Genomic DNA, 115,343 nt, shown 5'->3' with positions numbered 1-115,343 from the left:
GGTCGGCATCCCCGAGCCCGAGCGGGTCGTCGACCTGCTCGCCGAAGCGATGGACGAGCTGGATTGAGGGATGCCGGGCTCCCGAACTGCCCCGATTCGCGATGCCGCGTCGCGTGACGTAAACTCTTCGGCGGTGACGTGTCCGAGCGGCCGAAGGTGCAACTCTCGAAAAGTTGTGTAGGGTAACCCCCTACCGTGGGTTCAAATCCCACCGTCACCGCCAGTTTTATCCCAGATCAGCCCCACTTCTTGTGGGGCTGATCTGCGTCGTGGGGAAGAATCGGGAAAGACTCCTCTCGACCCGATTGGCCGTTTGACCTGGTGGTAGCTCTGCTGGCCAAAGCTCGGGACAGTCTTCGCCTGGAAGGCGAAAGTCAGTTCGGTCGAGACGGATCGTTCTCCGCCAACGTGCTGATGGCGGACCCCACGAGCGCCCGGCGGTGCGCATTGACGGCCGCGGCATCGTTGCCCTCGGCCCGGAAGGGCGGTGAGTGCCACATCTCGCACATCCCCCAGATGATCAGGTAGAGGTCCCGCGCATCCCACCCGGCTGATATCGCTCCGGCCTCCTGCCAGCGGGCGATCATCGCCTCCGGCTGCGGCAGATCCTGCAGCTGCTGGGTTGCCTCGTCCCACGGATCGGATTCCAGCCGCGCCCAGGCGAGGAGTCTGAGCGTCTCGGGGTGGGAGCCTATGAAGTCGAAGACTCCCTGCGCGAACGCCGCGACGTCCGCCGCATCTTGGCTGACGGCCTGGGCGACCTCGAGGATCGCCGATGCCACCGTGGCGGTGAACAGGCGCTGCTTGTCGCCGAAGTAGGCGTAGATGCGTTCCTTGTTCACTTCGGCCAGAGCCGCGATGCGGTCGACGCGCCCACCGCCAAGTCCAGATGCCGCGAACTCTGTGCGCGCGGCGACGAGGATCCTGCCTTGAGTGTTTGCGGCGCGCACCGAGACGCCCATCGTTGATCGCTCGTCCATTCCCTCATTCTTACGGACGTCGATTTGATTCCCGGTTCCTCCGTGCTACTGTACCCAACCAACGAGTTGGTTTGTTTGGTCAGCTCGCTCGAAGGAGAGAAATGGCAGACACCACGCAACCCGCCGCGAAGCTGACGCGGGTCGACTACCGCGCGGACACGGAATTCGCAGCGACAGCGAGTCCGGCAGTCTCCTGGGCGACCGAGACGGAGATCCCCGGTTGGGTGCAGGCGTGGGCGGAGCTTGAAGCGGATGGCGAGCGCGTTCGCGTCGATGGCTCCATCTCGGTGAACGTGGCATGGCCATTCCGCCCTCTGCGCCCGCGAGAGACCCGACGACTGCGAGTGCGCGTGGCCGGACAGGATGGCTCGGCCTCCACGTGGAGCGACGTCCGCTCGGTGCGCGGCGGCCATCTCGACGTGGGGGAGTGGACCGCGTCGATGATCGGTCTTGCCGCCCCCAGCGACCTGGGCCAGCCGGCGCAGCTGCGGACTCGTTTCGACGCGCTGAAGCAGGTGGCCTCCGCGACGCTCTATTCGACCGCCAACGGCGTCTACGAGGTGGAGATCAATGGCCACCCTGTCGACGCGGACACGCTCAAACCGGGCTGGACCTCGTACCAGTGGCGCCTCATCCACGAGACCACCGATGTGACGACGCTCGTGCAGCAGGGCGGCAACGCGATCGGCATCCAGCTCACTGCCGGATGGTTTGCACAGAGGTACGGCTTCGGCGATGACGCCACGCCCTTCTACGGCGAACAGCCGGCGGCCGCGCTCCAGCTCCACCTCGAGTACGCAGACGGCACGTCCGAAGTGGTCTCCACAGATGCGACGTGGAAGGCGACGGACGCCGGGCGCGTCGTCGCTGCCGGCATCTACGCGGGCCAGCACGACGACCTGCGCCGCGAGCAGCCCGGCTGGACGCTGCCCGACTTCGACGACTCGGCGTGGCTTCCCGCGCGCGTGGACGAATCGTCCGTGGTGCCCACACCTCGCATCGCCCCGCCGGTGCGGGAGGTCGCAGAACTGCACCCGGTCGCGAGGTCGCAGTCGAGCTCGGGCTCCACGATTCTCGACTTCGGCCAGAACCTGGTCGGGCGGCTCCGCGTGCGCGCCGATCTGCCAGAGGGCGCGACGGTCACGCTCAGTCACGCCGAGATCCTGACCGACGGTGACCTGCACACCGGTTCGATGCGCGGCGCAGCGGCGACCGACTCGTTCACCTCGGCTGGGCATGCAGTCGTCTGGGAGCCGGAGTTCACGTTCCGGGGTTTCCGTTACGCGAGCGTCGAGGGATGGCCCGGTGACGTGCCGGCAGACGCGATCACCGCGGTGGTCGTGTCCAGCGACCTCGAGCGCACCGGCTGGCTTGAGACGGGGCATCCGCTCGTCGACCGCTTGCACGAGTCGATCGTGTGGAGCACGCGCGGGAATTTCGTGTCGCTGCCCACCGATTGCCCGCAACGCGACGAGCGGCTCGGCTGGACGGGCGACATCGAAGTGTTCGCGCCCACCGCGGCAACCCTCTTCGACATCGACGGCTTCCTGTCCAACTGGCTCGCCGACCTCGCCGCCGAGCAGCACGCGCTCGACGGGATCGTGCCCTTCGTCGTTCCCAACGTGTCCGGTGTGTTCACGAGTGCCACAGCCGGTTGGGGCGACTCGGCCGTCGGTGTGCCCTGGACACTGCACCAGCACTTCGACGACACGTCCGTCCTCGAGCGCCAGTACCCCAGCATGAAGGCCTGGGTGGATGTCGTGGACCGACTCGCGGGCGAGCGCCATCTGTGGAAAGGCGGGTTCCAGTTCGGCGACTGGCTGGACCCCACCGCACCCAAGGAGTCACCCACCGACGCCAAGGCCGACAAGGAGTTGATCGCCACCGCGTACTTCCATCGCTCGGCCGCGATCCTCGCGGCAACAGCCGAACTGCTGGAGAGGCCCGAAGACGCGACAAGTTACTCCCGGCTCGCAACCGCGATCAAGGATGCCTTCAACCGCGAGTACGTGACGCCGAACGGACGGCTCAGCTCGGATGCGCAGGCAGCGTACGCACTCGCGATCGCCTTCGACCTGGCGGCCGATCGGGATACCGAACTGCGGATGGGAGAGCATCTCGCTGGCCTCGTGCGCCGAAACGGGTACCGGATCGGAACCGGGTTTCTGGGGACGCCGGTCATCATGGATGCCCTGACCCGGACCGGTCAGCTGGAGACGGCCGACCGGCTTCTCACCCAGACCGAGTGCCCCTCCTGGCTGTACCCGGTGACTCAGGGCGCGACCACGACGTGGGAGGCGTGGGACGCCCTGCTTGCCGATGGTTCGCCGAGCCCGGCCGACACCTCCTTCAATCACTACGCGTTCGGAGCGATCGCGAAGTGGCTCTATGAGTCACTCGCCGGCCTCAGTGCCACCGCGCCCGGCTTCCGGGAGATGCGGATCGCCCCGACTCTCTTGCCCAGCTTCGGCCGAGTCAGCGCGACCAGGATCACGCCCTACGGCCATGCCGCGGTGACATGGAGCCGCGAGGAAGGGAGGGTGCGAATTGCTGCGACCCTGCCGGCGAACACGTCGGCCACGGTGCAGCTGCCGGACGGCAGCGAGCCTTTCACCGTAGGCTCCGGCACCCACGAGTGGACCGTCGCAGGGTCGTCCCGCTCGATCAACCGAGTGCAGCAGCTGTCGATGCGCACTGATTTGGCGCAGGTCATCGAGGACCCGGATGCCTATGCCGCCGTTCTCGGCGCGCTCGAGCGGCACGCGCCACACGCCGCGCAGACCCTGCGCACCCGTACCCGGTGGGAACCGGGCGTGCCCCTGGATGTTGAATTCTTCATCCTTCCCAAGGCCGTGCAATCGGCCATCGACGACGACCTCAGCCTGTACCAGCTGTCCCCGAACGCGTGACGGCCCCTGTTCGAAGGAGAACATTGAAATGAGTGAGAACACTGTCAAAGTGCGCGTCCCCGGCCGGGTGTGGCGGACCGCCTGGCTCGGCGGGATGGCCTCCTGGATCGACGCCGGAGTACTGGTCTCATCGGGCGTGGCCTTCACCTTCTACATCGAAGCGCTGGGGCTGACGGCCTGGGACATCGGAGCGCTCTCCGCGCTCATCACGGCCGGGCTCGCGGTCGGCGCGCTGGTAGGCGGTCCACTGGGCGACCGATTCGGCCGCAAGCGGGTCTTCTCGATCGATCTGCTGGTGCTGATCGTCGGGCTCGCGCTGCTCACCTTCGCTCCGAGCGTCGGATTCCTCTACGCGGGCGCCGTGGTGACCGGCCTCGCCATGGGCGCCGACCTTCCGGTGTCACTCGCGCTCGTCGCCGAGGAAACGCCCGAGCAGTTCCGGGGGAGGATGGTCGGCTTCTCGCAGATCCTCTGGGGCTGCGGCACGATCGGCGTCATCGTCCTCTCGAACGTCGTCACCTTCTCCGGGATGAGCCTCGAACTCGGTGCTCGGATCATCTTCGGACACCTGCTCGTCATCGCCGCCATCACCTGGCTGCTGCGACAGACGCTGCCGGAGTCTCGCGAGTGGGTTGCGAGCACGGCATCCATCCCGACGCAGACGACGCCCGGCCACGCAGTCCAGACCGGTCTGCGCGCTCTCAAGGGCTTCTGGCCCGCGGTGATCGCGCTCGCCCTGTTCTACGCGATCGGCAACATCGCGAACAACACCGGCGGGCAGTTCAGCTTCTTCATCATCACGCAGGTGGGGGGTGCGAGCCCGCAGGTCGCGACCCTCGTGCTCACCGGCTTCATCCCGCTCGGGCTCATCACCGGGTTCATCTTCATCCGCTTCGCCGATACCAAGTACCGCATCCCTGTCTTCGTGTTCGGCGGCATCCTGACCGTTGCCGGAATGTGGATCGCGGCCGCCAGCGGGTTGTCGCTCGTCCCCTATATCGCCGGTCTGTTCATCGGCGCGTTCGGATCGGGCCTCGGCGGTGAGGCGCTGTTCAAGGTGTGGACGCAGGAGAAGTTCCCCACCCGCTCCCGCGCGACTGCCCAGGGCCTCGGGATCTTCATCTGCCGCGGCGCTGCCGCCATCGTCGCCGTGTTCACCCCAGCGCTCGCGGCCGCCAATGCGACAGCTCTCTACTGGGGGCTCGGCGTCCTGAACCTCGTCTCGCTGCTCATCGGCTTCTTCTGGGTGCGCCGACTGCGCGACGTGCGGATGCTTCGCGACCAGGCCGACGAGGACGCCTTCGGGGTGACGGAGGCGCACGCGACCGCTCCCACGACCGTCGCGTGAAATCGGCATCACCGGCCAGCAGAAGAGGAAACCCATGCTCACGCTCACATCCAACATCGAGCTGAACTACCCCGGCATCGACGCAGTGCCCGCCCGGATCGAAGCGGCGCATGCCGCCGGATTCAGGGAAGTCGAAATGTGGATGACCTTCGACCGCGACGTCGACGCCATCAAGTCGGCACTCGACGCGACCGGCATGCGACTGGTCTCGCTGGTGGCGGAACCGCGCATGAACACCGCGTGGCCCGACGCGGACGTGGATGTGTTCCTTCGCGGCCTTCATCGTTCCGTCGACAACGCACGGACCCTGGGCGCGCGGTTCGTGATCCTCGACCCCGGTCTCGGGTTCCCTGGCGAGCGCCGCGAGATCCAGCAGCAGCGCCTCGTCGACATCTTCGGCACGGCTGCGGAGTCGATTCGCGACTCCGGTGTGACGCTCGTCATGGAGGCGGTGAACACGCGCGTCGACCATCCTGGCCTGCTCGTCGATCGAAACATCGACGTGGCGGCGATGGTCCGCGCCATCGACGCTCCGAACCTCCGCATGCTCTTCGATATCTATCACTCGGCTGCTGGAGGTGAGGATGTGCAGGCAGAATTCGCCGCCGCGGCTGACCTCGTCGACTACGTCCACGTCGCGGACTCGCCGGGCCGCGGCGAACCAGGGACGGGCGCCATCGACTGGGTGAGAATCGTCGACATGCTGGAGGTCGGAGGCTACTCCGGGTCGATCTCTCTCGAGTTCATCCCGTCCACCGATCTCACCTCTGCGATCGCGTACATCCGGTCGGTCGTGGAAGAGCGCTCGGCCCTCGTCTGACGCACCTCCGCCCCCGGCGCCGGTCGACAGGACGGACGTCCCCGTTCGACCCTTGCGGCGGCTCGGGAACCCGAAGCATGTGACCTTCAGTCATACCTGACGTTGCCGCTACGCGTTCTCTCCCAGGGACTGAGCCGCGCGCACTGCGGTCTGTCGCAACCACCGGTGTCCTGGATCGCGTTCGTGTACCGGATGCCACCACATCGCCTCGACGAGCATGCCCAACTCGAAGGGGGCCTCGACGATGGTCACACCACTCCTATCTGCGGCGAGCCTGGCGACGCGCTCGGGCATCAGACCCACGCGGTCGGTTCCAGCGACGAGGTGGGGGACGGCGAGGAAGTCTTCTGTGCTGATGGCCGCATGCGGCTGGATGCCGGCCTGGCGCATTCGATGCAGCGCTGACAGCACCGGCATCCGCGGGTGATAGGGGGTGACCCACCGTCGCCCATTCATCTCGGCGAGCGTGAGCGGGCCTCGATCAGGATCAGTGGCCGAGACGACGCACACCCAGCGGTCACGGTAGAGGTCTACGCTCGGCGCATCCGCCAGGATGCCTTGCGGCAGAACAAGCGCATCGATGTCCCGCAGCCACTCCAGTCCTGGCTGGATGAGCCGCGCGGTGCTGTGTTCGAAGCGCAATCGGACCTCTGGCGCCTCTCGGGTCACCAACTCGGCGAGCACGCGGCCGAAGATCGGCAGCTGCGCGTCGGACATCACCAGGGTGAACTCGCGTTGTGCGACCTCAGGGATGAACTGCGGCCTCGTGTCGAAGACCCGGTCCGTGTAGGACAGCGCGTGGCTGGTCGACTCGAGCAGTTCTTCGGCGAGCGGTGTGAGGCGATAGGTGTTGCCAGTACGTGCGAGCAGCTCGTCACCGAAGTGCGCGCGCAAGCGAGCGAGCGCGGTGCTCAGGGTCGGCTGACTCAGATGCAGCCGGGCGGCGGCGCGGCTGACGCTGCGCTCCTCGAGAAGAGCGTTGAGCGAGATGAGCAGGTTGAGGTCGATGGTCATGCGCAAGTTCCTCGAGTATTTGATTCTCCAATACTGACCATAGTCATCTTCCGCTTCCCCGATATGTGCCGATCGATCGATGATCGAGTCGGAATCGAGCGCTACGCGCTCCGCCGCGGGACGAAGGAGTCGACGATGACGTCGTTGCATGTGCTGATCGCTGGTGGTGGTATCGGAGGCCTGTGCCTCGCACAAGGTCTGCGCAAGGCCGGTATCAGCTGCGCCGTCTACGAAGCCACCTCGGCAATCGCGCAAACCGGCTATCGCCTGCATATGAACGCCCTCGGCGGCGGCGCCCTACGTGAATGCCTTCCCGACAACCTCTACGAGCTCTACCTGCAGACTTCCCGCCGCACTCCCCGGCGGGAGATGTTCGTCGTGATCGACGCGCAGGGGCGCGATCTGCTGACCCGACCACACATCGGACCGCCGAACGACTCGGACCGGCCGCACACCGCGGTCAACCGCCGCACGCTGCGGCAGATCCTCGCGACAGGTCTCGACGATGTCCTGCACTTCGGCCGCACTGCCGTTGGCTACGAGGTCGACGCTGACGGTGTGCGTCTCATGTTCGAGGACGGTTCGTCGACCACCGGCGACGTGTTGATCGGGGCTGACGGCATCCATTCGCGCGTCCGTTCCCAGCTCCTCCCCGACGTCGGTGTTATCGACACCAAGATGCGCGGCGTGTGGTCGACCGCCCCGCTCACCGCAGATCTGCAGGCGGTGCTGCCGGAGGCGGTGTTCGACGGATTCACCGTCGCCGACCGGGGTGACGGCACGATCTTCGCGGTCGGAGTGTACGACCCTCGCCGCTCCATCGCGGAAGCAGTCGCCGAACTAGCCCCCGGCGCGGCGATCGACGATGTAGCCCCCTATGTCATGGTCACCTTCGGCACCGACTTGGGCGCAGCCGTGCACGCGGCGCTCCCAGATTTCGCGCGTGCTTCGGCGCCGGAAATGCACGAGGCCATGCGACGTGCCATGGCCGGCGCCCACGCTGGACTGGTTGAGCTCGTGGACCGAGTCGACGAGTCCACGATCGCTCCGAACGCCGTCCGCTACCTCGAAGTCGCGGATCCCTGGGAACCGGGGCGCGTCACTCTGCTGGGCGACGCCATTCACGCCATGCCACCGAGTTTCGGAGCGGGCGCCAACTCCGCCCTCCGCGACGCCGCAGCCCTGGTGCGAGCACTGCGAGACGTCGCCGAGGGGAAGTGCGCCCTGACGGACGCGATCGGCGAGTACGAGGAAGAGATGCGCGCGGAGGTCTTCCCGATCATGCGCGCGTCCGCGGACCCCGACGCCGTTCACAGTGATGCCATCCCCGACGTGAGGCGCTGACCCGTGTCCACAGAACCAAGAGGCAATGCCATGCACAGAGAAGAAGATGTCGAGTTCGTCGTCGACGGGGTGACGCTTCGCGGGCGATTGTTCCTGCCGCCTGCCGCCGAGCGGCCGCCCGTGGTCATCCTTCAGGGCGGGCTCGGAGGGCCGGCCGAGTCGAATTGGCCGATGGCGCCCGCGTTCGCGGCGGCGGGCCTTGCGTGCCTCTCATACGACCACCGCTCCACGGGCTACAGCGACGGTGAGCCGCGCCAGGAGTTCGATCCGTGGCAGCAGTGCCGCGACCTGCGTGACGTCATCACGCATCTGACCCTCCGAGACGACGTCGATGCCACGCGACTGGGACTGTGGGGTGTCAGCATCGGCGGCGCGAACTCGATGTTCACCGCGGCGATGGACCGCCGCGTGCGCGCCGTCGTGAGCATCATCCCACCCGTGAGCGGCTGGAGTGCGCGTCAGCTGCAGCCCGAGGCGACTCTCGCCGAGCTCGAAGCCCTCATCCCGATCGACCGGCGAAACAGACTCCGTGGCGAACCCGCCGCCACGATCCGCCTGCATGGCACCCCGGAGCCGGGGCGACCTGTCATGTTCAGCGATCATGAAGGATTGGAATTCGTGGAGAAGATGATCCACGGCCTGCCCAGCTTTCGGAACGAGATCACCGTCTCCACACTCGACAGGCTGTTCGAGATGGAAGTGCACGCGTACGCGCATCGCATCGCCGCGCCGCTGCTCATGGTGCTGGCCTCGGAGGACACCGTCGCGCCTGTCGAGGAGGCGCGTGAGATGTTCACCCGCATCCCCGAGCCCAAAGAGCTGATCGAGTATTCCGGCCAGCACTACGAGATCCTCTCCAGGTACTTCGCGGAGATCGTCGACCGAACGTCCCGCTGGCTGGCCACGACGCTCGATGAGTGAACCCCCTGGCACGCGGGGGGTGGATGCCGCGGCCCGCCGGTTGACGGCGCCGCAGCTGATGACGATCGCGCTGCTGGCTGCCCTGTCCCCCCTCGCGACCGCCATGTACCTGCCGGCACTCCCTGCGATGGCCGTGGATCTGACGGCCGATGCGCGGACACTGCAGCTCACCGTCACCGCGTTCATGGTCGGCCTCGCGGTCGGCCAGCTCATCATCGGTCCGCTGTCCGACCGCACCGGGCGCCGGTCTCTCCTGATCGCCGGTGCCGGCGCGTGTGTCGTCGCGTCAGCGGCGTGCGCCCTCGCGCCCAGCATCCAGATCCTGATCTTCGCCCGGCTGCTTCAAGGCCTCTCGGGCGCCGCTGGCATCGTGCTCGGACGTGCGATCATCGCCGACACCGTCCGGGGCAACGCCGCGGCGCGCGCCTTCTCACTGCTCATGTCTATCGGTGCGATAGCCCCCGTTATCGCACCCTTGATCGGCAGCGCCATCGCCGAGGCGAGCGGTTGGCGAGGCGTCTTCGCCGCGCTCCTCGTCTGCGCGATCGCGATGCTTCTCGGCAGCGTGGTCTTCCTGCCCGAGACGCTCCACGTGTCACGTCGTCGCGCAGCCCGCCTGCGAACCACCGTGCGTGAGGCGGTGAGAGTCATCCTCCATCGCCGCTTCGCGGGCTACGCCGTGGTTCTCGTATTCTCCTACGCCTCCCTGATCGCCTACGTGTCGGCGTCGCCGTTCGTTCTGCAGATCGGCTACGGGCTCGCGCCCGGCGCGTACGCGTTGGCCTTTGCTGCGAACGCGGCCGGGCTCACGCTCGCCTCATTCGCGAACGCGAGACTCGTACGGCGGTTTTCGCCTCGACGCCTGCTCGCGGTCGGTCTGACGGGTGAGCTCGGTGTCGCATCGGGCATCCTGGTCGCGGCGATCACCGCGACCCTCAACCTGGGCATCCTTCTCGTTCTGCTGTGGGCCGCGGTGGCGTGCCTGGGACTCGTAATGGGAAACGCAACGTCGCTCGCCATGGATCAGGTGTCTCGGTCGGCGGGCTCCGGCTCCGCGCTCCTTGGCGCGGCGCAGTTTGCCCTCGCCGCTATCGTGGCGCCGCTCGCGAGTGTCGGTGTGAGCGGGAGCCCTCTCGCCATGGCGGGCATCATGACGGTGTGCGCGGGCATCGCTGCGATCACCTTCGTGATGACAACGTGCGCGACCCGCTGGTCCAAGAGGTCGCCCGCGACTCGTGCGCGTGAGGAAGCCCGTGAGCCGTTGAGCGAGGACTGAGGAGAACCGGTTCGGACTGGCGGTAATCGGACATGCATCGCGCCCGTCGCTCGGCAATGGTCGACGGACTGCGTTTCGCACGCCGGAGCATTTGCAGAGCGGTTCTTCTCAGACGCCGACTGCAGCCCCAGTCGGGCACGACGGTGGTTGGTGACCCGTGATACTCAGGTCGTCAGGAAGTCGGCGACGCTGGTGAGCGCGTTCGGCTCGAGCCGGTAGTAGGCCCAGGTGCCGCGTTTGGTGCGTGAGAGGAATCCGGCTTCGGTGAGCACTTTGAGGTGATGCGACACGGTGGGCTGGGAGAGCCCGACGGGTTCGATGAGGTCGCACACGCACGCCTCCTGCCCCTCGGAGGACGCCACGATGGACAGGAGTCTCAATCGGGCGGGGTCGGCGAGAGCTTTGAGGGTGACCGCGAGCTGCTCCGCGTCCGTCTGCCCGATCGGTTCTTTCACCAACGGTGCGCAGCAGGACACTCCGGGGGTGATGTCGGTGACCTCGAGCATCGTGACCATGCATCGACACTAGTCGATATTGACAGTCATCGATAGAGCGTTCGATACTGAGCATCGACGTTCATCAATATCGTTCGCGAAGGGGCTTCCTCATGACGCTGCTCGACCTCACTCCCCGCGCGGCCACCGGTGATCGGCTGGCGAGACTGCCGGTGCTGATCATCGGTGCCGGACCGATCGGGCTGGCCGCCGCGGCGAACCTGGCCGAGCGGGGCATCGACTTCACCATCCTGGAGGCCGGGGGGCGGATCGCGTCCTCGATCCGGCTCTGGGGACACACCCGGCTGTTCTCACCCTGGCGGCATCTGATCGACCCTGCCTCCCGCCGACTGCTGGACGCCGACGGCTGGACCGCACCCGTCGACGAGGGGCGGGCGCCGACCGGGCAGGAGCTGGTCGACGAGTATCTGGAGCCCCTGGCGGCGCTGCCGGAGATCGGGTCGCGGATCCGGTTCGGCACCCGGGTGCTGGCGGTGACCCGGGAGGGCATGGACCGCACCCGCACCGCCGGCCGGGCGAGCACGCCGTTCCTGGTGCGTCTCCACACCCGCGACGGGCAGGTCGAGGAGATCACCGGACGGGCGGTGATCGATGCGTCCGGCACCTACGCCACCCCGAACCCGCTCGCCTCGAGCGGGCTGGATCCGATCGGCGCCGCCGACATCGCAGGCCGGGTGCTGCACGCCCTACCGGACGTTCTCGGCGTCGACCGCGCCAGCTTCGCAGGCCGGCACACCGTCGTCGTCGGCGCGGGCCACTCGGCCGCGAACACCCTGATCTCCCTCACGGAGCTCGCGAACGATGAGCCGGAGACGAGGGTGACATGGCTGATCCGCAATCCCTCCGCGGCCCGGGTCTCCTCCTCCGCCGACGACGAGCTCGCCGACCGCGCCAGACTCGGCTCCCGCGTGGACCGGCTCGTGCATGCCGGGCGGGTGAACGTGGTCGACTCGTTCGAAGTCTCCCGGGTCGCTGCCTCCGGTGACGGGGTGCGGCTGCTCGGTCGCCGCCGGGGCGATGAGGCGTTCCTGGACGCGGACGTCGTGGTGAACGCGACCGGCTTCCGCCCCGACCTGTCGATGCTCCGTGAGGTGCGCCTCGAGCTGGACGAGATCGTGGAGGCGCCGAAGCGGCTGGCGCCGCTGATCGACCCGAACCTGCACTCCTGCGGCACCGTCGCCCCCCACGGGTTCGCCGAATTGCGCCACCCCGAGACCGGGTTCTTCCTGGTCGGCATGAAGTCCTACGGCCGCGCGCCGACGTTCCTGCTCGCCACCGGCTACGAGCAGGTCCGCTCCATCACCGCCTGGCTGGATGGCGACATGCCCGCCGCCACCCGGGTGCAGCTCACCCTGCCCGCCACCGGAGTCTGCTCCACAGACCTGGGCGACGCGGGGTCGTGCTGCTCGTGACGATCCGGCCCAACACCGTCAGTCTGCGCCCGCACGAGAGCGCCGGGTTCCGCGTCGTCGGACGCCGGGAGCGGATCGCCCCGTCCCGGCTCGGCCCGCACGCCGGCACCTGGCGGGACACGATCCTCATCGAACGCCGGTCCGCCCGCAACGGCAGCTGACCCCGGGCGATCCCGGCCTGCCGTGGGTAGCCGGCGATAGACTCACATCTATGGATGCGGTGGGGGAGGCTCCCGGGCTGGTGGTGCTCGCTGATCCCACCCGCACCCGGATCATGCAGTTGATCCGCGACGCCGATGGGGGCCGCGCGCGAGTCGGTGAACTCGCGGAGCAGCTCGGGCTGCGCCAACCCACCGTCAGTCACCATATGGCCGCGTTGCACGCCGAGGGGCTCGTGGTCCGCGCACCCGAGGGGCGCCGGGTCTGGTACTCGATCGACCCCGACCAGGCTGACCGGGTCACCGCTCTCCTCGGCGCCCCCGCGGTCCGTGGCCACGAACCGGACTGGGAGCGCGTGGTCGACGACCTCGCCGCCCGCTACCGGGGCACCTTCAGCCGGGAGACCGTCGCGCACTACCTCGCCGACTCCCGGAACCTGCTGACTGCGCGCGGCACCGGCCCGCTGCTCGCGTCGCGCACCGCGGCGTTCGCCGCAGCACGTCTGGATGACCGGCACCGCGCCGAGCACCCGTCGGGGACGCCGACAGTGTTGTTCGTGTGCGTGCAGAACGCGGGACGCTCCCAACTCGCCGCCGGCATCCTCCGCCAGCTCGCCGGCGACAAGGTCCGCGTCCGCACCGCCGGGTCGGCTCCCGCCGGGGACGTCCGCGCCGCGATCGTCACCGCGCTGGACGAGATCGGCGTCACCCTCGGCGGCGAGTTCCCCAAACCGCTCACCGACGACGCGGTCAAGGCAGCGGATGTCGTCGTCACGATGGGGTGCGGCGATGCGTGCCCCATCTATCCCGGTCGCCGCTATCTGGACTGGGATCTCGCCGACCCTGTCGGGCAGCCGCTCGCCGTGATCCGGGACATCCGCGACGACATCGACCACCGCGTCCGCGCCCTGCTGCCCGAACTGATCCACGCCCCCGTCACTTAACAGATAGATCGTGGTCTATGCTTTCTGGTGAAGAGGAAGCGAGACTCATCCATGAGTGAGAAGCCCACCGTCCTGTTCGTCTGCGTCCACAACGCCGGACGGTCGCAGATGGCCGCCGGCTACCTGCACGCCCTCGCCGGAGATCGGATCGAGGTGCTCTCGGCCGGGTCCGAGCCCAAGGATCAGATCAACCAGGTCGCGGTCGTCGCGATGGCCGAGGAGGGCATCGACATCGCCGGGAACACGCCGAAGCTGCTGACGGTCGACGCCGTCCGGGAGTCCGACGTGGTGATCACCATGGGCTGCGGCGACGCGTGCCCGATCTTCCCCGGCAAGCGCTACGAGGACTGGCGGCTGGATGACCCGGCCGGGCAGGACGCCGCCACCGTCCGCCGCATCCGGGACCAGATCCGGGGCCGCGTCGAGACGCTGATCGGGGAGCTCATCCCGGCAGGGGACCGGTCGTGACCGGCGGGCGCGACGTGATCCGCCGGCACGTCGAGGAACTGCTCACCGAGCTGACCCCCGCCGCGCCGGCAACCCACCGGTGACCATCGACACCCCCGCAGTCACCCGGGCGCCGCTCTGGCGACGCGCGACCGCGGAGTTCCTCGGCGCCGGGCTCCTGGTCACTGTCGTCGTCGGATCCGGCATCGCCGCGCAAGGCCTCTCCACCGACACCGGGCTGCAGCTGCTCGAGAACTCGATCGCCACCGCCCTCGGCCTCGGCGTGCTCATCCTGCTGCTCGCCCCCGCCTCCGAAGCCCACTTCAACCCCGTCGTCTCCCTCGCCGACTGCCTGCTCGGCCGCCGCAGCCGCACCGGGCTCACCCCCGTCGCACTCGCCGCCCACATCGGTGCGCAGATCCTCGGTGCGATCGGCGGCGCGGTGCTCGCCAACGCGATGTTCGACACTCCGACGGCCATCTCCGCCACCGAACGTGCCACCCCGGCCACGTTCCTCGCCGAGATCGTCGCCACCGCAGGGCTCGTGCTGCTGCTGATCGGACTCACCCGCAATCGGCGTAGCATCCCCGTCATCGCGGCGGCGGTCGGCTCCTACATCGGCGCCGCCTACTGGTTCACCAGCTCCACCTCGTTCGCCAACCCCGCCGTCACGATCGGCCGCATCTTCACCGACACGTTCGCCGGCATCGCTCCCGCATCCGCCATCCCCTTCATCGCAGCACAACTCATCCGCGCGGCTGCCGCCCTCGGACTCTCGGCACTGCTGTTCCCCGCACGCGCGGCACCCGCGCATCGATCGTGATCGGAATACAGAGCTCGCTTAATTCACGATGCCCTGTATCATTCGATCATGTCCCCCCTGTCCGCCACCGTCTCCCACACCGCGGCGCTCGCTCGACTTGGCCACGCGCTGTCCGACTCCACCCGGGTCGGTGTGCTGCTGGCGCTGCGCGAAGCGCCCGCGTACCCGTCCGACCTCGCGGACGCATTGGGCGTCTCCCGGCAGGTGATGTCGAACCAGCTCGCATGTCTGCGAGGCTGCGGGCTGGTCGAAGTGATTCCCGATGGGCGACGCTCTGAATACCGGTTGGCCGACCCGCATCTCGCGCCCGCACTCAGTGAGATGCTTCAGGTGACGCTGCTGGTCGAGCCGGACTGCTGCGACGGAGAAGGCTGCAGCTGCGCATGACCGCCCACACCGTCACCCTGTCTGACGACCGCCGGCACATCCTGCAGCAACGCATCCGCTGGATCGTGACCGCCACCATCGGCTACAACATCATCGAAGCCATCGTTGCGATCACGGCCGGCACCATCGCATCCTCCGGGGCGCTGATCGCGTTCGGGCTGGACTCCACCATCGAGGTGCTCTCTGCCGCCGCGGTCGCCTGGCAGTTCACACGCCGCGACCCGGAACGCTGGGAGAAGCCCACCCTGCGGGCGATCGCCGTCGCGTTCTTCGCTCTCGCCGCCTACGTCACCGCCACATCGCTGATCACCCTGATCGGACGCGTCGAAGCCGCACACAGTCAGCTCGGCATCCTGATCACCGCGCTCAGCGTGATCATCATGCCGTTCCTGTCCCTCGCGGAGCGCCGCGCCGGACGAGAACTCGGATCCGCAACCGCCGTCGCCGACTCCAAGCAAACCCTGATCTGCACCTATCTCTCCGCCGCCGTCCTCATCGGGCTGGTGCTCAACAGCCTGATCGGCTGGTGGTGGGCCGACGCCGTCGCTGGACTCGTCATCGCCGGCTTCGCGATCCGCGAAGGCATCGAAGCGTGGCGCGGCGACGCATGCGCGACCTCTGTCGGCATGCTCCTAGAAGAAGACGTCGACGACGACCACGACCACGACCACGACTAGTCCGACAGCCGGGGAACGGCGGACGGGGTTCACGGCTGGTCGAGCACCTCGCGGAGTTTCGCGGCGAAGGCTTCGGGCTGGCCGGCATAACCGAACTCCCCACCCATGAAGCCGCCGTGGTGGCTCGGGAACACCGTCGCCTGCTGGCCGAGTCGTTCGGCCAACGCGATCGCGGTCCGACCGGTGTAGACCTTCATGGACTCCTCCCCGACCGCGACGACGATCCGCGTCGGCGCTGCCTTGAGCGCCTCGAGATCCGGCTGGTAGTGAGTCACCGCCCAGGATCGGTCTGACAGCAGTGGGTCATCCCGCTTGCCGTCGTCCTCTGTCGGCATCCCGAACGCGCCCGGATCCGGCGCCGGTTGAGCGAGGTACTCATCGGTGACCTCGCCCTCCCACGAGGTCATCGCGATGAACGCGGCCATACCGGCGCCCCAGCCCTTGTCCTGATACACGTGGGTGTACGCCTCCCGGGCTCGCTGGACAGCCTCTGCATCTGGCAGCACCCAGTCGATCGGCGGTTCGTGTGCAACCAGGGTCGACACGTCGTCCGGGTACGCCGTGACCAGGGCGAGCGCGGTCACCGCGCCGCCGCTGCTGGCGAGCATCTCCACCTGCCCGGCCCCGAGCGCCGCGATGATCGCGTGGACGTCCTCGGCCTGAGTCTCCGGGTCGTTCGTGACCCCGCCGTCCTTGCGCGTGCTTCGGCCGAGGCCTCGCGGGTCGTAGGTCACGACAGTGCGGTCCTCGAACAGCTGCACCTGAGCCTGGAATCCGCTCGCGTCCATCGGCTGGCCGATCATGACCAGCGGCGGCCGGCCATCCGCAGTCGGCAGCGGCCCGTGGACGTCGTAGACCAGATCGACCTCCGGAAGTTCGAGCGTTCGTTGCGGCACCGACGGCCTCCTCCGAGAGAAACCAAACTCCCGGGATCGTACGACTGGGTGCCCGCGGTTCGCTAGTCGGTTCTTGAACGATCGGCCGGCGCACATTCCGCCTGAACAACGCGTCGCCGCGCCGCGCCGGCGCTGCCGCACTGGTCTGCGCGGCGGTGGGGCGGTAGGCTCCTGCGGCCATGGAGTCCTCTGATGCAGAGCCGGGGTGGGCCGCCGGTTCGGGCGGCGTCGATCGCGAGATCTTCGACGAATCGCGCTGGCCGCCCGCGATCGCCGTCTTCGTCTTCCTGCTCCTGAACATCGCGGGCCGCATCTGGCTGCCGGGCGGCCGCATCCTCGATCTTCCCTGGCTGCTGCCCGCCGTGGAGATCGTCATCCTCGTGGTGCTCGTCTTCGGCCATCCCGCAGGCCTCGCGAAGCAGCGACGCTGGCTGCGCCCGACCGCGATCGCACTCGTGCTCGCGATGGTCGCCTCCGCTCTCTGGGCCACCGTTCGCCTCATCAACGACCTGATCTGGGGGTCGGCGCTGACGAACGAGCCCGCCCTCCTCCTCGCATCCGGCGGACTGGTGTGGCTGGGCAATGTGCTCTCCTTCGCCCTCCTGTTCTGGCTGATCGACGGCGGCGGCCACGCCCAGCGGGCCGGCCGAGCGATTCCCACCGACTTCGCGTTCACACAGCAGATCAACCCCGAACTGGCGCCCGCAGGCTGGCGGCCCGTGTTCCTCGACTACCTTCACCTGGCCTTCACGAACGCGACGGCGTTCAGCCCGACGGATGTCCTGCCGCTGTCGCACCGGGCGAAATACGCGATGGTCGTGCAGTCGACGGTCGCGCTCGCGCTGTTCGGGCTCATCGTCGCGCGCGCCGTGAACGCCTTCACCTGACCTGCCGGAACACCGCCGCACTCGGCGCTCTTCTTGACAGCCCCCCGGAACGCGAGGACCGTCGTCAGCAACCGGTGCCGGTACCCGCGTGCATCGTGCGGTCTGCCGCGCCCGTCGTGAGATGGGAAGTCCGACCATGTCCACCACTGTCATCGAGGCTCTGCGGAGCCGTGTGGACGGGGCATTTGTCGCTGAAGGAGACGCGGGATACGACCAGGCGCGGGTCGTCTACAACGCGATGATCGATCGACGGCCCGAGGCGATCGTGCGCTGTCGCGGCACAGCGGACGTCGCCGCGGTCGTGCGCGCCGCAGCGGACTCGGGAACGGACCTCGCCGTGCGCGGCGGAGGACACAGCGTGCCCGGATTCGGGACGGCGGATGGCGCTCTCGTGGTCGATCTGGGCGACCTGACCACCGTGGACGTCGACCCCGCGTCGTCCACGGCCGAGGTGGGTGGCGGGGCCACATGGGGGATGTTCAACGAGGCTGCCGGCGCGCACGGCCTGGCCACGACAGGCGGGATCATCTCGACGACGGGCGTCGGCGGGCTGACGCTCGGAGGCGGGATCGGCTACTTGGCGCGGGCCTACGGCTTCTCGTGCGACAACCTGCTCTCTGCCGAGGTCGTGCTGGCTGACGGGCGGGTCGTCACCGCCAGTGCAGATGAGGAGCCCGACCTGTTCTGGGCGCTCCGCGGCGGCGGCGGCAACTTCGGAGTGGTGACGAAGTTCCGCTTCCAGTTGCATCCCGTCGGTGAGATCTACGGCGGCCCGACCTTCTTCGAACTCTCGGATGCCCCGGCAATCCTGGAGCACTTCGCGACGTACGTCCGCACGGCTCCGCGGGAGTTCGGCGGGTTCCCCGCCTTCCAGATCGCACCGCCCCTGCCCTTCGTCCCTGAGGATCGCGCCGGCGAGCCGTTCCTGGCCGTCATCTTCTGCTACAACGGCCCCGCCTCCGAGGGAGAGAAGATCGTCCAGAGCTTCCGCGACGTCGCGAAGCCGGTGGCGGAGGCGGTCGGACCGATGCCCTATCCCGCTTTGAACGGAGCCTTCGACGCCCTCGTGCCTCCCGGACTTCAGCACTATTGGAAGGCCGCCTTCCTCGACGGCATCACACCGGAGTCGATCGCCGCGCACATGCAGCACGGCCCCTTGGTTCCGACAGTGAACTCGACAGTCCACTTCTACCCGATCAACGGCGCTTGCCACGATGTGGCTTCGGATGCGACGGCGTTCGGCCACAGGGATGCCGAATTCGCTCTCGTCATCGCCGGAATGTGGCCGGACCCCTCACAGAACGAGGCGAACACCGCCTGGGTCAAGGACTACTACGCGGCGATCGAGCCGTTCTCGCTGGGCGGCGGCTACATCAACTTCCTCTCACAGGACGACCAGCCGAAGGCATCCACCAATTTCGGCGCGAACTACGACAGGCTGCGGGAGGTCAAGCGGGCTTACGACCCCGGGAACGTCTTCCACGTCAACCAGAACATCGCGCCCTAGTCGCCCCGCAAGGGGCCGTCAGCGGCTCGGGGCGGCGGTCGTACCGCGCACGATGAGCTGCGAGCCGAGGGTCGCGGTCTCGGTGAGCGCGGCGCCGGCCATCACCTGGAGCAGGAGCTCGACCGCAAGGGCGCCGCATCGCTCGATGGGCATCTTCACCGTCGTCAGCCCGGGCTTGACGGCGCTCGCCATGTCGATGTCGTCGATGCCGATGATGCTGATGTCGGCGGGGCAGGACCTGCCCATGTCGGACATCCCCGCCTCGAGGCCGAGGGCCACGAGGTCGTTGTAGGCGATGACGGCCGTCGCGCCGCTCGCGATCGCCGGCGCGGCGGCGGCGCGCCCGCCCTGGATCGAGGCGGCCTGGTGACTCAGGGAAGTGAGACGGATGCCGAACCGCTCACACGCCTTCGTGATCGTCGCGGCGCGCTCACCGTCGGCCCACGATCCGAGCGGGCCCGCCGCGTACGCGATGTGCGTGTGGCCGAGTGCCGCGAGATGCTCGACCGCCTGCTGCGGACCGTGCTGCATGTCCATGAGCACGCACGGCGCGCCTTCGATGTAGCGGTTGACGACGACGAAGGGCGTGCCGCCCACGAGGTCGAGCACCTCGTCGTCCGGAAGGCGGGGCGAGCACAGCAGCATCCCGTCGAGCTTGCGGGCGCGCTCGATCTGCTCGCGCTCGCGCCGCTGGTCCTCGTCGGCGTCGAACAGCACCGTGCGGTGGCGGCCGTGCCACGCCTGCGTATGGATGGCCTTGAGGAGCGTCGCGTAGACGGGGTTGGCGACATCGGGGACGATGACGCCGAACGATCGCGTCGCCGTCGCGCTCTGCGGGCTGTCGTAGCCGAGCTCGCTGGCGGCCTGAAGAACGCGGTCGAGGGTTCCGCTCGCGAGCCGCTCGGGTTCGCCGAAGGCGCGTGACGCCGTCGCGATCGACACGCCGGCGCGCCGCGCCACATCGGTCAACGTCGCACCCATAGCCGCCCTTCCGGTCTCACGGGAACAGCTGTTCCATCATGGCTCATCATGCATCGTGGAAAACCACTTGACAATGTTGTACAAACCATTCACACTGTTTTCCATGCCGATCATCGAAGATCCCGGGGCCCGACGGCGGGTCGCGGAGAAGGGAGTGCGCTCGTGAGCACCACTCCGCAGCACCTGACCCGGTCGCACCGCGGCGTCTCGATCCGCGAGCTGCCGGCGCGCGCGGGCATCCTCCACCTCGGCCTCGGCAACTTCCACCGCGCGCACCAGGCCGTCTACACGTCGGCCGCCATCGCCGCCGACGGCGGCGACTGGGGCATCGTCGGCGTCGCGTCGCGCTCCCGCTCGGTCGTCGATGCGATGCGCGCGCAGGACATGGTGTACTCCGTCGCCACGATCTCGCCCGAGGGCACCTCGCTGACCATCCCGGGCGTGCACACCGACGCGTTCGTCGCGGCCGAGGAGCCGCAGCGCGTCGTCGCGGGCATCTCCGATCCCGGCATCCGGATCGTCACGCTCACCGTCACGGAGAACGGCTACAGCTACTCGCCCTCCACCGGCCACCTCGACACCGCCGACCCCGCGATCGTCGCAGACCTCCGCGGTGGGGGGCCCCGCTCGACCATCGGCCAGCTCGCGCGTGGCGTCCAGCGGCGGGCCGCGGCATCCGGAGCCCCCCTCACGGTGCTCAGCTGCGACAACCTCGCCGCCAACGGCCCGCACACGAAGCGCCTCGTGCGCGAATTCCTCGAGCTGCTGCCCGACGCCGAAGGCGCCGAAGCGCTCGCCTACCTCGAGTCGTCGGTGTCGTTCCCGTCGAGCATGGTCGACCGGATCGTGCCGTCCACGACGCCCGAGCTCCGCGCCGAGGTGTCATCGCTCCTCGGAGTCCGGGACGAGATCCCCGTGCCCGCCGAGCCGTTCACGATGTGGGCGATCGAAGACGACTTCGCCGCCGGCCGGCCCGCGTGGGAGGCGGGGGGAGCCGTGTTCAGCACCGAGGTCGGCCGCTACGAGCAGATGAAGGTGCGGCTCCTCAACGGCACCCATTCCCTCATCGCCTACCTGGGAGCCCTGCAGGGTGCCGAGACGATTCCGGATGCCGTCACCCGGCCCGACATCGAGCGCGCGGCGCGCGCCGTGCTCGCCCGTGAGTACACGCCGTCGATCCAGGTCCCGTCAGGCGTCGACATCGCGGACTACGAGCGGCAGCTGTTCCTCCGATGGGGGAACACGGCGCTCGGCCACAAGACGATGCAGGTCGGCACGGACGGCTCCGTCAAGCTGCGCCAGCGCATCCCCGAGCCCGCGCTCCTCTCGCTCGACCGCGGTGAGATGCCGCACCTGATCGCCCTCACGGTCGCCGGGTACCTGTCCTGCCTGGCGCCTCGCCCGGGATTCGACCCCGGCCCGTTCGCCACCGCGATGAAGGATGCCGCCCGCGAGCGGCTGGCGCCCATCGCGTCGCAGGCGCGCAGCGGATCCGAGATCGCGGAGCGTTCGATCGCCGAGCTCCAGCTCTTCGGCGAGGAGCTCGCCGAGCGGCCGGCGTTCATCGCGCGCGTCGGCGACCTCGTCGACACGATCGTGCGCGACGGCGTCTCGGCGGCGATCAGCGACAGCGTCGACGCTTCGGAGACCGACGTCAAGGCACATGCGTCGGAGGTTCCGGCGTGAGCACGCTGAACCCGAGCACGACGAACACGGGCACGGTGAACCCGAGTCCGGGCGATCACGAAGGAGGAGCGACGATGAAGGCGCTCGCCATCCACGGCAAGGAAGACATCCGCTGGGAGGACCGCGAGGTCCCGCAGCCCGTGCCCGGCGAGGTGCGGCTCCGCGTCCGCTACGTCGGCATCTGCGGCTCCGATCTGCACTACTACTTCCACGGCGCGAACGGGGAGTACGCGATCCGCGAGCCGCTGACGCCCGGGCACGAGCTCTCGGCCGTCGTCGACCTCGACCCCTCGGGGCGCCTCCCGGTGGGAACGCCCGTGACTGTGCATCCCGCCCGCTACGGCGCCGATGTGCCCGGCCTCGAAGACCGGCCCCACCTGCGCCCCGGTGGCGACTACTTCGGCAGCGCTGCCACGACGCCGCACCGCCAGGGCGGTGCCGCCGAGTACCTCATCGTGGAGGAGCACATGATCCGCGTGCTCCCCGAGAGCCTGCCGCTCGAGCGCGCCGCGCTCGCCGAGCCGCTGGCCGTCGCGCTGCACGCCGTCGGTCTCGCCGGCGACATCACGGGCAAGCGTGTGCTCGTCATCGGCGCCGGCCCCATCGGGCTGCTCGTCGTCGCCGCGGCCGCGCACGCGGGCGCCGGGACGATCGGCGCGAGCGACGTGCGCATCGAGCCCCTCGACCGCGCGGCGGCGCTCGGGGCGAGCGAGCTCGTGCTCGTCGGCCGCGACACCATCGCCGACGAGTCCTACGACGTGATCTTCGAGTGCTCCGGCGTGCCCGTGTCGGTCACCCAGTCGGTGCGCGCCGCGCGCCGTGCCGGGACCATCGTGCAGGTCGGGATGCTCGCGAACGCCGAGATCGGCGTCAACCTCGCGCCCATGCTCGCAAAGGAGCTCACGCTCCGCGGCGCCTTCCGCTTCTCGACCGAGATCGACGACGCCGTCGCGATGCTCGCCGAGTCGGACGCGCTCGATGCGGTCGTCTCGCACACGATCGACGCCTCCGACGCCATCGAGGCGTTCGCGATCGCCCGCGACTCGTCGGCCTCGGCCAAGGTCCTTCTCCGTCTCTGACCCTCTACCCCTGCACCTCGCACTCATCTACGAAGGAGTAACAATGAGCACTTCCAACGTCCCCGGTGTGGACGCCCCCGCACCGCCGCCCACCGTCACCCGATCGACCGGCGACCTCGTCCGGGCCGCCGTCTCGGGCTGGCTCGGCACAGCGCTGGAGTTCATGGACTTCCAGCTCTATTCGCTGGCCGCCGCACTCGTCTTCAGCCAGCTCTTCTTCGCCGGCGAGGAGCCCGGCATGGCCGTCGTCCTCGCGATGGCGACCTACGGCGTCGGCTACATCGCCCGACCCCTCGGCGCCTGGTACTTCGGCCGCATGGGCGACAAGGTCGGCCGCCGCAAGGTGCTCTTCTACACGATCCTCCTGATGGGCCTCGCGACGACCCTCATCGGATTCCTCCCAACGTACGAGACCGCCGGCATCCTCGCCCCGATCATGCTCGTCGTGCTGCGTCTCGCGCAGGGCTTCGGCGCCGGCGCCGAGATCTCGGGTGCGGGCGTCATGCTCGCCGAGTACGCTCCGGCTCGTCGCCGCGGCATCATCGCCTCGCTCGTGGCGCTCGGCACGAACTGCGGCACGCTGTTCGCGTCGGCGATCTGGGCGATCCTCCTCGCCGTCATGGTCGAGGAAGACGTCATCGCGTGGGGCTGGCGCATCCCGTTCATCGCAAGCTCCATCGTCATGGTGTTCGCGGTGTGGGTGCGCTTCCGCCTCAAGGAGAGCCCCGTCTTCGAGGAGCGCACCGACGTCGTCGACGGCAAGGCGCTCTCCCGTGAAGAGATGGTCGAGCTGGCGACGCAGACCAACGATGTGCGCACGCTCGAGTCGCTGCAGCGCAAGCCGATCAAGTCGACGCTCGTGTCGTTCTTCCTGCGCTTCGGACAGGCCGGCAACTCCGGCCTCATCCAGACGTACATGATCTCGTTCATCACGATCACCCTCGCGGTGCAGAAGGGCGTCGGCCCCGAGATCGTGATCGTCTCGTCGCTGATCGGCTTCGGCACGATCCCGCTCGTCGGCTGGCTCGGCGACCTCTTCGGCCGCCGGCGGATGTACATCATCATGACCACTCTCGCGCTCGTGCTGATCATCCCGACGATGCTCGCGATCAACACGAAGGAAGTCGCCTGGATCTTCGTCGGCTACGCCGTCATCCACAACGTCTCGGTCCTGGGCCTCGCCTCCATGGAGAACATCTCGCTCCCCGAGATCTTCGGCGCCCGCAACCGGTACACGCTGACGGCCATCGTCCGCGAGATCGCCGCGATCATCGCGACCGGCATCGGCCCGATCATCGCCGCCGCCTGGGTGGCGGCTACGACCGGCAGCATCCTCCCCGTCATGGTCCTGCTCGGGATCTACACGGCGTGCGCGCTGGTCGCCGCGATCGTGGCACCGGAGTGGACCGGGCGCGACCTCACCGACCCGCGCTCCGCGATGTGACGGCACCGGACTCCACCATTTGAACCCGGGGCGCGGCCGCGAGACCGCGACCGCGCCCCGACAACGAAGGACGACTCATGACCATCGAACGCGTCGACGTCAACATCACCAGCCCTGGGCGCAACTTCGTGACCCTCAAGATCACGACGTCGGACGGTGTCGTCGGATGGGGGGATGCCACCCTCAACGGTCGCGAGCTGTCGGTCGCGTCGTACCTGAGCGATCACATCGCGTCGACCCTCATCGGTCGCGACGAAGACCGCATCGAGGACACCTGGCAGTACCTCTACCGCGGCCCGTATTGGCGCCGCGGCCCCGTCACGATGGCCGCCATCGCCGCCGTGGACATGGCGCTGTGGGACATCAAGGCCAAGAAGGCCGGGATGCCGCTCTACCAGCTGCTCGGCGGTGCGAGCCGGTCGGGGATCCGCGTCTACGCCCACGCTTCGGGCACGGACTACGACGCGCTCGCCAACGCCATCACGGGGTACCGCGAGCTCGGCTACACCGCGGTGCGCGTGCAGACCGGAGTGCCGGGTCTCGGCCAGATCTACGGCGTCTCGGCATCGGGCCCCGGCGTGCGATACGACTACGAGCCCGCCAAGCGCGCCGAGAACGGTCGCCCCACCGAGGAGACGTGGGACACCCGCACCTACCTCAACCACATGCCCGGCATCTTCGCCAGGATCCGCGAGGACTTCGGCACCGACCTGCGGATCCTGCACGACGGCCATCACCGCATGACGCCGATCGAGGCCGCCCGCTTCGCGAAGGACATCGAGCCCTACGACCTGTTCTGGCTCGAGGACTGCACCCCCGGTGAGGACCAGACGGCGCTCCGCCTCGTGCGGCAGCACTCGACGACGCCGCTCGCGATCGGCGAGGTCTTCAACACCGTCTTCGACTACCAGACGCTCATCACGGAGCGCCTCATCGACTACGTCCGCTCGGCCGTCACCCACACGGGCGGCATCACCGCGATGAAGAAGCTCCTCGACTTCGCCGCGATCTACGGCATCAAGTCCGGCATCCACGGTCCCACCGACATCTCGCCGGTCGGCATGGCGGCGGCGCTCCACCTCGACCTCGCGATCCACAACTTCGGCATCCAGGAGTACATGCCGCACAACGAGCAGACGCTCGAGGTGTTCCAGACGTCGTTCACGTTCGACCGGGGCTTCCTGCACCCCGGCGAGGCGCCTGGTCTCGGTGTCGAACTCGACGAGGATGCGGCATCCGCCTTCGACTACACCAAGGCGTATCTCCCCGTGAACCGCCTGACCGACGGGACCGTCCATGACTGGTGAACAGGCGCGGCTCCGGCTGCCGCAGAAGACCGCCGAGTCGCGTCTCATCGTCGTCGCGCGGGCGCAGCGCGCGGAAGACTACGACGCGGTGCTCGAGGCGCTCATCGATGCGGGCATCCGCAGCGTCGAGCTGACGCTCACGACGCCCGGCACGATCGAGCGGCTTCCGCACCTTCTCGAGCGCTTCGCAGGCGACGCGGATCTCGGGATCGGCACCGTGACGAGCCTCGATCAGCTGAAGAGCGCGGTGGATGCCGGTGCGCGCTATCTCGTGACGCCGATCACCGTGCCCGAGCTCCTCGCCGAGGCGGTGCGCGTCGGCGTGCCGCTCGTGCCGGGCGGATTCACGCCCACCGAGCTGTTCGCCTCGTGGTCGGCGGGCGCGTCGGCCGTCAAGGTCTTCCCCGCGGGGCGTCTCGGAGCCGGGTACGTCAAAGACCTGCGCGGACCGTTCCCCGACATCGAGGTCGTGCCGTCGGGAGGCGTCGACCTTGAGAGCGCCGCGCAGTGGCTCGCGGCCGGTGCCGCGGCAGTGAGCGTCGGCGGTCCGCTGCTCGGCGACGCGTTCGGCGGCGGCGACCTCGACGCCCTGCGCGAGCGGGCCCGCGGCTTCGTCGCGGTCGCCACGGGCGGCGCGTGATGTCTCACGCCATCGACCGGGGACGTGTCGCGACGCTCGGCGAGACGATGGCACTCGTGCGCAGCCGCGACATCGGCTCGCTGCGCCACGCCTCGGACCTCGCGCTGGGCATCGGCGGCGCCGAGAGCAACGTCGCGATCGCCCTGAGCAGGCTCGGGGTCGCCGCGAGCTGGCTCGGCCGGGTCGGCGACGACTCGCTCGGCGAGCGCGTCCTGCGCGAGATCCGGGCCGAGGGTGTCGAGGTGTGCGGGATCGTCGACGCGGGAGCCCCGACGGGGCTCATGCTCAAGGAGCGCCCGCGCGCGACCTCGACGCGAGTGCTCTACTACCGCGCCGGCTCCGCCGGCTCCCGCCTCTCACCGGCCGACCTCCCCGGCGGCTGGATCGAGGGCGTCGACCTCCTCCACCTCACGGGCATCACGGCGCTCCTCTCGGAATCTGCTCGCGAGTGCCTCTCGAGCGCGATCGACCGCGCCCGCGCGGCCGGCGTCGTCGTGACCTTCGACATCAACTACCGCTCCTCGCTCGCCGACGCCGCGACGGCGCGGCCGTGGCTGCGCGACCTCGCGGAACGCGCCGACATCGTGTTCGGCGGTCCGGAGGAGTTCGAACTCCTCTATCCGGGAACGGATGCCGCGGCCGCCTGCGACCGGCTGCTGCAGCAGGGTCCCAGTGAGGTCGTCCTCAAGCGCGGCGCCGACGGGGCGACGACCTTCCTCCCGACCGGTGCGGCCCCGTCGCCGGGTTTCGCGGTCGACGTCGTCGACACCGTCGGAGCGGGCGATGCTTTCGTGGCCGGATACCTCAGCGGCGTGCTCGACGGCTCGGACGCGGAGAGCCGTCTGCGTCGTGCCAACATCTGCGGCGCGATGCTCTGCATGACCCCGGGCGATTGGGAGTCGAGCCCCACCCTGCGCGAGGTCGACCGCTTCTCCATAGCCGAAGGCGATCCCGTGCTCCGGTGATCGGGGTGCGGCGCTCTGTCGCGAATCCGCCTCGTATCACGAAGCATCCGCCGCCCTCATCCTCATGAGGGGGCTTGCGGGAAGCCCCGGGAACGGAGGTGCGAGATGGCTCGCGCATACACGGGGATCTTCCTCCCCGGCAATGATGGACACGCCCTCTGGGCGGCAGGCTGGGACAGCTTCGAGGCGAAGTGGAAGGAGCTGTCGAAGAACGGGCTCCGGCTGCACAGCATCTCGGTGTCTGTCGAGAACGACGTGCCGCAGTTCATCGGCACCTACCGGGCGGGCTCTGGGGGGCACGCGCTGTGGGTGTCGAACTGGGCCAGCTTCGAGGCGAAGTGGAAGGAGCTGTCGAAGCAGGGGCTTCGGCTCGTGAGCATCGCCGTCTACGAGGTCAAGGGCACCGCGATGTACGCCGGCGCCTTCCTGCCCGGCAACGACGGCTTCGCCCTCTGGGTCGCAGGCTGGACGAGCTTCGAGGCGAAGTGGAAGGAGCTGTCGAAGCAGGGGCTTCGGCTCGTGAGCGTCTCGGCCGCGATGATCGGGGGTTCGCCGCAGTACGCGGGGGTCTTCCGTGCGGGCAGCGGCGGTCACGCGCTGTGGGCGTCGCCGTGGGAGAGCTTCGAGGCGAAGTGGAAGGAGCTCTCCGGCCAGGGTCTGCGGCTCGTCAGCATCGACACGTACAAGCAGGGCAGCACGCGCATGTGGGTCGGCGCCTACCTTCCGGGCAACGGGGGCCACGGCCTGTGGGCGGCGCAGGATTGGGAGAGCTTCACGGCACGGTGGAACGAGTGGTCGCAGCAGGGGCTCCGGCTCGTCGACACGGCCGGGTCGAAGCATCCCTGCACCGCGAACGCCCTGAACCAGGTCGTCATGCCCACGGGCACCTACAACTACGCCGTCACGGGCCACGCCGACGTGTACCACTGGCCCGTGCAGGACACGACGGGTGCGACGCGCTTCGCGCGGCTGAGCCACCTCGAGGCGGTCGAGCCGTTCCTGACGCTGCCGTTCACCGACACGGACGTGTCGCGCGGCGGCATCTGGCGCTACGGCAACGGCGGCTGGCACCACGCGGGCGATTACTCGCAGGGCGACGCGACCTTCGAGGTCAAGGCGTCTGCCGCCGGCAAGGTCATCCACGTCGGCTGGGACCAGTGGTCGGGCAACACCGTCATCATCAGCCACGATGTGAACGGCCGTGCCGATGCGTACCGCACGATCTGCATGCACCTGCGCGATGGCGCGGATCACGATGCGGATGCGGCGTGGAACCAGACGATGACGGCGACGTGGATCTCGGCATCCGATCTCGCCGACTACAAGACCCACCTGCTCGACACGGGCAACACGAAGGATCCCGCGACCCGGAATCTGGATGCCGCGCACTGGGGCACGAACGCGCAGACGATCCTCGTGTCGGTGGGCCAGCAGGTCACCCGTGGCCAGCAGATCGCGTGGGCCGGCAACACGGGACCCGGAGGGAAGAAGGGCAGCGGCGGGCCGAACACCCACTTGCACATCTTCTGGACGCGCAAGGACACCGACGGGCAGTTCTACTTCTACGACCCGTACGGCCTGTACTCCACACCCGACAACTACGCGGCGGGGATCACCGACGCGACGAGCGGGCCGTGCGTGCGGTACCCGATCGGCTGGAAGGGCGGCAAGCCGCAGTACCCGTGATCGGCGGCGGGGCCGGCGCGGCGATCGCGCCGGCCCCGGGCTCGTCACGGGCGTGGCGGTGACGGATGACTGCTGCGTTGAACCGCGAGGAACTCCGCTTGGTGATGGGACCACCACGTGGCGGCCGCAGCCCGCCCGGGCAGCGCAGCCTTCTCGTACACCGCCGAGAGGTGCTTGCGGACGGTCCGCTCCGAGATCTGCAGGCGAGCTGCGATCTGGGTGTTGGTCCAACCCGCGGCCATCAGGGCAAGCACTTGCGCTTCTCGTCGAGTGGGCGAGGGTGCGACCCGCCGAGAGCCCGCATCGGCCGAACGGCCGGGCGATCGCTCATCTCCCAGGCAGGCGAGGCGAGCGAGCGCCTCGTCCACGACGGCTCGGTAGCTGTATGCCTGCGCCAGGGGCCGCTGCATGCGGGAGAGGAGATCCATCTCGTCATCCGTGAAGTCACGCCGTCGCCGGTGCAGGCCGAGGAACACGAACGAGTCGGGGCTCTCGTGCAGCAGCGCCGCCACAGGGAATCGACCGTCGCTGTGGCCATGCATCGCCTGCCACGACTCCGTCTCCCAGAACCTGCGCAACGGGATCTCGTCGCTCAGCCGAGTTGCCCGCGCGGTGCCCAGTCGTCTCATCGCACGGAATCCAGGATGCTGCGCCGCGAACGGGGCCGCCCGGGCGGCCATCCTCTGGTCGTAGACGGGCGCACCGCCGACGGCGACCCGAATGGTGAGACCGTGCTCGGTTCGGCGCATAGTGGTGAGGCCCACGCCGGCATCCGCATCGAACGCGCGCGCGACAGCCTGTGCGAACGAGGCATCCACGAGATCCCCCGCCGCGACCGCGCGGGCTGCGCCTACCGCGAGCCTCAGAACACTTGCCTCATTCATCCTCCCCCTCCGAATGAAGAGGTCTGTCGTACGGCGAAGAGTGTCTGATCGGTCAGGTTACTCGCGCATCGATTCCCGCGACACGGGGTCAGGGTGTCTGAAGCGACACCTGGCGGGATGTCGGGTGGCGTGGAACGATCAGCGCATTCGGGGAGCGCACCGGCTGGAGCGACGGATGATCGTGCGGGGTGACGGCAGGGGCTCGGTGAGGCGTCCCTTCATCGGCGTGGCGGTGGTGACGCTTCTGGCGTGCCTCGGCGGGCTCGCATCGCCGGCGAGAGCGGCCTCGCCTGGCGACGATCCGTTCGAGCCGCCCGGGCTGGATGGTCGCGACACCCATGTGACCCTGCTCACGACGCATGAGTCGGACTGCACCGAGTTGGCGGTCGTCCGCGCCGTGACACCGGCGGGCGCGCGGGAACTGGTCCCACCGCGCTACGAACCACTCGTGCTCGTCGGTGGCGGCCTGACGACGGGGCGGTTCGCCATGTGGGACTACGTGTGCGAGCAGTTCAGCATCGACGGACAGACGAATGCGCCGCGCACGCAGATCTCCATGGGCGGCATCGCTGTGACGACGCGCGACGGCGAGCGGGTCGATGGCGCGTACTACCTGGTCTACCTGGCCACGGATAATCCGGTGCTGGCGGCGAGGTATCGGCAGGTCGGCCTCCCCGCCACCTTCACCCCGGGACTTTCCGCGACGGTCTCCGACACGGCCGCCTCACCGTTCGAGGTCTCGTTCGACGCGCCCACGGCCCGGTATGCCGTCGCCGCCACGGCGCCGGCGGCGCCGGTGGTGGTCCCGGCCACGAGTGGACTTGAACTGTACTTCGAGGGCGGGTCGGGCGGAGTGCTGCTGAGCTACGAAAACAAGGCAGGCGGGAGCGTCGCCGCTCAGCTGACCGCTGACTATCGCGAGCACAGCATCCTGGCGCCCATCATCGCCCTTCCGCGGCTCCTTCAGCCAGTCGGCGCGCCCTTCCCCATCGTTCGTGGGGACTGGGACGCGACGGCGGCACGTCAGGACTGAAACCTCTGAGGAGGCCATCATGAGCAAGCGTTCCTCCAGATTCGCGCTCGGTGCGCTCGCGTGCAGCATCCTGCTCTCCCTCGCGGTCTTCACCAGTGCGCCGGGACTGGCTGCACCGAAGGCGAAGCCGAAGCCGACGCCCACCGCGACGGCGTCGCCGACCCCCACCGCGACGCCGACCTCCACCCCGACGGCGACTCCGTCACCCACTCCGAGCACGCCGCCGCCGGCGCCGGCGTGCGAATCGAGGGTCACGCGCGACACGGTCGACTACTGCGTCACGACGTTCACCGCCATCGCCGCAGGGCGCTTGCCGGTCGGAACGGCGGTCGCAGTCGGAGGTGCGTTCGTTCTCGATGTGGCAGGGACGCAGGCCACGCTCGGCCGCGACGAGTGCCCGCCGGGCATGTTCTGCGGCGCGACCCTCACCACGCTGGGCGCTGACTTCTCCCGGGTCCAGCCGCCCGCCGTCGACAGCGTGATCGACATCTACGGAACGGTGACCTCGGACTTCGGAGTGCTCGTCAGCGCGTACACCCTGGAGTAGTCCAAAAGCACGGCGGGCGCCGGGAAGCGAACTCCCCGACGCCCGCCGTGCTTCGGTTCAGTGGCAGACGGTCGCCGTGTACGGCGCCTCCACCGTGTGCGCCCCGGCTTCGCCGCCGGCGGCATCCGAGACCTTCACGGTCACGACGCCGGCGGCCGTCGAGGCGACCTTCGTGCTGAAGGCCGAGCTCGCACTCTTGCCCGGCGCGAGCGACGCGACCGCCTTGCTGCCGAAGCCGGCCGTCGACAGGTCGAGCGCGACGCTCCGCGAGTCGTCGTTGGTGACGGTCGCCGTGATGACGACCTTTCCGGCGACGCAGCGCGTCGTGGCCGTCGCCGTCACGTCGAGCTTCGGTGCGGCACCGTCGCTCTGCAGGACGAACGGGGCGATCGAGATCCAGTCGACGTCGGGTGCGACGGCGTATCCGGGCAGGACTCGGTCGTCGCTCGTCGACGAGGTCGGTCCCTCGTCGACGTAGAGCGTCGAGCGCGTGTTCCCGAAGGTGATCGCTCCGCCGTCGGTCGACAGGTCGAGCGGCAGCACTGCCTCCCAGAAGTTGGTCGCCGTGTAGGTGTACCGGAACGTCGTGCGTCCGGCGAGTCCCGAGCCTCCCGCCTCCTTCGCCTGCAGACCGAGGTCGACGACCTGCGGGTTGTAGTCGTGCGTGCCCTCGATGTCGTCGTTCGAGTAGTGCACGACCGCGTCGTACGCGCCCGCCTTGTCGAAGCCGGCCAGGCGCGGGATCGAGAGCGTGCCCTCGTTCGCCGCGTTCGCGTCGGTGATGCCGAGGCCCTTCACGTAGCCGCTTCCGCTGCCGTTCGTGAGGACGCCGCCGAAGCCGGAGACGTTCGCGGTGCCGGCAAGCGTGACCTTGGAGAGGTCCTCGGCTTCGATCCTGACGATGCTCGCGTCGCCGGCGACGGCGCGGGTCGTCGAGACCCCGCTCACCTTCACTCCGTCCGCAGACTCCAGCTCGATCTCGGTGATGCCCTCCGGGAGGTGGATGCGGGCGGTCGAGGTCTGTGCCGAACCGGTGCCCTCGTAGACGGCGGCCTGGCGTCCGTTGACGGTGAGCACGAGCTCATCGCCGCGGTCACCCTGCCAGTCGACGGCGACGTCGTAGTAGCCCGACCCGTAGGTCGACGGGTACACGTCGGCGCGGTCTCCGTCCTTCAGCGCGACCGCGCCGCCCTCGAGGCGCGCGGCGCCCGCCGTGCGGAACGTCGTGGCCGGGTATTCGACCTTCTCGGCGTTCTCGGTGTCGCCGAGGCGCGTGAGCTCGAACCGGTCGAGCGTCACACCGCCCTGGTCGCCCGCGCCGGGAAGGAGCGTCGTGCCGTCCTTGCTCGTGCGCAAGCTCAGCGTGTGCGTGCCTGCGGGAAGGGCGACGGTGACCTCGGCGCTGCCGCGGGCGACCGTGCGGACGTTGCTCGGCTTGATCGCGTTCGCCCCGTACTGCACGAGCGAGGCGAACTGGCCGTCGACGAACAGCGCGTGCTGTGCCGCCACTCCGGCCGTGGCCGCGAGCACCTGGAGCCGGTACACGCCGCCCGCGGCGACGTCGACCGACCAGTCTGCGCGGGATCCGACGGCCGAGAAGCCCGAGACGTCACGGTCACCCGACGCGCGGTAGCCCGAGGGTGTGCGCACCTGCGCGGCCTGGAGCGCCGCCGCCTCGGCTTCGCTGACGTGCCGCTCGGCCTGAGCCGCGGCGGCCGCCTGGACGTCGCGACCCGTGGCGGGCGTGACGATCACCTGGTACGCGCTGCTCGAGTTCGCCGACGGAATCCGCAGATCCACGGTGCCGCCGGTGACCGCCTTGTCGTTCAAAGCCGTCACGACGCGCGGAGCGCCGGCGATGCCGTCGGTGCCGCTGACGAGGACCTCGCGCACCTCGATGTCGACCGACGTGCCGAAGGTCGCGGCATCCAGTCCCTTCAGGGTCAGGGCGGCGTCGCGACCGTCGGTGATCCCGCCCACGAGTACCTGCGCGCGCTTCGAGCCGCGGTCGATGGCCGCGATCGCCTTCTGGTTGCCCGTCGTCACCGCGACGGTGTTCGAACCCGTGAGGTCGCCGTACCACTTGAACAGCCACCAGCCGCCGTTGGCGTCGTTGACCTTCGCCTGGTTGTCCGACATCGTGCCGGAGGCCGTCCAGTACGCGGTCTGCGCGTCGGCCTTGGCCGCCTCGAAGCTCGCGAACCACCGCAGCAGGTTGGCGGGCGAGCTCATGTCGGAGCTCGCACCCCACTCCGTGATGTTGATCTGCGGGATGCGGTCGCGGGACAGGCCGACCTGCTGCGCGTACTGGCGGAAGAGGCCCGCGCGATCCGGCATCCACTGGTAGCCGCTGAGCTCGTGCCAGACGTAGACGTCGGGGACGGTGTTGCTCGCGATCGCGGAGTTCAGGAACGCCTTGATGTTCGCCTCACCACGCCAGCGCGAGTCGCCGGGGCCGGCGATGCGCGGACGCTCGAGCCCGTAGCGCGCGTACGTGTCGGTGATGACCTTCCACGCTGCGGCCCAGTCGGTCGCGCCGCCGGGGGTGTAGCTGTTCGGCTGGTTGCCGAGGTGCATGAACCGGTTGTAGAGGTCGTTCGTGTTCAGCCACTGGAGGTCGACCTCGTTGAAGGGGATGAAGACGAACTTCTCGGGATGCTTCGCCTCACGCGCGACGGAGTCGACGACGTACTCCAGCACCTCGAGGTAGTCCCATAGGCCGTTGGGAGTGGAGGTGTAGGCGCCGGTGAGCCGTCCCTGCGCGTCGCGCGTGTAGGTGCGGTCGTCGCCGGGGCGCTTGCCGCCGTTGTACGGCCAGTCGGGATAGTAGTCCTGCGTGTACACGTAGAGGTCTTCGCCGTGCTTGTCGAAGAAGGTGTCCTCGATGTTGAAGGCGTCGCCACCGGGATGCTGCGTGCCGAACGGCGGCTTCTGCGAGACATTCGTCATCGCGGCGCCGTTGACGAGGGCCTGTGTGGGCGAGCCCTCGTCGCCGAGTCCGTAGAGCGTTCCCGAGGCGCCGCCGCGGAAAGCTCCGGTGTCCTGCCCGAAGTCCGCCACGACGGGATCGGTGAGCCGCTCGTCGACCGTGACGGTGGCCGTCAGCGGACGCGACCAGCCGTCGATCGTGCCCTGCACCGTGAAGGTCGTGCCGGGCGTCGCGTAGTCGCTCGCCTTCACGGGGTTCCACGTGATGGGAGCCGTCGTCGCGGGGCCCGCCTCGCGGTTCACCGTGACCGAGGCGGGCAGCGTCGGCGCCACACCCGCCGGGGTCGACACCGCGAACGACTCGGTCTGCACCGAGGTGATCGCTCCGACGTAGCCCTGGAAGAGGCTCGACACCTGGGCACTCGTCAGGGCGCTCTTGTAGACGGCGAAGTCGTCGAACTCACCGCCGAAGAAGGCCGCCCAAGGCCCCGCCCAGGGCACCCGGCCGATGAGGCCCGAGCGGGTGCTGTTCGGCGACGAGAGCTTCGTGTAGTCGAGGGTCACGGCCTCGGTGCGCACGAGCGAGCCGTTGATGTAGTACGAGACGGACGAGCCGTTGGTGACGGTCGTCAGGTGGGTCCAGACGTTGCCCTGGAGGGGAGTCGGCGACACCGCCTTCACCTCGGTGCCCGAGTTGGCGACGGCCTTGGACTGGTTCCCCTCGTTGGGGACGAAGTAGAGGCCCCAGTTGTCGGCCGGCAGGGCGTCGCTTCCGACGATGTACGCCCACGGCAGCTGGGTCGAGTTGGCGCCGTTCCACTTGATCCACGTGGAGACGGTCATCGCCGTCGTGTCGGCGAAGAGTCCGGCGGGGATGTCGAGATAGGGCTTGTCCGCCTGCGACGAGTTCTGCGCGCCGCCCGGGAACAGGCCGGAGGCCCCGGTCTTCGACGTCGCACCGGTGCCGCGGGCGAGCGAGGAGGCGTTCTTGACGCGGGCGTTGAAGGCGGAGCCGAGCGTGCCTTCGTTCGCGACGTAGTTCGCGGACGGGTCGCCGTTGAACGTATAGAGGACGGCGGGGTCGGGGAGGGACTCGGCTGCCGCGGCCGGTGCGCCGGCGACGACGGCCGAGCTGAGGATCAAGGGGATCCCCGCGAGCGCGGCGAGCGCGCCGCGGAGGCGCGCTCTGCTGGATGTTCTTCTCATCTGAAACCTCTGCATCGAGTGGGAAGGGAACTTCAAGACCGCGCGCACGACGCAGCGACGGAGGCGCGAGCGCACACGCTCGCATCGCGGCACCGCCCTCCCGTGGGCGACCGCTCACCTCTCCGTCGAGACACCGCTCGGGCCGTCAGGGATGACCGTAGCAACGAGTGATAGCGGTATCAAGCAAAATCTTGATACCGGTTTCAATGGTTGCTGCGCGACACCGGCGTGTGACGCCTGCTCTCATGAAACCGTTATCAATCTCCTACTTGATAGCGCTATCAGAACTGAGATAGGTTCCCTTCTTGAAACCGCTATCAACGGAGAGTCGATGACACTGCAGTCCATCCCGAAGCGGAGCGCCGAAGCCGGTGCCCTGCGATGGGGAGCACCCGAACTCGAGGTCGAGCTGACCTGGGGGCCCGATGAGCCGGTCCACCTGGCCGTGATCAGGCTCGGCTCTGCGGAGTTCCCGGTGCATGCGCTGCCCGTCGTCGAGGTCCTCACCTCGGACGGCGGGCACGTGCCGGCGTCGGGACGGCTCGTGCACACCGCGATCGGCGCCGACCTCCGCTACGCGGAGCACCGCGAGACCGAGGATGCGGGAAGCCGGACACTCGAGATCGTCCAGCGCGCCGGAGACCTCGAGGCGACTCTCCGTCTCACGGCGACGGACGCCGCAAAATCCCTTCGATCGACCGTCACGGTCGCGAACCGGGGCGAGCGGACGATCGTGCTCTGCGCCGTGGCATCCCTCGCCATCGGCCTGCCTCGGACCGGCGCCGCCGATCCTCTCTTCGGCTGGACGCTCACGCGCGGTCTCAGCGATTGGCTGGGCGAGGGCCGGTGGAGCGAGAGCCCCCTCCGCGGGGCGCGCTTCCCGGAGCTCGCCCAGCACCTCACGGGGCATGATCCGCGCGGGGCCTTCACTGCCGCGTCCACCGGCACGTGGTCGACCGGCGGTGAGCTTCCGACCGGGATTCTCGCCAACGGCCCGCTCGGATTCGCGATCGCCTGGCAGATCGAGCACAACGGGGCGTGGCGGTGGGAGGTCGGCGAGGACACCGATGGCGGATACCTCGCGCTCTCCGGACCGACCGACGTCGACTCGGGATGGTCGCAGCCGCTCGGCTCGGGCGATTCCTTCACGACGGTGCCGGTCGGCATCTCGATCGGAAGCACGCCGGTCGACGCGGTCGCCGGGCTGACGTCCCACCGTCGTGCCTCACGTCGCGCGCACCCCGACAACGTCGCGATGCCCGTCGTCTTCAACGACTACATGAACACCCTCAACGGCGATCCCACGACCGAGCGCCTGCTGCCGCTCATCGAGGCCGCCGGCGACGTCGGCGCCGAGATCTTCTGCATCGACGCCGGCTGGTACGACGACAGCGGGCACTGGTGGGACACCGTCGGCGAATGGACGCCCTCGACGCGGCGCTTCCCCGCGGGCCTTCGCGAGGTCATCGACGCGATCCACGCGCGCGGCATGGTGGCCGGGCTCTGGCTCGAGCCCGAGGTCATCGGCGTCCGCAGCCCCATGGCGGCGCGGCTCCCCGAAGATGCGTTCCTCCAGCGCCACGGGTCGCGGATCGTGGAGCACCACCGCTACCACCTCGACCTCCGGCATCCCGCTGCCGTCGCGCACCTCGACGAGGTCGTCGACCGGCTGGTCAGCGAGTTCGGGATCGGGTTCCTCAAATTCGACTACAACGTCAATCCCGGGCCGGGCACCGATGTCGGCACCGCGAGCGTTGGTGCGGGACTGCTCGAGCACAACCGCGCACACCTCGCCTGGCTCGACCGGCTGCTGGATCGGCATCCGTCGCTCGTCATCGAGAACTGCGCCTCGGGCGCCATGCGCATGGACTTCGCGATGCTCTCGCGACTGGCGATGCAGTCCACCTCGGACCAGCAGGACTTCGTGAAGTACCCGCCGATCGCCGCGTCGGCGCCCCTGTCGATGCTTCCCGAGCAGGCTGCCAGCTGGGCCTACCCTCAGCCCGAGATGGACGAGGAGGAAGCCGCGTTCTGCCTCGTCACGGGTCTGCTCGGGCGCTACTACGTCTCGGGACACCTGAATCGGATGGATGCCGCGCAGCGCGGTGTCGTCGCCGACGCGATCGAATCGGCCAAGGGCCTGCGCGCGCTCGTCACGACGGGCGCTCCGCACTGGCCGCTCGGGCTGCCGGACTGGACGGGGGAGTGGGTCGCACTCGGTCTTACGAACACGGCCGTCGACCTCGTGTCGGTGTGGCGGCGCGGGGGCGACGACCGCATCGAGCTCGCCCTGCCGCATCTCACGGGACAGCACGTGGAGGTCTCCACGGTCTTCCCGAACCATCTCCCCGCCTGGCATACCGATTGGGATGCCGAGAGCGGGGTCCTCACGGTACGCGCGACAGATGCCCGCATCGCGGCGCGCACCCTCCGCCTGACCGCAGGCCCGATGACGGCGGCACCGGGCACACCCACCTCACCCGCAGAATGAACCCCTGAAACAGGAGCTGATCAATGAAGATGCGTATCCGTACCATGAGCCTGGTCGTCGCGACCGCGGCCACCGCGCTGCTGCTCGCCGGCTGTTCCGACCCCGGCGCCGGCGGCGGGGCGAGCGCCGCGCCCGCCGACTGGCCTGCGCAGGACGCGAAGCTCGACGGCGTGACCCTCACGATCTGGGCGGCGCAGAACTCGAACAAGGTCCCCGAGAGCGTCGTGAAGGGCTTCGAGAAGCTGACCGGTGCGACGGTCGACGTGGTCACGATCCCCGACCCCTACGAGCAGGGCGTGCAGACCAAGGTCGCCTCCGGCGACAAGCCCGACCTCGCGTTCTGGCAGCCCACGGCCTCCATGCTCACGGCGCTCAACGCGTCGACCAACCTCCAGCCGCTCGACGGTGCGCCGTTCATCGACTCCTACAAGCCGGAGCTGCAGGACATCACGGGCATCCTCGACGACACCCGGTACGCCGCGCTCGTCACGACCCCGGCCGTGGAGGGCGTGTACTACAACAAGGAGGTCTTCGAGAAGGCCGGTATCACCGAGCTGCCGAAGAACTGGGACGAGTTCGTCGAGCTCGGCCGCACCCTCAAGACGCAGGGCGTGACGCCGTTCTTCGACTTCGGCGGCGGCACACCGTGGGCCACGCAGTGGTGGGTCCAGGTGCAGCTCGCCGACGCGGCGAGGGACGGCCTGTGGGATCGCGTGAACGCGAACGAGGAGACGTTCACCGACGCGACGATCCAGGGCGCGATCGACGAGTACCAGAGCCTCATCGACGAGGGCCTCTTCAACGAGAACCTCAAGACGGCGACGTTCGAAGACCAGGGCGCGGCCCTGCTCGCGGGTGACGCTGCGATGGCCGTGCAGGTCAACTCGTTCTTCGGTCAGCTCCAGTCGCTCGCCGACACCGATGAGCTGAACCAGAAGATCGGCTTCTTCCCCATCTCGCCGAGCGGCAACGTCGGCACCTTCATCCCTGACCAGTCCAACGCCCTTGTGGCGTTCAAGACGGGGGATGCCACGCGCGAGGCCGCGGCTCGCCAGCTGCTGACCTACTGGATGGGCGACGGCTACGCCGACTTCGTCGAGGCGCAGTCGACCCCGTCGCTGCAGACCGGGGTCGCCACGCCCGCCGGTGTGCCGCAGGCGCTCCTCGACGTGAGCGACTCGCTCGCGGACTCCGTCGGCTCGATGCAGGCCCTTGCGATCGTCAACCCGGACCTGTACCTCAATCTCGGCGACATGATCCAGGGCACGAAGACCTCGAGCCAGGTGGCGCAGACCACCCAGGATCAGTTCGCACAGCTCGCCAAGGCGATCGGCGCCCCCGGCTTCTGATCCCTCGTTCACGGGGCGCCGGCCTGCGCCGGCGCCCCGCCTCGGAAGGCAACGCATGACCACGACACTCGGGCTCTCGCGAGGCGCGGCCCGCACTCAGGGCATCAGGGAGTACGCACCCGCCCGACGCGCGCGACACGATCATCCGCTCTGGTTCCTGGTGCCGGCGCTCGCGGTGCTCGTGGTGTTCTTCTTCATCCCGACGCTGTTCAACTTCATCTACGCCTTCACGAACTGGTCGAGCTTCAAGGCGCAGATCGACTTCGTGGGGGTCGACAACTTCGCGGAGCTGCTCTCCAGCGGAACGCTGCTGAACAGACTGTGGATCACCCTGATCTACGCGACGCTCGTCGCCGTCTTCCAGAACGTCTTCGGGCTCACACTCGCGCTGCTGCTCGAACGCGACACACGCGTCAACCGCGCCGTGCGCGTCGCGTTCTTCATCCCCGTCATCATGTCGGCGCTCGCCGTCGGCTACATCTTCCAGGCGCTGCTCAAACCCGAAGGCGCCGTCAATGACATCATCGGCTTCTTCCTCGGGCGTGATGTCGAGATCGCCTGGCTCGGCAGCACCACGTGGACGATCGTCGTGGTCGCCCTCATCCACGCCTGGAAGTGGATGGGACTGTCGATGCTCATCTATCTCGCGGGCCTCAAGACCATCAACGAAGACCTCATCGAGGCCGCGCGTCTCGACGGGGCCGGGTGGTGGACGACGTTCCGGGCGATCCGCTTCCCGCTGCTCGCACCCGCTGTCACCTTCAACGTCGCGACCGCGCTCCTCGGCTCGATGAACGGCTTCGACATCGTGCAGGCCACCACCGCCGGCGGCCCCGGCGGCACCACCGAGATCGTCAACATCTTCATCTTCCGCACCTTCGGCCAGGGCCTGTTCGCCCAGGCGACGACGATGAGCCTGCTGCTGTTCCTCATGGTCGCGGTCCTCGCGTTCCCCATCATCCGTACGCTCCGCAAGCGGGAGGCGGTCCTGTGACCATCGCCGTCCATCGTCCGCGCCACGCGCTGTCGCGCTACGTCCAGCCCATCGTCGCGATCCTCGCCGCGATCTTCCTGCTCGGCATCCCGTTCTGGGTCGTGCTCGTGACCGCCGCCAAGGATCAGGCCGAAGCTCTCAACCCCAACCTGCAGCTCCCCTCGAGCTGGCATCTGTGGGAGAACTTCGCGACCGCGATCACGGACGGGAAGATGCTCGCGGCCCTCGGGGGCAGCCTCCTCGTGATGGTGCCGTCGGTCATCGGCGTGCTGCTCCTCGGCTCGATGGCCGCGTGGATCCTCGGACGCCGCGCGTCGCGCCGGCTGGCCGTCGTCTACGCGCTCGCCATCAGCGGCATCGTGCTTCCGCCGGCCGTCGTCACGATCGTGCTCCTGCTGCGGCAGATGGGGCTCGCCGGAACCGCCGTCGGGATGATCGGCGTGTACATGGGGATGTACCTGTCGACGGTCATCTTCTTCGTGACGGGGTTCGTGCGGACGATCCCCGTCGAGCTCGAGGAGGCCGCCCGCGTCGACGGCGCCTCACCGGTGCGGGTCTTCGTGACGATCATCCTGCCGCTGCTCATGCCCGTGCTCGCGACCGCGACGATCCTCATCTGCCTGTACATCTGGAACGACGTCTTCTACGCCCTGTTCGTCGTGGGCGGGCGACTCGACACGCTGCCCCTGAACCTGTTCCAGGTCGCCAGTTCCGGGCTCTATCTTCAGAACTGGCACTTGATCTTCGCGTACATCATCCTGATGAGCCTCCCGCTGCTGATCACCTTCATGGTCGCGCAGCGCAAGATCATCTCGGGGATCACGAGCGGAGCGGTCAAGTGACCACCGCGACGACGACGAGAAGGATCGGTGTGAACGGGGTACCGAAGGCGGCGACCATCGCGGATGTCGCTGCCCGTGCGGGCGTCTCGGTGCCGACCGTCTCACGCGTCCTCACCGGGGCCGCACGGGTCAGCCCCGGCAAGCGGGAGCTCGTCGAACAGGCCATCGCCGAGCTCAACTTCCGGCCGAGCGCCGCCGCGCGACTGCTCGTCTCGCGGCGACCGCAGGTGGTGGCGGTCATCGCGGGCGACACCTCGCGGTACGGCTACGCGGAGACGATCCGCGGAGTCGAAGAGGCGGCGCGAGCCGAGGGCTACACCGTCATGATCACCGTCGTGGAGAGCCCGGACGAGGAGGAGATCGACCGGGCGATCTCGGCGACGCTCTCCCAGCCCCTCGCGGGCGTGGTCGTGCTCAAGTTCGATCCCGCGGGGGTCGCCGCGCTCGCGCACATCCCCCGCGATCTGCCGGTCGTCGCCCTGTCCGGGATCCGGGATGCCTCGATTCCCCAGGCGGTGCTCGACGAGACGCGCGCAGCCGAAGAGATCACCGAGTACCTGCTCGGGCTGGGGCACGAGACCGTGCATCACGTGCGCATCCCGCCCTCTCGGCGCGAGGACGGCCGGACCACCGGGTGGCGTCGGGCCCTGCGACGCCACGGCGCGAGCATCCCCGAGCCGAGCGACGCGACGTGGGAGCCGAAGAGCGGCCAGGCGATCGGCATCGCGCTCGCCGCAGATCCGACGGTGACCGCCGTGTTCTGCGGAAACGACGAGATCGCCATGGGGGTCATCCGCGGCCTCGTCGACTCCGGCAAGCGCGTTCCCGACGATGTGTCGGTGGTGGGATTCGACAACCATCCGCTCGCCGAGCTGTGGACCCCGCCCCTCACGACGGTCGAGCAGGACTTCGCGGGCATGGGCGGCCGGGGCTTCCGCCTGCTCCTCGACGAGATCGAGGGCACCCTGGGGCGCCGCTACTCCTCGGAGCGCCCCCGCATGATCATCCGGTCGAGCGCGGGGCCGCGCTGACCTCAGGGCTCGGTCGTCGCCGCGAGCACGGCCGGGGTGGTCGGCTTCGGGTGCGCGTAGACCCACTGCCGGTATGCGACGAATCGCACGGCGGAGGCGAGAGCGAGGCCGATCACGTTGGCGGAGATGTTGTCGGCGAGCGGCGTGCGCAGTCCGAGGACGTAGTGCGAGACGCCGAGGGTGAACAGGGCGACCAGGCCGCCGAGGGCGCTCGCGAGCAGGAACTCGATGCCCTCGCGCGCGACGTCGGTGCGACGGCGGTCGCGGAACGTCCAGTACCGGTTGCCGATCCAGTTCGCGGCGATCGCCAGCGTCGTGGAGACAGCCTTCGCAATGAGTGCGCCGCCGTGCACGTGATCGGGGGAGAGCACCGTGAGGCGCAGCAGGTTGAAGGTCGCGACGTCGACGACGAAGCCGACCCCGCCGACGACGAGGAACGCGAGGATCTGATGCACGAGCGGTCGCTGCAGCCCCCACGTGGTGACCCTGGCCATCGCCTCGATCACGATGCGGCTGCTCATCTTGGATGCGCCGTGCACGCGTTCGACGAAGGTGATCGGCACCTCCACGACGCGCTGACCCGTCGTGGAGGCCCGCCAGAGCATCTCGATCTGGAAGCTGTAGCCCTGGCTGTCGATCCGCCCCGGGTCGATCGCGCGCAGCGCGCCGGCCCGATATGCGCGGTAGCCGCCCGTCACGTCGCGCTCGCTCAGCCCGAGCATGAATCGGGCGTACGCACTGCCTCCCCGCGAGAGCAGGCGCCGACTGAGCGGCCATCCCTCGGTGCGTCCTCCCTCGACCCAGCGGGATCCGAGCGCGACGTCGGCATGGGCGAGGGCGGCGAGCAGAGCCGGAAGGTGCGCCGGATCGTGGGAGCCGTCGGCATCCATCTCGACGAGCCGGTCGTAGTCCCGCGCGAGGCCCCAGGCGAACCCGGCCCGGTACGCGGCCCCCAGGCCCTCCTTGTCGGCCCGGTGGAGCACGTTGATCCGTGGGTCGGCCGCCGCGAGCCGATCGGCGAGGTCTCCCGTGCCGTCGGGGGAGGCGTCGTCGACGACCAGCACCTCGGCGTCCGGGACGGCCGCGTGCACGCGGGCGATGATGTCCGGCAGGTTGTCGAGTTCGTTGTACGTCGGGATGACGACGAGAGTGCCGGTCACGGTGAGACCCTTTCGAGTTCGTACAGGACGGTGCGGTGCAGCGGGAAGCTTTCCACGACGCGATAGCCGAGCCCCTCCAGTGCCGTGACATCGCCCGAGCGGGTGTTCGTCGACTCGACGGCCCAGACCACGTGGTGGGCGAGCACCGCTGCCGTGACCTCGTCGAGCGGCGCGACCTCGTCCCAGAGTCCCGGCGTGTCGGCCGCGCGCGTGGCGAGTGCCACGTCGTCGAGCCCGGCGAAGGCGCTCGGGTAGAGGTCGAGCGCGAGGCGGCGCTTGAGGCGCGGCTTGGTGGACTCGTCGAAGACGACGGCGTCTCCCGCCGCGGCGTGCTGGTGCACGGCATCCGCGATCTGTCGCAGATCGCTTCCGCCGTCCTTCGCGTAGAGCGTGCGCTGCGCGGCGAAGGTCGGCGCGCTCGCGATCGCCAGGGCGACGAGGAGGGATGCCGCGACCGCGGTGCGGAGCCCCCGGCCGTGGACGAACGCAGCCAGCCCGTCGACACCGAGGCCGATCGCGAGAGCGGTTGCCGGCGCGCAGAACGCGAGATAGCGCATGTTGTACATCGGATGCACCCACGCGTTGCCCGCCAGGAGGATGGCGGTCGGCGCGACGAGCCACGCCCAGACCACGAGCGCGCCGCCGCGGATGCGACCGCCGCGGCGCAGGGTCGTCACGACCCCGGCGACGACGAGCGCCCAGGCGATGACGGCGACGTACCAGGTGCCGAACCACTGCCTCACGGTCACGTTCGCGAACGTGGCGTAATGGCGGTGGGTCAAGAACGCGATCTGGCCCTGCTGCCCCATCGCGAGCGCGATCAGCGGGAGCGCCACGACGCCCGCTGCGGCCACTGCACCGAGCCAGGCCCGGACGACCCGCTGCGGCGGACGCTCGGTGACGACCACGACGAGGTGCACCACGACCATGAGCGCGAGATACATGAACAGCACGACGCTCAGGCCCGCTCCGACGGCGTAGACCGCCCACCAGCGCCGCCGGGTCTCACCGCGGCGGATGAGACGCACGAGCAGCCAGGTCAGCCACACCGCGGCGGCCATCCCGAACGCGTAGGACCGGGCCTCGATGCCCATTCTGGTCAGCTGCGGCAGCGTCATCGCGACCACCCCCGCGATGACCGCGACGCGCATGCCGAACAGCTGTCGGCCCAGCGCGGCGGTGCCGGCGATCGCGAGTCCCGCGGCGACGGCGCTCGGAAATCTGACCGCCGTCTCCGAGGTGCCGGCGACGCCCACCCAGAAATGCAGGAACAGGTAGTACAGCCCGTGCACCGCGTCGACGTGCGTCAGCTCGGCGAGCAGCGACGGGAGCGGCCGCTCCGCCGACATCACGCTGGCCGCTTCATCGCCCCAGAACGACGGGATGCCGATGCCGATCAGCGTGACGGCGCCGCCCACGATCCCCAGGAGAGTGATCGCCAGACTGGCCGGCCGATCCGGACGCGATCCTCGCGCGGCATCCCGCTGTCCGGGGGCAGCCATCGTCAGAGTCACGGTGCCTCCAAAGGACGGGTCGAGCCCCATCGTCGGCCCGGAAGCTTGAGGGCGTCTGGCTTCGCGCGCCCGGCGACTGAAGGAACGCAAAGGTTCCCGTCAGGCGGGGGTCACCGCCGTTAGCCTCGACATGCGGAGGACAAGACGGGATGAAGTCGGTTCTGATCGTCGAAGACGACCCGGAGATGGGCCAGGTGCTCGAGCGCGGTATCGCGGCACGCGACTACGCGCCCACGCTCGTGACCGACGGGGTCGAGGCGCTCATCCAGGTCTCGCGACAGCAGTTCGCCGCCGCCGTGATCGACGTCATGCTCCCCGGCATGTCGGGATTCGAGATCTGCCGACGCATCCGGGAATCCGGCAGCACCCTTCCCGTGCTGCTGCTGACCGCCCGCGACGGCATCGACGACCGGGTCTTCGGGTTGGACTCGGGGGCGGACGACTACCTCACGAAGCCGTTCAGCTTCGATGAGCTCGCCGCACGGCTGCGCGCCCTCATGCGGAGGGATGCCCCGGAGCAGTGGTCGCTCGTCTCGTTCGGCGATGTCTCGCTCGACGCACAGAGCCGGCGCGCCCGCGTGGGAGAGCGTCAGCTGTCCCTCAGCCCGAACGAATTCCTGCTGCTCAAACTGCTGATCTCGCAGCCCGACCGGGTCGTCACCCGCCCCGAGATCCTGGATGCCGTGTGGGGGTCACCCTACGTCGACCAGAACATCGTCGACCAGTACGTCAGCACCCTCCGCAAGAAGCTGGCCGCGGGGTCCAGCCGGGTCGCCATCGTGACGATCCGCGGGGTGGGCTACCAGGTCGAGGCCGGCGCGTGAGGCCTCTGACCCAGCGCCTGTCGATCCGATGGCGGATCACCATCGGCAGTGTCGTGGTCGGAGCGATCCTGCTGGCCCTCGCCGCGGTCGTATTCCACGCGCAGATCGCGAACGTGCAGCTCAACGCCGACAAGAAGCTGCTCTACGACGCCACCACCTCCTACCTCACGGCGATCAATGACCACCCCGATCAGATCGACCCTCCCTCGGGAGAACAGCACCTCGCCGTCGTCCGCCCCGACGGCTCGATCGCGGTCGACAACCTCCCCGACTCGCTCACCGATCGACTCGACGACCTGACCGCGCTCGGCTCCGGCTCGCATCTGATCACGGCCGCGAACCACGAGTACCTGATCGTCGTGAGAACCGTCGACGCCCAGGGCGGCCGGTGGTACGTCGTCGCGTCCCACGACCAGCGGTTCGCGCAGGACGTCCTGGCGAACCTGACGAACATCCTCTACCTGGGCGTCGCCATCCTGCTCTTCGGCATCGGGGTCGCATCCTGGGTGCTGACCACTGCCGCGCTGCGACCAGTGGCCCGCATGCGCGCCACGGCGGAGTCCATCATCGAGACCGGGTCGGCCGACGAGCTGCCCGTCGGAGAGGCCCGCGACGAGCTCTACGACCTCGCGACCACGCTGAACTCGCTCATCCGGAACGTGCGCACCACCGCTGCCCGCGAGAAGCAGATGGTCGCCGATGCGAGCCACGAGCTGCGCACTCCCATCGCGATCCTGCGCGGTCAGCTCGAGCTCGCCCAGGGGAACACCTCCGATGCCGCGGCGCACGCCCGCGACCTGACCGCGGCGCGCGCGACCGCCGAGCGCATCTCCGCGCTGGCCACCAGTCTGCTCCAGCTCTCGACGCTCGAGGCGAACGACGACCCCACGCTGACCGGCGCAGCCGAGCTCGCCGAGGAGTTCCGCAGCGCCTCGGACCGGGCGCGGCTGATCGCTCCGGAGAAGAACCTCGACATCGACTTCGACAGCGACATCGTCGACGACGCCGCGGTCGTCTGCCGCATCTCGGTGCTCCGATTCGGCCAGCTGCTCGACAATCTGCTCAGCAACTCGGTCCGGCTCACGCCCCCCGGCGGCACGATCCACGTCTCGCTCGCCCAGGACGGCTCCGGCCTGCGGCTCGCGGTCGCGGACACGGGTCCCGGCATCCCGTCCGACTTCGCCGCCGTCGCGTTCGACCGGTTCAGCCGCCCGGAACACCAGCGCGGCGGCGACGGCGGCAGCGGTCTGGGCCTGGCCATCGTGGCCGCCATCGTCGCGAACGCCTCGGGGACCGTGCAGCTCGCGAACGGACCGGACGGCGGCCTGCTCGCCACCGTCCTGCTCCCCGCGCAAGGCGCCGCCGGATAGCGGACCCGGATGCCTCGACACCGCTGAGCCTCCGCTCGTCCACTACCACTCATCGAGTGAAAATATGGAGGCTTGCATATTTTCGTGTTAGCGTCGGCGTCGTCCCGATCGGGGCACCCGAAATCACCCACGCGCGACGACGCACACCAGCTCGGCAAGGAAGCCTCATGACCATCGAATTCGACACCTCCCCGACAGCGCCCCGCGCGCTGGAGGACGCCGAGAGCGCCCTCCGCGAGCCCACGCCGACCGAGCTGTTCCGTCAGGAGGCGGGCCCGCGGCGGGGCCTCGTGCTCCTGCTCGTGCTGGCCACGATCGGCGCCGGAGCGGCGCAGATGTCGGCGGCGCTGCTCACCCTGACGCTCAAGGCCTCCGTCATCAGCGGCGACGCCGCGACGACCACGATCTCGATCTCGAGTGGCATCGCGGGCCTGTTCACGCTCTTCGCCCTCCCGATCGTCGGCTCGCTCAGCGACCGCTCACGGTCGGTGTTCGGCCGTCGGCGCCCCTTCCTCGTCGCCGCCTCAGTGGCCTTCGCCGCCGGCGGGACGCTGCTGATCCTCGCGCCGAACGTCGCCCTCTTCGTCGTGGCGCACCTGCTCATCACGACGGGGTTCGTCGCGGCCGGCGTCACGATCACGGCGCTCATCGCCGACCAGCTGCCGCCGGAGAGGCGCGGGTCCGCGACGGCGTTCCTCAGCATCGGCACCCCCGTGGGTGCGCTGTTCGGCATGGCGGTCGCCGTCCCGTTCGGCGACCAGCTGGTGCCGCTCATCGGCATCCCGACCGCCCTCGCCGTCGGCACGCTGCTGCTCCTCGTGGTGATGCTGCGCGACCCGAAGTTCGATGAGCCGCGAGCCGCGTTCGACCTGCGGCGCCTCGTCGGCGTGTTCTGGGTCAACCCCGTGCGGCACCCCGCGTTCGCGTTCATCTTCACGAGCCGCATGCTCGTCTTCTCGGCGGTCGCGGCCCTCAACGGCTACCAGGCGATCTTCCTTCTGCAGCGACTGCACCTCGAGGCCGCGGCGCTGGGCGGCGCCATCCTCCTGACGGTCGTCGTGAACGTCGGCGTCACGCTGCTCGTCGCGCCCGTGGTCGGCCGCATCAGCGACCGCCTGGGCATCCGAAAGCCCTTCATCCTCGTCGCCGCCGTGATCCTCGGCGTCGGGCTCGTCGTCGCAGCCATGGCTCCCGACTTCGGGGTCTACCTCATCGCATGCGGCATCGTGGGGCTCGGCCAGGGCGTGTACTTCGCGGTCGAGCTCGCGCTCGCGACGCAGGTGCTGCCCGACCCCGAGAACCCCGCCAAGGACCTCGGCATCCTCAAGATCGCCGACAACCTCCCCGTGTCGATCGTCGCCGCCGTCGCGCCGGCGCTCCTCGCGATCGGGGCCGCCTCCGCGGCGGACCCGAACTTCGCGGCGCTGTTCCTCGCCGGAGCCGTCTCGGCGATCGTCGGCGGCTTCGTCATCCTGCTCGTGAAGGGAGCCCGATGATGCCTGCATTCGCACCCGACTTCCACTGGGGCGTCGCCACCGCCGGCCACCAGGTCGAGGGCGACAACACCGACAGCGACATCTGGTTCCTCGAGAACACGACGCCGTCGCTGTTCCAGGAGCGGAGCGGCCCCGCATGCCGCAACTACGAGCGCTGGGCGGACGACCTCGACATCGTCGAAGCGCTGGGGCTCTCGGCCTACCGCTTCTCGGTCGAATGGTCGCGCATCGAGCCGGCGCGAGGTGAAGTCTCCCCGGGGGCCCTCGACCACTACGAGCGGATCGTGGACGGATGCCTCGCCCGCGGGCTCGCCCCGCTCGTGACCTTCAACCACTTCGTGTCTCCGCACTGGTTCTCCGCCGCGGGATCGTGGCTGCAGGGCGATGCGGCGGCGCTCTTCGCGGACCAGTGCGCTCGCGTCATGGACCGGTTCGGTGACCGGATCGCGCTTGCCGTGACCTTCAACGAGCCGAACCTCGAGCAGTTCCTCCATTCGAGCGGCCGACTTCCCGCGTTCGTCGAGGGGATCAAGGCCGACATGCTCGCGGCGGCCGCCGCGCGCGCCGGCACCGACCGCTACTTCGCGGGCAACGTGATCCCCGCTGCGCTCCAGGCGGAGTTCCAGGAGGCCCAGACGCGCGCGCACCTCTCGGCGAAGGCGGCGATCAAGAGCCGGAAGGGCGACCTGCCCGTCGGCCTGTCGATCGCGATCGCCGACGAGGTCGCCGTGCCGGGCGGCGAGGAGCGCCGCGACGCGAAGCGCGCCGTCGCATACGACCACTGGCTCCGCCTGGCCTCGGACGACGACTTCATCGGAGTGCAGAACTACGAGCGCATCGTGCACGGTCCCGGCGGCGAGGTCGTACCCGAAGGCCCGGTCAACGGCATGGGCACGGTCATCGAGCCCGACTCGCTCGCCGGTGCCGTGCGCTATGCCCACGAGGTGTCCGGCGTTCCCGTGCTCGTGACGGAGCACGGCATCCAGAGCGACGACGACACGCAGCGCGCGGCCTTCACGCCCGCGGCGCTCGACGGCCTCGCGAGCGAGATCGCGTCCGGTGTGCCTGTGCTCGGATACTGCCACTGGACGCTCATGGACAACTTCGAGTGGATCTTCGGCTACGGCCCGAAGCTCGGCCTGTTCTCGGTCGATCGCACGACCTTCGAGCGCACGCCGAAGCCCAGCGCGAGCGTCTACGAGGAGTACGTGCGCGGCGCCCGATCGAACTGATCTCACCGTGACCAGGCAGGGATGTCCCGAACGGGGCATCCCTGTCGCGGTTCGCGACCGGGGCCTGTTCCGAAGCGGATCGGAGCCAGGGGCAGGGGGACTCATCGTCGGAGCGGGGTATAAGGGAGGACATGACGATCGACGATCGGGATAGCCCTCTGCTGCCCAGAACGGTGGCCGAGACGCTTGCCCGGGCGCGGGAGGTCAGTCCTGATCCGTTCCCGGATGCCCCGGCCGAAGCGCGCTCGCAGGTGTGGTGGTACGCGCCCGAGCAGTACGAGCGCGGGCTTCTCGCCGCGATGGTCAGCCGATCGCGCGAGGTCAACCGCTACGCCCACTACTCGGCGAACTACGCGCGGCCGAGCGGCCGCCTCGTCGCGCGCACCTCGCTGAGCGCGGGAGTCGGGGAGCTCGTGATCGTCGCGCACGGCGCCGTGATCGTCCGCGTCGACGGTGTCCTGGTGGCTGAGTCGGCCGGGCGGCACGCGGTGCCGGCGGGCGTCGTGGGCGCCCTCGAGCTCGACGTCGAGGCCGAGGCGGATCACGCAGCTGCTTTCGCGGTCGTCTCCGGCGTCGATCGCGTCGGCAGCTGGTCGGGGATCGATGGGGTGCGCCTTCGGCCGCGGGCCGGGGGCGACGTGCCGGCGCATCTCGCTTCGGAGCCGGTCGTCCGTCTGCCGCTCCCGAGGGTCGCCGGCCTGTACGAGGCTCCTGCGGAGGTGCTCGGCCGGCCGGTGATCCGATCTGCGCGCAAGCCGCGGATCAGTTCGGGCGAGAGCGCCCTCGAAGCCCGAAGCGGGTGGGGAGCCGCGCAGGAGTCGTCGCACGAGGTGGTCTCCGCAGGCGCGTCGCTGTGGGCGTCGCGGTATCCGCTCGGATTGCGGTACCTCCAGGTGACCGGGGAGGCGGACGACGTCTGGGTCGACGCCGAGATCCGGCCCGCGCCGCGCCGTGGCGCCTTCGTCTGCTCGGACGCCGAGCTGAACGCGATCTGGGGCGTCAGCGCGTACACGCTGCGGCTCTGCATGCAGGGACTCATGATCGACGGCGTCAAGCGCGACCGCATGCCGTGGATCGGCGATCAGGCCATCTCGGCGCTCGCCAACGCCTACGCCTTCGGCGACGCGCAGATCGCCTTCGACAGTCACCTGGCTCTCGGCTCTCCCACGAGCGGCTACGTGAACGGGATCGCCGACTATTCGCTGTGGTGGTTCATCACCGCCGACATCCTCCAGGTGCAGTTCGGCCCGGGCGACACGGAGACGATCGCCGCGAGTGCCGAGCGCATGCTCGCCGCCCTCCGCCACGACGTCGGCGAAGACGGGCTCTTCCGGCCGCGGGGTACGGCAGACGGCTTCACGGCTCCGAACGCGGGATCCGTGCTGATCGACTGGGGGTACGAGATCCCCGCGGGCAGCACGTCGACGGCGCTGCAGATGCTCTGGGTGTGGGCGCTCGATGCCGTCGAACGTCTGCGTGCGCGCGCCGATCGCCCGCGAGACCGCGAGCTCGATGCGGTGCGCGCTGTCGCCCTCGAGAGTCTCCGCAGCGACGCCTGGGATGCGGAGCGTGGACTCTGGCGCGCGTGCGCGGACGGGGCATCCCGGCCCGATCCGTACGCGAACTTCCTCAGCGTCGCCGCGGGCGTGACCGACCCCGCCACCGCGCCGGATGTCGTCGACGCCTATCGAGACGCGGCGGGACGCACCCCGTACATGCAGACGCTCGCGCTGCGGGCGCTCGCCGCGGCCGGTGAGCCGCGCGCGGCGCTCGCAGGCATCCGGCGCAGGTGGGGTGGGATGCTGGATGCCGCCGCCACCACGTTCTGGGAGGAGTTCCCGTCGGACGAGGGGTCGCCGTACGAGATGTACGGGCGGCCGTTCGGCCGGAGCCTGTGCCACGCGTGGGCCGCGGGACCCGCCGCCCTCCTGCCCGAGATCGTCTTCGGCCTGCGGACGCGGGCCGACGCGTGGGCTGTCGTCGAGGTCTCACCGCCGGAGCTCGACCTGGAGTGGGCGGCGGCGGCCATTCCCGTGCGCGACGGGCACCTTGGTCTCCGTCTGCAGGATGGGATCCTCGAACTCGACATCCCCGAAGGGTGCACGGCGGTCGTCGCCGGTCTGGAATACGCAGGCCCCTCGTCGACGAGGGTGGACCTCGACGTCGCACGGGGCTGACTCGCAGCCAGGACGCCGCGATCGCTGCCGTCGGCCGGCCCTCAGATGCCGGGGCGGCTCGTCGAGGAGCGCACGACGAGTTCCGGCTCGAAGACCTCGTGGACCGCCTCGGTGCGGCCGTCCAGGCGCTCCATCAGCAGGCGGATCGCCGTGGCGCCCATCTCGGCGCCGGGCTGACGCACGGTCGTGAGGCCCAGAGCAGGGTGCGAGGCGATCGGCACGTCGTCGTACCCGATGACCGAGATGGGATGCCGTGCCTCCGTGATCGCCCGCAGCGCGCCGATCGCCAACTCGTCGTGCGAGGCGAAGAGGGCTGTCGAATGCCAGTCCCGTTCGAGTGCGCGCGAGATGGCCTCGCTCGCAGCATCCTGCCCCTCGTCGCAGTGCACGACCCTCGATCCCGCGACCAGCCCTTCGGCCTCCATGATCGCCTTGTAGGTGCGGAGCCGGATCCCGTGCGGCGACGACAGATCGTGGTCGGCTTCGGGAAGCGTGAGGTTCGCGATGCGCGTGTGCCCGAGGTGCAGCAGGTGCTCCATCGCCATCCGCGCGCCTGCCTCGTCGTCGCCGGCGACGGTGTCGTACGCTTCCGACGTGTCGTGGCGTCCGAACATGACGAGCGGAGCGTGCACGGAGATGCGCTCGAGCGCCTCGGGCGTCGCTCGAGGCGCGACCGCGATGACGCCGTCCACCTGCCGGTCGACGAGGGCCTCGATGGCGCGGAGGCCGTGCCGCGATCCTCGCTCCGCGGGGGCGATGACGACCTGGAACCGCGTGCCCTCCAGCTCCTGCAGGGCGCCTGTGATCATGCGGGTGAAGAACTGGTTGGCGAGGTCGGGAAGCTCGATGCCGATCGTGAACGTGCGGCCCCGCATCGCGCGCGCGGCGATGCGCGGCCGGTAGTTGAGCTCCTCCATCGCGGCATTGACGCGCTCGCGCATCGCATCGCTCACGCCGTACGCGTCGCGGAGCACCTTGGAGACAGCGGCTCTGGAGACACCGGCGGCCGTGGCCACGTCGGTGATGGTGGCGCCGCGAGGTTTCGCCGAAGTCATGAGCCGAGGGTACTCGTGCGACGAATTCCGTCGAGACCTTGACACGGATGGTGTGCATGCGAAACCGTAGACCGGTCTACGTGCTTTGTAGACGGGTCTACGGAAGACAGAACCTTCAGAGAAGAGGGACATCGACGATGACGACATCCGACAAGATCCGCGACGTGCGCAGCGGTCGCACGCGGCGGACGATCGCACTGCTCCTCGGGGCGGCGATCATCTCGAGCGGGGCGGTCATCGCCTCGGCCGCACCGGCGACGGCAGAGGACTGCAGCGCCTACCCATGGATGGACGCCTCCAAATCGGCGGACGACCGGGCGCACGCCCTGCTGGATGCGAGCGCGCAGCACCAGAAGTACCGCTGGCTCGTGGAACAGCCGGCGACCCTGCCGACGCAGACCAACTGGGCACCGGGCCTGAGCGGTGAGGCGCCTGTCGTCTATCCGGCGCAGGTCCCTTGCACGCCCACGATCTTCTACACCGACGGCCCCGAGGCGGTGCGCTCGGCCGGCGTCACCGACTTCCCGTCGCAGATCTCCCTCGCCTCGACGTGGAACCTGGATCTCGCCTACCAGAAGGGCGTCGCGCAGGCCGATGAGGCCTACAACAAGCGCAAGAACGTCATCCTCGCCCCGGGCATCGGCAACACGAGGACCCCGCTCGCCGGTCGCACGCCGGAGTACTTCGGCGAGGACCCGCTCATCAACGGCCTGATGGCGGCATCCGACGTTCAGGGCATCGAATCCGACGGTCGCGTCGCGGGGCAGCTGAAGCACTTCGTCGCCAACGAGCAGGAGCTCGACCGCCAGACGAGCTCGTCGAACATGGACGAGCGCACGCTCCGCGAGCTGTACACCCTGCCGTACGACATCGCGATCACGCGTGGCACGCCCGAGACCGTGATGTGCGCTTTCAACCAGGTCAACGGCGTCTACATCTGCGAGAGCCCGCTCATGCAGAAGGTACTCAAGGACGACGCGGGCTTCGACGGCTTCATCATGTCGGACTTCGGCTCGGTGCACTCGACGGCGGCGTCGCTGAACGCGGGTCTCGACCAGGAGCTCAACCGGCCGATCTGGTTCACGCCGGCCAAGCTCGACGCGGCGCTCGCCGCGGGCTCGATCACGCAGGCCCGCATCGACGAGGCGGCGTTCCGCGTCGTGCGCGCGTACATCCGCAGCGGTCTGTTCGACAACCCGCTTCCCGCGACCTCGGTCGCCGATGCGTCGAACGCCGCCCACAAAGCCGTCGCGAAGCAGATCGCCGAGCAGGGCAGCGTGCTGCTGAAGAACGACGGCGTGCTTCCGCTGGCCGTGTCCGCAGGGCAGAAGATCGCCCTCTTCGGCCCGACCGCGTCGAGCACCGTCACGACGATCGGCAACGCTCCGACGAGCGCGGTCTCGGTCTGCAGCCTCACGCTGCGGTTCAACGCGAACGCGGCGCCGCGCAACACGCTCCCCTGCGAGGACGTCGTCTCAGCCGAGACCGCACTGACGCAGCGTGCCGCTCAGGCGGGTGCGACGGTCACGTGGAACAACGGACAGGATGTCGCGGCCGCCGCCGCTCAGGCCGCCGCCGCCGATGTCGCCATCGTGTTCGGGTACCAGCGCATGGGCGAGTTCAACGATCTCACCGACCTGAAGCTCCAGGGCAACGGCGACGCGCTGATCTCGGCGATCGAGCAGGCCAACCCCAAGACGGTGGTCGTCCTGCAGACCGGCAGTGCGGTCGAGATGCCGTGGCTCGGCGGCGTGCAGGCGGTCCTCGAGAACTGGTACGGCGGAGAGCAGCAGGGCCCGGCCATCGCGTCGCTCCTGTTCGGCGACGTCAACCCGACCGGCAAGCTGCCGATGACGTTCCCGAAGTCGCTCGCCGACACCCCGACGAACACGCCCGCGCAGTATCCGGGCATCTTCTCGAACGGGTCGACGACCCGTCCTGCCGGCACGAACGAGATCCGCCAGGTGTCGTACAGCGAGGGCCTCGCCGTCGGCTACAAGTGGTACCAGTCGCAGAACATCGAGCCGCTGTTCCCCTTCGGCTACGGACTGTCGTACACGACCTTCGCGTACGACCGCGTGCAGGTGACGCCCAAGACGACGGAGGGCCAGAAGGAGATCAGGGTCAACTTCAAGGTCACCAACACCGGCACCCGCGCAGGCACCGAGACGGCGCAGGCGTACGTCACGCTCCCGTCGTCGACGGGCACGCCGGGCTCGCGCCTCGTCGGCTGGAAGTCGGTGAGCCTCGCACCGGGTGAGCACGCCAACGTGACGATCACGCTGTCGCCTCAGGACCTCGCCGACCTGCACCTGCTCCAGTACTGGGATGCCTCGTCGCACGGCTGGCAGACCGCGAAGGGCACGTACAGGGTGGCGGTCGGCGGTTCCTCCGCCGCTCCCGTCGCGACGCAGTTCACGATCCACTAATCGCCTGCGGCTCACGGCCCGCAGGACCGGCTCGCGCCGGTTCTGCGGGCCGTTGGCGTGCCCGGAATCACCGTCGCCGCCCCGAGCGGCTCGACGAAACCGTCTGAACAGCACCTGAACAGATCTGAATGTTCAGGCCCAGATCATCATTCTCGACTCACTGCCTTAACCACCCGAGTTCAGCAAACTTTGGTCTATCGAAGTTGAGGCTTCATTTTGACGGATCAGAAAAGAAGCGTTTATCAGGGGTTTCTATTCCAAGTTCTCTACGGAAGCCGCTGAATCGAATCTATGAACTTCCCAAGAATCTCCCTTGACGGGCCTGAACGTTACCTATAACGTTTCAGCCGTGCCGACGTGTGGCACGATCTACAACCCCGTAGCGGCGATGATGCGCGCGGACGCCTCTGGCAGACGAAGCAGTCGCCCACGACAGATAGGCAACCGATACATGTCGAGAGATACGGCCTCGGGCGCGCACGCCGCGCCTACGAGGGTTCTAGCTGCCGCCGCAGTTGTGGCGGCACTGACGATCGGGCTTGTCGCCCATGGACAATCCCCCGCAGGGGCGGCTCCGCGCGATGTCGCGACGGCCCGCCTCGAAGTGAATGCCGCAGCGAACCCGCTCGGGATCGACGACGCGAAGCCCACCTTCTCGTGGATCATCACGAGTGCGACGCGCGGCATCTACCAGAAGCAGTACCAGGTCATCGTGGCCTCCAGCGCGGCCAAGGCAGCCAAGGGGCAGGGTGACATCTGGGATTCGGGGCAGGTTCTCGGCGACGCCACGTCGGTGGACTACGCCGGGCCGGATCTGAAGTCGCGCACCAAGTACTACTGGAACGTGCGCACCTGGACGCCGGGTGTGTCGCCGTGGGCGGAGCCGGCATCGTTCGAGACCGCCTACCTGAGCGCATCCGAGTGGAAGGGCGACTGGATCACGGGTCCCGCGCGACCGATCGCCCCGCTCACGGGCGCCGCAGGATCAGCGGATGACGCAGGCCTGATCCCGAGCACGACGCTGAGCGTCGCTGCGGCTGCGGGCGCGACCAACCTCAAGGTCAACGGCGTCGCAGGCGCGACGGTCGGCAGCAAGGTTCGCGTCGGACTCGGCGACACCTCGCAGGTCGTGGACGTCACGGCCGTGGGGACGGCATCCATGGCGACGACGACGGTTGCCCCGACCGCGTCGGGCGGCACGCGACTGTTCGTGGCGTCGACGACAGGTATCGCGGTCGGCGACGTTCTGAGCGTCGGCGGTGGCACGACGACAGTCGCCGAGGTGGGTACAGCGGCCGGCGCGGCCCGCACCCTCTCGGCTGCGGCTGCCGCGGCTGACACGGTCATCAAGGTGAACAACACCGGCGGCTTCGTCGTCGGACAGGGCGCCGTCATCGGCACCGGTTCCACCACCGTGGTGCGCACAGTCACCGCCGTCGGCACCGCGGGTGCGACCGGCACGGGCGTGTCCCTCGCTGCCCCGCTCGGCGCGGACTTCGCGAACGCGACCGCTACCCGCGGAACCGGCACCGGGCTCGGCGTGAGCGCCGTGGCTGCAGACGTCGCCAACGGCGCCTCAGTGGTCAACCCGGGCAGCGGACTGACGATCAGCCCCGCACTGACCACGAGCTTCGGCGTCGGCACGACGGTCGTGCTCTCCGACGCTGAAGACGTTTGCCGCCCCGTCGGCAACTCGTCCAACTCGGGTGTGTGCAAGCCGATCCGGCCGAACTACCTGCTGCGCACGAACTTCGACGTCGCACCGAAGTCGGAGCACGGCGCCGTGACGAGCGCGCGCCTGTACTCGGTGGGTCTCGGTTGGAGTGAACCGAGCATCAACGGGCAGCTGACGCAGCCTGGTGAGCACCTGAACCCGGGGTTCACGGACTACAAGGACACTGTTCAGTACACGACTGACGACGTGACGGCGCTCATCCAGCAGGACGCGACGCAGGCGAAGTCGAACGTGCTGGCGAGCGAGGTCGCCGCGGGTCGCTACGACTCGGAGTCGATCCCCTCGAACCACCGGTTCGAGTTCGCGCAGTGGCGCAACCAGGAGACGCTGAGGGCCGACCTCTGGGTGACCTATGCGGACGGCACGCAGCAGCTGGTCAAGACCGGCGACAATTGGAAGGTCAGCATCGACGGCCCCACCCGTTACGCCGACTTCGACAACGGCGAGATCTACGATGCCCGTCACGCCATCTCGGGCTGGAACACGACGTCGTACGACGACAGCGGCTGGCTCGCCGTGTCGCCCGGGGTCGCGCCTCAGGGCGAGGTGATCGCGCAGCTGCACGAGCGGACGAAGGAGACCGAGAAGCTCACGGGCCCCTTCTACACGTGGAATCCCGCGCCTGGTGTGAAGGCGGTCGATGTCGGCCGGCAGATCGCGGGCTGGGCGACCATCAAGGTGTGGGGCGCCGAGAAGGGGCAGGTCATCCGGACCGTCTATGTCGAGCGTCGCAACGACGACACCACGATCGACGACCCGAACGTGCCCGGCACGGGCCAGGACGGCGCGCTCCAGTTCGCCGGCAACCTTCAGCAGTCGTACTACGTGTCGGACGGCACGGGCACCGAAGCCAACCCCGAGGTGTTCACGCCGAACTGGAACTTCGCAGGCTTCCAGTGGGTGCAGATCGACGGGAACAACGGTGCGGCACTGCCGGACAGCGTGCACGTCGACGTCGCCTCGGCTCAGCAGATCCGCACGGGTTTCGATGAGGTCGGCACGTTCGAGTCGAACGACGCGCTCCTGAACCAGATCAACACGAACGTGAAGAACACGATCAAGGGCAACTGGATCGCAGGCTACTCGAGCGACACGCCCACCTATGAGAAGGACGGCTGGACGGGCGACGCCCAGATCATCCTCCCCACGGTGGCGAACATGTTCGACATCCAGCAGTCGATGGTCAAGGCGGCGCGGGACTCAAAGGACTCGCAGCTCGACGACGGCAGCGGCCAGACCGGTCTGCTGATCCCCGGCTCGGAGGGATACGGCTACTGCTCGAAGAACGCGCAGGGCACCTACGTTCCCTGTGGCACGTCTCCGTCGATCGCGACCTTCAAGGGCAGCGGCGCCGGTGCGACCCCGATCTGGGATGCGTTCATCGTCGTGACCTCGTACGAGGCGTGGGAGCGCTACGCGGACGTCCGTCCCATGACGACGGCCTTCGGCACGATCGAGAGCTACCTCGACGACTGGATCCAGGGCGGCAAGCCCTACTCGGAGGGCCCCGGCGGCTGGTTCACGCGTGACGGCTCCGACGACTGGACCCTCAACTCGGGTCTGGGCGACTGGGCGTTCGTGACCGGCGCTGATGGAAACGCTGCGGAGGGCACCAACCTCAACGTCGGCGGGTTCCAGGCGGCCTCGTCCACGGCGTTCACCGCGTATCTCGCGAAGCTCACGGCGGAGATGGCTGACGTCCTCTACGCCAAGACCGGCGACGTGAAGTACCAGGCCTCGGCCGCGAAGTACCGTGATCTGTTCCAGAAGATCCGCACGGACTTCAACGCCCGCTGGTGGGACGCGACGCGCGGGTTCTACGCCGAGAACGCGACGCAGGAGCTTCGCCAGGGCTTCCAGGCCTGGGCGATCGGCTTCGGCCTCGTTGAGGAGCAGAACAAGCTTCCCCTCATGGAGAAGCTCGCATACGACGTCGCGATCACGCGCACGGGCCACGCGATGACCGGATTCGTCGGCATCCGCTGGATCTGGCCAGTTCTCTCGGATGCCGCGCACCTCGGTGTGCCGCACGCCAAGGAGGCGCTGTACAAGGTGGCGCAGCAGACGACGTACCCGTCGTACGGCCGTAACGTCCTCCTGGGCTACACCGGCATCGGCGAGTACTGGGAGCAGTCGACCCGCACCCGGAACCACCAGTTCCAGGGCTCGATCGGACAGTGGTTCTACGAGGAGCTCGCGGGCATCAAGCCGGCCACGCCTGGGTACAAGGACATCACCATCCGTCCGCTGCCTGGCAAGGAGTACAACGTCACGAACGTGAAGGCCTCGGTCGACACGATCCACGGCAAGGTCTCCTCCGCGTGGGTGGAGAACGCCGACGGCAGCTTCACCCTCAAGGTGACCGTGCCGGCGAACACCACCGCGAGGATCCACGTTCCCGGCACCGACGCATCGAAGATCGTCGAGTCCGGAACCGGCACAAAGGTTCTCGCCTCGAAGGCAGCCGGTGTCAAGCTGGTCGGCCCCGTCGACGACTCGATCGTCTACGAGGTCGGCTCCGGCACCTACGAGTTCACCCGCAAGTAAGCGAACTCGTCAGCCCGCTGGGCGGTTAACGGAAGGTGGATGTCGCGGCGCAGGCCGCGGCATCCACCTTCCGCACGTGTCCTGAGGTGGCGTCGCGGGATGCGGCTTCCCGATCAGGGCCGTGCGCGGTCGTCCAGCGTGAGCTGCATGAAGGTGAGGTCGAGCCACGTGCCGAACTTCGCCCCGACCTGGCGCAGCGTGCCGGTGTTCTCGAAGCCGAGCTTCTCGTGCAGCCGGATCGATCCCGCATTGCTCGCCTCTATGCCGGCGACCATGACGTGCTTGCCGAGCCCGCGGGCGCGATCGATGATCGCGACCATGAGATGGCGGCCGATGCCGTTGCCGCGCTGGTCGCCGCGCACGTAGACCGAGTGCTCGACGGTGTGCCGGTACCCGTCGAACGCGCGCCAGTCGCCGAACGACGCATAGCCGACGACGTCGTCCCGGTCGTCGACCGCGACGATCACGGGATAGCCGGATGCCTGCCGGGCGGCGATCCAGGCGGCCCGGTCGGCGGCATCCACCGTCTGCTCGTTCCAGATCGCGGTCGTATGGGCGACGGCGTCGTTGTAGATGAGTGCGATGCCCTCGGCGTCCTCGGGTCGTGCGTCTCTGAGGTGCATGGCGGGATCCTCCTTGGTCAGGACGACCGGCGACGGCTCGCGCTCAGCTTGCGCAGCGCGACGACGTACCGGCAGGGCGTCATGGTCGGGTTGAGGTATGTGCAGTCGGACGGCGTGCCCAGCTGGAGGCAGTCGCCCGCGTCGAGGTCGTGGGTCTCGGAGCCCTCGACGAAGCGCAGCCGACCCTCGAGCACCCAGATCTGCTGGTCGAGGAACAGGAACGCCTCGGCCGGGTAGGTCACCTCGGCGCCGGGTGGAAGTTCGACCTCGACGAGCTCGAGATCCGTGCTCGCGGGCGGGGACACGGCCCGGCGGACGTAGCCGGTCTCGGGGTCGGTCCACACGGGCTGATCCGCCGTGCGCGCGATCCGGGTCGACGCCCCTTCGGCCCGCGCGACGAGCTCGGAAAGCGTCAACCCGAGGGCTGCCGACAGCCTGCCCAGCAAGGCGGCGGTCGGCTGCGCCTCGCCGCGCTCGATCTTGGAGATCATCGCTCGGGACACCCCGGAGGACTCCGCCAGGGCAGCGACGGTGAGGCCGCCGTCCGTGCGCGCGGATTGGAGGATCGTTGCCAGCGCCGTCGTCAAGTCATCCATATCGTGCCCTCCTGTTGAACACTATAGTGCTTCTGGATGTCACTATAGGAGCGCGCCCGAGTGCCTAACGAAATCCTGTTCCGGCCGCCAGTAGTCCGAGAGGGCTGCGGTCACCCCTCGTCGGGGAGCGCCGGCGGTGCGGGATGGGCGAAGTGCCCGATCGCCGCGACCACGAGCGTGAACGCGGCGGACACGGCGATGCCGAACCACAGTCCGACGTGCAGCGTGAGGGCGCCGACCGCGGCACCCGCTCCGATGAGTGCGATCGCGCCGAGACGGCGCGGCCAGGGATGCTTCGACGCCCGCGCCCCGAAGATGGAGTCGGCGGCGAGTCCGGTCAGAGTCGAGGTGACCACGACGGTCGTGACGTCCTTGACGGCGACCTGCCGTGCGGCGCCCGCCTGCAGCCCCATCGAGACCGCGAGGACGGCCGTGATCACGGCGAGCACCGGCTCCCCGGGGGAGGGCAGCACGCCGGTCAGCACGGCTACGAGGGCGAGCGTCACTCCGACGGCGAGGAAGACGAGGGTCGTACGGGTGTTCCAGCCGGTGTCCTTCGCGCCCCTCAGCACGCGACCCGCGGCGGCGGCGCCGAGCGCGAAGCCGAGGAGCGCGACCGCGGGTCCGAGCACGGGCAGCCCGTCGGCGCCCGTCAGCGCCATCCCGAGGATGACGACATTCCCCGTCATGTTGGCGGTGAAGACGCGGTCCAGGCCGAGGTAGCCGACCGCGTCGATCACACCGGTCGAGAAGGTGAGCGCGAGCATGAGGCCCAGCTGGGTGCGAGCGGGATGGCTTCGCATCGCGCGCAGGGGAGCAGGTGCTGAACGGGTCATCCCGAACCTCCGAGGGGTGTGCGGAAGTCCATCGAGATGACGTCGTCCCGGGGCGGGGCTCCGGGCAGGCGCTCCCCAGGCCGTGAGTCTGCATACAGGGTGTCAGAAAACGGCCTGTATACCCGTCCACGCGGCGCGTCAGGTCGAGAGCAGTCCGTGCTCGAGCGCCGCCTGCACGGCCGCGTTGCGGCTGCGCACGTCGAGCTTGCGGTAGATGTGCGCGAGGTGGGTCTTGACCGTGTTCACGGTGATCTCGTTGCGCTCGGCGATGTCGGCGTTCGTCATGCGCGTAGGCAGGTGCACCAGCACGTCCATCTCGCGCTCGGTGAGCGGCTCCGCGAGGCGCCGGGACGCCGAGCGCGGCGGCGCCGAAGCCGTGGCCGAGGCGCGAAGCGCCGACCTGATGCGCTGCAGCGAGTTCGCGTCGACGTCCGCCACGTCGGCGAGCAGCGCCTCGACGATCGGACCGAACCGCACGAACACGTCGGTGAGGTCCTGGCGCTGCGCGATCGCGACCGCCTCCCTGGTGCGTGCGCTCGCACGGTCGCCTCGACCGTCCAGCGTCGCGAGCCACGCGTGCAGGAGCAGGAACTCGATGCGCGCGAGCGGGTACTCCGTCGCGGGGGGCGGGGATGCCGCGGCCAGCGCGCTGCGTGCGTCGACCAGCTTGCCGGCCGTGAGCAGGGCCGCGATCTGCTCGGTGTACGCCTGAGACCAGCCCCTCACGCGAGCCTCGCTCACGGGGATCGGCACGGTCGTCCCGGCCAGGCCGAGCCGGCGCGCGCGCAGATGGAGGGCGCGCAGACGGTCGGCGACGATCGGCGGCGCGGTGCCGGTGGGCGCGTCGGCGAGGTCGTCGACACCTTGATTGGTCAGTGCGCGGGCGAGCAGCCCGACCCAGACCAGTTGCGTGCGGTTGTTGCCTCGCGCCCGGAGGAGCCCGGGGCCGACGGCCTCCAGGGCGGCGGCGAGATCGCCCTGTTCGAGTGCGATGAAAGCTTTCGCGAGGTAGGCGTCCGCGGGCGCCGGGTGCAGGAGGAGGTCGGCGCCGCGGGCGAGCTCGAGCGCCTCCGCGGCGAGGACCTCCGCGATGCGAGGACGCCCGGTCCAGGCTTCGAGCAGAGCGCGCGAACCGAGCAGATGCACGCGGTACGGCGAGTAATGCGCGCCGTCCGTGCCGGTCGCGGCCTTGAACATCGCGCGGGCCTCGGCGAACTCGCCGAGGTGCAGGAGTGCCCGCCCCGCGGAGCCGTAAGCGAGAGTCGCGAGCACCCCGGGGTGGGTGATGCCGATGAGGTTCGGCACCTCATCCGGCGGAACCTGGCCGAGCATCTCGAGCGCGCCCCTCGCCGCCCGGAGGGCCACGTGCGCATCGCCGCGGAACTGCACCCGCGCGGCGATATAGCAGTGCGCGATGAGACGGGGACCGGGCGGTGAGCCCGGCATCGTGACGACACCGCGCAGCACGTCCTCGCCCTCCGGCGCCCGTCCGCTGACGCCGAGCAGGATGCCGTGGAGCACCTCGGCCTCAGGACGCGTGCGCCGAACGGCATCCGGAATCGTCGCAAGCCAATGGCTCACGCGGCCGAGCTCTTGCGTCTCGTAGACCTCCCGGCCGAGGGTGAGGATCAGATCGAGCGCCGACTGCCACTCCTGCGCGTCGAGGAGCGCCCCGATCGCGGCATCCGGCATTCCCTCCGCGACGAACCATTCGGCCGCCGTCGCCGCGATCGCGTGCTCGGCGCCCGGCAGGCGTGCGCGCAGCCGGTAGCGGAGCAGGTCGCGGAAGAGATGGTGGAACCGGAACCACTCGCCGCGCTCGTCGAGCGGCACGAGGAACATCGCGGACTGCTCGAGGCTCGCGAGCACACCCTCGGCGTCTCGCGGGCCGAGCACGGCGTCGAGGAGGCGCTCGGACATCCGCTCGAGGGCGGAGATCCGCAGCAGCAGCTCCCGTCGTGCAGGGGGCAGGGCATCCAGCACCTCCTCGCCGAGGAAGTCGGCGATCAGGCGGTCGTCGCCGGTGAGGCCGGCGGCGAACCGGATCGCATCCGGATGCCGCCGCAGGGCGATGCCGCTCAGCTGCACGCCGGCGGGCCACCCTTCCGTGCGCTCGACGATCGCCGTGACGGCGGCATCGGGCGGCGCGGAGCCGCTGATCGTCGTGAGCACCTCCGTGGCGGCCTGGATGTCGAGCGCCAGATCGGACTCGCGCAGCTCCGTCACGGCGAACCGCAGCCGATGCCGTGTGCGCCCGCGCACGACGTCGTTGCGGGACGAGAAGACGAACCGCAGGGACCGCGGCGCCTGATCGACGAGCCACTCGAGGTCGGCGACGATCGCCCGGTTCGACAGGCGATGCAGGTCGTCGAGCACGATGAGCGTCGGAGCAGCGTCGACCGCCCACGCGACGATCCGCCGCCGGGCGGTGTCGCCGAACCCTCCGCCGCCGAGGGCGAGAAGGCTCAGGAAGGCGGGGAGCTCGGCGGGGTCGACGCCGAGCGCGTCGAGCATCTTGCGGAGGAAGTGCCGGGGATCATCGTCGTCGGCCACGACGTCGATCCAGCCGACCCGCAGGTCGGGGCGCGATGCCGCCCACTGTGACAGCAGCACGGTCTTGCCCGATCCCGCGGGAGCGACGACGACGGTGAGCGGTTCCTCGACCGCTGCATCCAGCCGGCGCCGCAACTCGGGACGATCCACGGCGTGCCGCGGTATGCCCGGGGCAGCGATCATCGTTCGTCCTTCCCCCGCGCCCAGTATGCCCGACCCGTCGTCATCCTCGTCGGGTGATGCGCGACCGCCCTCGCGATCCCGATCATCGGAGTGCCGGCACACAGGGATGCCTCGGAACGGAGTGGTCATGACGCACGGAGGTGTCTTCGAGGTCGTCATCCGAGGCACATTGGGTGGTGAGCTCGTCGATTCGCTGGACGGATTCGAGGTTCTCCCCGCCCCCGAGGGGCTGACACGACTCGTCGGTCGAGTCCCCGATCAACAGGGCCTGCTGACGATGCTGGCCGACCTCGACGACCTGCGCGCCGAGGTGCTGTCGGTGCAGGCGCTCACCCGCGCACCCGACGGCGTCGGGTGAGAATTCGGCTCATCCGGCCCTCACCCTTGCGCAGGCGGCGTAGCCTCCGGGCATGACACCGTCGCCGTCAGCGATCTCCACCACCGGACAGCTGCGCGAGTCGGGGCACGCCTATCGGCCCGTCCGCGTCGAGCTCCGCGAGAACCTCCTCGCCGCGCTCGCCGAGGGAACCGACCCGTGGCCCGGCATCCACGGATTCGACGCGACGGTGATCCCGCAGTTGGAGCGAGCGCTCCTCGCCGGGCACGACATCGTGCTCCTCGGCGAGCGCGGACAGGGGAAGACGCGGCTGCTGCGGAGTCTCAACGGCCTGCTCGACGAGTGGTCTCCCGTCATCGAAGGGTCGGAGCTCGGCGAGCATCCGTTCCACCCCATCACCCCGGCATCCCTTCGCCGCGCCGCTGAGCTGGGCGACGACCTGCCCGTCGCGTGGCGGCACCGCAGCGAGCGCTACGCCGAGAAGCTCGCGACGCCCGACACGTCGGTGGCAGACCTGATCGGCGACGTCGATCCGATCAAGGTCGCCGAGGGCCGGTCGCTCGGCGACCCCGAGACCATCCACTACGGGCTCGTGCCGCGCAGCCACCGCGGCATCGTTGCGATCAACGAACTGCCCGACCTCGCCGAGCGCATCCAGGTGTCACTGCTGAACGTCATGGAGGAGCGCGACATCCAGATCCGCGGCTACCTCCTGCGCCTCGACCTCGACGTGCTCGTCGTCGCGACGGCGAACCCCGAGGACTACACGAACCGCGGACGCATCATCACGCCGTTGCAGGACCGGTTCGGAGCCGAGATCCGCACGCACTACCCGCTGACGATCGAAGAGGAGGTCGCCGTCATCCGGCAGGAGGCCGACCTCGTCGCCGAGGTGCCCGCGCACCTGCTCGAGGTGCTCGCGCGATTCACCCGCAACCTGCGGGAGTCGGATGCCGTCGACCAGCGCGCCGGCGTCTCGGCGCGCTTCGCGATCGCCGGTGCCGAGACGATCGCCGCCGCGGCCCTGCACCGCGCGACGCGTCAGCACGAAGCGGTCGCGGTCGCCCGGCCCGTCGACCTGGAGACGGCCGTCGACGTGCTCGGCGGGAAGATCGAGTTCGAGACCGGCGAGGAGGGCCGCGAGCGCAGCATCCTGGAACACCTGCTCCGCACCGCCGTCGCCGACACGGCCCGTGCGCACCTGCGCGGGATCGACTCCCGCGTGCTCGTCGAAGCGCTGCACGACGGGGTGACGGTCATGACGGGAGAGCAGGTGGCGGCCGCCGACGTGCTGGCCGCCATGCCCGTGCTCGGCGAGTCCGACCTCTACGACAAGGTGGCCGAGCGGCTCGACGCGCAGACGCCGGGCGAGCGCGCCGGCGCCCTCGAGCTGCTGCTCGAATGGCTCTACCTCGAGCGCCGCATCGGCAAGGACAGCGCCGCGGGCGAGACGGTCTATGGCTGACATCACGGGGTCCGTCTGATGGTGCGCGGCTTCCACCGGGCGCCGGCCCACACGGCGCGCTACGGACGGTACGCGGGCGGCGATCCCCTCGCGCCGCCCGTCGAGGTGCAGGCCGCTCTCGAGGCGATCGGCCAGGACGTCATGAGCGGCACGTCCGCCGAGCGGGCGATGCGTGAATACCTGCGCCGCGGCAGCCGCGACCAGCTGGGGCTCGACGACCTCGCACGGCGCGTGCGGGAGCGACGGTCCGAGCTGCTTCGCCGACACCGGCTCGACGGGACGCTCGAGGAGATCCGCAAGCTGCTCGACCACGCGGTGCTGGAGGAGCGCAAGCAGCTCGTGCGCGACGTGAAGCTCGACGACGACGTGCGGGCGTTCGCCGAGATGCGGCTCGAGAACCTGCCGGCGAGCACCGCCGCGGCCGTCAACGACCTCGCCGACTACGAGTGGCAGAGCCCGACCGCGCGCGCCGACTACGACCGCATCCGCGAGCTCCTCGGTCGCGAGCTGCTCGACCAGCGGTTCGCCGGCATGAAGAACGCACTCGAGAACGCGACGGATGCCGACCGCCAGGCGATCCGCGACATGCTGAACGACCTCAACGGCCTGCTCGAGAAGCGCCGCATGGGCGAGGACACGCAGGACGACTTCGACGAGTTCATGCGCAAGCACGGCGACCAGTTCCCCGAGAACCCGAAGAACCTCGACGAGTTGATGGATGCCTTGGCCCAGCGCGCGGCGGCGGCACAGCGCATGCTCAACTCGATGACGCCCGAGCAGCGCGAGGAGCTCATGAGCCTCGCCGCGCAGGCGTTCGGCTCGCCCGACCTCATGCAGTCGCTGTCGCGCCTCGACGACAATCTGCGATCGCTCCGCCCCGGCGAGGACTGGTCGGGTTCGGCATCCTTCTCGGGCGACCAGCCGACAGGGCTCGGCGAGGCGACCGGCGTCATGCAGGACCTCTCCGACCTCGATTCGCTCACCGATCAGCTCAGCCAGGCGTACCCCGGCGCGCGCATGGACGACATCGACCTCGACGCGCTCTCCCGGCTCATCGGCGAGGAAGCAGCGGTGAACGCGCGGACCCTGCGCGAGCTCGAGCAGGAGCTGAAGGACACCGGGATGCTGCAGCGGGCCTCCGACGGTGCGCTGCGGCTCACTCCGCGGGCCATGCGACAGCTCGGCCGGGCGCTGCTGCGCGACATCGCGACGCGGCAGTCCGGACGCACGGGACGCCGCGAGACCCGCAATGCGGGGGCGGCGGGCGACCGGACGGGTTCGACGCGCGAGTGGGCGTTCGGCGACACCGAGCCGTGGGACATCCCGCGCACCGTCTCCAACGCGGTGCTGCGCACCGTCGCCGACGGGGGCGACGTGTCAGCCGGCGTGCGGCTCGACACGCGCGATGTCGAGGTCGTCGAGACCGAGCAGCGCACGCAGGCCGCCGTCGCGCTTCTCGTCGACACGTCGTTCTCGATGGCGATGGACGGACGATGGGTGCCGATGAAGCGCACGGCGCTCGCGCTCCACCACCTCATCTCGAGCCGGTTCCGGGGCGACAAGCTGCAGCTCATCGCATTCGCGCGCTATGCCGAGGTGATCGACATCGAAGAGCTGACGGCCAAGGACGCCGTGTGGGACAAGGGCACGAACCTGCAGCACGCGCTGCTGCTCGCGCAACGGCACTTCCGCCGCAACCCCACGGCGCAGCCCGTGCTGCTCATCGTCACAGATGGCGAGCCGACCTCGCACCTCGAGCCCGACGGCCGCGTGCACTTCGCCTACCCGCCCGACCCGAACACCGTCGCGGCCACGGTGCGCGAGCTCGACACGGTGCAGCGCCTCGGCGCGCAGACGACCTTCTTCCGCCTCGGGGAGGATCCGGGTCTCGCACGGTTCATCGACGCGCTCGCGCGCCGCGCGGGCGGTCACGTCGTCGCGCCCGAGCTCGACGACCTCGGCCGCGCGGTCGTCGACAGCTACCTCGGCTCCAAGCACACGGGTCGCGGCTCGCCCGAGGACTTCGGCGACATGCTGCACGGCCGATCATGGTGGTGGTAGCCCGGGCTCAGCCGCGCGTGACCTCCGCGACCGCGCGCGTGAGCTCGCGCGGCAAGTCGCGCGCGAGGAAGCCGATGCCCTCGGTGTCCGTGAGCCGGTCGCCGGCGCGAGCGTGCGCCCAGCTGCCCCATACGGCGGCCCGCGCAGGCGGGACACCGCGTGCCGCAAAGCCCGCGATGGCGCCCGCGAGCACGTCGCCGCTGCCCGACGTGCCCAGGCCCGGGCCGCCGGCCGAGATGCGCCACGACTCGCCGCTCGGCGTCACGACGTGGCCGTAGCAGTTGACGACGGCGTCGTAGCGCTGTGCGATCTCGAGCAGGTCGGGCTCGTCCCCTTCGTCCGCTTCGCGTCCGAGCAGGATCGCGGCCTCGTCCTTGTTGGGGCTGAGCACGAGATCGCGCGGCAGCGTCGAGCGGTCGACGGAGCGGAGGATGCCGAGCGCGAACGCGTCGAGAATGAGACAGCGCAGCCCCAGCCGGGCCACGGCGAGCAGCGTCGCACGCGTCTGGTCAGGGTCGTCGAATCCGGGGCCCAGGAGCACGGCGTCGGCGGCCTCCAAGGCCTCCTTCGGCGCCCCGCCGATCTGCGCGTCGGCGTCCTCGGGCAGCGAGTGCACGGCGGCTTCGGGCATGACGACTCCGAGTCGACCGTCGATCGACGTCGGCACGACGACCGCGAGCCGGCCGGCGCCGACCCGCAGCGCCGCCTCCCCGGCGAGGAACACGGCACCGGGCGAGCGGCGCGACCCGCCGACGACCACGACGTCTCCGCGCGACTTCTTCGACTCGCCGGGATCGGGCAGCCCCCAGCCGCGCAGCAGCTCGGGCGTGACCGCGGTGTCACTCGGGTTCGACATCGGGGTTCCCCGGGTGCACCGTGACCGGCGCGCCCTCGACTTTCAGGTGGGCGACGTCGGCGAACTCGACGAGCTCCCAGCCGCCGTCACTCACGGCGAGGTGCGTCACCGATGCGTTGAGGACGGTTCGGGATGCCGCGAACTCGAGCAGCTGCGTCTCCTCGAGGGGCAGCAGGAGGTACAGCACAAGCATGACGACGGCGTCGTGCGCGACGATGAGCCCGCCACCCTCGCACGTGGGCAGTTCGTCGCGGAGGAACGACCGGAGGCGGAGGGCCACATCGGCCCACGACTCCCCGCCCGGCGGGCGATGGTAGAACTTGCCGAGGTGCCGCCGCCGCTCCGCCTCTTCGGGATGGATGCTGGCGACGCCGTGACGGGTGAGCAGGTCGAGCACGCCGAGCTCCCGGTCGCGCAGTCGCTCGTCGACGATCGCGGGAGCCGGGTCGGCCTCGGCCTCCCTGGCGATCCCAAGGGTCGCCCGCGCCCGCAGATACGGAGACACCCACGTCACGTCGATCGACTCGTGGTGTGCCTCCCACCACGAGCCCAGGGCACGTGCCTGGTCGCGTCCCGTGAGCGACAGCGGCACATCGGCATCCCGGATGTCGATCGGGATCCTCTTCAGTCCCTCGCGCTCGGCGCGCGTCGCGGCGATGTTCGCGACGCTCTCGCCGTGCCGGACGAGCCACAGATCGGTGACCACCATCCGTTCAGGCTAGGGACCTGCCCCGTCGCGCGCCGCAGGCTTGACAAGCCGGAGTCACGTGCGGTCGGGCGGGTCCTCGACGTGCGCTCGGAGCCGCTCGAGAGCGGCATCCCATCGGCGAGACGCCTGCTGCAGCGCGCTCCCGGCGGAGCCGACGGCCTGCGCTTCGACGCTCCACCAGCGCTCGCGGCCGCGCCGCTCGCTGCGCACGAGCCCTGCATCGGCGAGGATCGCCAGGTGCTTCTCGACGGCCTGACGCGTCACGGGGCGCTCCGCCGCGAGGCGCGCCGAGGTGAGCGGACCGCCCTCGCCGAGGGTGAGGACGATGCCGAGGCGCATCGGGTCGCCGAGCGCGGCGAACAGCGGCGCGCTCTCGGCGAGCGCTGTCGTCACGGTCGTGAGGCGAGGTAGCCGGCGAGCAGGCGGGTCTGGGCATCCCAGCCGCCGTCGTTCCCCTCGCGCGCGGCGTCGCGCTGCTCGGCGGGCAGAGCGTCGAAGCCGTCCTCGGTGATCGTGACGCGCACGCCGTCGCCCTCCTCGGCGAGGGAGAACTCGACGAGCGTGAGCACGTCGGAGTCCGGGACGGGATGCCACCGGAAGGCGAATCGCCGCATCGGCTCGATCGCGACGACCTCAGCCGTGAGCGGTGTGCCCCGGTGAGGCTCCTGGGCGGCCGCGACCGCGGCGTCGATCGTGGTCGGCACGATCCGGCCGGTCGTGGTGACTCCCGCGTCGAAGGGTCCGTCGAACTCCGCCCCGAACCACGTCCCGAACTCGGTCGAGTCGACGATCGCGCGCCAGACGCGCTCGAGCGACGAGCTGACGACGATGCTGCGTCGGATGTCGGTCATGATAGGCAACCTCCTGGTTGCCTTTCTACGCTGTTCTGGCTGCCCAAGCAACCCCGGCTACGGCAGTGCGCGGGGCCGAGCGAGCGGCATGACGGCCTTCATGAGCCGGCGCGGCATCCGGAACATGGGCCGCTCCTTGCCGAGGGCGTTGATGTCGGCCATCTCGCCCGCCGTCAGCTCGAAGTCGAAGACGTCGATGTTGGCCGCGATGTGGGCAGGGTCGGTCGACTTCGGGATTGCGACGAAACCCCGCTGCACGTGCCACCGCAGGATGACCTGCACGGCGGACTTGCCGTGCGCGCGGGCCGCGGACGCGACGGCAGGCTCGTCGAGGAGCTTCCTCGCTCCGTGGCCGAGCGGGTACCACGCCTCCGGGACGATGTCATGCGCCGCGAGGTAGGGAAGCAGGTCGGGCTGCTGCCAGTGCGGGTGCAGCTCGACCTGGTCGACGACGGGAGCGATGCGCGCCTTCGGCAGCAGCTCACCGAGATCGGCCGCCGTGAAGTTGCTGACGCCGATCGCGCGCACGGTGCCCGCGTCGACCGCTTCCTCCATCGCCCGCCACGCCCCCTGCACGTCGCCGACGGGCTGGTGCTGGAGCAGCAGGTCGATGTGGCCGCAGTCGAGCCGTTCGAGCGACGCGGCGATCGCCGCGCGCGCCTTCTCGTAGCCGTAGTCCGATGGCCACAGCTTCGTCGTGAGGAAGATCTCGTCGCGTGGGACGCCCGAGGAGCGGATGCCGCGCCCCACGGCCCGCTCGTTGCGATAGGCCATCGCCGTGTCGATGAGCCGGTAGCCGGAGTCGAGCGCGGCCTTCACGCTCGACTCGCACACGGCGACGTCGGTGACGAGGTAGACGCCCAGGCCGATCTGCGGCATCCGGAGACCGTTCGAGAGCGCGAGGCTCGATGTCATGGTCACTCCCTTGTTCGGGCAGGGATGATGCTCCGATTGTCGGTCGCCGACGCACGCAGGTCTACAGCCATCGCCGCACGCGCGCACGGTAGGCGTCGTACTCGTCGCCGAACTTGTCGTGGAGATAGCGCTCCTCCGGTGCGACGGCGCCCCACCACAGCGCCGCGATGCCGAGCGGAGTCAACACGAGCGCCCAGAACGACGGCCAGAGCAGCGCCAGTGCCACATCGAGGGCGATGAGCCCCAGATAGAGCGGATTGCGACTGACGCGGAAGGGACCGCGATCCAGGATCGTGCTCGTCGCGCCGCCCGGCAGCAGCGCCGTCTCGTGCCGTGCCATGAGCCAGAGCGCCCACCCGTTCCACAGCGCGAACGCCACGATGAGCACGACCGCGATGTACCGGGAGGTCGTCGGGGGAAGCGCGACAGGGTCACCCCACAGGCCGGTGATCGCGAAGCCCGCGAGCAGCGGCACGCCCAGTGCCACGGGCGGCCAGATGCGGTACGCCGGGGCGTCGGCCATGGTCGCACTGTAGACCCGGCGTCATGCGGAAAGCCGCGTCATTCTGCGGCAAGCCGACGTTCTCCTGCTGTTCCCCTGACGTTCGCGCGGATTTCGGGCGCGATCGTGAGGGTGTGCAGTGGCTCCCTCCGACCCGACGAAAGAGGCCCTTCCGTGCGTCATCTGCGCAGTACCGTGAGTGCGGCCGTCGCCGCCTCCCTTGTCGTCCTCACTCTCGGCGCCGCGGCTCCCACCGCGAACGCGACGACCGGTGCGGCGATCCGCATCACCGAGTTCGCCTACGGCGGCCTCATCGCGACGGGAGGTGACGGCGAGTACGTCGAGCTCACGAACGTCGGCGACGCGCCCCAGGATCTGAGCGGGTGGTCGTTCAGCAACAACGCCGCGACGCCGGGCGGCGTCCCGCTCGCGGGCCTCGGCACTGTCGCCCCCGGCCAGTCGGTCATCATCACGGATGCCACCGCCGCAGCGTTCCGGGCCGACTGGGGCCTGAAGGACTCGGTCAAGATCGTCAACGACGGCAGCGTCACCCTCAACAAGGGGCCGAACGCCGTCCACATCTACGACAGCGCGAACGCCGAGGTCGACTCGGTGTCGTACGTGAGCGGCTTCTTCCCCGGCAAGGGCGCGGCCGCCGCCGTCGACGCCGCGCACCTGGGCGCCCAGTCGGGCACGACCGGTTGGACGATCGAGACGGCCGGCGACGGCGAGGGCTCGTGGACGAGCGCGACCGGCTCGATCGGCTCGCCGGGCGCCTCGACGCACGGCACCGCGAAGCCTGCCGACGTGCGCACGACGGGCGACGGCACCGGCGGCACGACGACGGCTCCGACCGACCCGAACTACGCCGACATCGCGATCAACGAGATCACGAGCGACAACAGCGACATCGGCTACGCACCGCTCGCCGACAACGACCTCATCGAGCTCCACAACACCGGCTCGCACGCCGTGAGCGTCGCCGGGTGGAAGCAGACCGACAGCAACGCAGGCGGCTTCGCCTCGGCATCCGACTTCTCCGCCGGCCTCTACGTGGACGGCGTGCTCGCGACGAGCATCCCGGCCGGCGGCTACGGGGTCTTCTCGTCGGGCCCGGGTCTGTCCAGCGGCGGGGATGCCGTCAAGATCTACACGCCCGACGGCATCCTGGTCGACGAGCTGACCTACCTCGCGGGCCAGGCTGGCGTCGACGAGAACGTCAACACCGACCACCTGTACCACGCGCTCGCCGCGTGCCCCGACGGCTCCGACACCTTCCTCGAGGTGCTCGACGCGAGCTTCGGTGCTTCGAACGCCGCCGCGTGCCAGGCGGGCATCCCGCCGCTGACGGGCGGCAGCGAGGCCGGTGCCGAGGCGCCCTGCGACACGGAAGACGCCGGCTCCGCGCCGGGCACGGTTCCCGCCGATCTGGTCGCGTGGCCGGGCAGCCCGTCGCCGACCACGATCGACCCGCTCTGCGCGTGGGTGACGACACTGTCGGGACAGGATCTGAGCGGCCTCGCCTTCGATCCGAACGACTCGGGCGTGCTCTACGCCGTGAAGAACAAGAGCCACGTCTACCGCCTCGTGAAGTCGGCCGACACCTGGATCAAGGACACCGCGAACGGCTGGATCGCCGGCAAGGACATCCGCTTCCCCGGCGGCACGGGCCTGCCCGACTCCGAGGGCATCACGGTCGGCCCCGACGGCTCCCTGTACATCACGACCGAGCGCGACAACGCCGCGTCCGGCATCCCGCTCGACTCGATTCTGAAATTCGACCCGACCTCGTCCGCGACGACGCTCGTCGCGACCGACCAGTGGGTGCTCACCAGCGACCTCGACTTCACGAACGCCGACGCCAACCTCGGGTTCGAGGGTGTCGCCTACGTGCCCGACTCGTTCCTCGTCGGCGCGGGCTTCAAGACCGACCAGGGCACGGTCTACAACCCTGCCTCGTATGCCGGCAAGGTCGCGGGCGGCCTGTTCTTCGGCGCCGTGGAGAAGACGGGTCACCTCCGTGCGTACGCGCTCAACGCCGACCACACCTTCGTGCGCGTCGCCGATGTGCCGACGGGCCTCGCGGGCGTCATGGACGTCTCGTTCGACGCCGACCTCGGGCGCATCTGGGCGCACTGCGACAACACGTGCGGCAACGCGACGACGCTGCTGAAGGTCGCAGCGGACGGGCACTTCGCCGTCGAGCGCGACTACGCGACGCCGACGGGGCTGCCGAACTACAACCTCGAGGGCTTCATCGTGGCGCCGCTGTCCACCGCGGTGAACGGGCAGCGCCAAGTGCTGTGGGCCGACGATGGCAACCGCTTCGGCCACTCCCTCTGGAGCGGCACGATCGACGTCGAGCTCGGCCTGTCGCAGACCGCGACGCCGACGCCGACGATCTCGGGCAAGCCCGCCGTCGGCGGCACGCTGACCGCGAACGTCGGGACGTGGGATGCCGGAGTCGCGACCCACTACCAGTGGACGGCCGGCGCCACGGTGCTCGGCGCCGACGCCCCGCTCGCAGTGACCGATCCGAACCTCGTCGGGCAGACGATCACGCTCACCGTGACCGGGACCAAGACGGGCTTCGCGCCCGCCTCGACCTCGGCGACGGTGTTCGTGACCGGTCCGAAGCTCGCGACGCACACGCCGATCGTGCTCGGATCGGCGCAGGCCGGCAAGACGCTCGTCGCGCTCGCCGTGTGGGGTCCGTTCCCGGTCGAGCTCGGCTACCAGTGGCTCGCGGACGGGAAGCCGATCCAGGGCGCGACGAGCGCCGTGCTGCGGCTGGGCTCCGACCAGGTCGGCAAGGCGATCACCGTCGCCGTGACGGGCACCAAGCCGGGCTACCTGCCGGCGACCGTGACGTCGAAGGCGACGAAGGACGTCAAGCCGGCCCCGGGCAAGGGCAAGAACTGAGAGGGTGCGCGGTCGGGGCCTCGGCTCCGTCCGCGCCCACGAGCGGGGGAGATGGCGCCGTGGGACGTCGCGTGGGGGCGCGGCATCCTTCCCCGGCGTCATCTCCTCCCGCGCTGCTCGGGCGGCGTGCGAAGAGTTCAGCGGAATGTCCCGGCTCAGCCTTCGCGGGACTGCCATGATGAGCCGACGCCTACTGATCGAGGAGACGACTCATGCTCGGTGATCGCACGCGGAGGCCAGGGATTCTCGCCGCTTCCCTCGCCGGGCTCGCCCTCGCGGCGGTCGCCCTCGCCGGATGCGGCAACGTGAGCAGCGTCGACGTGGCGCAGGCCAAGGTCACCGCGAAGGAGAAGGCCGTGGCCGAAGCCGAGGACGCTCTCACCGCGGCCTCGTCGAAGTTCTGCGACGCGAGCAAGGACTACATCGTGGCGCTCGACCGCTACGGCGACGTCCTCAACGACACGGCACCCACCGTCGGCGATGTCCGCGACGCCGGCTCCGATCTCGTGAAGCCGCGAGCGGACGCCTTCGGCGGCGCCGAGGCCGCGGTCGAGGCGAGCCAGGCGCTCGACAAGGCCCACCAGGAGCTCGCCGACGCGCAGGCCGCGCTCGCGAACGCTCAGTCCGGCTCGACGGGCGAACCGGTCGAAGCGACCCCGGCTCCGACGAGCACCCCGCTCGCACCCGCAGCGACGGTCGACCGTGTCAAGCAGGCCGAGTCGGAGTTCTCCGACGCGCAGGGCGCGATCACCGACGACACACCGCTCGAGGCCGCGTCGGAGCAGTTCAACAGCGCCGCCGTCGCGCTCGAGATGGCGTGGCTGCGGCTGTTCGCCGACGCCGGCTGCATCTCCGACCAGAACCAGGCGGCGGCCGAGGAGGCGGTCCGCGCGTACACGACGGCGCTGCAGCAGGACCTCGCGACGGCGGGCTTCTACACGGGGACCGTCGACGGCATCTACGGGCCCCTCACCGTGCAGGCGGTCGAGGATCTGCAGAAGGCCGCCGGACTCCCCGTCACGGGCACGGTCGACAAGGCGACGGCGGACGCGCTTCAGGCAGCGATCGCGGCGAAGGGCGGAGCGGCCGCGCAGGCGTCGGTGGCGTCGACGGCCGCTGTGCAGCAGACGCTCAAACTCCTCGGATTCTGGGACGGGCCGGTCGACGGCGTCTGGACGCCCGAGCTCACCGACGCCGTGAAGGAATTCCAGACCAAGCTGGGCGTCGAGCCGACGGGAGCGGTGGATGCCGCCACCGTCGCCGCGTTCGAGCACGCGATCGCGCAGCTGAAGGAGTCGCTCGCGTCGCCGAGCCCGACGACGGAGCCCGAGCCGGAGAGCAGCGAGGAGCCCCCCGCGCAGTAGGGACCCGGGTGCCGGGTTCGGGGCGCGTCCCGTCCTCGACACGCCGCGGCTGCCGGCGTGTCGCTGACGGAATCCGCCCCGAGCCGCGGCTGACGGGCTCAGGAGGACCAGGGCGAGCTCGGCTGGTAGCCCTTGACGGGGCACGGGTCAACGGGCCTGAATACAGTCGTGCCCACTGACCCAGCCGCCGCCCTGCTCGCCCTTCACGCCGGTCCCGGGTTCGTCATCCCGAATGCGTGGGACGCCGGATCTGCCCGCATCCTCGAGCAGGTCGGATTCCCGGCCATCGCGACGACGAGCGCCGGCATCGCGTGGTCCTACGGGGTCCCCGATGGCAACGCGCTCGACCCGGAGGTCATGTTCGCGCGAATCGCCGAGATCGTCGCCGCCGTCGGCGTTCCCGTGACGGCGGATCTCGAAGCGGGATACGGGGATGCCGCCTCCGACGTCGGCACGACGGTGGCGCGCGCCGCGGAGCTCGGCCTGGCGGGCGCCAACATCGAGGACACGGTCGACGGCCGTCTGTTCGGAATCGACGAGGCCGTCGAGCGGCTCGAGGCGGCGCGGGCGGCGGCGCCGAAGGGCACGTTCGTGCTCAATGCCCGCACCGACGCGTTCTTCATCGGCGATGCCGCCGACCCGTTCGCGGAGACTGTCGAGCGCGCGCACCGCTACCTCGAGGCCGGCGCCGACGGCATCTTCGTGCCCGGCGTGAACGACGAGGAGTCGATCCGCCGGCTCGCGGCATCCATTCCCGCCCCGCTCAACATCGTGGCGGGGCTCGCGTCGAACATCATCGACGCACCCACGCTCTTCTCGCTCGGGGTGAAGCGGGTGAGCGTCGGCGGCGGCCTCGCGCGCGCCGCGCTGAGCCTCGTCGAGCGTGCGGGACGCGAGCTGCTCGAGACCGGCACGCTGGGCTTCCTCGACGGCGCGCTGGGCTACGGCGAGGTGCAGCGGCGCTTCGGGGCGTGAGGGTATGACGGGTCACTGACCCGTCACTTCGGGCGACGATAATGCAGCCGGAGCGGGCGTGCGCCCGAGCGGAGAAGGGGCGAAATGAACGACGTTCCGGTCGAAGGACTGCGGGACTACATCGAGTACCTGCGCCAGCAGGGCTACTCGGTGCGCGACGGGCACACGCCCGACCCCGACCTCATCGATCCGCAGGGAAATCCCGTCTTCACGTGGCAGGAGGGCTATCCGTACGAGGAGCGGATGGACCGCGACGACTACGAGCGCGAGAAGTACCTCCTGCAGATCGAGCTGCTGAAGTTCCAGTACTGGCTGGAGGACAACGGCAAGCGCGCGATCATCCTCTTCGAGGGGCGGGATGCCGCGGGCAAGGGCGGCACGATCAAGCGCTTCACGGAGCACCTCAACCCGCGCACGGCCCGCACTGTCGCCCTTTCGAAGCCGACCGAGCGCGAGCAGGGACAGTGGTACTTCCAGCGTTACGTGCAGCACCTGCCGACGGCCGGCGAGATCGTCATGTTCGACCGCTCCTGGTACAACCGGGCGGGGGTCGAGCGGGTCATGGGCTTCTGCACCGATGCCGAGTACGAAGCCTTCATGACGCAGGCGCCGCAGTTCGAGAAGATGCTCGTCGACTCCGGCATCCATGTCACGAAGTTCTGGTTCTCGGTGTCGCGCACCGAGCAGCGCACGCGCTTCGCGATCCGCCAGCTCGACCCCGTTCGCCGTTGGAAGCTCTCGCCCATGGACCTCGCCTCGCTCGACCGCTGGGAGGACTACACGGTGGCGAAGGAGGAGATGTTCCGCCGCACCGACAAGAAGCACGCGGCGTGGACGATCATCCGCTCGAACGACAAGAAGCGCGCCCGCCTCAACGCGATGCGGTTCTTCCTCGGGCAGTTCGACTACGAAGGTCGCGACGACCGCGTCGTGAGCGCGCCCGATCCGCTGCTCGTGATGCGCGGCAAGCAGGAGACCGCTGACGAATAACAGGGGCGTCAGCTCTGCAGCCGCGCGATCTCGGTACGCGCGGCCGCGGCGGGGTGAGGCATCCACCCCTCGCCGGCGTGATCAGAGTCGCTCGAAACCTGCCCCGATGACGAGCACGCCGATGAGCAGCAGGATGATGCTCGCCACGACCTCGCCGTTGCGGACCAGCCACTCGCGGCCCCGGACGAGCCGCGGCTGCACGCGCTGCGGCGACGAGGCCGCCGCGATGATCGGGATGGCGACGGTCGACGCGCCGATCGCCGTGTAGACCGCGAGGGCGACGATCGCCTCCCCGACGGACTGCGCGTCGGCGCGCAGCGTGAGACCCGCAGCGACCGCGATCAGGAGGCTCTTCGGCCGGATGTTGAGGAGGAGGGCGAGCCCGAAGGCCGACCAGGGCCCGAGCTTCTCGGTGGACTTGAGCCAGTCAGGGATGCTGTGCTCGGTGCTCCTGCGCGATCGCCAGAGCGCGAACAGCCCGAGGAGGACGAGCGCGATGCCGACCACGATCTCGAACTGCCCGACGATATGGTCCTCGCGTCGGGGGAGGCGCGCCGAGGGGACGAGCTGCGTGAACACCGTGCACAGCGACACGACAGCGAACATGCCGGCGACGAAGCCGATCAGGAAGGGTACCGCCGACCGCTTGGCGTTGGGCGAGAGCAGGATCATGAGCGCCGCAAGGATCGGCACGCTGCTGAACGCGATCGCGAGGGCGAGCGGCAGCATGCGGACGATCAGGTCCATGCGCCCCTCCTGGCCTGCGCACCCGTCGGCGAGTCAAGGGCGGCGTCGCTCACATTACGCGATCCGCCGAGGGGGGCACGGCCAGTGCCTTCCTCCGCGCGCGGGCCGCGGCCTACCGTGAATGCATGGACCTCACGCTCAACAACGGCATCACCATGCCCGCCCTCGGCCTCGGCGTCTTCCAGAGCCCGCCCGACGAGACGGCGGCGGCCGTCGAAGAGGCGCTCCGCGTCGGCTACCGGCTCATCGATACGGCCGCGGCGTACCAGAACGAGCGCGAGGTCGGTGAAGGCATCCGCCGCTCCGGAGTCTCGCGCGACGACATCTTCATCGAGACCAAGGTCTGGGTCTCGGACTACGGCTACGACGAGACGATCCACGCCTTCGACAAGGCCACCGGCAAGCTCGGCGTCGAGACGCTCGACCTCTTCATCCTCCACCAGCCCGCGCCCTCGCGATGGGACCGCGTCGTGCAGGCGTACAAGGGCCTCGAGGCGCTGCTCGCCGACGGCCGGGTCCGCGCGATCGGCGTGAGCAATTTCATGCCCGCGCACCTGGAGCGTCTCCTCGACGAGACCGACGTCGTGCCCGCGGTCAACCAGGTCGAGCTGCACCCCTACTTCGCCCAGGCGGGAGTGCAGGAGGCGGATGCCGCGCACGGCATCGCTACGCAGGCCTGGTCGCCGATCGGCGGGATCACGTTCTACCCGGGTCCGTGGGGCGAGCGCCGCAGCGTCATGGGCGACCCGACGATCGAGGAGCTCGCGGGCGCCCACGGCAAGACACCTGCGCAGATCATGCTGCGCTGGCACCTTCAGGAGGGCCGCTCCGCGATCCCGAAGTCGGTGAAGGCGTCGCGCATCGCGGAGAACTTCGACGTCTTCGACTTCGAACTGTCGGCCGACGAGCTGGCCCGCCTCGACGCGCTCGACACGGGCGTGCGCAGCGGCCCCGACCCCGACCTGCCGCGCGACGAGATGTTCGACCGCGTCGTGCCGGAGGCCTGAGCACCGCTCTGGCCTCTTCCCGTCCCGCATCTCGGCTGGTCGGTGCCGCAGTGGCCTCGACCTGCTCCGGACCCGGCGTGTCGTCACAGCCAGCCGAGGTGCGGCACGCCTGAGACCGATGCGCCGTCGCTATCGTGTGAGGCGTGCCGCTGAGGAATGCCGCCGACGCCGTCCACGAATGGGTCGACATCGACCAGGCGGGGGCCTTCCCCGGCGTGGCCGTCGGCAGGTTCCTGGCGGCCGGGTCATGACCGACTCCCGTGATCCGCGCGGCTATCGCACCGAGGCGCCGCTGTTCGACGCGTGGCTGCGCTTCAGCGACGGTGCGCGCGACGGATCGCTGACGCCGTTCACGATCCCGGGGCACAAGCACCGGCACGACCTGGTCGGCGATCTCGTGCGCGGCGACGTTCCGCTGCTCGGCGGCCTGGACACCATGAAGTCGGCGGGCGGCGTGCTCGCCGACGCCGAGGCGCGGGCCGCCGCGGCGTGGGGCGTCGACTGGGGTCGCCTGTCGGTCGGCGGGTCGACGCACGCGAACCAGGCCGCCGTACTCGCACTGGGGCGGCCGGGCCAGTCCGTGATCGCCTCGCGCACACTGCACCGCTCGGTGCTGCTCGGCATCGTGCTGGCAGGCCTGCGCCCGGTGTGGGTGCGGCCCGACATCGATGCCGCGACGGGGCTGCCGTCGCAGGTTCCCGTCGGCGCAGCGAGGGCGGCGCTCGCCGCGCACCCGGACGCGTGCGGCGTGCTCGTCGGAGATCCGTCATACGTCGGCACGCTCTCCGACATCGAGGGGCTCGCGGATGCCGCGCACGACGCCGGCGTGCCCCTCATCGTCGATGCGGCGTGGGCCGCCTACTTCGGCTTCTCGCCGCTCGTGCCCGCGCATGCGCTCGCTCGCGGCACCGACGCCCTCGTCACGAGCGCGCACAAGTCGCTGCCGGCGTGGAGTCAGGGGGCGCTGCTGCTCGCGCGCACGACTCGGACCGGAGGGCTGCTCGACCCCGACCGGCTCGAGCGCGGGTTCGAGGCATCCCATACGACCAGTCCGGCCGGTGCCGTGCTCGCGAGCACCGACGCGTCGCGCGCCCTTCTGCAGCGGGACGGCGCCGAGCTCGTCGGCCGGCTCGTCGGCCTGGTCGCCTTCGCACGCGAGCGGCTCGCGGCGATCGACGGCGTCGAGGTGCTCGCCGACCGCCCGGACGGCTCGCTCCGGGTCGACCCCGCGAAGCTCGTCGTGCTCCTCGCCGGCGCTGGCGCGCACGGCCATGCGATCGAGGCCGACCTGCTGGCGCAGGGGATGCCGCTGGAGATGGCCGATCGCGACGTCATCGTGCCGATCGTCTCGATGGCCGACGACGAGGCATCCGTCGCGCGACTCATCGATGCGCTCGCCGCGTCGGTCGAGCGTCATCGCGGCGCGCCGCGCCGGATCGCGGCCTCCGCCGCGTGGCGCGTCGAGGCCGAGTCGGCCACCGACCCGCGGACCGCCTTCTTCGCGGTGCACGAGACCGTGTCGGCAGGCGACGCCGTGGGGCGGGTATGCGCCGAGCTCATCGCGCCGTATCCGCCCGGAGTCCCCGTGCTGGCGCCGGGCGAGATCGTCACGACGGCCGCCCTCGACGCGCTGCGCGCCACGCTCACCGACGGGGGTCGCATCGCCTACGCGGCCGATCCGTCTCTCGCCACGGTGCAGGTCGTCGCCGGCTGACCCGACGTCCCTCGCGGGTTCGGGCTTCGACGCTTCGACAGGCTCAGCGACCCGGTTCGGGATCGGTCTCCGAGCTTGTCGAGGCCGACATTCCGCGTCGGGTCCGAGCTCGACGGCTCGACAGGCTCAGCGACCCGGTTCGGGATCGGTCCCCGGGCTTGTCGAGGGGTCGAGGCCGACATTCCGCGTCGGGTCCGAGCTCGACGGCTCGACAGGCTCAGCGACCCGGTTCGAGATCGGTCCCCGGGCTTCTCGAGGGGTCGAGGCCGGCATTCCGCGTCGGGTCCGAGTCCGACGCTTCGACAGGCTCAGCGACCCGGTTCGAGATCGGTCCCCGGGCTTCTCGAGGGGTCGAGGCCGGCATTCCGCGTCGGGTCCGAATCCGACGGCTCGACAGGCTCGGCGACCCGGTTCGGGATCGGTCCCCGAGCTTGTCGAGGGGTCGAGGCCGACATTCCGCGTCGGGTCCGAGTCCGACGGCTCGACAGGCTCGGCGACCCGGTTCGGGATCGGTCCCCGGGCTTGTCGAGGGGTCGAGGCCGACATTCCGCGTCGGGTCCGAGCTCGACGGCTCGACAGACTCGGCGACCCTCAGCCGGCGGACGGGCCGGGCGCGGCATCCCGGACCATCTCGCGGGCGAGAGCCGGATTGTGCTCTGCGAGGTGCGCCACGATGTTGTCGCGCACGTCGGCGGGCTTGTTCTGGCTGAGCTTCGCGCGTGCGTCGAACCGGTCGATGCGCATACGGAGCCCGACGGTGCCCTTCGCGATGCGGCGCGTGCCGGTCTCGTCCTGCGAAAGGCTCCGGCCCTGCGGCATCCCCCGTTCGAAGTGGTCGGTGAGGCGGCCGAGCATCGCGTAGTTCTCCTCGTCGCCGAGCACTTCGGGGGTGCCGTACAGGTGCGCCGTGACGTGGTTCCAGGTGGGCACGAGGTCGCCCGGCGCGTACCAGCTGGGCGAGACGTAGTCGTGCGGGCCCTGGACGATGACGAGGATCGGGTGCTGCCCGAGCTCGTGCAGCTCGTCGTCGGGGCGACCGAAATGGCTCACGATGACGATGCCGTCGGCGTCGTGGTCGAGCAGCACGGGGTAGTGCGATGCGACGAGACCCGTGCTCGCGGGAGAGACGAACGTCGCCCACGGGTGGTGGCGGATGAGGCGCTTGACCTCTTCGGGGTCGGTCATGAGATTGCGGGGTGTGTGGCGCATCAGGCGTCCTTCCGGGTGAGGCGGGTTCGCACGGCGAGCGCCGCGCACGCGATGACGGCGAGGCCGCCGAGCAGGGTGGGCCAGCCGATCGGCTCGTGCAGGATGAGCCCGGCCCATGCGATCGTCATGACCGGCTGAACGAGCTGCACCTGGCTCACCTGCGCCATCGGGCCGATCGCGAGGCCGCGGTACCACGCGAAGAAGCCGAGGAACATGCTCACGACGCCGAGGTACGCGAAGACGAGCCATTCGGCGGGCGTCGCTGCGGGTGGATGCTGCACCACCGACACCGTCGTGAGCAGGATCATGAGGGGCGAGGCCAGCACGAGCGCCCACGACACCGTCTGCCACGCGCCCAGCTCGCGGGCGAGGAGGCCGCCCTCGGCGTATCCGATCGCGGCGGCCATGACGGCGGCGAAGAGCAGCAGGTCCGACTCGTGCAGCTCGCCCAGGCCGCCGTTCTGCAGCGAGGCGAACGCGATCGCGGCGAGTGCACCGAGTCCGGCGAACAGCCAGAACGAGGGCGCCGGATGCTCCTTCGTGCGCACGACGGCTGCGACGGCGGTCGCGGCCGGGAGGAGCCCGATCACGACGGCGCCGTGGCTCGCGGGTGCCGTCGTGAGGGCGAACGACGTGAGGAGCGGGAAGCCGACGACGACCCCCGCGGCGACGACGGCGAGGCGGGCCCGCTGCCGGGCGTTCGGGAGGTGCTGCCGGGTGAGTCCCAGGGCTGCTGTCGCGAGGACGGCCGCCACGACGGCGCGACCCGATCCGATGAACAGCGGAGACAGGCCGCCGACCGCGATGCGGGTGAAGGGCACCGTGAACGAGAAGGCCGTGACGCCGACCAAGCCCCACGAGATACCGCCGCGGGTGGATATCACTAGCGTCGCCTGAGCGATAGCGCTACTCTGTTCTGTCATGAGTCAGGATAGCACCGATCGCATCGTCGAGGCAGTGCGCGCGTGGATCGCGACGGCGCCACCCGGTGCGCAGGTCCCGTCGAACCGTGCGCTCATGGCCGAGCACAGCGCGAGTCCCGTCACGGTGCACAAGGCGATGCAGCGGCTCATCGCGCACGGCCTCGTCGAGAGCAGGCCGGGCGTCGGCACGTTCGTGCGCGCCGTGCGAGCAGCGGTGCCCGTCGACTACGGCTGGCAGACCGCCGCTCTGGGTTCGCCGCAATCGCGCGTCTCGGCGCTGTCGTCGACGCAGCGCGCCGCCGCCCCCGACGCGATCGGCCTGCATTCCGGATATCCCGCCCGAGAGCTCCTGCCCGAGCGGATGGTGCGTGCCGCGATCACCCGGGCCGCGCGCAGCGACGCCGCGATGACGCGGTCGCCCGTGGCGGGGCATCCCGAACTGCAGGCGTGGTTCGCGAGTGAGCTCGCCGCGCACGCGCCGGCCGGCATCACCGCGCCGACGGCGCGCGACGCGCTCGTCATCTCGGGCAGTCAGAGCGGGCTCAGCTCGATCTTCCGCGCGCTCGTCGGGCCCGGCGAGCCGCTGGTGATCGAGTCGCCGACGTACTGGGGAGCGATCCTCGCGGCGGCGCAGGCGGGTGTCGTCCTGGTCCCCGTGCCGACGGGCCCCGACGGCCCCGACCCCGACGAGGTCGACCGGGCGCTCGTGCGCACGGGCGCGCGAGCCTTCTACGCGCAGCCGACGTTCGCCAACCCGACGGGTGCGCAGTGGCCGGCCGAGATCGGGACGGCGGTGCTCGAGGTCGTGCGACGACGCGGCGCGTTCCTCATCGAAGACGACTGGGCCCACGATCTCGCGATCGACGCCGACCCGCGGCCGCTCGCCGCGTTCGACGACGACGGACACGTCATCTACCTGCGCTCCCTCACGAAGAGCGTGTCGCCGGCGCTGCGCGTCGCGGCGGTCATCGCGCGCGGCCCCGCGCGCGAGCGCATCCTCACCGATCGCGCGGCGGAGTCGATGTACGTGAGCGGGCTCCTCCAGGCGGCGGCGCTCGACGTCGTGACGCAGCCGGGCTGGCGCTCGCACCTGCGCGGCTTCCGCCAGCAGCTGCGTGCACGGCGCGATCTGCTCGTCGACGGCATCCGCGCGCACGCGCCCGCTGCGCACCTCGAGGTCGTGCCGGTGGGCGGGCTCAACCTCTGGCTGCGACTCCCCGACGGCACCGACGTCGACGCGCTCGTGCGCGAGTGCGAGACGCGCGGGCTGATCATCGTGTCGGGTGCAGAGTGGTTCCCCGCCGAGGCGTCGGGTCCGTACGTGCGGTTGAACTACTCCGGCGAGAACCCCGAGCGCTTCGCCGAGGCCGCAGGCATCCTGGGCTCGCTTCTGTGACGCGACCGATTCCTGTCAAGGGGTGGTGCGCTTCGGCCGAATCCGGTTGGCTGGGCGCACCACTGGCGAAGGGGCAAGCGGATGCCTGGATTCATCGCTCGAGCAGACATCGAAGTCGACGCGTCACCTGAGAAGGTGTGGGACACGATCACCAAGCACGCGTCGGAGGTGAACTTCGGCGCCACGGTCGATTCGGACTGGAAGGCCGGCTCTCCCGTCGTCTGGCACGGCGAGTGGGAGGGGAAGTCGTTCGAGGATCGCGGCGAGGTCATCGAGGCGATCGCTCCGCACCGGCTCGTGCTGACGCACTCGAGCGGCAGCTCCCACGCGAAGGGCAGCGAGCACCGGCTCACGTACGAGCTGGCGGGGCGCGGAGCGGGCACGCACCTCGAGTTCTGGCAGGACGGCAACGCCACACCGACGGCCGCCGGCGAGTCCGAGTCGAACTGGCGGAAGCACCTCGCGGCGATCAAGGAGCGCGCCGAGGCCTGACCCGGTCCGGAGCTGTCGCGGGGCGATCGGCGTCGCGCCGAACCAAGGGCTTCCCGGCGAACCTCAGGGCGACGCCCGGGGCTTCGCCGAGCATCCCCTGTTTCGCCGAGAGACGGGAATCTCGGCGAGACAGGGGATTTCGCCGAGACAAGGGATCGGGATGCCTCGCCTCGGCGAGACGCCTTGTCTCGGCGCGGCTGGGGGCGGCTTGATTGCCGGGCCGGCCGGTCGGCGGGCCGAGGCATCCGCCCCGGCCCGGCCCGCCCGGATCGCGACTACTCGATCGCGGGTTCGGCGACCTTCGTCGCGTCGGCGCTGCGCTGCTCGGCCTCGAGGCGCTCGGCCTCCTCGCCGCCGATCGCCTCGCCGCGGGCGACGAGCCCGGCGACGTCGGAGAGCGGGATCTCTTTGAGGAAGATCGCGAGGATGAGCGCGACGACGATGAACGGGATGAGGTACCAGAACACGGGCGCGAGCGCGTCGGCGTAGGCGGTCACGACGCCGTCGCGCACCGCGTCGGGCAGCTGGCTGAGCGTCGACGGGTCGATGGTCGAAGTCGCCTGGCCGGCCTGCTCGGCGGTGGCGCCGGCATCCGTGAACACCTGGGTGAGGTTCTCGGTCAGACGCGTCGTGAACAGCGTGCCGAACACCGCGGTGCCCAGCGCCGCGCCCACTTCGCGGAAGTAGTTGTTCGTCGACGTCGCGGTGCCGATGTCGGCGGCGGGCACGGCGTTCTGCACGACGAGCACGACGACCTGCATGATGAGGCCGAGACCCGCACCGAACACGAACAGGTACACGCAGATGAGCCAGACTGGCGTCGAGGCCGAGAGGGTCGTCATGGCGAACATCGCGATGCCCGTGATGATCGTGCCGAGGATGGGGAAGATCTTGTACTTGCCCGTCTTCGTGATCAGGAGACCCGACGCGATCGACGTGCCCATGAGGCCCACCATCATCGGCAGCATGAGAAGGCCGGATGCCGCGGCCGACGTGCCCGACGACATCTGGAGGAACGTCGGCACGAAGCCGATCGCGGCGAACATGCCGATGCCGAGCGCGAGGCCGATCGCGGTCGCATTGACGAAGACCGGGTTGCGGAACATCGACAGCGGCATGATCGGGTCGGCGGCGCGCGACTCCGTGAAGATGAACAGCGCGGCGGCGACGACAAGGCCGAGGCCCCACCACCAGGTCGCCATCGAGTCCCAGCCGAAGTCGGCCGAGCCGCCGAAGTCGGTGAAGAAGATGAGGCACGTCGTCGCGGCCGAGAGGAACACCACGCCGAGCCAGTCGATGGGCTTCTCGGCCTTCTTGTTCGGCAGCTGCAGCGCGAACAGCGCGATGAAGAAGGCCGCGACGCCGACCGGGATGTTGATGTAGAACGCCCACTGCCACGTCAGGTGGTCGACGAAGAAGCCGCCGAGGAGCGGGCCGGCGACGGCCGCGAGGCCGAAGATCGCCCCGAGCGGGCCGAGGTACTTGCCGCGCTCGTTGGCGGGCACGATGTCGGCGATGATCGCCTGCGACAGGATCATGAGACCGCCGCCGCCGAGGCCCTGGATGGCGCGGAACACGACGAACATCCAGAAGTCGGTCGCGAACGCGCAGCCGACAGAAGCGAGGGTGAAGATCGCGATCGCGACGAGGAAGAGCCTGCGCCGCCCGAGGACGTCACCGAACTTGCCGTAGATCGGCATGACGATCGTCGTCGCGAGGATGTAGGCGGTCGAGATCCAGACCTGGTGCGACACGCCGCCGAGCTCGCCGACGATGGTCGGCATGGCGGTCGAGACGATCGTCTGGTCGAGGCTGGACAGCAGCATCCCCGCGATGAGCGCGGAGAAGATGATCCAGATGCGCCGCTTCGTGAGCAGCAGCGGAGCGGGCCCGACGGGTCTCGTCGGGACGGAGGCGGTGGCGGTCATCGGGTGTTTCCCATCAATGCGGTCTGGGTGGCGAAAAGCTCGCGCGCCGCGCCGATGCGTCGCTCGAAGATGTCGAGGAAGGTGTCTTCGTTCCCGGGCTGCAGGAACTCGGCGGCCGCCGAACGCACGAGCGCGCCGACGACCTGCGCTGCGACCTGCGCGCGAAGATCGCCGTCGGGCAGGCCCTCGCGCTGCTCGATGAGGCGCGCGTCGAAGCGCTCGCCCTCGGCGCCGAGCTCGAGCATGCGCGCGAGCAGCCGGGGCTCCTTCTCGACGGCGGCGAACAGGTCGCGCACCGTCTCGGGCGCGATATCGAGCGCGCGCCAGCGCTCTTCGGCGAGGAGCGCGAGGTCGGTCAGCAGCGTCGGCGAGATGCCTCCCGGAGTCGGCTCGGCCTGCGCGAGGAAGCGCGCGACTGCCGCGGCATCCGATCGTTCGAGAGGGATGCCGAGCACGGCGTCGTCCTTGGACGCGAAGTAGTTGAAGAATGTGCGGCGCGAGACGGCGGCCTCGCTGCACAGCTCCTCGACGGTGAAGCCGGAGAGCCCGCGCTCGGCCGTGAAGTGGCGCGCCGTGCGGATGAGCGCCCGCGTCGTGTCGGCACGACGGCGCTCGCGCGGGGAATCTGCACTCTCATCCATGGAGTGCATTTTTGCATCAAAGGATGATCAGTGCAAATTAACATGAAGAGTGCGGGAGGCCTGATGGACCGGCCTCCCGCACTCCCCGAAGCAGGGCGGACGCGCTACTTCGTGTTCCCTCCCACCACAGTGGCCTCACGGTAGGGGGTCAGGACGACCGGGCCGACGAGACCGTAGTTCTGCAGGACGCCGCGGTTCGCGACCGCCGTGTCGAGCTGGAACAGGCGGTTGTTGAGCGTCGTCGTGACGGTCACCTCGATCGTGTTGGCTCCGGCCTTCAGCGCCTTGCCGAGGTCGGCGTTCGCACCGATCAGGTCGACCGGGACGCTCTTGCCGTTGACCTTCAGCGTGAAGGTGTCGGACACCTGGCCGAGGCTCAGGCTCGCACCGTACGACGAGTCCCAGCCCTGCGGCAGCGTCACGGTCGTCGTGTAGGTGCCGATGCCAGAGGCCCGTGCGAGCTCGGGGATGTCCGGCCACGCCTTCAGTGCGGAAAGATCGAGCGAGACCGGCTTCTTCGTGGTCGCCGTCCCCGCCTCGCCCGTCGTGCCGTAGGGGTTCGTGGGCACCCAGTCCTGCGCGTCGAGATGCCACGCCGTGTTCGTCAGGTCGATCGCCGCCGGCACGTTCGCGATCGTCGAGGTGACCGACCGGCCGTTCGTCAGCGTCGTCGTGTACGTGCCGGCCCGGTTCGCCCGCACGACGAGGCTGTTGCCGATGAAGGCGGCCGAGTCGGCGGTCGTCGCGGCGACGCCGCGGTTGGGCAGGTTGTCGACGCCGATCTTCTTGGGCTGGTCGAGCAGCGCGATGACGGTCGAGGCATCCCGTGCGAGCGAGACGTGCACCGTGACCGAGTCACCGTCGGTCGAATACTGCGCGATCGGCGTGATCTGCCCGCTGAACGTGTCGAGCAGGAACGGAGCGCCCTTGCCCTGGAGAGTCACCGTCGTGTCGACGGCGGCCCCGGTCGCCATGCAGGGGTTGTTCGCGGTCGTGACGCGGCAGGCGGACGGCTCCTCGTACAGGTTGCTCGGGTTCTTGCCGAACGTCCCGTTGCCGGCGGGCGCGGCATCCACTCCCTGGTTGTACAGGTAGTAGTACTCTGCCGCGACGCTCGAGTCGCTGCGGTGCACGCTCAGCAGCGTCGTCGGCGCGGCGGGCTCGGCCGCCGGCTTCAGGCCGAGCTGCGCGAGCAGCGCGGGCACGTCGGCCTCCGATGCGACCTGGTGCACGTTGCCGAGCGCGAGGATCTGGGCGACGATGCCGGCGAGCACCGCGTCGTCCGAGACGGGGAGGCCGCCGGTGCCGGTCGGCGCTCCGACGAAGACGACGGGAAGGCCGGCCTTGGCGTAGCCCAAGATGTCGTTCGCCGCCTCGATCGTGAGGCTGCCGCGCGCCGTGTTGCTCGTCGGGTAGAGGAACTGGTCGAAGATCAGCGCCTTGTACGCGGGGCCGGCCTCGGCGAGCCGCTTGTTCGTCACCGTCGCGTTGGGCAGGTCGAACAGCGCCTCGTCGAGGTAGTCCCACGTGTAGCCCGCCTGCTGGAGGCCGAGGTCCATCCAGTGCCGGTTGTTGGGATCAGTCGTCGAGAACGCCGACGGCGACGAGTAGTTGCGCATGTAGACCGCGACGTCCGTCTTGGCCGCGCCCTGTGTGAGGACGAGGTTGTTGCGGGCGAAGTAGTCGTTGATCGACGCCATGTCCTGCCAGTACGGGTTGACGCGGCTCCACGCGTTCGAGAACGACACCTTGCTGGTCGCGCTGAACCCGTTGCCCGGCCAGGTGGTCACGGGCGTGTCGATGTACGGACGCACGTGGTAGACGGGCCGGTTCACGCCGCCCGCGAACTCCTTGTTCATGCGGATGATCGCATCCTGCGTCGTGGCCATCCAGCTGTTGTTGAGCACGGCGCAGCACTCGGTGGAGTACCACGTGTTGCCCGTCATGTGGTTGGCGGAGGCCATCGGCCGGTAGATGTCGGCCTGGTCGCTGCCGGTGAGCGATTCGTACTCGGAGCGGTCGAGCACCGCCGAGGTCTGCAGCTGGTCGCCGATCGAGGTGATCGGCCCGTCCTCCTGCTGGAGACGCAGCTTCATGTTGTACGTGTGCGCCCAGTCCTGGAACGGCACGATGCGGTTCTCGGTGTACAGGGTGCTGCGCACGCGATTGAAGTCGGAGCGGATGCGCGTCGCGGTGCCGTCGCTGAACGAGTAGAACAGCGCCGTCGGGGACGGCGGTCCGCCCAGGCCCGCGCCGGCCATCGTCGGGTCGACGAGGGCCGCGAGGTCGGGCACGATGTCGTAGCCCGCGGCATCCTGGAACTCCTGGCGCATGTTGCTCGCCCAGAGCTCTTCGGGCGCACCCCACGGGTCGCTCGCGTGCGAGTCGACGAAGAAGTCGCCGCCGTTGCGCTTCACGAGGTCGCCGAGGCCGCCCGCGAAGTACGCGTCGTAGGCGTCGGTCACCTGCTTGGTGCCCTCGGGGCTCAGCGTCTCCGGCGTCGTGCCGAAGGGGACCGCCCGGAAGGTGAGCACCACCCACTGTGCGCCGACCGGCGCCGAGGGCGCCGTCCAGGCGAGCGTGCCCGCGGTCGTGCCGTCGTTGTAGCCGTCGGTGTTGGTGGCGGTGATCGTCGAGGTGAGGTCGATCACGGAGGACCGCTCGAGCGGCACGGTTCCCGCGGTGCCGCACGGTGCCGTGGAGCACTGGTAGGCCAGCACGGCGACGATCGTCCCGGGATTGCCGGTCGCCGGACCCGGAAGCAGGGTGTTGACGGACTGGCCTGCGCCCACGACCAGCCGGTCGTTGCGCAGGGTGCGGCGCGCGTAGTCGTCCGCGTTCGAGTACGTCTGGCCCGGGAGGGCGCTGGCCGCCTTGAGGCTGATCGTGATCCCGAGGCTGTTCGCCTTGTTGTAGATCGCCGTCAGCTGCTCCATCGTCGGCACGCCGCCCTGGCCGATCTCGAGGCCTGCGATGTTGTGGTCGTAGGCGTCCTGGATGTCGGCCTCGAGGCCCGCGATCGTCGCAGTCGCGGGCGGGAAGTTCCAGCGCGCCCACGGCATGTTCGCCTGTGCGGGGTCTGCGAACGATGCCGTCGTCAGCGGCGTCACGGGGTTGAGCTTCGCGAACGCGGCCGCCGATGGCGGCTGGTCCGCCTGGCCGGCTGCCAGAGCGGTGCCCGCGACGCCGAGGGGCGCCACGAGACCGGCGAGCACGACGGCCGTGGTGGCCAGGGCGCGCCGCTTGTTCGTCGTGAGTCTCCGTCGGCTCACGTGAGGGGTTCGACCCATGGTCGGAGTCCTATCTGAATGGAAGGAATCGGTGAATTGCAGAGTGAAATCGCCTGAATCGATTCAAATGATTCGTCATCACGATAGGACGGCCGGACGGGTCGGGTCAATGAAATTCTTTTGACGAAAGGTGTTCAATCGTCGGTATGGGTGATCGACTCCTCGTCGAAGAGCTCTGCGAGCAGGATGTCGCCGGTCACGATGTCGGCGGCGACACGCTCGAGGTGCGCGCGCACGTGCGCGACGAGGTCGACCGAGCCGGGGAGGAGCACGAGCTGCAGCTGCAAGCCGTCCGAGAGGGCGATGAAGTCGCGGGCGATCGCCGCACAGTCGGCGTCCGCGCGGAAGGCGCCGGCGTCGACGCCGCGCATCAGGTGCGCCGTCAGCTCTTCGGCGACACGCTCGTAGCGCGCGGCGAAGAGGCGGTGCGCGTCGCTGTGCGGATCGGAGGCGAGTCCGGCCACCCGCACGAAGAGCTCCATGAGCTCGGGCCGCTCGGCGCGCACCCGCGTCTGATGCATCATGAGCCGCAGGGCGCCGAGGCCGTCGACCCCGTCGGGCGCCTCCCGCACCTCCGCGGCGGCGCGCTCGAAGCGCCGCTCGGCGATCGCGAGCAGGAGGATCTCCTTCGACGCGAAGTGATGCGTCAACCCCGGCGTCGTGATCCCGACGTCCCGCGCGATCTCGCCGAGCGACGCGCGCTCGTAGCCGCCCTCGGCGAAGCGCCGCTGCGCGGCATCCAGGATCTGCTCTCTGCGCGCCTTCCCCGACGCGTACGGGCCGCGCCCCGGCTGATTCGGCATGGCCCCACGGTACGCGGCCGGTCAGCTCGAGGTGGACCTGCGCACGACGAGCTCGGGCGGGAAGACCGTCTGGCGGGGGATGCTGTCAGGGTCCGCGGCCTCTTCGAGCACGATCCGCAAGGCTGTGCGGCCGATCATGCGACTCGGCTGGCGGATCGACGAGAGCGGCACCGCCGCCGCGCCCGCGAAGGCGATGTCATCGAAGCCGATGATCGCGATCTCGTCGGGCACGAGCATCCGGCCGTCGACGACGAGCGACTGGAGCAGGCCCAGCGCGAGCAGGTCGTTGGCGGCGAAGAGCGCATCGGGCCACTCCCGACGCGGGCGCGCGAGCAGCTTCGCGCCCGCCTCGACTCCGTCGGCGACCGTCATCGCCGTCGTCGGGATCACCTCGAGGTCGACGTGCGCGTCGGCGTTCTCGGTCGCGGCGCGGGCGCCGGCGAGCCGGTCGCTCACCTGCCGGATGTCGAACGGACCGCCGACGAAAGCGATGCGCCGGCGGCCCGCGTCGATGAGATGCTCGACGGCCATCCGGCCGCCGACGACGCTGTCGACCGAGACCGAGGAGAACTTGCCGTCGCCGCTGAAGCGGTCGACGAGCACGGCTGCGATTCCGCGCTCGCGCAGGCGTCTCAGCCGCGACGTGACGTCGCCGTAGGGCGCGATGAGCAGCCCGCGCACCTGCTGCTCCTCGAACAGGTCGAGGTACATGCGCTCGCGGGCGACGTCTTCGTCGGTGTTGCCGTACAGGATCGCGATGTTGTGCCGGGATGCCTCGTCCTCGGCGCCGCGGACGACGTCGTTGTAGAACGGGTTCTGACCGTCGAGCACGACGAAGCCGACCGTCGTGCTCACTCCGGCCCGGAGTTTGCGGGCGGCGTCGTTGCGGACGTAGCCCAGTTCTTCGATCGCGCGGTTGACCCGGGACACGGATTCCGTCGACACCTCGTCGGGGCGGTTGAGCACGTTCGACACGGTGCCCACCGACACTCCCGCACGCTGCGCGACATCGCGAATGCTCGCCGGCACAGCACCTCCTCTTCGAGTCACGATTCGATTCCCCGTTGCCACATTGACTTGACCGCGGTGATCGCTCTCCATAGAGTATGCCTGAACCTGACCTGAATCGATTCATGATTCTTTCACCTCAACGAGGAGGAGCGGCGCCGTGAATGATGGCACCACCTCGACCGGCCCGGCGCTAGAGCTGCGCCGCGTCGTCAAATCGTTCGGCCCTGTCGTCGCGCTGCGTTCGGGCACGCTGACGCTGCAGCCGGGATCCATCCACGCGCTGATCGGCGAGAACGGCGCGGGCAAGTCCACGCTCGTGAAGATCGTCGCGGGCCTGTACCGCCGGGATGCCGGGGAGTTCGTGCTGCACGGACAGCCCGTCGACTTCACCTCCACGGCGCAGTCGAAGGCCGCGGGCATCGCGGTCATCTATCAGGAGCCGACGCTGTTCCCCGACCTGTCGGTCACGGAGAACATCTTCATGGGCCGGCAGCCCACGGGTCGGATGGGCCGCATCGACCGCAAGGCGATGCGCATCGAGACGCAGCAGATCTTCCAGCGCCTCGGCGTGTCGATCGACCCCGACCGCGTGACGGAGGGCCTGTCGATCGCCGATCAGCAGATCATCGAGATCGCGAAGGCCATCTCGCTGGACGCGACGGTGCTCATCATGGACGAGCCGACGGCCGCGCTGTCGGGCGTCGAGGTCGAGCGCCTGTTCGCCGTCGCGCGGAGCCTCCGCGACGAGGGCCGTGCGCTGCTGTTCATCTCGCACCGGTTCGACGAGGTGTTCGCGCTGTGCGACACCGTCACGGTCATGCGCGACGGGGCCTACGTCGACACGACGCCCATCGCCGACACGACCGTCGACGAGCTGGTGCGCCAGATGGTCGGCCGCGATGTGACCGAGCTGTTCCCCAAGCTCCCCGCCGAGGTCGGCGACGTCGTGCTCGAGGTCGAGGGACTGACCCGCACAGGCGTGTTCCGCGACATCTCCTTCACACTGCGTCAGGGCGAGATCGTGGGCCTGGCGGGCCTGGTCGGCGCGGGGCGCAGCGAGGTCGCGCGCGCGATCTTCGGAGTGGATGCCTACGACTCGGGTCGCGTGAGGCTGCACGGCAGGACGCTCCCCAAGGGCGACCCGCGCGCGGCGACCTCGCGCGGCCTCGCGCTCGTGCCCGAGGACCGCCGCAAGCAGGGCCTCGTGCTCGACGAGGGCGTCACGCGCAACATCACGCTCGCGATCCGCTCGAAGCTGTCCAAGTGGGGCCTCATCTGGGGTGGCCTGGAGAACAAAGCCGCGCAGGTGTGGGCGAGCCGCCTCGAAGTGAAGACCGCCGCGCTCGACGCCGAGGCCGGCACCCTGTCGGGCGGCAACCAGCAGAAGGTCGTGCTCGGCAAGTGGCTCGCGACCGACCCGACGGTGCTGTTCGTCGACGAGCCGACCCGCGGCATCGACGTCGGCACGAAGGCCGAGGTGCACCGCCTGCTCTCGCAGCTCGCGCAGCGCGGCATCGCAATCCTCATGATCTCGTCCGAGCTGCCCGAAGTGCTCGGCATGGCCGATCGCGTGCTCGTCATGCGCGAAGGCCGGCTGACCGGAGAGTTCACCCGGGAAGAGGCCACCCCCGAAGCCGTCATGTTCGCCGCCACCGCAGACGAGGAGGTCGCCCGATGACCACGGTCGCCACCCCGCCCACCACCGCTCCGGGCTCGAGCCCCGCGTCGCGGATCGTCCGTCAGATCGCGACGGCCCGCGAGACGGGCATCGTCATCGCGCTGCTGCTGGTGATCTTCTTCGCAACGCTGCGCAACCCCGCCTTCCTGTTCTCCAGCGACGGGTTCCGCGACCTGCTGCTGACCCCTTCGCTGCTGCTGCTCGTCGCGGTCGGACAGGCGATCGTCATCATCACCCGCAACGTCGACCTCTCCGTCGGCTCGATCGTGGGCCTCACCGCCTATCTGACGGGGCGGCTGTTCATCGACGTGCAGGGCATCCCGATCATCGCGGTGTTCGCGGCGGGGATCATCTTCGGCGGCATCCTGGGCGTCATCAACGGCGCGCTCGTCGCCTTCGCCCGCGTCCCCGCGCTCGTCATCACGCTCGGCACGATGTACATCTACCGCGGCATCAACGTCGCGTGGACCGGCAGCAACCGCATCAACGCATCCGACCTGCCGGCGGCGTTCCGGGGCCTCGGCACAGGACAGATCCTGTTCATCCCGATCCTCACGATCATCGCCGTCGTCGTCCTCATCGTCGCGGCCTGGTATCTGCGCAACCTGCGCAGCGGCCGGGAGCTGTACGCGATCGGGTCCGACCCCGCCGCCGCCCACCTGTACGGCCTCAACGTCACGCGCCGCATCATCGCCGCGTTCGTCGTCTCGGGCGCCCTTTCGGGCCTCGCCGGCGTGCTGTTCGCGGCCCGCTACGGCACGGTGAGCTCGGGCGCGGGCCTGGGCTGGGAGCTGCAGGCGATCGGTGCGGCCGTCATCGGCGGCGTCGCGATCTCGGGCGGCGTCGGCACCGTGTGGGGCGCCGCGATCGGCGCGTACCTGCTGCTGACCATCAACCGGGCCCTGCCGATCCTCGGCATCGACGACTTCTGGCAGCGCGCCGTCGTCGGCGTGCTGATCCTCGGCGCGATCGTGCTCGACCGTGTCCTGGCCGTCCGACAGCATCGTCGGCTCATCGCTGAAAGGGAGGTGACACGATGACCGCCACCACCGCGTCGACGGCCACCGTGCGCACGTACCGCGCTTACGCCCGTCCGGCCTGGCGCCGCATCCTGTTCACCCGCGAGATGGCGATCATCGCTCTCCTCGCGATCGTGATCGGCGTCTCGCTGGTCGCGGTGCCCCACTTCGACAACCCGCTGACGGTCACGTACCTCCTGCGCGATGTCGCGCCGATCCTGCTGATCGCCCTGCCGATGACGCTCATCATCATCACGGAGGAGATCGACCTCTCGGTCGCCAGCATCGTGGGCCTGAGCTCGGTCATCACGGGCCTGCTCACGCACGCCGGCATCCCGTTCCCGGTCGCGGCGCTCGCCGCGATCCTCGTCGGCGCGGTCGGGGGCGTGTTCAACGGGTTCCTCGTGACCGTCGTCGGGCTGCCCTCCCTCGCCGTCACGATCGGCACACTCGCCCTGTACCGCGGCATCGCGGTGGGCCTGCTCGGCACGACGGCCATCACCGAGTTCCCGCGGGAGTGGACCGAGCTCGCGAAAGCGAACATCCCGGGCACGCCGGTGCCGGTCATCATGATCCCGTTCGTGGTCCTGGCTGTCGTGTTCGCGGTGCTGCTGCACTTCACACCGTTCGGCCGCACGCTGTACGCGATCGGACTCAACAAGGAGGCCGCGGCGTTCTCGGGCATCGACGTGGGCCGGACGAAGTTCATCCTCTTCACACTGAGCGGCACCGTCGCCGGGTTCGCCGGCGTCTACTTCACGCTGCTGTACTCCAATGCCCGCGGCGACAACGCGATGGGCATGGAACTGCAGGTGATCGCCGCAGTGCTGCTCGGCGGCGTGTCGATCTTCGGCGGCCGCGGCGCCCTGCACGGCGTCATCGCGGGCGTGCTGCTCATCGGCGTGCTGGGCAGCTCGCTGCGCCTGGCCGGCGTCACCAGCGACATCATCAACGTCATCACGGGAGTGCTCCTCATCCTCTCCGTGGTGTCGGCAAGCCTCCTCGCCTGGCTGCAGAAGCGACGCTCCGCCGCCATCGGCAAGAGGAAGGGCCGTGCCGGCGGGGATGCCCCGGCCGCCCCGCGCCCGACCCGATAACACCCACACCACAGCGAAGATCTCGCACCAAGGAAGGAAACAATGATGTTCGAATTCAAGCGCTCCCGGCGCGCGGGGGTCATCGCGGCTCTCGCCGTCGGCGTGACCCTGCTCGCGGCGGGCTGCTCGGGCTCCAGCGGCGGCGGAGACTCGACGGGCTCGGGCGGCGGCGACGCCAACCTGTCGATCACGATGCTGCCCAAGAACCTCGGCAACCCGTACTTCGACACCTCGACCAAGGGTGCCAAGGCTGCGGCGGAGGAGTTCGGCGGCACGCTCGACGAGGTCGGCCCGTCCGAGGCATCCCCGACCTCGCAGGTCAGCTACATCCAGACCGCGGCGCAGCAGGGCGCCGGCGGACTCATCGTGTCGGCCAACGACCCCGAGGCGATCTGCGACGCCCTCAACGAGGCCAAGTCGGCCGGTGTCAAGGTCGTCACGTTCGACTCCGACACCAACCCCGACTGCCGCGACCTGTTCATCAACCAGGCCACTGCGGACGGCATCGCGAAGGTGCAGATCGACGAGATCGCCAAGCAGATCGGCGACGCGGGTGAGATCGCGATCCTGTCGGCGTCGGCCAACGCGACCAACCAGAACGCGTGGATCGAGAAGATGAAGGCCCTGCTGGAGTCGGACCACCCGAACATCAAGCTCGTCGAGGTCGTCTACGGCGACGACGACGACCAGACCTCGTTCGACAAGACCGCGGCGCTGCTGCAGACCTACCCCGAGCTGAAGGGCATCATCTCGCCCACGACGGTCGGCATCGCCGCCGCCGCCCGCTACCTTTCGACGTCGGAGTACAAGGGCAAGGTCGCGCTGACCGGCCTCGGCACCCCGAACCAGATGCGCGAGTACGTCGAGGACGGCACCGTCACGTCGTTCGCGCTGTGGAACCCCGAGGACCTCGGATACCTCGCCGCCTATGCGGCGCAGGCGCTCATCAAGGGCGACATCACGGGCAAGGAGGGCGACAAGTTCGACGCCGGCAAGCTCGGCTCGTTCGAGGTCGGCAAGGACGCCACCGTCCTGCTCGGCGACCCCTACGTGTTCACGAAGGACAACATCGGCGACTTCAACTTCTGAGCATCGCCTCCCGAGGACCCCGACGGCGCCGCGCCGTCGGGGTCCTCGGCCGTGTGGGCGTCCCGCCGAGACCGGGGATCCCGCCGAGACCGGGGATCCCGCCGAGACCGGGGATCGTACGCCCGAGGTTCGGCGAGATCCCCTGCCTCGCGGGCGGCTTGACGGCGGATGGTTCACAGACAAAACTATCGAGGGCAGCATCCCCGACGACGGAGTCCCCACATGCGCATCGTGCTCATCGACGACCGCCGCTCCTTCGCGCTGCCCGCGCGATGACCGAGCTCGACGCCGCGCGGCTCTCGGCCCTCGTCTCGCCGCTGCGCCGCACGCTGCTCGGCGCCGCCCGTGCCGCAGAGCGCCTCCCGGACATCCCCGATGCGCAGGTCGAGGTGATCCGCGCCCTTCCTCGCGGCGCGGCGCACTCGCCCGGCGAGCTCGCGGCGCTGCTCGGGCTCAGTCGCTCCGCCGTCAGCAACCTCCTCGCGGCGATGGAGAAGCGCGGCCTCGTCACACGACGCGCGAAGACCGGCGACCGCCGACAGGTCGAGGTCGTCGCGACGCCGACGGCACATGGCCTCTTCGACCGCTTCGACGCCGCGAGCGTCGCGCTCGTCGGCGCCGCGGCGGCCGACCTCGATCCCGCCGACCGCGACGTGCTCGCGGCCGCGATCCCCGCCCTCGAGCGGCTGCGCGACGCGCTCGCGGCACGGCGCCGCCCGGAGACATCCCCCATCCCTGATCACGCAACGGAGACGGAATGACGACACTGCGGCAGCGCCTCACCCGCACGCTCGACGCACGCGTGCGCAAGGGCGCAGAGCTCGGGCCCTACGACTGCGTCGTCGAACGCGATCTGCGCGTGCCGATGGATGACGGCGTCGAACTGCTCGGCGACCTGTACCGGCCCGTCGGCGCCGACGGCAGCCTGCCCACGATCCTCATCCGCGGGCCGTACGGGCGACGCGGGCTCTACGGCGGCACCGCGCGTGTCCTTGCGTACGAGGGCTTCATAGTGTTCTTCCAGAGCTCGCGCGGCACGTGGGGCTCGGGCGGCTCGTTCACGCCGAACATCGACGAGCAGCGCGACGGCATCGCGACGCACCGCTGGGTGCGCGATCAGCCCTGGTTCACGGGCAGGCTCGCGACGTACGGGGAGAGCTACATGGGCTACACGCAGTGGGCGGTGGCGGGCCGCCTGCAGCGGGAGGATCCCGACAACGCGCCCGAGGCGCTCGTGCTGCAGATCACGATGCCCGACTTCGGCGCGATGACGTGGGACAACGGCGCCTACTCGCTGCGCAACGCGCTCGGCTGGAGCCGAATGATGGACCGCATGGGGCGCGGCGGTCCCGCATTGCTCGGGATGCTGCTCCCCGACCCGAAGCTCACGAAGGCCTTCGACGTGCTGCCCTTGGGGCGCGGCGACAGCGCCGTGACGGGGCATCCGATCCACTGGTACCAGGACTGGGTCGCGCACGAATCGCTCGCCGACGAGTACTGGACGCAGCAGTCGCACACCGCCTCGGTGCCCGACGTGACGGCGCCCGTGCTCATGGTGACGGGGTGGTACGACATCTTCCTGCCGTGGCAGCTGCGCAACTACGCGACGCTCGTCGAGGCGGGCAACCCGCCTCGACTCACGATCGGACCATGGGGTCACGTCACCCGCAGCAAGGCCCCCGTCGCACATCGCGATACCGTCGGATTCCTCAAGGAGTCCTTCGCCGGCGAGCCGTGGGACCGTGCGACGCCGGTGCGCGCCTACGAGACGGGGGCCGAGGAGTGGCACGACCTGGATGTGTGGCCGCCATCCGGCGCGGGGGCCGAGGACTGGTTCCTGCACGAGGGCGGGGGAGTGTCGAGGGATGCCGCGACCGGCGACCTCACGCGCTACACGTACGATCCGGATTCGCCGACGCCGTCCGTGGGCGGGCCCAGCCTGCAGCCCGACACCGACCCTCACGACAACGCGGAGCACGAGAAGCGCACCGACGTCGTCGTCTTCCGGTCGGAGCCGCTCGCCGAGCCGCTCGACCTCGCGGGTGAACCCGTCGCGCGGCTGCGCTTCCGCTCATCGGCGCCGAGCTACGACGTGTTCGTGCGCCTCACCGACGTGCACCCCGACGGGCGGTCGGTGACGGTGTGCGACGGCATCCGGCGCATCGGGTCGATCGGCACTCTCGCAACGGATCCCGCGCCCGACGCCGAGGGTTTCCGCGAAGCCGAGGTGCACCTGTGGCCGACCTTCCACCGGTTCCAGCCCGGCCATCGCGTCGGCATCCAGGTGAGCTCGGGTGCGCATCCGCGCTACGCGCGCAACCCCGGGACGGGCGAGCCGGCGTTCGGGGCGTCCGACACGGTCGTCGCGCACCAGGAGATCTCCCACGCAGGCACCGCCGCGTCGCGGATCGAGCTGCCGGTGTGGACGCGATGAGCGCCGTGCAGCCGCCCGTGCCAGGGCTCGAGCCCGCGTTCGAGGTCGCGGTGCGCCTCGGCCCGCTGGAGGACCACGGCGTCACGCGCAGCGGGCACCGCCGGGTCGTGCCGATCCTCGGCGGAACCGTCCGGGGGGCGTTCGACGGTGAGATCCTCCCCGGCGGGGCCGACTGGCAGCTCGTGCGCGCCGACGGGTCGATCGAGATCGACGGCCGGTACACCGCCCGGGCCGCCGACGGCTCATACGTGTACCTCCACGCCGTCGGGGTGCGCAGCGGATCGCCCGAAGTGCTCGAAGCGCTGCTGCGCGGCGAAGCGGTCGACCCTGCGGACTACTACTTCCGCACCGTCGTGACGATCGAGTCGTCGGCGCATCCGGAGTTCGAGCAGTCGCTGTACGTCGCCGCGTGCATCCGCGACGCCGACGCCGTCCGCTACACGGCCTACCGCGTGACGTGAGGCCGCTGTGCAAGAAAAACCTCCACATGGAGGTTTTTCTTGCATAGACTTCCGGCATGAGCGAGAAGCCTGCCGCGAACGCCCGTGGTCCGTATGCCAAGGGCGTCGCGCGCCGGCAGGAGATCCTCGACCGCGCGATCGAGGTGTTCGCCGAGCGCGGCTCCGACCGCACGAGCCTGCGCGCGATCGCGCAGGAGGTCGGCGTCACCCACGCCGCGCTGACGCACTACTTCGGCTCGCTCGAGGAGCTGCTCGTCGAGGTGTACCGCGAGTCCGAGCGCCGCGGCGACCGCCTGCCCGTGCCGCCCGGCGAGACGCCGCTCGACATGGTGAAGCACTGGGCCGAGTCCAACCGGCAGGTCGCAGGTCTCGTGCAGCTCTACTCGACGCTCGTCGCGGCGGCGCTGGAGGAGGGGCATCCCGCAGCCCGCGACTTCGCCACGGAGCGCTTCGCGCGCGTGCGCAACGACCTCGCCGAGCGGGTCGTGCGCAATCAGCAGGATGGCCGCCTCCGCGCCGACGTCGACCCGCACGCCGTCGCGGCCCTCGTCATCGCGGCCTCCGACGGCCTGCAGACGCAGTGGCTCCTCGACCCCGATGCGCCGCAGGATGCCGCTCTCTCCCTCCTCGAAACGCTTCTGGCCGCTCCGCAGCCCGACGCGCGATAGGGTGCGGTCACGATGACCCCACACGAAGGAGCCACGTGACGGACGCACCTCGGTCGAGGCCGCCCAGCATGGTCGACGTCGCCCGCGAGGCGGGCGTCGGCCAGGTGACGGTGAGCCGCGTGCTCAACGGCTCCGACAAGGTGCGGCCCGAGACGCGCAAGCGGGTTCTCGAGGTGATCGAGCGCCTTGGCTACCGTCGAAACGACCTCGCCCGCGCGCTCAAGAGCGGCCGCTCGCTCACGATCGGCGTGATCATCGCCGGCTCCGAGCTGTTCGAGCTGCCGCGCGTGCTGCGAGGCGTCGAGGAGGCCGCCCAGGCCGCCGGCTACTGGGTCACCCTCGCCAGCTGGCAGGGCGGCACGCAGGAGCAGTTCGCGTCCGCGGTCGACCGCCTCACCAACCAGGCCGTCGAGGGAGTCGCGATCATCGCCGACAGGCCGGTCGCCGCGGTGGAGCTGGAGCGCATGGTCACGCGTGTGCCCGTGAGCGTCGTGATGTCCGGTGATGTCGCCAATCCCGCCATCGGCTCGGTCGAGCTCGACCAGGAGCTCGGCGCACGCCTTGCGACGCGCCATCTGCTCGAGCTCGGGCACCACGACATCGTCCACCTCACCGGGCGCCTCGACGTCTTCGACGCCCGCGCGCGGCTGGCGGGGTGGCGCGCCGAGATGGCGGATGCCGGATCCACCGCGCCCCGGTGGTACGAGGGCGACTTCACGGCGGCGAGCGGCTATCGGCTCGCGTCGCAGCTGGCCGACGAGACCGCGCTGCCGACGGCGTTGTTCGTCGGAAACGATCAGATGGCGATGGGGGTGCTCGCCGCGTTCGCAGAGCGGGGCATCCGGGTTCCCGACGACGTGTCACTCGTAGGGTTCGACGACATCTCCGGCTCGGAGTACCTCGTGCCCGCCCTCACGACCGTTCGCCAGGACTTCGTGACGCTCGGGCGGACCTCCATCGAGATCCTGTTGTCGATGATCGGCGGCGCCGCGGGGCACCATCACCTCATCCCGCCGACGCTCGTCGTGCGGCGAAGCTCGGGGTCCCCCGCTTCTGCCGTGGCGGTCCCGTAGCGCACGTCGCGGATGACGGCCGGCTCATCGCGGTCGTCGCCGAGGTTCGAGAACCCGAGCAGGACTCCCACGAAGCCGCCGGCGTCCTCCGTGCTGAGCAATCGCGCGGCCAGTTGCGCCGTCCAGCGGATTGCGCCGTCGCGGCGCGCGCCGAAGCGGTAGCGGCGACCGTCCGTCTCGACGAGGAGCCGTTCGCTCTCGTGACCGGCCGCCGTGCCGAGCACGATCGGCGCACCGTCTGCCCACAGCACAGTCTCGATCCGGCTCGATCCGTCTTCGTTGCGCAGGAGCGTGTGCGCGACGAAGCGGTCCTGGTGCTGGAACGCGACCAGAGCGCGAGCGCGCCCGCCGCCTCGTGGGGTGTCGATCGTCCCCTCGAGGACGGCGTCGTGCCGGTCCTGGCGCAGTCCCACGAAGGACATGCGCCCGCGTTCAGAGAGTGGATGCGGTCCTGCGCTCAGGGTGAGGTCGTCGCCGGCCCACGAATGCGCGGGCAGATCGCGCACGCCGACCCAGTCCCGCTCCTCGGAGACTCCTGCGCCGTCGATCGGGCCGAGGCGGCCCAGCCCCGCCGCGAACACCGGGCGGTGGTCGTCCCAATCGACCGGGACGACGAAGGTCTCGCGCCCGAGCACGTGGCATCCGTCCAGGAGGCGCACACCCAGCGCGACCGCCAGCGTGCGGCCGTCCGCGGTGTCGACGAGGTCGACGTGACCCACGTTCTGCACGGGATGGTGCGGACTCAGGTGGCGATGGGTGAGGAGCGGACTGCGCGGATCCGTCGAATACGGCCCGGTCACCGCATCGGCGTAGGCGGCCGTCACGGCGTGATTGCGCTCCGTGCCGCCCTCTGCCGCGATCAGCACGTACCGGCCGTCCCGTCGGTAGAGGTGAGGCGCCTCGACCCACTGGCCGGCCAGTGCCCCATGCCAGAGCACATACTCGGGGCCGACGAGGCGCAGCGCGGCGACATCGAGCTCGCGCATCCAGAGCTCTCCTGGCCCCGTCGCGTGCACGCTCACCGCGTCGCGCGCGGCGGTGAACCAGCAGCGGCCGTCGTCGTCGAAGAAGAGCGACGGATCGATTCCATGTGCGTCGAGTGGCACCGGCGCCGACCAGGGACCGGCCGCGTCCGTCGCGGTGCACACGTAGGTACACGCGGCGCGACGCTCGACGGCCACGGTGAACACGACGTAGAACGTGCCGTCGTGATGCCGGATCGTGGGCGCCCAGACCCCGTCCGAGACGTCGAGCCCGTCGAGCCCGATCGCCGACGCGTCGGTAAGCACATGCCCGACCAGCTCCCACGCGACCAGGTCGATGCTGCGATGCACGGGCAGACCCGGGACGTAGGTGAAAGTCGAGGTCACCAGATAGAAATGCTCGCCGACGCGGCAGACGCTCGGATCGGGATGGCATCCCGCGAGTACGGGATGGGCGGGGACGTCCACGGGTGCTCCTCGAAATTTGTTGTCGTTAACCACTTGACGGATGGAAACGTTACCATCATCATGGTCACAACCCAATGCAGGCACCGGATGCCGCATCCCAACGTCGAAGGAGATGTCCATGAACCCACAGGAACCGCGCGCCAGACGCTCCCGTCGTGCCCGCAGCCTCGCCGCCGTCGCAGGTTCGGCTGTCGCTCTGCTGGCGCTCGCCGGGTGCTCCGGGGGCACATCGGGGACCGGCGGGGAGGACGTCACCCTGAACTTCTGGACCTACACGCTCAAGGGCTCGAATCCGGCAGCGCAGGAGATCATCAAGAAGTACGAGTCGGAGCATCCGAACGTCAAGATCAAGCTCTCCGAGGTCGGCGGAACGCCCGAGACGGCGTCGAAACTCCTCGCGGCCGATCGTGCCGACGAAGTGCCGGACGTCGTGCAGATCGAGTACCGGGCCCTGCCCGCCCTCGTCGTGGCCGGCGTCGTGCGCGACATCACCGACGACGTGAAGGACGTGCGCAAGGACGTCGAAGACAACGTGTGGGACCTCAACAGCCTCGACGGACGCGTCTACGGGGTTCCGCAGGACATCGGGCCCATGATGCTCACCTACCGCGCCGACCTCTTCGAGCAGTATGGCGTGAAGCCGCCCACGACGTGGGACGAGTACGCGCAGGCGGCCGCCACGATCCACGCGGCCGATCCGTCCGTGTACATCGCGAGCTTCTCCGCCTCGCAGCTGGAGTTCTTCGCGGCGCATGCGGCGCAGGCGGGCTCGCAGTGGTGGAGCGTCGACGGCGACAAATGGAAGGTCGGCATCGCCGACGACGCCTCGCTCGAGACCGCCGACTACTGGCAGGACCTCGTCGATCGCGACCTGCTGACAGTCGAGCCGCTGCTGACGCCGGAATGGAACGCCAAGGTCAACCAGGGCAAGATCCTCAGCTGGGCGGCCGCGGCCTGGGCGCCGAGCGTCATCTATTCGGTGGCGCCGGACACCGCCGGCAAGTGGGCGTCCATCCCGCTGCCGCAGTGGAACGCCGGTGATCCCTCCGTGCCGTTCCTCGGCGGATCGACGTACCTCATCCCCGAGAAGTCCAAGCACGCGAAGGAGGCTGCGGAGTTCGCCTCGTGGCTCGGAGCGTCGCCCGAGGGGTCGAAGCTGCTCCTCACCCTCGACATCTATCCCGGGGGCAACGGCGGACGCGAAGCGACGCTCACGAGCGACCCGCCCCAGCTCATGCCGCAGCAGACCGACTTCTACCAGACGGCGGATGCCATCATCGACAACACCACGATCGCCCAGACGTGGGGTCCGAACGTGAACGTCGCGCAGACGGCGTTCGGAGACGCGCTCAACGAGGCCGCGCTGAACAAGACCTCGTTCCGCGACGTCTACATCGCGACGCAGGACGCCGTGGTCGCAGACCTCGAGAAGTCCGGCTACACGGTCGAGAAATGAGCACGCAGACCGACTCGGGGGAGGGCGTGATGACCCTCCCCCGGGAGACCCCGCTCCACACGCGTCCCGTGGCGCCGGCGTCGACCGGACGCCGCCGGCGCCCGCGGGGCCGGCTCGCCCCCTGGGTCTTCGTCGCCCCCGCTATCGCCTTCTTCGTCGCGTTCCTGCTGATCCCCATCGTCTACGCGATCTTCCTGAGCTTTCGCGGCTTCCGAGTCGAGGGCGGCGCATTCGGACGGCGGGTCGAGGGCTTCGTCGGCTTCGACAACTACCTCTCGGCCCTCACGAACGAGGAGTTCGTGGCCGGCATCGGACGTTCGCTCATCTACGGCGCGATCGCGATCCCCACCGTGCTCGGGTTCGCTCTGCTGTTCGCGCTGCTGCTCGACGCGCCGAGGACGCGGCTCAAGGGCTTCTCGCGCACCGCGATCTTCCTCCCGTACGCCGTCCCCGGCGTCATCGCGAGCCTGCTGTGGGGATTCCTCTACCTGCCCAGCACGAGTCCGGCATCGGCGATCTCCACGGCGCTCGGGGGAGACGCCGTGCCGTTCTTCACCACCCCCTGGCTCTACTTCTCGCTCGCGAACATCGCGCTGTGGGCCGGGGTCGGATTCAACATGATCATCATCTACACGTCGCTGCGCGGCATCCCGACCGAGATCTACGAGGCGGCCCGCATCGACGGTGCGAGCGAATGGACGATCGCGTGGCGGATCAAGATGCCGCTCGTGACACCGGCCCTCGTGCTCACGGGACTGTTCTCCGTCATCGGCACCATCCAGCTCTACAGCGAGCCCGCGACCCTGCGACCCCTCACCTCGACGATCTCGTCCACTTGGGTGCCGCTCATGCAGATCTACCAGGAGGCATTCGTGAACGACAATCTCGGCGGGGCGGCCGCGGCATCCGTCGTCCTCGCGGTCGGCACCCTCGTGATCTCGCTCGTGATCCTCCGCTTCTTCCAGCGCCGCACGTTCGGGGGCGAGTCATGACCACGATGACCGCGAACCGCACGCTGCGCCTCGATTCGCGTGAGCAATCTCGACGCGGGAGCCGCCGCCGCGGCATGTCGCCCCTTGCGACGCTCGTGCTCGCGGTGGGCGCCGTGTACTGCCTTGTCCCCGTCGTGTGGGTGCTCATCGCCTCGTCGAAGTCGCCTCGTGAGCTCTTCACGACCTTCTCGTTCGCGCCCGGCACGGGGTTGTGGGACAACCTCGCCGCGATCAGCTCGTACGGCGGCGGGCAGTTCTGGCTCTGGGGGCTCAACAGCCTGCTCTACGCGGGCGTGGGTGCTCTCCTGTCCACTCTCGTCTCGGCGCTCGCCGGCTATGGACTGGCGAAGTTCCAGTTCCGGGGTAGGGAAGTGCTGTTCGGCTTCATCCTCGCCGGAGTGCTCGTCCCCGGCATCGTGCTGGCGATCCCGCAATATCTGCTGCTGGCCCAGCTCGGCCTCGCGGGCACGTACTGGTCGGTGCTGCTGCCGTGCATCATCAACCCGTTCGGCATCTTCCTGTGCCGCGTCTTCGCCCAGGCGGCGGTGCCGACCGAGACGCTCGAGGCGGCGAGGATCGACGGGGCCGGGGAGTACCGCATCTTCGGCACGATCGTGCTGCCGATGATGACGGCGGGCCTCGTGACGGTGTTCCTGCTGCAGTTCGTCGGCATCTGGAACAACTTCCTGCTGCCGTTCATCATGCTGTCCGATCAGGACCTCTACCCCCTCACGCTCGGGCTCTATTCGTTCCTCGCAAAGGGAGCGGGCGACAGCGACGTGTATCCGCTGATCCTCATCGGATCCGCGCTGTCGATCGTGCCGCTCATGCTCTTGGTGATGTTCCTCCAGCGGTTCTGGCGCGCCGATCTCCTGGCCGGCGGCCTGAAGGGGTGACCTCCCGCGGCGGGTCCGCGGTGCGTGAAGGGTGACGCGGCCGGTTTGGCCGGTCGCGGCATCCGGTTCTACAGTGTAGGTAAGGCTTGCCTCACTTTGGGGGCGATCGCTCCCGAGTGCCTCACTCCCCGAACCTCGCAGAACCGGACACGCCTGTGCTCGCCACCTTCCTCATCGGCCTTCGCGAAGGCCTCGAAGCGGCCCTCGTCGTCGGGATCCTCATCGCGTACGTCACGCGACTCGGGCGCCGCGACGTGCTGCCCCGGCTGTGGGCGGGCGTCGGCCTCGCCGTCGGCCTCGCGCTCGTGATCGGCGCGATCCTCACGTTCGGCGCCTACAGCCTCACGTTCGAGGCGCAGGAGCTGCTCGGCGGCATCCTGTCCATCGTCACCGTCGCGATGGTGACCTGGATGATCTTCTGGATGCAGCGCACGGCCCGCACGCTCAAGCGCAGCCTCGAGAGCGACGTCGCGCGTGCCCTCGCGGCGGGCGGGATGTGGGCGATCGTCGCGATCGGCTTCGTCTCGGTCGCCCGTGAAGGCGTCGAGACGACGCTGCTGCTGTGGTCGATGGTGCAGTCGTTCGGCGACGCGCCTGCGGCCCTGCTCGGAGCTCTCCTGGGTCTTGCGGCCGCCGTCGTGCTCGGCTGGCTTCTGGCACGCGGGATGCTGCGCCTCGACCTGCGCCGCTTCTTCACGTGGACGGGCGCGTTCCTCATCGTCGTCGCGGCGGGCGTCCTCGCGTACGGCGTGCACGACCTCCAGGAGGCGGGCGCGCTGCCGGGGCCCTTCACGGCTGCCGCGCCGATCGACCCGGCCACGGGCGCCGTGCTCGTCGGATGGGCGGCGTTCCCGTTCGGCTGGGCGTTCGACGTCAGCGGCGCGATTCCTCCGGGCAGCGCCCTGGCGACCGTGCTGCAGGCGACCATCGGCTTCATGCCGCAGATGTCGTGGCTGCAGGTGATCGCCTGGGTGCTCTACGTCGCCCTCGTCGGCGGCTTGTGGGCGCGCCGCCAGTTCCGCCCCAGCCCCTCGCCCTCGCCGGCGGAGGCGAAGCCGGAAGCAGCGCCCGCCGCCGAAAGCCCCCGTGCACCCTCGGCCGTGGCATCCGTCCGTCCCCTTTCGATCGCTCCCCAGCAAGGAGAAGCATGACCTCGCACCGCCTCGTCGGAGCCCTCGCCCTCGGCGTCGTCGGCACCCTCGCCCTCGCCGGCTGCGTCGCCAAGGCCGACGCCGCCGCGTCCGCCGGGCTCACCGTCATCTCGACCGCCGACGGCTGCGACGTGTCGTCCGCGACGGCGACGAGCGGCACGCTCTCGTTCGAGGTCGCCAACAGCGGCGACGACGTGACGGAGTTCTACCTGCTCGCCGACGATGGACTGCGCATCGTCGGGGAGGCGGAGAACATCGCCCCGGGCGCGAAGCGCACCCTCACCGTCGTGGCGCAGCCGGGCGACTACTACACGCTCTGCAAGCCGGGCATGGTCGGCGAGGGCGTCGGCAAGGCCGCGTTCACCGTCACGGGCGACGCCGTCGCCGTGCACGGCGAGGACGCCGAGCAGAAGCAGCAGGCGGTCGACCTCTACGCCGCGTTCGTCAAGGACCAGGTCGGGCAGCTCGTGCCGGCCGTCCAGGCGCTCGTCACGGCGTACGAGTCGGGCGACGACGCGAGCGCGCAGGCGCAGTTCCCGCAGGTACGCGCGTACTACGAGCGCATCGAGCCCGTCGCCGAGGCACTCGGCGACCTCGACCCGCGCATCGACTACCGCGAGGTCGACGCCGTCGCGGAGGGCCTGGACTGGACGGGCTTCCACCGCCTGGAGAAGGACCTCTGGGTTCCCGCGCAGGACGCGCTCAACGCCGACGGCGAGACGCCCGCCTGGCAGGACTGGGCTCCCTCGACGCCTGCCGAGCGCGCGTCGTACGGCGACCAGCTGATCGCCGACGTGCAGGAGCTCTACGACTACGTCCATTCCGACGACTTCCAGAAGAACCTCGACGCCCAGGGCATCGGCGGCATCTCGAACGGTGCGATCGCCCTGCTCGACGAGGTCGCGACCGGCAAGATCACGGGTGAGGAGGACTGGTGGTCGCACACCGACCTGTACGACTTCGCCGCCAACGTCGAAGGCTCGAAGATGGCGTTCTCGCTCGTGCAGGACTTCGCGACGAGCCAGGGCGACAAGGGTGCGTCGCTCGTGACGCAGATCGAGTCGGGCTACAGCGACCTCGAGGCCGCGCTCGCGACGTACGGCTCGCTGCCCCTCGGATTCGTGCCGTACACCGACCTCACGGAAGCCGACAAGCGCCAGCTGACGGACCTCATCAACGCGCTCGCCGAGCCGCTGTCGCAGCTGACGGCCACCGTGCTGGAGTGACGTGACGGAGCAGCTTTCGCACGACCCCGGCCCGGCGGCAGATCGTGCCGCCGGGCCTTCGGGCGTCTCACGGCGCGGCCTTCTGGGCCTCGCGATCGGCGCCGCAGGCGCGGCGGGTCTCGCGATCGGCGCGAGCGCCGGGTCTGCCGCGAGCATCGCGGCCCGGGCGGCGGAACGGGATGCCGCGGCATCCCCCTACGAGTACTTCGGCACCCACCAGGCGGGCATCACGACCCCCGTGCAGGACCACCTGCACTTCGCGTCGTTCGACATGATGGCGCGCACCGACGCCGCCGACCTGCAGTCGCTGCTCAAGGACTGGTCGTACGCGGCGTCGCGCATGACGCAGGGCCTCGACGTGAGCGCGACGGGCGCCGTCGGCGGATCGCCCGAGGCGCCGCCCGACGACACCGGCGAGGCGCTCGGCCTCGCGGCGAGCGGCCTCACGATCACGTTCGGCTTCGGTCCCACGCTGTTCGAGGCGGACGGCGTGGATCGGTTCGGCATCGCGGCGCTTCGCCCTGCGGGCCTCGAGAAGCTGCCGCCCTTCCTCGGCGACGACCTCGACCCCGACAAGTCCGGCGGAGACCTGTGCATCCAGGCGTGCGCCGACGATCCGCAGGTCGCCGTGCACGCGATCCGCAACCTCAGCCGCATCGCGTTCGGCCGCGCGAAGCTGCGGTGGTCGCAGCTCGGCTTCGGTCGCACGTCGCGCACGACCGCCGATCAGCAGACGCCGCGCAACCTCTTCGGATTCAAGGACGGCACGGCGAACATCCTCGCCGACGACGCCGGTGCGCTCGACGAGCACGTCTGGGTCGCGGCATCCGATCAGCCCGCCTGGATGGCCGGCGGCTCGTATCTCGTCGCCCGCAAGATCGCGATGCTCATCGAGACGTGGGATCGCGTGCGCCTCAGCGAGCAGGAGACGATCGTCGGGCGCACGAAGGGCACGGGGGCGCCGCTGTCGGGCGGGCGCGAGACCACCGATCCCGATTTCACGGCGAAGGATGCCGCGGGCGCGCCCGCAATCCCCGTGACGAGCCACGTGCGCCTGGCCCACCCCGACTTCAACGACGGCACCCGGATCCTGCGCCGCGGCTACAACTTCGTCGACGGCAACAACGACCTCGGGCGGCTCGACGCCGGGCTGTTCTTCCTTTCGTTCCAGCGCAGCCCCGCCCAGTTCACGACCCTGCAGAAGAAGCTCTCGACCGACGCGATGCGCGAGTACATCAAACATGTCGGCTCGGGCGTGTGGGCCGTCCCGCCCGGCGCCGCGAAGGGCTCGTACGTCGGCGCCGGCCTCTTCGCCTGACCCAACGTCCGCCCCCTTTCGCGTCGACGTCGTACGTCCTCGCCGAGGGCACACGTCGTTCTCGCGAAGAACGTGCGCAGTCGGCGAGTTCGTACGAGCTCGACGACGACCAAGCGACGGGATGCCGACACCCCCGCCCGACCACGCCGGCGACCCGATCGAATAGCCTGGTCACGTGCCCGATCCGACTCCGGCGCGCGCCGGACGTGCGCGCATCAGCGACGTCGCGGCCGCGGCGGGCGTCTCCGTCACGACGGTCTCGCATGCGCTGAGCGGCGCGCGCACCGTCAACCCTCAGACACGCGAGCGGATCCTCGAGATCGCGGCTGCGCTCGGGTACGCGCCCGACCGGATCGCGAGCGGCCTCCGGCGCAAGCGCACAGGCGTCATCGGCTTCCTCGGAGACCACGTCGCGACCACGCCGTTCGCCGGCCGGATGATCGCCGGCGCCCGCGACGCGGGGCTCGAGCACGACGTCCTGCTGCTCGTCGCCGAGTCGGAGGGCGACGAAGCCGTCGAGCAGGCGCTCGTGGACCGCTTCGTGGCGCAGCGCGTCGACGGCCTCCTCATCGCCCGGATGTACCACCAGCGGGTCAAGCGCCCGACGGCGCCCGCAGACCTCCCGATCGTGCTCCTCGACGCCGCGCCGGAACGCGGCTGGAAGGTCGACGCCGTCGTGCCCGACGAGGCGCAGATCACCCGGCTCGCGTGCGAGGCCGTGCTCGCGGCGGGGCACCGGGCGATCGCCTACGCCGACACCCTCGATCGATCGCGCGCCGCGCGCGGCCGGCACCTCGGCGTGCGCGCGGCCCTCGGCGACGCCGGGGTGCAGCTCGGCGCCGATCGCATCGCGGCGGCGGAATCCGACGCCCGGGGCGGGCGTGCCGCGGGTGCCGCGCTCCTCGATCGCGCCGATCGCCCAACGGCCGTCATCTGCTTCAACGACCGGATCGCGATGGGTGTCATGCAGGCGGCGGCGCGTCTCGGGCTCTCCGTTCCGCGCGATGTCTCGGTCGTCGGCATCGACGACCTCCGCCCCGTCGCCGACGGGCTCGATCCGGGCCTCACGACGGCGGCGCTCCCGCACGCCGAGATGGGCGACTGGGCCATGACCCGGCTCATCGCCCGCGTCGGCAAGACCGAGCCGGCGCCGCCCCGCCTGCACCTCATGCCGGGCTGGCTCGTCGAGCGGGGCTCCGTGGCCCCGCCCGCCGCCTGATCCGCGTCAGTCCGCGCGCCGCTCGACCGGCGCCACCCGCAGGGGAGCGACGGATGCCCCATCGAGGCGCTTAGCGCCGCCGCTCGCCTCGACGCGCAGGCCCTTCGTGCCCGCGGCCGAGCCCGAGACCATGCTCAGCGCCGCGCCGTCGCCGGTGAAGACCTCGATCGAGGCGACGTCGACGACGACATCGAGACGGATGCGACCGTCCCGAGCATCGACGGGCGCGGTGCGCACGACGCGATAGGCGTCGGGCATCCGATCGGCGATGGCGTCGGCATCCCGGGCCACGAAGACCTGGCGGCGCTCGGAGTCGTAGCCGACCGTCGCGAACGCGCCGTCGCCGCGGGGGATCCGCACGCGCAGCTCGCCGGCGTCGGCGGAGTCGACCGCGACGTCGAGCCGCAGGCGGTAGGCGTCCGACGGCGGCTGCGGCAGGTCGACGGCCTCGCCCGCCGCGAGAGTCGTCGCATCGAGCTTCTCGGCGCGACCCTCCAATCCGCGCAGGGCGTCCACGGGCGCGGATTCGAGCGTTGCGCGGCCGTCGCGTTCGACGAGCCGGATCGTGCGCACGATGCTGTCGGTGCCGCCGCTCCAGTCTTCCCCCGGCACGTCACCCGCGTACGCCCAATTGTTGAGCCAGCCGATGCCGTAGCGCGTCGTGAGGCGCTCCGCCTCGGTCTGACGCGGGTCGTCCCACGTGACGGCGGCGTAGTAGTCGGCGCCGCGGTCGAGCCACTGATGCCCGGGATCGTCGGGGGTGAAGGTCTCGCCGTCCCAGTCTCCCGTCCAGTACACGGTGCCCGTCGTCATGCCCTCGTCCGCGCCGTTCGCGCCGGCGGCGAGCACCCAGCGCACGCGGGAGGGGTCGCCGTCGACGGCCATCGGGAACAGGTCGGGGCACTCGAGCACGCCGAGGCCCTGCGTCGTGAAGCCCGACCGGTAGGTCCAGTCTTTGAGGTTCGGTGAGGTGTAGAACCCGATCTTGCTGCCCTCCGCGAGCGCCATGATCCAGCGCTCGTGCGCGTCGTCCCAGACGAGCCGCGGATCGCGGAAGTCCCGCACACCGGGGTTCTCGATCACGGGGTTCCCTTCGTACGGCTCGAACCGATAACCGCCGTCGCGCGAGACGAAGAGCGACTGGCGCTGCACGCCGTCGTCCTGCTGGGTCACCATGGCGACGACGGCGTCGCGGCCGAACCCTGCCGTGTTCTCGTGGTCGACGACGGCGGTGCCGGTCCAGATGTCGCCGAGGCCGTTGGTGTACTTGTCGATCGCGACGCCCTCGTCTGTCCAGTGCACGAGGTCGGTCGAGGTCGCGTGGTACCACGCCGTGCCGTTCCCGTCGGGGTGGTCGGCGTTGTAGAGGTAGTAGTAGTGCCACACGCCGTTCAGCAGGAACGGGCGCTGCGGGTCGTTCATCCAGTGCCGCGCAGGCGTGAGGTGCGCCGCCGGGCGGGCCGGGTCTCCGCCGCTCGGTCGCTCGAAGGGTGAGACGGGCGTTGGGGACGGGGATGCCTCGCGCGTCGCGGGCTGCCGGAAGACGGCGATCCCCACTCCGACGAGCAGCGCGACGAGGGTCAGCGCCGCAGCGATTCCGATCCAGACCCGGCGTGCGGTCGTTCGGTCGTTGTCCTGCATGGTTCTCCTCGGTGGCGTGAAGTGGGATGGCACGAACGGATGCCCCGGCACAGGAATGTGCCGGGGCATCCTGGTGAGGGTCAGCCGCCGTACTGAGCGAGCAGCTTCTCGATGAGTGCCTTGGTGGCAGCCGGCACGGGGTTGCCGGCGAGGTAGTCGTCGAGTTTGGTGCCGACGGCCGCGCGGACCTTCTGCGCCGCGTCGTTTGACACGCTCGCGCCGTATTTGCCGGTGGTGAACAGGGCGCGGTTGGCGGGGATGTCGGCCCAGCCGCCGAGGCCGCCGTTGCCGTAGGAGTAGTCCACGGCGGTGGAGGCGGGGTCGCCGCCCACGCCGATGTTCATCTTCACGGTGGGGGCGAGGGTGCCGCCGCGGATGAAGTCGTCGTGGGTGCCGATGGTGTCGATGAAGGACTGCACGAGGCCGCCGGGCATGACGTAGTGCGAGTATGCCTGGAAGTGGCCGGGGTGCTGGTTGTAGTCGGGTGCGAACGGCTGCCCGCCCCAGAAGTTCAGGTTCGTGGGGTTGCCCAGGGCGAGGCCGGAGCCGCTGTTGAGCGGCTGGAAGTCGCTGCGGATGCCGTTGCCGACGAAGCCGTACACGCCCTCGGGTCCGTCCAGGCCTGCCGCGAAGGTGCTGCGGTGGCTGATGGTGAACAGGTAGTACTTGCCGTCCTTG

The 115,343-nt window shown here is 69.7% G+C and carries 95 protein-coding genes and 1 tRNA gene (1 of these 96 running past the window's edge); 65 read left to right on the top strand and 31 right to left on the bottom strand.

What is annotated here, in order from left to right; translation table 11 throughout:
• Both ACH3VR_RS20265 and ACH3VR_RS20260 read left to right on the top strand, forming a co-directional pair.
• Positions 1-67 carry the 3' portion of an LLM class F420-dependent oxidoreductase gene (locus tag ACH3VR_RS20265; RefSeq protein WP_397558140.1) on the top strand. It extends 794 nt beyond the left edge of the window, so 67 of the gene's 861 nt are visible here — the last part of the coding sequence; the start codon falls outside the window, past its left edge; it ends in the stop codon at positions 65-67.
• 65 nt (positions 68-132) lie between these two features.
• Positions 133-223, top strand: a tRNA-Ser gene (locus ACH3VR_RS20260).
• Between the two features lie 151 nt (positions 224-374).
• Here the strand turns inward: ACH3VR_RS20260 and ACH3VR_RS20255 are convergent.
• On the bottom strand, positions 375-980 hold the full coding sequence (locus tag ACH3VR_RS20255; RefSeq protein ID WP_397558139.1) for a TetR/AcrR family transcriptional regulator: 606 nt from the start codon (positions 978-980) through the stop codon (positions 375-377).
• Between ACH3VR_RS20255 and ACH3VR_RS20250 the strand changes: the two genes are divergently transcribed.
• The 3 genes from ACH3VR_RS20250 to ACH3VR_RS20240 are packed head-to-tail and all read left to right on the top strand — an operon-like array spanning position 965 to position 6,057.
• A complete protein-coding gene (locus ACH3VR_RS20250; RefSeq protein ID WP_397558138.1) occupies positions 965-3,889 on the top strand; it encodes an alpha-L-rhamnosidase in 2,925 nt (974 codons plus the stop codon). The genes ACH3VR_RS20255 and ACH3VR_RS20250 overlap by 16 nt on opposite strands.
• A gap of 28 nt (positions 3,890-3,917) precedes the next feature.
• The gene (locus ACH3VR_RS20245) at positions 3,918-5,237 is read left to right on the top strand and encodes an MFS transporter (RefSeq protein ID WP_397558137.1); all 1,320 of its coding nucleotides are present in this window, start codon (positions 3,918-3,920) and stop codon (positions 5,235-5,237) included.
• Between the two features lie 34 nt (positions 5,238-5,271).
• A complete protein-coding gene (locus ACH3VR_RS20240) occupies positions 5,272-6,057 on the top strand; it encodes a TIM barrel protein (RefSeq protein ID WP_397558136.1) in 786 nt (261 codons plus the stop codon).
• 108 nt (positions 6,058-6,165) lie between these two features.
• On the opposite strand, the gene ACH3VR_RS20235 is transcribed toward ACH3VR_RS20240, so the two are convergent.
• Positions 6,166-7,071, bottom strand: coding sequence for a LysR family transcriptional regulator (locus tag ACH3VR_RS20235; RefSeq protein WP_397558135.1), 906 nt, complete (start codon positions 7,069-7,071; stop codon positions 6,166-6,168).
• A gap of 135 nt (positions 7,072-7,206) precedes the next feature.
• Here ACH3VR_RS20235 and ACH3VR_RS20230 point away from each other — a divergent pair, with 135 nt between their 5' ends.
• Genes ACH3VR_RS20230 through ACH3VR_RS20220 form a run of 3 tightly spaced genes read left to right on the top strand, consistent with a single transcriptional unit; the run spans position 7,207 to position 10,612 of the window.
• Positions 7,207-8,415 carry an FAD-dependent oxidoreductase gene (locus tag ACH3VR_RS20230; protein WP_397558134.1) on the top strand — a complete coding sequence of 403 codons (1,209 nt, stop codon included), beginning with the start codon at positions 7,207-7,209 and terminating at the stop codon, positions 8,413-8,415.
• A gap of 30 nt (positions 8,416-8,445) precedes the next feature.
• The gene (locus ACH3VR_RS20225) at positions 8,446-9,336 is read left to right on the top strand and encodes an alpha/beta hydrolase (RefSeq protein WP_397558133.1); all 891 of its coding nucleotides are present in this window, start codon (positions 8,446-8,448) and stop codon (positions 9,334-9,336) included.
• A gap of 58 nt (positions 9,337-9,394) precedes the next feature.
• Entirely contained in the window at positions 9,395-10,612 is a 1,218-nt protein-coding gene (locus ACH3VR_RS20220) for a multidrug effflux MFS transporter (protein WP_397558132.1), read from the top strand.
• Positions 10,613-10,776: 164 nt separating this feature from the next.
• Here the strand turns inward: ACH3VR_RS20220 and ACH3VR_RS20215 are convergent, their stop codons facing one another.
• Entirely contained in the window at positions 10,777-11,127 is a 351-nt protein-coding gene (locus ACH3VR_RS20215; RefSeq protein ID WP_397558131.1) for a metalloregulator ArsR/SmtB family transcription factor, read from the bottom strand.
• A gap of 92 nt (positions 11,128-11,219) precedes the next feature.
• Here ACH3VR_RS20215 and ACH3VR_RS20210 point away from each other — a divergent pair, with 92 nt between their 5' ends.
• From ACH3VR_RS20210 to ACH3VR_RS20180, 7 genes are all read left to right on the top strand, one after another.
• On the top strand, positions 11,220-12,539 hold the full coding sequence (locus tag ACH3VR_RS20210) for an NAD(P)-binding domain-containing protein (protein ID WP_397558130.1): 1,320 nt from the start codon (positions 11,220-11,222) through the stop codon (positions 12,537-12,539).
• Positions 12,527-12,700 (top strand): GNAT family N-acetyltransferase, encoded by a 174-nt coding sequence (locus ACH3VR_RS20205; RefSeq protein WP_397558129.1) that lies wholly within the window; start codon positions 12,527-12,529, stop codon positions 12,698-12,700. Before ACH3VR_RS20210 ends, ACH3VR_RS20205 begins: the two co-directional genes overlap by 13 nt.
• A 50-nt stretch (positions 12,701-12,750) precedes the next feature.
• Positions 12,751-13,641 carry a metalloregulator ArsR/SmtB family transcription factor gene (locus tag ACH3VR_RS20200; RefSeq protein ID WP_397558128.1) on the top strand — a complete coding sequence of 297 codons (891 nt, stop codon included), beginning with the start codon at positions 12,751-12,753 and terminating at the stop codon, positions 13,639-13,641.
• Between the two features lie 51 nt (positions 13,642-13,692).
• Entirely contained in the window at positions 13,693-14,109 is a 417-nt protein-coding gene (locus tag ACH3VR_RS20195) for an arsenate reductase ArsC (RefSeq protein WP_397558127.1), read from the top strand.
• 79 nt (positions 14,110-14,188) lie between these two features.
• Positions 14,189-14,911 carry an aquaporin gene (locus tag ACH3VR_RS20190; protein ID WP_397558126.1) on the top strand — a complete coding sequence of 241 codons (723 nt, stop codon included), beginning with the start codon at positions 14,189-14,191 and terminating at the stop codon, positions 14,909-14,911.
• A gap of 48 nt (positions 14,912-14,959) precedes the next feature.
• Positions 14,960-15,298 carry an ArsR/SmtB family transcription factor gene (locus ACH3VR_RS20185; protein ID WP_397558125.1) on the top strand — a complete coding sequence of 113 codons (339 nt, stop codon included), beginning with the start codon at positions 14,960-14,962 and terminating at the stop codon, positions 15,296-15,298.
• Complete coding sequence (locus ACH3VR_RS20180) at positions 15,295-15,975, top strand: cation transporter (RefSeq protein WP_397558124.1); 681 nt, start codon at positions 15,295-15,297, stop codon at positions 15,973-15,975. The genes ACH3VR_RS20185 and ACH3VR_RS20180 overlap by 4 nt, the downstream gene beginning before the upstream one ends.
• Positions 15,976-16,004: 29 nt before the next feature.
• Here the strand turns inward: ACH3VR_RS20180 and ACH3VR_RS20175 are convergent, their stop codons facing one another.
• A complete protein-coding gene (locus ACH3VR_RS20175) occupies positions 16,005-16,871 on the bottom strand; it encodes an alpha/beta fold hydrolase (RefSeq protein ID WP_397558123.1) in 867 nt (288 codons plus the stop codon).
• A gap of 179 nt (positions 16,872-17,050) precedes the next feature.
• Here ACH3VR_RS20175 and ACH3VR_RS20170 point away from each other — a divergent pair, with 179 nt between their 5' ends.
• Both ACH3VR_RS20170 and ACH3VR_RS20165 read left to right on the top strand, forming a co-directional pair.
• The gene (locus ACH3VR_RS20170) at positions 17,051-17,758 is read left to right on the top strand and encodes a hypothetical protein (RefSeq protein WP_397558122.1); all 708 of its coding nucleotides are present in this window, start codon (positions 17,051-17,053) and stop codon (positions 17,756-17,758) included.
• 136 nt (positions 17,759-17,894) lie between these two features.
• A complete protein-coding gene (locus ACH3VR_RS20165) occupies positions 17,895-19,265 on the top strand; it encodes an FAD-binding oxidoreductase (RefSeq protein ID WP_397558121.1) in 1,371 nt (456 codons plus the stop codon).
• A gap of 18 nt (positions 19,266-19,283) precedes the next feature.
• Here the strand turns inward: ACH3VR_RS20165 and ACH3VR_RS20160 are convergent, their stop codons facing one another.
• Positions 19,284-20,225, bottom strand: a complete 942-nt coding sequence (locus tag ACH3VR_RS20160) for a LacI family DNA-binding transcriptional regulator (RefSeq protein WP_397558161.1) — start codon at positions 20,223-20,225, stop codon at positions 19,284-19,286.
• A gap of 183 nt (positions 20,226-20,408) precedes the next feature.
• Between ACH3VR_RS20160 and ACH3VR_RS20155 the strand changes: the two genes are divergently transcribed.
• From ACH3VR_RS20155 to ACH3VR_RS20125, 7 genes are all read left to right on the top strand, one after another.
• On the top strand, positions 20,409-21,932 hold the full coding sequence (locus ACH3VR_RS20155; RefSeq protein ID WP_397558120.1) for a mannitol dehydrogenase family protein: 1,524 nt from the start codon (positions 20,409-20,411) through the stop codon (positions 21,930-21,932).
• A gap of 74 nt (positions 21,933-22,006) precedes the next feature.
• Positions 22,007-23,011 carry an L-idonate 5-dehydrogenase gene (locus ACH3VR_RS20150; RefSeq protein ID WP_397558160.1) on the top strand — a complete coding sequence of 335 codons (1,005 nt, stop codon included), beginning with the start codon at positions 22,007-22,009 and terminating at the stop codon, positions 23,009-23,011.
• 43 nt (positions 23,012-23,054) lie between these two features.
• Positions 23,055-24,455 carry an MFS transporter gene (locus ACH3VR_RS20145; protein WP_397558119.1) on the top strand — a complete coding sequence of 467 codons (1,401 nt, stop codon included), beginning with the start codon at positions 23,055-23,057 and terminating at the stop codon, positions 24,453-24,455.
• A gap of 77 nt (positions 24,456-24,532) precedes the next feature.
• A complete protein-coding gene (manD, locus tag ACH3VR_RS20140; protein ID WP_397558118.1) occupies positions 24,533-25,762 on the top strand; it encodes a D-mannonate dehydratase ManD in 1,230 nt (409 codons plus the stop codon).
• Complete coding sequence (locus ACH3VR_RS20135) at positions 25,752-26,402, top strand: bifunctional 4-hydroxy-2-oxoglutarate aldolase/2-dehydro-3-deoxy-phosphogluconate aldolase (protein ID WP_397558117.1); 651 nt, start codon at positions 25,752-25,754, stop codon at positions 26,400-26,402. The genes manD and ACH3VR_RS20135 overlap by 11 nt, the downstream gene beginning before the upstream one ends.
• On the top strand, positions 26,402-27,367 hold the full coding sequence (locus ACH3VR_RS20130; protein ID WP_397558116.1) for a sugar kinase: 966 nt from the start codon (positions 26,402-26,404) through the stop codon (positions 27,365-27,367). The genes ACH3VR_RS20135 and ACH3VR_RS20130 overlap by 1 nt, the downstream gene beginning before the upstream one ends.
• A gap of 105 nt (positions 27,368-27,472) precedes the next feature.
• Positions 27,473-29,053, top strand: a complete 1,581-nt coding sequence (locus ACH3VR_RS20125; protein ID WP_397558115.1) for a hypothetical protein — start codon at positions 27,473-27,475, stop codon at positions 29,051-29,053.
• Positions 29,054-29,097: 44 nt separating this feature from the next.
• Here ACH3VR_RS20125 and ACH3VR_RS20120 read toward each other — a convergent pair whose 3' ends face one another.
• Positions 29,098-29,937 carry a response regulator transcription factor gene (locus ACH3VR_RS20120; RefSeq protein WP_397558114.1) on the bottom strand — a complete coding sequence of 280 codons (840 nt, stop codon included), beginning with the start codon at positions 29,935-29,937 and terminating at the stop codon, positions 29,098-29,100.
• Positions 29,938-30,061: 124 nt separating this feature from the next.
• Here ACH3VR_RS20120 and ACH3VR_RS20115 point away from each other — a divergent pair, with 124 nt between their 5' ends.
• A complete protein-coding gene (locus ACH3VR_RS20115) occupies positions 30,062-30,970 on the top strand; it encodes a hypothetical protein (RefSeq protein ID WP_397558113.1) in 909 nt (302 codons plus the stop codon).
• 19 nt (positions 30,971-30,989) lie between these two features.
• The gene (locus ACH3VR_RS20110) at positions 30,990-31,517 is read left to right on the top strand and encodes a hypothetical protein (RefSeq protein WP_397558112.1); all 528 of its coding nucleotides are present in this window, start codon (positions 30,990-30,992) and stop codon (positions 31,515-31,517) included.
• A gap of 57 nt (positions 31,518-31,574) precedes the next feature.
• On the opposite strand, the gene ACH3VR_RS20105 is transcribed toward ACH3VR_RS20110, so the two are convergent.
• Positions 31,575-35,651 carry a LamG-like jellyroll fold domain-containing protein gene (locus ACH3VR_RS20105; protein WP_397558111.1) on the bottom strand — a complete coding sequence of 1,359 codons (4,077 nt, stop codon included), beginning with the start codon at positions 35,649-35,651 and terminating at the stop codon, positions 31,575-31,577.
• Between the two features lie 331 nt (positions 35,652-35,982).
• On the opposite strand from ACH3VR_RS20105, the gene ACH3VR_RS20100 reads away from it, so the two are divergent.
• The 5 genes from ACH3VR_RS20100 to ACH3VR_RS20080 are packed head-to-tail and all read left to right on the top strand — an operon-like array spanning position 35,983 to position 42,358.
• Positions 35,983-38,142 carry a glycoside hydrolase family 36 protein gene (locus tag ACH3VR_RS20100; protein ID WP_397558110.1) on the top strand — a complete coding sequence of 720 codons (2,160 nt, stop codon included), beginning with the start codon at positions 35,983-35,985 and terminating at the stop codon, positions 38,140-38,142.
• 44 nt (positions 38,143-38,186) lie between these two features.
• On the top strand, positions 38,187-39,491 hold the full coding sequence (locus tag ACH3VR_RS20095) for an ABC transporter substrate-binding protein (protein ID WP_397558109.1): 1,305 nt from the start codon (positions 38,187-38,189) through the stop codon (positions 39,489-39,491).
• Between the two features lie 55 nt (positions 39,492-39,546).
• Positions 39,547-40,485, top strand: coding sequence for a carbohydrate ABC transporter permease (locus tag ACH3VR_RS20090; RefSeq protein WP_397558108.1), 939 nt, complete (start codon positions 39,547-39,549; stop codon positions 40,483-40,485).
• Positions 40,482-41,327: a carbohydrate ABC transporter permease gene (locus ACH3VR_RS20085; RefSeq protein ID WP_397558107.1), complete on the top strand. Its 846-nt coding sequence runs from the start codon at positions 40,482-40,484 to the stop codon at positions 41,325-41,327. The genes ACH3VR_RS20090 and ACH3VR_RS20085 overlap by 4 nt, the downstream gene beginning before the upstream one ends.
• The gene (locus ACH3VR_RS20080; RefSeq protein WP_397558106.1) at positions 41,324-42,358 is read left to right on the top strand and encodes a LacI family DNA-binding transcriptional regulator; all 1,035 of its coding nucleotides are present in this window, start codon (positions 41,324-41,326) and stop codon (positions 42,356-42,358) included. The genes ACH3VR_RS20085 and ACH3VR_RS20080 overlap by 4 nt, the downstream gene beginning before the upstream one ends.
• A gap of 2 nt (positions 42,359-42,360) precedes the next feature.
• Here the strand turns inward: ACH3VR_RS20080 and ACH3VR_RS20075 are convergent, their stop codons facing one another.
• Both ACH3VR_RS20075 and ACH3VR_RS20070 read right to left on the bottom strand, forming a co-directional pair.
• Positions 42,361-43,518 (bottom strand): glycosyltransferase, encoded by a 1,158-nt coding sequence (locus ACH3VR_RS20075; protein ID WP_397558105.1) that lies wholly within the window; start codon positions 43,516-43,518, stop codon positions 42,361-42,363.
• Positions 43,515-45,020 (bottom strand): glycosyltransferase family 39 protein, encoded by a 1,506-nt coding sequence (locus ACH3VR_RS20070; RefSeq protein ID WP_397558104.1) that lies wholly within the window; start codon positions 45,018-45,020, stop codon positions 43,515-43,517. Before ACH3VR_RS20070 ends, ACH3VR_RS20075 begins: the two co-directional genes overlap by 4 nt.
• A gap of 161 nt (positions 45,021-45,181) precedes the next feature.
• On the opposite strand from ACH3VR_RS20070, the gene ACH3VR_RS20065 reads away from it, so the two are divergent.
• From ACH3VR_RS20065 to ACH3VR_RS20045, 5 genes are all read left to right on the top strand, one after another.
• A complete protein-coding gene (locus ACH3VR_RS20065) occupies positions 45,182-45,856 on the top strand; it encodes a response regulator transcription factor (RefSeq protein ID WP_397558103.1) in 675 nt (224 codons plus the stop codon).
• Complete coding sequence (locus ACH3VR_RS20060; RefSeq protein WP_397558102.1) at positions 45,853-47,226, top strand: sensor histidine kinase; 1,374 nt, start codon at positions 45,853-45,855, stop codon at positions 47,224-47,226. Before ACH3VR_RS20065 ends, ACH3VR_RS20060 begins: the two co-directional genes overlap by 4 nt.
• Positions 47,227-47,393: 167 nt before the next feature.
• Complete coding sequence (locus tag ACH3VR_RS20055; RefSeq protein WP_397558101.1) at positions 47,394-48,722, top strand: MFS transporter; 1,329 nt, start codon at positions 47,394-47,396, stop codon at positions 48,720-48,722.
• Positions 48,722-49,954 (top strand): family 1 glycosylhydrolase, encoded by a 1,233-nt coding sequence (locus tag ACH3VR_RS20050; protein ID WP_397558100.1) that lies wholly within the window; start codon positions 48,722-48,724, stop codon positions 49,952-49,954. The genes ACH3VR_RS20055 and ACH3VR_RS20050 overlap by 1 nt, the downstream gene beginning before the upstream one ends.
• A gap of 131 nt (positions 49,955-50,085) precedes the next feature.
• On the top strand, positions 50,086-52,131 hold the full coding sequence (locus ACH3VR_RS20045) for an alpha-L-rhamnosidase-related protein (protein WP_397558099.1): 2,046 nt from the start codon (positions 50,086-50,088) through the stop codon (positions 52,129-52,131).
• A gap of 41 nt (positions 52,132-52,172) precedes the next feature.
• On the opposite strand, the gene ACH3VR_RS20040 is transcribed toward ACH3VR_RS20045, so the two are convergent.
• Positions 52,173-53,186 carry a LacI family DNA-binding transcriptional regulator gene (locus ACH3VR_RS20040; RefSeq protein ID WP_397558098.1) on the bottom strand — a complete coding sequence of 338 codons (1,014 nt, stop codon included), beginning with the start codon at positions 53,184-53,186 and terminating at the stop codon, positions 52,173-52,175.
• Positions 53,187-53,323: 137 nt separating this feature from the next.
• Here ACH3VR_RS20040 and ACH3VR_RS20035 point away from each other — a divergent pair, with 137 nt between their 5' ends.
• Together ACH3VR_RS20035 and ACH3VR_RS20030 are read left to right on the top strand one after the other, a co-directional pair.
• Positions 53,324-55,615, top strand: a complete 2,292-nt coding sequence (locus tag ACH3VR_RS20035; RefSeq protein ID WP_397558097.1) for a beta-glucosidase — start codon at positions 53,324-53,326, stop codon at positions 55,613-55,615.
• A 604-nt stretch (positions 55,616-56,219) separates the two neighbouring features.
• Positions 56,220-59,897, top strand: coding sequence for a family 78 glycoside hydrolase catalytic domain (locus ACH3VR_RS20030; protein WP_397558096.1), 3,678 nt, complete (start codon positions 56,220-56,222; stop codon positions 59,895-59,897).
• Between the two features lie 113 nt (positions 59,898-60,010).
• Here ACH3VR_RS20030 and ACH3VR_RS20025 read toward each other — a convergent pair whose 3' ends face one another.
• From ACH3VR_RS20025 to ACH3VR_RS20010, 4 genes are all read right to left on the bottom strand, one after another.
• Positions 60,011-60,520, bottom strand: coding sequence for a GNAT family N-acetyltransferase (locus ACH3VR_RS20025; protein ID WP_397558095.1), 510 nt, complete (start codon positions 60,518-60,520; stop codon positions 60,011-60,013).
• A gap of 17 nt (positions 60,521-60,537) precedes the next feature.
• Positions 60,538-61,116 carry a helix-turn-helix domain-containing protein gene (locus ACH3VR_RS20020; RefSeq protein ID WP_397558094.1) on the bottom strand — a complete coding sequence of 193 codons (579 nt, stop codon included), beginning with the start codon at positions 61,114-61,116 and terminating at the stop codon, positions 60,538-60,540.
• Positions 61,117-61,226: 110 nt separating this feature from the next.
• A complete protein-coding gene (locus ACH3VR_RS20015; RefSeq protein WP_397558093.1) occupies positions 61,227-61,952 on the bottom strand; it encodes a YoaK family protein in 726 nt (241 codons plus the stop codon).
• Between the two features lie 138 nt (positions 61,953-62,090).
• On the bottom strand, positions 62,091-64,688 hold the full coding sequence (locus tag ACH3VR_RS20010; protein ID WP_397558092.1) for a helix-turn-helix transcriptional regulator: 2,598 nt from the start codon (positions 64,686-64,688) through the stop codon (positions 62,091-62,093).
• 127 nt (positions 64,689-64,815) lie between these two features.
• On the opposite strand from ACH3VR_RS20010, the gene ACH3VR_RS20005 reads away from it, so the two are divergent.
• From ACH3VR_RS20005 to ACH3VR_RS19995, 3 genes are read left to right on the top strand one after another with little or no spacing between them, the layout of a single operon-like run.
• A complete protein-coding gene (locus ACH3VR_RS20005; protein ID WP_397558091.1) occupies positions 64,816-65,046 on the top strand; it encodes a hypothetical protein in 231 nt (76 codons plus the stop codon).
• A 52-nt stretch (positions 65,047-65,098) separates the two neighbouring features.
• A complete protein-coding gene (locus ACH3VR_RS20000; protein ID WP_397558090.1) occupies positions 65,099-66,490 on the top strand; it encodes a sigma 54-interacting transcriptional regulator in 1,392 nt (463 codons plus the stop codon).
• Positions 66,491-66,508: 18 nt separating this feature from the next.
• Positions 66,509-68,551 carry a vWA domain-containing protein gene (locus tag ACH3VR_RS19995; RefSeq protein ID WP_397558089.1) on the top strand — a complete coding sequence of 681 codons (2,043 nt, stop codon included), beginning with the start codon at positions 66,509-66,511 and terminating at the stop codon, positions 68,549-68,551.
• Between the two features lie 7 nt (positions 68,552-68,558).
• Here the strand turns inward: ACH3VR_RS19995 and ACH3VR_RS19990 are convergent, their stop codons facing one another.
• The 6 genes from ACH3VR_RS19990 to ACH3VR_RS19965 all read right to left on the bottom strand — a co-directional run bounded on the left by ACH3VR_RS19990 (position 68,559) and on the right by ACH3VR_RS19965 (position 72,405).
• Positions 68,559-69,407 (bottom strand): NAD(P)H-hydrate dehydratase, encoded by an 849-nt coding sequence (locus ACH3VR_RS19990; protein ID WP_397558088.1) that lies wholly within the window; start codon positions 69,405-69,407, stop codon positions 68,559-68,561.
• Positions 69,391-70,116, bottom strand: coding sequence for a histidine phosphatase family protein (locus ACH3VR_RS19985; protein ID WP_397558087.1), 726 nt, complete (start codon positions 70,114-70,116; stop codon positions 69,391-69,393). Before ACH3VR_RS19985 ends, ACH3VR_RS19990 begins: the two co-directional genes overlap by 17 nt.
• A gap of 54 nt (positions 70,117-70,170) precedes the next feature.
• On the bottom strand, positions 70,171-70,509 hold the full coding sequence (locus tag ACH3VR_RS19980; RefSeq protein WP_397558086.1) for an ArsR/SmtB family transcription factor: 339 nt from the start codon (positions 70,507-70,509) through the stop codon (positions 70,171-70,173).
• Positions 70,506-70,967: an SRPBCC family protein gene (locus ACH3VR_RS19975; RefSeq protein WP_397558085.1), complete on the bottom strand. Its 462-nt coding sequence runs from the start codon at positions 70,965-70,967 to the stop codon at positions 70,506-70,508. The genes ACH3VR_RS19980 and ACH3VR_RS19975 overlap by 4 nt, the downstream gene beginning before the upstream one ends.
• Before the next feature lie 57 nt (positions 70,968-71,024).
• Complete coding sequence (locus ACH3VR_RS19970) at positions 71,025-71,882, bottom strand: aldo/keto reductase (protein WP_397558084.1); 858 nt, start codon at positions 71,880-71,882, stop codon at positions 71,025-71,027.
• Positions 71,883-71,943: 61 nt separating this feature from the next.
• On the bottom strand, positions 71,944-72,405 hold the full coding sequence (locus tag ACH3VR_RS19965; RefSeq protein ID WP_397558083.1) for a methyltransferase family protein: 462 nt from the start codon (positions 72,403-72,405) through the stop codon (positions 71,944-71,946).
• 174 nt (positions 72,406-72,579) lie between these two features.
• Between ACH3VR_RS19965 and ACH3VR_RS19960 the strand changes: the two genes are divergently transcribed.
• The 4 genes from ACH3VR_RS19960 (at position 72,580) to ppk2 (ending at position 78,635) form a co-directional block, all read left to right on the top strand.
• The gene (locus tag ACH3VR_RS19960; RefSeq protein ID WP_397558082.1) at positions 72,580-75,306 is read left to right on the top strand and encodes a lamin tail domain-containing protein; all 2,727 of its coding nucleotides are present in this window, start codon (positions 72,580-72,582) and stop codon (positions 75,304-75,306) included.
• 212 nt (positions 75,307-75,518) lie between these two features.
• The gene (locus ACH3VR_RS19955; RefSeq protein WP_397558081.1) at positions 75,519-76,670 is read left to right on the top strand and encodes a peptidoglycan-binding domain-containing protein; all 1,152 of its coding nucleotides are present in this window, start codon (positions 75,519-75,521) and stop codon (positions 76,668-76,670) included.
• A gap of 168 nt (positions 76,671-76,838) precedes the next feature.
• Positions 76,839-77,645 (top strand): isocitrate lyase/PEP mutase family protein, encoded by an 807-nt coding sequence (locus ACH3VR_RS19950; RefSeq protein ID WP_397558080.1) that lies wholly within the window; start codon positions 76,839-76,841, stop codon positions 77,643-77,645.
• 84 nt (positions 77,646-77,729) lie between these two features.
• Positions 77,730-78,635, top strand: a complete 906-nt coding sequence (ppk2, locus tag ACH3VR_RS19945) for a polyphosphate kinase 2 (protein WP_397558079.1) — start codon at positions 77,730-77,732, stop codon at positions 78,633-78,635.
• A gap of 81 nt (positions 78,636-78,716) precedes the next feature.
• Here ppk2 and ACH3VR_RS19940 read toward each other — a convergent pair whose 3' ends face one another.
• Positions 78,717-79,382: a GAP family protein gene (locus tag ACH3VR_RS19940; protein ID WP_397558078.1), complete on the bottom strand. Its 666-nt coding sequence runs from the start codon at positions 79,380-79,382 to the stop codon at positions 78,717-78,719.
• Between the two features lie 125 nt (positions 79,383-79,507).
• Here ACH3VR_RS19940 and ACH3VR_RS19935 point away from each other — a divergent pair, with 125 nt between their 5' ends.
• Both ACH3VR_RS19935 and ACH3VR_RS19930 read left to right on the top strand, forming a co-directional pair.
• Entirely contained in the window at positions 79,508-80,389 is an 882-nt protein-coding gene (locus ACH3VR_RS19935) for an aldo/keto reductase (protein WP_397558077.1), read from the top strand.
• Positions 80,390-80,636: 247 nt separating this feature from the next.
• Complete coding sequence (locus tag ACH3VR_RS19930; RefSeq protein WP_397558076.1) at positions 80,637-82,103, top strand: aminotransferase class I/II-fold pyridoxal phosphate-dependent enzyme; 1,467 nt, start codon at positions 80,637-80,639, stop codon at positions 82,101-82,103.
• A 591-nt stretch (positions 82,104-82,694) separates the two neighbouring features.
• On the opposite strand, the gene ACH3VR_RS19925 is transcribed toward ACH3VR_RS19930, so the two are convergent.
• Together ACH3VR_RS19925 and ACH3VR_RS19920 are read right to left on the bottom strand one after the other, a co-directional pair.
• The gene (locus ACH3VR_RS19925) at positions 82,695-83,312 is read right to left on the bottom strand and encodes an FMN-binding negative transcriptional regulator (protein WP_397558075.1); all 618 of its coding nucleotides are present in this window, start codon (positions 83,310-83,312) and stop codon (positions 82,695-82,697) included.
• Positions 83,312-84,235 carry a DMT family transporter gene (locus ACH3VR_RS19920; RefSeq protein ID WP_397558074.1) on the bottom strand — a complete coding sequence of 308 codons (924 nt, stop codon included), beginning with the start codon at positions 84,233-84,235 and terminating at the stop codon, positions 83,312-83,314. Before ACH3VR_RS19920 ends, ACH3VR_RS19925 begins: the two co-directional genes overlap by 1 nt.
• Here ACH3VR_RS19920 and ACH3VR_RS19915 point away from each other — a divergent pair.
• A complete protein-coding gene (locus ACH3VR_RS19915; protein WP_397558073.1) occupies positions 84,234-85,631 on the top strand; it encodes an aminotransferase-like domain-containing protein in 1,398 nt (465 codons plus the stop codon). The genes ACH3VR_RS19920 and ACH3VR_RS19915 overlap by 2 nt on opposite strands.
• An 81-nt stretch (positions 85,632-85,712) precedes the next feature.
• A complete protein-coding gene (locus tag ACH3VR_RS19910) occupies positions 85,713-86,123 on the top strand; it encodes an SRPBCC domain-containing protein (protein ID WP_397558072.1) in 411 nt (136 codons plus the stop codon).
• A gap of 275 nt (positions 86,124-86,398) precedes the next feature.
• On the opposite strand, the gene ACH3VR_RS19905 is transcribed toward ACH3VR_RS19910, so the two are convergent.
• From ACH3VR_RS19905 to ACH3VR_RS19885, 5 genes are all read right to left on the bottom strand, one after another.
• Complete coding sequence (locus ACH3VR_RS19905; protein WP_397558071.1) at positions 86,399-88,051, bottom strand: MDR family MFS transporter; 1,653 nt, start codon at positions 88,049-88,051, stop codon at positions 86,399-86,401.
• Complete coding sequence (locus ACH3VR_RS19900) at positions 88,048-88,692, bottom strand: TetR/AcrR family transcriptional regulator (RefSeq protein WP_397558070.1); 645 nt, start codon at positions 88,690-88,692, stop codon at positions 88,048-88,050. Before ACH3VR_RS19900 ends, ACH3VR_RS19905 begins: the two co-directional genes overlap by 4 nt.
• 104 nt (positions 88,693-88,796) lie before the next feature.
• The gene (locus ACH3VR_RS19895) at positions 88,797-91,964 is read right to left on the bottom strand and encodes a glycosyl hydrolase (RefSeq protein ID WP_397558069.1); all 3,168 of its coding nucleotides are present in this window, start codon (positions 91,962-91,964) and stop codon (positions 88,797-88,799) included.
• Between the two features lie 152 nt (positions 91,965-92,116).
• A complete protein-coding gene (locus ACH3VR_RS19890) occupies positions 92,117-92,785 on the bottom strand; it encodes a TetR/AcrR family transcriptional regulator (RefSeq protein WP_397558068.1) in 669 nt (222 codons plus the stop codon).
• A 21-nt stretch (positions 92,786-92,806) separates the two neighbouring features.
• Positions 92,807-93,814 (bottom strand): LacI family DNA-binding transcriptional regulator, encoded by a 1,008-nt coding sequence (locus ACH3VR_RS19885; RefSeq protein ID WP_397558067.1) that lies wholly within the window; start codon positions 93,812-93,814, stop codon positions 92,807-92,809.
• A 139-nt stretch (positions 93,815-93,953) separates the two neighbouring features.
• On the opposite strand from ACH3VR_RS19885, the gene ACH3VR_RS19880 reads away from it, so the two are divergent.
• From ACH3VR_RS19880 to ACH3VR_RS19840, 9 genes are all read left to right on the top strand, one after another.
• Positions 93,954-95,474, top strand: a complete 1,521-nt coding sequence (locus tag ACH3VR_RS19880; protein WP_397558066.1) for a sugar ABC transporter ATP-binding protein — start codon at positions 93,954-93,956, stop codon at positions 95,472-95,474.
• A complete protein-coding gene (locus ACH3VR_RS19875; RefSeq protein ID WP_397558065.1) occupies positions 95,471-96,514 on the top strand; it encodes an ABC transporter permease in 1,044 nt (347 codons plus the stop codon). Before ACH3VR_RS19880 ends, ACH3VR_RS19875 begins: the two co-directional genes overlap by 4 nt.
• Complete coding sequence (locus ACH3VR_RS19870; RefSeq protein ID WP_397558064.1) at positions 96,511-97,590, top strand: ABC transporter permease; 1,080 nt, start codon at positions 96,511-96,513, stop codon at positions 97,588-97,590. Before ACH3VR_RS19875 ends, ACH3VR_RS19870 begins: the two co-directional genes overlap by 4 nt.
• Positions 97,591-97,635: 45 nt before the next feature.
• Positions 97,636-98,679 carry a rhamnose ABC transporter substrate-binding protein gene (rhaS, locus tag ACH3VR_RS19865; protein WP_397558159.1) on the top strand — a complete coding sequence of 348 codons (1,044 nt, stop codon included), beginning with the start codon at positions 97,636-97,638 and terminating at the stop codon, positions 98,677-98,679.
• Between the two features lie 272 nt (positions 98,680-98,951).
• Positions 98,952-99,440 carry a MarR family winged helix-turn-helix transcriptional regulator gene (locus ACH3VR_RS19860; protein ID WP_397558063.1) on the top strand — a complete coding sequence of 163 codons (489 nt, stop codon included), beginning with the start codon at positions 98,952-98,954 and terminating at the stop codon, positions 99,438-99,440.
• On the top strand, positions 99,437-101,113 hold the full coding sequence (locus tag ACH3VR_RS19855; RefSeq protein WP_397558062.1) for a CocE/NonD family hydrolase: 1,677 nt from the start codon (positions 99,437-99,439) through the stop codon (positions 101,111-101,113). The genes ACH3VR_RS19860 and ACH3VR_RS19855 overlap by 4 nt, the downstream gene beginning before the upstream one ends.
• Entirely contained in the window at positions 101,110-101,574 is a 465-nt protein-coding gene (locus ACH3VR_RS19850) for a DUF3237 domain-containing protein (protein WP_397558061.1), read from the top strand. The genes ACH3VR_RS19855 and ACH3VR_RS19850 overlap by 4 nt, the downstream gene beginning before the upstream one ends.
• 56 nt (positions 101,575-101,630) lie before the next feature.
• Positions 101,631-102,242, top strand: a complete 612-nt coding sequence (locus ACH3VR_RS19845; RefSeq protein WP_397558060.1) for a TetR/AcrR family transcriptional regulator — start codon at positions 101,631-101,633, stop codon at positions 102,240-102,242.
• A gap of 35 nt (positions 102,243-102,277) precedes the next feature.
• On the top strand, positions 102,278-103,315 hold the full coding sequence (locus ACH3VR_RS19840; RefSeq protein ID WP_397558059.1) for a LacI family DNA-binding transcriptional regulator: 1,038 nt from the start codon (positions 102,278-102,280) through the stop codon (positions 103,313-103,315).
• On the opposite strand, the gene ACH3VR_RS19835 is transcribed toward ACH3VR_RS19840, so the two are convergent.
• Positions 103,243-104,766, bottom strand: coding sequence for a glycoside hydrolase family 43 protein (locus ACH3VR_RS19835; protein WP_397558058.1), 1,524 nt, complete (start codon positions 104,764-104,766; stop codon positions 103,243-103,245). The two genes, ACH3VR_RS19840 and ACH3VR_RS19835, sit on opposite strands and share 73 nt — an antisense overlap.
• 118 nt (positions 104,767-104,884) lie before the next feature.
• Between ACH3VR_RS19835 and ACH3VR_RS19830 the strand changes: the two genes are divergently transcribed.
• The 7 genes from ACH3VR_RS19830 to ACH3VR_RS19800 all read left to right on the top strand — a co-directional run bounded on the left by ACH3VR_RS19830 (position 104,885) and on the right by ACH3VR_RS19800 (position 113,024).
• Positions 104,885-106,222, top strand: a complete 1,338-nt coding sequence (locus tag ACH3VR_RS19830; protein ID WP_397558057.1) for an ABC transporter substrate-binding protein — start codon at positions 104,885-104,887, stop codon at positions 106,220-106,222.
• A gap of 29 nt (positions 106,223-106,251) precedes the next feature.
• Positions 106,252-107,214, top strand: coding sequence for a carbohydrate ABC transporter permease (locus tag ACH3VR_RS19825; RefSeq protein ID WP_397558158.1), 963 nt, complete (start codon positions 106,252-106,254; stop codon positions 107,212-107,214).
• A complete protein-coding gene (locus ACH3VR_RS19820) occupies positions 107,211-108,110 on the top strand; it encodes a carbohydrate ABC transporter permease (RefSeq protein WP_397558056.1) in 900 nt (299 codons plus the stop codon). The genes ACH3VR_RS19825 and ACH3VR_RS19820 overlap by 4 nt, the downstream gene beginning before the upstream one ends.
• 155 nt (positions 108,111-108,265) lie before the next feature.
• Positions 108,266-109,261, top strand: a complete 996-nt coding sequence (gene efeU, locus ACH3VR_RS19815; RefSeq protein WP_397558157.1) for an iron uptake transporter permease EfeU — start codon at positions 108,266-108,268, stop codon at positions 109,259-109,261.
• Positions 109,258-110,487 carry an iron uptake system protein EfeO gene (efeO, locus tag ACH3VR_RS19810; protein ID WP_397558055.1) on the top strand — a complete coding sequence of 410 codons (1,230 nt, stop codon included), beginning with the start codon at positions 109,258-109,260 and terminating at the stop codon, positions 110,485-110,487. Before efeU ends, efeO begins: the two co-directional genes overlap by 4 nt.
• A 1-nt stretch (position 110,488) precedes the next feature.
• Positions 110,489-111,805, top strand: coding sequence for an iron uptake transporter deferrochelatase/peroxidase subunit (gene efeB, locus ACH3VR_RS19805; protein ID WP_397558054.1), 1,317 nt, complete (start codon positions 110,489-110,491; stop codon positions 111,803-111,805).
• A 175-nt stretch (positions 111,806-111,980) separates the two neighbouring features.
• Positions 111,981-113,024, top strand: coding sequence for a LacI family DNA-binding transcriptional regulator (locus tag ACH3VR_RS19800; protein WP_397558053.1), 1,044 nt, complete (start codon positions 111,981-111,983; stop codon positions 113,022-113,024).
• Between the two features lie 6 nt (positions 113,025-113,030).
• On the opposite strand, the gene ACH3VR_RS19795 is transcribed toward ACH3VR_RS19800, so the two are convergent.
• Entirely contained in the window at positions 113,031-114,665 is a 1,635-nt protein-coding gene (locus ACH3VR_RS19795) for a GH32 C-terminal domain-containing protein (RefSeq protein WP_397558052.1), read from the bottom strand.
• Between the two features lie 80 nt (positions 114,666-114,745).
• The coding region (locus ACH3VR_RS19790) for a glycoside hydrolase family 68 protein (RefSeq protein WP_397558051.1) at positions 114,746-115,343 on the bottom strand (598 nt) is incomplete at its 5' end.

Origin of the sequence: Microbacterium alkaliflavum (genome assembly GCF_044325405.1) — a bacterium.
GTDB lineage: Bacteria > Actinomycetota > Actinomycetes > Actinomycetales > Microbacteriaceae > Microbacterium > Microbacterium alkaliflavum.
Note: the sequence above shows the minus strand (reverse complement) of the source record. Positions and strands in the feature narration are given on the sequence as shown.

Bases quoted from the DNA above. Each gene is read 5' to 3' on its own strand.
- ACH3VR_RS20015 (WP_397558093.1), bottom strand. From the start codon at position 61,952: ATGACCCGTTCAGCACCTGCTCCCCTGCGCGCGATGCGAAGCCATCCC.
- ACH3VR_RS19940 (WP_397558078.1), bottom strand. From the start codon at position 79,382: ATGGACCTGATCGTCCGCATGCTGCCGCTCGCCCTCGCGATCGCGTTC.
- ACH3VR_RS20010 (WP_397558092.1), bottom strand. From the start codon at position 64,688: ATGATCGCTGCCCCGGGCATACCGCGGCACGCCGTGGATCGTCCCGAG.
- ACH3VR_RS19795 (WP_397558052.1), bottom strand. From the start codon at position 114,665: ATGCAGGACAACGACCGAACGACCGCACGCCGGGTCTGGATCGGAATC.
- ACH3VR_RS19935 (WP_397558077.1), top strand. From the start codon at position 79,508: ATGGACCTCACGCTCAACAACGGCATCACCATGCCCGCCCTCGGCCTC.
- ACH3VR_RS20100 (WP_397558110.1), top strand. From the start codon at position 35,983: ATGACACTGCAGTCCATCCCGAAGCGGAGCGCCGAAGCCGGTGCCCTG.
- ACH3VR_RS20095 (WP_397558109.1), top strand. From the start codon at position 38,187: ATGAGCCTGGTCGTCGCGACCGCGGCCACCGCGCTGCTGCTCGCCGGC.
- ACH3VR_RS19975 (WP_397558085.1), bottom strand. From the start codon at position 70,967: ATGACCGACATCCGACGCAGCATCGTCGTCAGCTCGTCGCTCGAGCGC.
- ACH3VR_RS20245 (WP_397558137.1), top strand. From the start codon at position 3,918: ATGAGTGAGAACACTGTCAAAGTGCGCGTCCCCGGCCGGGTGTGGCGG.
- ACH3VR_RS20220 (WP_397558132.1), top strand. From the start codon at position 9,395: ATGACGATCGCGCTGCTGGCTGCCCTGTCCCCCCTCGCGACCGCCATG.
- ACH3VR_RS20230 (WP_397558134.1), top strand. From the start codon at position 7,207: ATGACGTCGTTGCATGTGCTGATCGCTGGTGGTGGTATCGGAGGCCTG.
- ACH3VR_RS20200 (WP_397558128.1), top strand. From the start codon at position 12,751: ATGGATGCGGTGGGGGAGGCTCCCGGGCTGGTGGTGCTCGCTGATCCC.
- ACH3VR_RS20070 (WP_397558104.1), bottom strand. From the start codon at position 45,020: ATGGCTGCCCCCGGACAGCGGGATGCCGCGCGAGGATCGCGTCCGGAT.
- ACH3VR_RS19870 (WP_397558064.1), top strand. From the start codon at position 96,511: ATGACCGCCACCACCGCGTCGACGGCCACCGTGCGCACGTACCGCGCT.
- rhaS (WP_397558159.1), top strand. From the start codon at position 97,636: ATGTTCGAATTCAAGCGCTCCCGGCGCGCGGGGGTCATCGCGGCTCTC.
- manD (WP_397558118.1), top strand. From the start codon at position 24,533: ATGACCATCGAACGCGTCGACGTCAACATCACCAGCCCTGGGCGCAAC.
- ACH3VR_RS20020 (WP_397558094.1), bottom strand. From the start codon at position 61,116: ATGGATGACTTGACGACGGCGCTGGCAACGATCCTCCAATCCGCGCGC.
- ACH3VR_RS19995 (WP_397558089.1), top strand. From the start codon at position 66,509: ATGGTGCGCGGCTTCCACCGGGCGCCGGCCCACACGGCGCGCTACGGA.
- ACH3VR_RS20050 (WP_397558100.1), top strand. From the start codon at position 48,722: ATGCCTGCATTCGCACCCGACTTCCACTGGGGCGTCGCCACCGCCGGC.
- ACH3VR_RS19990 (WP_397558088.1), bottom strand. From the start codon at position 69,407: ATGTCGAACCCGAGTGACACCGCGGTCACGCCCGAGCTGCTGCGCGGC.
- ACH3VR_RS20165 (WP_397558121.1), top strand. From the start codon at position 17,895: ATGTCCACCACTGTCATCGAGGCTCTGCGGAGCCGTGTGGACGGGGCA.
- ACH3VR_RS19890 (WP_397558068.1), bottom strand. From the start codon at position 92,785: ATGCCGAATCAGCCGGGGCGCGGCCCGTACGCGTCGGGGAAGGCGCGC.
- ACH3VR_RS20135 (WP_397558117.1), top strand. From the start codon at position 25,752: ATGACTGGTGAACAGGCGCGGCTCCGGCTGCCGCAGAAGACCGCCGAG.
- ACH3VR_RS20180 (WP_397558124.1), top strand. From the start codon at position 15,295: ATGACCGCCCACACCGTCACCCTGTCTGACGACCGCCGGCACATCCTG.
- efeO (WP_397558055.1), top strand. From the start codon at position 109,258: ATGACCTCGCACCGCCTCGTCGGAGCCCTCGCCCTCGGCGTCGTCGGC.
- ACH3VR_RS20040 (WP_397558098.1), bottom strand. From the start codon at position 53,186: ATGACTTCGGCGAAACCTCGCGGCGCCACCATCACCGACGTGGCCACG.
- ACH3VR_RS19845 (WP_397558060.1), top strand. From the start codon at position 101,631: ATGAGCGAGAAGCCTGCCGCGAACGCCCGTGGTCCGTATGCCAAGGGC.
- ACH3VR_RS19955 (WP_397558081.1), top strand. From the start codon at position 75,519: ATGCTCGGTGATCGCACGCGGAGGCCAGGGATTCTCGCCGCTTCCCTC.
- ACH3VR_RS20130 (WP_397558116.1), top strand. From the start codon at position 26,402: ATGTCTCACGCCATCGACCGGGGACGTGTCGCGACGCTCGGCGAGACG.
- ACH3VR_RS19875 (WP_397558065.1), top strand. From the start codon at position 95,471: ATGACCACGGTCGCCACCCCGCCCACCACCGCTCCGGGCTCGAGCCCC.
- ACH3VR_RS20170 (WP_397558122.1), top strand. From the start codon at position 17,051: ATGGAGTCCTCTGATGCAGAGCCGGGGTGGGCCGCCGGTTCGGGCGGC.
- ACH3VR_RS20125 (WP_397558115.1), top strand. From the start codon at position 27,473: ATGGCTCGCGCATACACGGGGATCTTCCTCCCCGGCAATGATGGACAC.
- ACH3VR_RS19855 (WP_397558062.1), top strand. From the start codon at position 99,437: ATGACGACACTGCGGCAGCGCCTCACCCGCACGCTCGACGCACGCGTG.
- ACH3VR_RS20235 (WP_397558135.1), bottom strand. From the start codon at position 7,071: ATGACCATCGACCTCAACCTGCTCATCTCGCTCAACGCTCTTCTCGAG.
- ACH3VR_RS20255 (WP_397558139.1), bottom strand. From the start codon at position 980: ATGGACGAGCGATCAACGATGGGCGTCTCGGTGCGCGCCGCAAACACT.
- ACH3VR_RS19985 (WP_397558087.1), bottom strand. From the start codon at position 70,116: ATGGTGGTCACCGATCTGTGGCTCGTCCGGCACGGCGAGAGCGTCGCG.
- ACH3VR_RS19965 (WP_397558083.1), bottom strand. From the start codon at position 72,405: ATGGCCGACGCCCCGGCGTACCGCATCTGGCCGCCCGTGGCACTGGGC.
- ACH3VR_RS20195 (WP_397558127.1), top strand. From the start codon at position 13,693: ATGAGTGAGAAGCCCACCGTCCTGTTCGTCTGCGTCCACAACGCCGGA.
- ppk2 (WP_397558079.1), top strand. From the start codon at position 77,730: ATGAACGACGTTCCGGTCGAAGGACTGCGGGACTACATCGAGTACCTG.
- ACH3VR_RS20000 (WP_397558090.1), top strand. From the start codon at position 65,099: ATGACACCGTCGCCGTCAGCGATCTCCACCACCGGACAGCTGCGCGAG.
- ACH3VR_RS19830 (WP_397558057.1), top strand. From the start codon at position 104,885: ATGAACCCACAGGAACCGCGCGCCAGACGCTCCCGTCGTGCCCGCAGC.
- ACH3VR_RS19920 (WP_397558074.1), bottom strand. From the start codon at position 84,235: ATGACAGAACAGAGTAGCGCTATCGCTCAGGCGACGCTAGTGATATCC.
- ACH3VR_RS20045 (WP_397558099.1), top strand. From the start codon at position 50,086: ATGACGATCGACGATCGGGATAGCCCTCTGCTGCCCAGAACGGTGGCC.
- ACH3VR_RS20150 (WP_397558160.1), top strand. From the start codon at position 22,007: ATGAAGGCGCTCGCCATCCACGGCAAGGAAGACATCCGCTGGGAGGAC.
- ACH3VR_RS19900 (WP_397558070.1), bottom strand. From the start codon at position 88,692: ATGGATGAGAGTGCAGATTCCCCGCGCGAGCGCCGTCGTGCCGACACG.
- ACH3VR_RS20065 (WP_397558103.1), top strand. From the start codon at position 45,182: ATGAAGTCGGTTCTGATCGTCGAAGACGACCCGGAGATGGGCCAGGTG.
- ACH3VR_RS20055 (WP_397558101.1), top strand. From the start codon at position 47,394: ATGACCATCGAATTCGACACCTCCCCGACAGCGCCCCGCGCGCTGGAG.
- ACH3VR_RS20090 (WP_397558108.1), top strand. From the start codon at position 39,547: ATGACCACGACACTCGGGCTCTCGCGAGGCGCGGCCCGCACTCAGGGC.
- ACH3VR_RS19930 (WP_397558076.1), top strand. From the start codon at position 80,637: ATGACCGACTCCCGTGATCCGCGCGGCTATCGCACCGAGGCGCCGCTG.
- ACH3VR_RS19970 (WP_397558084.1), bottom strand. From the start codon at position 71,882: ATGACATCGAGCCTCGCGCTCTCGAACGGTCTCCGGATGCCGCAGATC.
- ACH3VR_RS20025 (WP_397558095.1), bottom strand. From the start codon at position 60,520: ATGCACCTCAGAGACGCACGACCCGAGGACGCCGAGGGCATCGCACTC.
- ACH3VR_RS19860 (WP_397558063.1), top strand. From the start codon at position 98,952: ATGACCGAGCTCGACGCCGCGCGGCTCTCGGCCCTCGTCTCGCCGCTG.
- ACH3VR_RS20035 (WP_397558097.1), top strand. From the start codon at position 53,324: ATGACGACATCCGACAAGATCCGCGACGTGCGCAGCGGTCGCACGCGG.
- ACH3VR_RS20240 (WP_397558136.1), top strand. From the start codon at position 5,272: ATGCTCACGCTCACATCCAACATCGAGCTGAACTACCCCGGCATCGAC.
- ACH3VR_RS20215 (WP_397558131.1), bottom strand. From the start codon at position 11,127: ATGGTCACGATGCTCGAGGTCACCGACATCACCCCCGGAGTGTCCTGC.
- ACH3VR_RS19825 (WP_397558158.1), top strand. From the start codon at position 106,252: ATGACCCTCCCCCGGGAGACCCCGCTCCACACGCGTCCCGTGGCGCCG.
- ACH3VR_RS19925 (WP_397558075.1), bottom strand. From the start codon at position 83,312: ATGCGCCACACACCCCGCAATCTCATGACCGACCCCGAAGAGGTCAAG.
- ACH3VR_RS20225 (WP_397558133.1), top strand. From the start codon at position 8,446: ATGCACAGAGAAGAAGATGTCGAGTTCGTCGTCGACGGGGTGACGCTT.
- ACH3VR_RS19905 (WP_397558071.1), bottom strand. From the start codon at position 88,051: ATGACCGCCACCGCCTCCGTCCCGACGAGACCCGTCGGGCCCGCTCCG.
- ACH3VR_RS20120 (WP_397558114.1), bottom strand. From the start codon at position 29,937: ATGAATGAGGCAAGTGTTCTGAGGCTCGCGGTAGGCGCAGCCCGCGCG.
- ACH3VR_RS19820 (WP_397558056.1), top strand. From the start codon at position 107,211: ATGACCACGATGACCGCGAACCGCACGCTGCGCCTCGATTCGCGTGAG.
- ACH3VR_RS20210 (WP_397558130.1), top strand. From the start codon at position 11,220: ATGACGCTGCTCGACCTCACTCCCCGCGCGGCCACCGGTGATCGGCTG.
- ACH3VR_RS20105 (WP_397558111.1), bottom strand. From the start codon at position 35,651: ATGAGAAGAACATCCAGCAGAGCGCGCCTCCGCGGCGCGCTCGCCGCG.
- ACH3VR_RS20110 (WP_397558112.1), top strand. From the start codon at position 30,990: ATGAGCAAGCGTTCCTCCAGATTCGCGCTCGGTGCGCTCGCGTGCAGC.
- ACH3VR_RS19850 (WP_397558061.1), top strand. From the start codon at position 101,110: ATGAGCGCCGTGCAGCCGCCCGTGCCAGGGCTCGAGCCCGCGTTCGAG.
- ACH3VR_RS20145 (WP_397558119.1), top strand. From the start codon at position 23,055: ATGAGCACTTCCAACGTCCCCGGTGTGGACGCCCCCGCACCGCCGCCC.
- ACH3VR_RS19915 (WP_397558073.1), top strand. From the start codon at position 84,234: ATGAGTCAGGATAGCACCGATCGCATCGTCGAGGCAGTGCGCGCGTGG.
- ACH3VR_RS20005 (WP_397558091.1), top strand. From the start codon at position 64,816: ATGACGCACGGAGGTGTCTTCGAGGTCGTCATCCGAGGCACATTGGGT.
- ACH3VR_RS20185 (WP_397558125.1), top strand. From the start codon at position 14,960: ATGTCCCCCCTGTCCGCCACCGTCTCCCACACCGCGGCGCTCGCTCGA.
- ACH3VR_RS19910 (WP_397558072.1), top strand. From the start codon at position 85,713: ATGCCTGGATTCATCGCTCGAGCAGACATCGAAGTCGACGCGTCACCT.